The following is a 113,255-nucleotide window of genomic DNA, read 5'->3' as shown; positions in this document are numbered from 1 at the left end:
CCCTCCACCTCGTTCCAGCGGTTCACGTTGATGCGCTTGTTGCGCGTGACGGTGCTTTCGGGCAGGCCCGGAAGCGCGGCGCCGTTCACGCCGGCCGCCCAAATCAGGTTTTCCGTCGGGATGTAGTCGGTGTCGGAGTAGTAGGCCCGGCAGTCTTCGAAGCGCTTGATGCCGGTGTTCAGGCGCACTTCCACGCCCAGCTTCTGCAGGTAGCGCAGCGCGTCGTCCTGCGACTTTTTCGACATCGGTCCGAGCAGGGCCGGTCCGGCCTCCACCAGGATGATTTTCATCTGCGAGAGGTCTAGCTCGGGATAGTCCTTGGGCAGCACCGTGCGGCGCATTTCGGCCAGGGAGCCGCTGATTTCCACGCCGGTCGGACCGCCGCCCACCACCACGATGTTGAGGAGGGCCTGCCGCTGCTCGGGGTCTTCCTTGAGCAGCGCTTTTTCAAAGTTCTGGAAGATGTAGCTGCGCAGGTTCAGGGCATTCGGAATGCTCTTGATCTGCATGGCATTGCGCTCAATGCTCTCGATGCCGAAGAAATTGGTCAGCGAGCCGGTGGCAATGACGAGGTAATCGTAGCCGATGTCGCCGATGTTGGTGTGCACCGTTTTGCCGGCCGTATCCACGTGTTCCACGTCGGCGAGGCGGAAAAAGAAGTTTTTCTGCCCGGCGAAGATCTTCCGGATGGGGTAAGCAATGCTGTCGGCTTCCAGCGCGCCGGTGGCTACCTGGTAGAGCAGCGGCTGGAAGTTGTGGTAGTTGTGGCGGTCGATGACCACGATTTGCACCGGGTCGTGCTTGAGCTGCTGGGCCAGGCGCAGGCCGGCAAAGCCGCAGCCGATGATGACCAAGCGCGGGTGCGCGGATTTGGGAAGGTTCGTGTCCATATGGCAAACCTGATATTGAGGCGGGCCAAAGTAAACCCGCGGTGGCACATTGCGGCCTGTCAGGCTTTACCGGAAAAGGGGGTCGGTGGTTACGAAGCGCACCGGTGCCGGGCCACGTGGTATCAGCCGACTTAGCAAGAAGGCACAACGCGGGCTGCACTGGCCGCTACGGCGCGGCGGCCCGCCGGTTCGCTGGCCGTCATTGCGAGGCGCAGCCAAAACAATCCGTCCTCCCACCGCACCACGGTACCGCTGGCAGAAACCGAAAACCCCTCCGAACAAAAAAACACTGCCCGAAACCGGCGTTGCCGGTTTCGGGCAGTGGGTATTGCGTCGGCGGTGCGAAGGATTGGCTATTCGTCCTTCTTCTTGAAGTCGCCGTTTTTGATCTGGTTGATCAGCTGCAGCCAGCTGAAGGGGTTCAGCAGCGGGTTGTTGGAATACGGGTTCGGAGCGGTGCCGTACTTGCGCTGCTGGTCGAGCTGCTGCATCTGCATGGTCTGGCGGTAGTTGGCCATGCTGGTGACGGGCGCGTTCATGAAAATGCGCCGCATGATTTGCTCGTTGAGGTTTTCGGCGGTGGCCGTGCCCCGCTCCTGCGGCAGCTTCAGGGCCAGGAAGGCGCGCTTGAAGTCCTTTTCGGTCACGTAGGGGAAGATGCGCACCTCGGGCAGCACCGTGGCGTCTTCCTTGAGCTGCACAATCACCGAGTAGCTCTGCCGCGGGTAGTCGGGCGGAATGACCACGTACTGGTTGCGGTAGCCCAGGGAGCGGACCACGATGGAGTCGCCGGCCAGGACGGGCAGCGAGAAGTAGCCGTAGGCGTTGGTGGTGGTGCCGCGGCCGGCCTTGGGCACGAACACCGCCGCCCCGGGCACGCCCAGCAGGGAGTCGCCGGTGGCAATGATGCCGGAAAACTGGACTACCTGCCGCTGGCCCTGCGCCCGGGCACTGCGGGCGGGCAGCAGTGCGGCGGCCAGCACGAGCAGCGACGACAACAACAGGAGGTGAAAACGGGCAATCAGGGGCATGTCAGCGGGTTGCGGGGGTAAGCAAAGATACGGCGGTTTCGCCGGGCTTCGGGTGGCCTTGACGTACCTTCGTCGCCAAGGGCCGCCGGCTACATAACCCGGCGGTTAGGCAAAAGATGCGTCTCAAACACTTTTCCGTTGCATTCGGGCTCGGCTTATATAAAGCCCTGGGCGACGAGTCGCGGGTGAGAATCCTGCATTTGCTCTGGCGCAACCAGGAAATGTGCATTTCCGACCTGGAACAGGTGCTGGATTTCACCCAAACGAAAGTCAGCCGGCAATTATCCAGCCTGAAGAATGCAGGTTTGGTGAATTTTCGCCGCCTCGACAACTGGATGTTCTATTTCATCAAGGACGAATACGCCGAGCTGCTGCAGCAACACCTGGGCTACATGGAGCGCGACGCGCAGCTGGTGAAGGACCAGAAGACCTACCAGACGCTCTGGTCGAACCGCGAGCTGGCCGCGTATAAGCTGCAAAACCGCCACTGGACCGGCACGCCGCGGCCGTAGGCGGCTCCCAGCCCCATGAAGTACCAGCATCACCTGTTCGTTTGCACCAACCAGAAAAGCGAGGTCGGCAAGGACGTGGCCAAGGCCCTCAAGAAGGAGCTGAAAAAGCAGGACTTGAAAAGCCTGCTGCTCGGCGGCAAAAAGCGCAAAAACCGCGTGCAGACCAGCAGCTGCCTCGACGTGTGCAAGCACTGCAAGAAGGGAAACGGCGCGGCGCTGGTGGTGTATCCCGAAGGCATCTGGTACGGCGACGTGCAGCCCAAGGACGCCGGCGACATCGTGGCCGAGCACTTAGGCAACAACAAGCCCGTGAAGCGGTTACAGCTGGAGCCGTAACCACTCCCGCCCCACGCATTTTTAATTCATTCTCAGTTTTTTAGTTGAAAACCTACCGCCACCTCTTCTTCGACCTCGACCACACGCTCTGGGACTTCGAGAAAAACGCCGACGAAACCCTGCGCCACCTTTACGCGCTGCACGATTTTGCCCGCTACGGCTTCACGGTCGAGGAATTTATTACCCGTTACAGCGAGGTGAATCACGCGCTCTGGCGCATGTACCAAGCCAACAAGATCAGCCAGAAGGAGCTGCGCGACATTCGCTTCGTGCGCAGCCTGATGAAGCTGGGCGTGCCGGAAAACGAAGTGCCCGCGGAAATTTCCGCCCAGTTCACCGACATCCTGCCCCAGAAGTCGGCCGTATTTCCCTACTGCTACGAGGTGCTCGACTACCTGCAGGGCAAATACACCCTGCACCTCATCACCAACGGTTTCCAGGACGTGCAGCACCTCAAGCTGGCCTCGTCGCAGCTCACCGATTACTTCCAGGAAGTGGTGACATCCGAGCACATCGGTTGCCTGAAGCCCGACCGCCGCATCTTCGAGCACGCCCTGCAGCGCGCCGGCACCACGGCCGCCGAGAGCCTGATGATCGGCGACAACTTGGAGTGCGACGTGCTGGGCGCCTATAACGCTGGCATCGACCAAGTCTACTTCAACCCCGACAAGCGCCGCCACTCGGCCGAAGTAACCTACGAAATCAGCTGCCTGAGCGAGCTGAAGGGCTTTTTGTAATTGCTCATGGCTCGTAGGGCAAGCGCCAGCATCCGAAAACATCAGCCGCGCCTATACGGCATGGCCTTGAGTTGCTGGTGCGGCGCGGCCTTTTTACTGTCCGTTGCCACCTACGATTCTATCAACCGCTGGCGGATTTTGCACGGCCCCGAAACCCAGGCCCGCGTGGCGAGCATCTACCAGCAGCGGCACCAAGGGCGCGTTTCCTACTATATCGGGGCCGATTTCGTCGATTCCGGCAACGTCCCTTATTGGGTCGAGCTGTTAGTCAACGAGTCCCACTTTGCTAACCTGCGGAAAGGCGACTGGGTGGCTATTCGGTACCGAGCCGACCACCCGGCGGATGCGCTGCTGGCCTCGGACTCCTGGCTGCGCCTGCGCAATGCCGGCGCCTTGCTGGTGGCCATGGGCCTCTACGCCGCCGGCCGTGTCCGTTGGCAGCGCTGGCGGCAACACGAGCAAAAGCTTGCCTGATCAAATCAGTTTCAACCTAGCGGCTACCTTTGCCGCTCAACCCTGAACCATCGACATTCCCCGCTATGGCCAACGGCTTTTTCAACGTCCCCGCCCCCAAGAACGAGCCCGTGAAGGGCTACGCCCCCGGTTCCCCTGAGCGCCGCGAGCTGCAAGCCATGCTCAAGCAGCTCAAGAAGGAGGAAAAGGACATTCCGATGTACATCGGTGGCCAGGAGGTGCGCACCGGCAACACCCAGCGCATTTCGCCGCCCCACGACCATAGCCACACCCTCGGCCACTTCCACCTCGGCACCGCCGAGCACGTGCAGCAGGCTATTGATGCCGCCCTGGCCGCCCGCACCCAGTGGGCCGAGCTGCCCTGGCAGGAGCGCGCCGCCATCTTCCTGAAAGCGGCTGAGCTGCTGGCCGGCCCCTACCGCGCCAAGCTGAACGCGGCCACCATGCTGGGCCAGAGCAAGAACGCCTTCCAAGCTGAAATCGACTCGGCCTGCGAGCTGATCGACTTCTTCCGGTTCAACGTGCACTTCATGCAGCAGATCTACCAGCAGCAGCCCGAGTCGGCGCCCGGCATGTGGAACCGCCTGGAGCACCGCCCGCTGGAAGGCTTCCTGTTCGCGCTGACGCCGTTCAACTTCACCTCCATTGCCGGCAACCTGCCCACCGCGCCCGCCATGATGGGCAACGTGGTGGTGTGGAAGCCCGCCAACACCCAGGTATACTCGGCCCAGGTGCTGATGGAGCTGTTCCAGGAAGCCGGCGTGCCCGCGGGCGTCATCAACCTGGTGTACGTCGACGGCCCCACGGCCGGAGAGGTCATCTTCAAGCACCGTGACTTCGCCGGCATCCACTTTACCGGCTCGACGGGCGTGTTCAATAACGTCTGGAAAACCATCGGCGAGAATGTCAGCCGCTACAAGTCCTACCCCCGCGTGGTGGGCGAAACCGGCGGCAAGGACTTCATCCTCGCCCACGCCTCGGCCAACGCCAAGGAAGTAGCCACCGCCATTACCCGCGGCGCTTTCGAGTTCCAGGGCCAGAAGTGCTCGGCCGCCTCGCGCGCCTACATCCCCTCGAACCTCTGGGACGAAGTGCGCCAGTACCTCGTCGACGATTTGAAGTCGTTTAAAATGGGCGACGTGGAGGACTTCTCGAACTTCATCAACGCCGTTATCGACGAGAAGTCGTTCGACAAGCTGGCCCGCTACATCGACGCGGCCAAGAACGACGAGTCGGTGGAAATCTTGGCCGGCGGTACCTACGACAAGTCGAAGGGCTACTTCATCGAGCCGACCATCCTCGTGGCCCAGGACCCGCAGTACGTGACCATGTGCGAGGAGCTTTTCGGCCCGGTGCTGACCCTGCACGTGTACGACTCGCAGCAGTTCGAGAAGACCCTGGAACTGGTGGACAACACCTCCCCCTACGCCCTCACCGGCGCCATCTTCGCCAAGGACCGCTACGCCGTGGACCTGGCCACCAAGAAGCTGGTGCACGCGGCCGGCAACTTCTACATCAACGACAAGCCCACCGGCGCCGTGGTCGGCCAGCAGCCCTTCGGCGGGGCCCGCGCCTCCGGCACCAACGACAAGGCCGGCTCCATCCTGAACCTGCTGCGCTGGGTGTCGCCGCGCACCATCAAGGAAACCTTCGTGCCGCCCGTCGACTACCGCTACCCCTTCATGGGCGTCGACAACCACGAAGATTTGAACGTGAGCGGCAAAGGCGGTTTCTAAGCAGCCCGGCTAGCAACAACGAAAAGCCGCCCCGAGTGACCGGGGCGGCTTTTTCATTGCTAAATACCTTCTGGGAAACTGGCGGAATTTGTTGATGAACGGCGGAGTTATCCACCATGCCGCGCAGTTTCTCTAAAGATACGCCCCGCGGTATCTGGGTTTCGTTGCACCCCCCCGGTTTTCGTCCTACCTTTGCCGCCAATGCCTTTTTTCAACAGCACAACCGTTCCTGCTGCCATGCTGTTAGCCACCCCTGTTGCCTACCAACCGGCGGATTATCTGCCGATTCTGATTCAATTTGGCCTTGCGCTGGCCTTCGTCGCCTTCTCGATGGTGGTGTCCCACCTCGTGGGGCCCAAGCGCCACTCCAAGGTGAAGGACGCCTCGTTTGAGTGCGGTATCGAGTCGGTGGGCAACGCCCGCACCCCGATTTCGGTGAAGTACTTCCTGACGGCCATTCTCTTCGTGCTCTTCGACGTGGAAGTCATCTTCATGTACCCCTGGGCCGTGAATTTCCGTGAGCTGGGCACCTTCGGCTTCGTAGAGATGCTGATGTTCATGGGCCTGCTGCTGGCCGGCTTCTACTACATCATCAAGAAAGGCATCCTGAAGTGGCAGAACTAAGCGAAAGGCTGCCAAACCTTTATTTCCGGGCTGGTGTTCGGAATATTGTGGTTGCCGCCCCGCTTACTTCCCTACCAGAGAGACATTCGTCATGAGTGATAACCGCGTTCCTGAAATCAAAACCGTAGCCGCCCCCGAGGGCATCGAAGGCGCCGGTTTCTTCGCCACGTCGCTGGACAAGGTGGTGGGCATTGCCCGCGCCAACTCCCTGTGGCCCCTGCCCTTCGCCACCTCCTGCTGCGGCATCGAGTTCATGGCCACCATGGGCGCCCACTACGACATTTCGCGCTTCGGCTCGGAACGTCCGTCGTTTTCGCCGCGCCAAGCCGACCTGCTGATGGTGATGGGCACCATTGCCAAGAAGATGGCCCCCATCGTGAAGCAGGTGTACGAGCAGATGGCCGAGCCCCGCTGGGTGCTGGCCATGGGCGCTTGCGCCTGCTCGGGCGGCATCTTCGACAGCTACTCCGTGCTGCAGGGCATCGACCGCATCATCCCGGTCGACGTGTACGTGCCCGGCTGCCCGCCCCGCCCCGAGCAGGTGCTGGAAGGCCTGATGCGCGTGCAGGAGCTGGCCAAAAACGAGTCGATCCGCCGCCGCAACTCGCCCGAGTACCAGGCGCTGCTCGAGTCCTACAACATCAAGTAACTCCCGAGCGGAGCCGTCGGCTAGTGGCCAGCGGCTCCGCTTCCTTGCTTTGCTTCAGTAGACTGTATGTCTGAACTCAATACCTCGCCGGCGGCTCAGCAAAAGGCGGCTGACTATGTGAAAGCCCACGCAGCCATCGGCAACGAGCAGATACTGGCCCGCTTGCAGGAGCTGTTTGGCGCCGACACGTTCTCGGACGTGGAGGAGCAGTACGGCCTGCTCACCGCCACCGTTAGCCGCGAGAAGATTCACGAAATCATCGACGTGCTCCACGGCGAGGAGCAGCTGCAGCTCAACTTCCTCACCACCATGTGCGGCGTGCACTGGCCCGACAACGAAGGCAAGGAGCTGAGCGTGGTGTACCAGCTGCACAGCCTGGTCAACAACATCCGGCTGCGCCTGAAAATCTTCTTCCCCATTCAGGACCCGGTCGTGCCCACCCTCACGGACGTGTACGCCACCGCCAACTGGATGGAGCGCGAAGCCTTCGACTTCTACGGCATCATCTTCACCGGGCACCCCAACCTCATCCGCATCCTGAATGTGGAAGACATGGATTACCACCCCATGCGCAAGGAGTACCCGTTGGAAGACGGCACCCGCGAAGACAAAACCGACCTGTTCTTCGGCCGGTAATCATCCATTTGTCATGCTGACGAAGGAAGCAACTTATCCCCGCTGCCTTTGTCAGAAAAAGTAAATCAGCAGCTGGCGCGGACGTGACAAGGTCCTTCGCTCTGCTCAGGATGACAAAATCAACAATGGCAACGAACGACGCACTGACCGCGACGGGACATATACACCACGAGGCTGCCCAACAGCAGCGCGGCGTGATGGTCACTAAAACCGAGGACTTCGGTACCGACCTCACCACGCTGAACCTCGGGCCGACCCACCCGGCTACGCACGGCATTTTCCAGAACATCCTGCAAATGGATGGCGAGAAAATCATTTCCGGCGTGCCCACCATCGGCTACATCCACCGGGCTTTCGAGAAGATTGCCGAGCGGCGTCCCTTCTACCAGATTACGCCGCTGACGGACCGGATGAACTACTGCTCCAGCCCCATCAACAACATGGGCTGGCACATGACGGTGGAAAAGCTGCTGGGCATCGAGGTGCCCAAGCGCGCCCAGTACATCCGCGTCATCATGATGGAGCTGGCCCGCATTGCCGACCACCTGGTCTGCAACGGCATCCTGGGCGTGGACACCGGTGCGTTTTCGGGCTTCCTCTACTTGTTTGAGGAGCGCGAAAACATCTACGAAATCTACGAGGAGGTCTGCGGCTCCCGCCTGACCACCAACATGGGCCGCGTGGGCGGCATGGAGCGGGACCTCTCGCCGGTGGCGCTGGAGAAGCTGCGCACCTGGCTGAAGCGTTTCCCGGCGGTGATGCGCGAGTTCCAGAACCTGTTCGACCGCAACCGCATCTTCATGGACCGCACCATCAACGTGGGTCCGATTACCGCCGAGCGCGCCTTGAACTACGGCTTCACCGGCCCGAACCTGCGCGCCGCCGGCGTCGACTACGACGTGCGGGTGATGAACCCCTACTCTTCGTACCAGGACTTCGACTTCGAAATTCCGGTGGGCACCAACGGCGACACCTACGACCGGTACCTGGTGCGCAACGAGGAAATCTGGCAGAGCCTGCGCATCATCAACCAGGCCCTGGAAAACCTGCCGGAAGGCCCCTACCACGCCGACGCCCCGCACTACTACCTCCCCCCCAAGCAGGAGGTGTACCGCAACATGGAGGCCCTGATCTACCACTTCAAGATCATCATGGGCGAAATCGACGCCCCGGCTGGTGAAGTGTACCACTCCGTGGAAGGCGGCAACGGCGAGTTGGGCTTTTACCTGATTTCGGACGGCGGGCGCACGCCCTACCGCCTGCACTTCCGCCGGCCCTGCTACATCTACTACCAGGCTTACCCCGAAATGGTGGTAGGCTCGACCCTCTCCGACGCCATCATTACCCTGAGCTCCATGAACGTCATTGCTGGCGAACTGGACGCTTAACCTGCCGCGCATGGAATCGACAACCGCGACCGTAAAGCCGCAATTCTCCGCAGCCGCGAAGGCCGAAATTGCCCGTCTGTTTGAGCACTACCCCGCCGAGCGCCGCAAGTCGGCCCTGCTCCCCATCCTGCACATTGCGCAGGCGGAGTTTGGCGGCTGGGTAAGCCCCGAGGTGCAGGATTTAGTGGCCGAAACCATCGGCATCCTGCCCATCGAGGTGTACGAGGTGTCCTCGTTCTACACGATGTTCAACCTCAAGCCGGTGGGCAAGCACGTGCTGGAAATCTGCCGCACGGGTCCCTGCATGCTGCGCGGCTCAGACGAGCTGACGGCTCAGTTGGAGCGCATCACCGGCGCCAAAGTCGGTGAAACCTCACCGGACGGCCTGTTTACGCTGAAAGAAGTGGAGTGCCTGGCCGCCTGCGGCACGGCCCCCATCGTGCAGGTGCGCGAGAAGTACTACGAGCAGCTGGACACGCCGGAAGCGGTGGATGCCATGCTCAACGAACTGCGCAACCTGGTGCACCGCCCGCTGCTGCCGTGGGAAGAGACCGGCCTGCAGCACTCGCAACAATAACCTTAGAACCTACCGTCATGGGCCGCAAGCTACTGACCGAACATATTAACGTCCCCGGCATCGACTCCTTCGAGGTATACCGCAAACACGGCGGCTACCGCTCGGTGGAGAAGGCCCTGAAGACGATGACCCCCGACGAGGTGGTGGAAGAGGTGAAGAAGTCGGGCCTGCGCGGCCGCGGCGGCGCCGGCTTCCCCACAGGCATGAAGTGGAGCTTCTTGGCCAAGCCGGAGGGCGTGCCGCGCCACTTGGTGTGCAACGCCGACGAATCGGAGCCCGGTACCTTCAAGGACCGGCACCTGATGACCAAGCTGCCCCACCTGCTCATCGAGGGCATGATTACGAGCTCGTACGCGCTGGGCGCCAACACCTCGTACATCTACATCCGCGGCGAGCTGTTGTACGTGCTGCGCATCCTGGAAAAAGCCATTGCCGAGGCCTACGCCAACGGCTTCCTAGGCAAGAACATCCTGGGCTCGGGCTACGACCTGGACCTGCACGTGCACCCCGGCGGCGGCGCCTACATCTGCGGCGAAGAAACCGCCCTGCTGGAGTCGCTGGAAGGCAAGCGCGGCAACCCACGCAATAAGCCCCCGTTCCCGGCCGTGCAGGGCCTTTACGCCCGCCCCACGGTGGTGAACAACGTGGAATCCATTGCCGCGGTAGTTCCGATTGTGAACGACGGCGGCGAGGAATACGCCAAGCTGGGCGTGGGCAAGAGCACTGGCACCAAGCTGATTTCGGCCTGTGGCCACCTCAACAAGCCCGGCATCTACGAAATCGAGTTGGGCGTGCCCGTGGAGGAGTTTATCTACTCCGACGAGTACTGCGGCGGTATCTGGAAGGGCCGCGACCTGAAGGCTGTGGTAGCCGGCGGCTCGTCGGTGCCGATTCTGCCCAAGGAGCTGATTCTGAAGACGGCCGCCGGTGAAAACCGCCTGATGACCTACGAGTCCCTCTCCGACGGTGGCTTCGTGACCGGCACCATGCTGGGCTCGGGCGGCTTCATTGCCATGGACGAGACGACCTGTATCGTGCGCAACACCTGGAGCTTCTCCCGCTTCTACCACCACGAGTCGTGCGGGCAATGCTCGCCCTGCCGCGAGGGTACCGGCTGGATGGAGAAGGTGCTGCACCGCCTAGAGCACGGCCACGGCCACATGCACGACATCGACCTGCTGGTGAGCGTAGCCAAGCAAATCGAGGGCAACACCATCTGCCCGCTCGGCGAAGCTGCTGCCTGGCCGGTGGCTGCCGCCGTGCGCCACTTCCGCCACGAGTTTGAGTGGCACGTGACCAACCCCGCCGAAGCCACCCGCCCCGGCGCCTACTACTCGTCGAAAGCGGCGGTAGTCGCCTAAGGCTTAACTTTGAACGTCTACCGCGACTCGACCTACAAGAACGTCATGTCGAGCGCAGCCGAGACATCTCGCTCGGGTAGTAATCTTCTCGTTGAACGAAGAATTTACTATCGAACTAAACACGCGAGATTCCTCGACTTCGCTCGGAATGACGGCCTGACGAGACGAAATACCAACGGCAGACGCACTGAAAAACGACTCTCACAGAAATGGCTAAAATAACCTTCGACGGCATTGAGGTAGAAGTACCAGACGGTACCACTATCCTGAATGCAGCCCGCAAAATTGGGGGCAACATCGTGCCGCCGGCCATGTGCTACTACACCCCCATCAAGGGCACGGGCGGCAAATGCCGCGCCTGCCTGGTGAAGGTGGCGGCCGGCTCGGCCAAGGACCCGCGCCCCATGCCCAAGCTGGTGCCCTCGTGCATCACCACGGTGCAGGACGGCATGGTGGTCGAGAATACGACCAACCAATCGGTGCTCGACGTGCGCAAGGGCATCGTGGAGATGCTGCTTATCAACCACCCGCTCGATTGCCCGGTGTGCGACCAGGCCGGCGAGTGTGATTTGCAGAACTTTGCCTTCGAGCACGGCGTGGCCACTACCCGCTACGAAGAGGAGCGCCGCACCTTCGAGAAAATCGACATCGGCCCCTACATCCAGCTGCACATGACGCGCTGCATCCTGTGCTACCGCTGCGTGTACACGGCCGACCAGCTGACCGAGCGCCGCGTGCACGGCGTGCTGGGCCGCGGCGACGCCGCCGAAATTGGCACCTACATCGACAACATCATCGACCAGGATTTCTCCGGCAACGTCATCGACGTGTGCCCGGTGGGTGCCCTGACCGACAAGACCTTCCGCTTCAAGCAGCGCGTGTGGTTTACCAAGCCGGTAAACGCCCACCGCAACTGCGAAAACCCGAAGTGCTCGGGCAACGTGGTGCTCTGGTACAAGGGCAAGGACGTGCTGCGCGTAACCGCCCGCAAGGACGAGTACGGCGAGGTGAAGGAGTGGATTTGCAATACCTGCCGCTTCGAGAAGAAGGAAACCTCGGACTGGACCATCGAGGGCCCCTCGCACATTCAGCGTACTTCGGTTATCTCGGCTAACCACTACGAACTGCCGGTGGTAAACCCGCAAGTCATTGCCGACCTGCCCGAAAGCTCGGTCCGCGACCTGGAAAACAACCCGCCGCTGAAGTTAGGTAGATAGTTGTCAGTTGTCAGTTGCGAGTGGTTGGGAAACCCCTAACTACCTCCGCAGCTGACTGACAACGGACAACTCGCAACTGACAACTCCCAATGGATATTTCCGCCCTGACGTCTGTCGTCATCTCCTGGCAGAGCCTCGTCATCCTGGCCGTCTTCGGCATTACGCTGCTGATTGCCACCTACTCCACCTACGCCGAGCGCGTGGTGGCGGCCTTTCTGCAGGACCGCGTCGGCCCCGACCGCGCCGGCCCCTACGGCCTGCTGCAGCCCCTGGCCGACGCCGTAAAGCTCTTCACCAAGGAAGAATTCTTCCCCGCCGGCGCCAACCGCGGCCTGTTCGTGTTCGGGCCCTGCCTGGCCATGACCACGGCCCTGATGGCCTCGGCCGTTATTCCCTTCGGCAACACCCTGCTGCTGAACAACGGCGAAGTGGTGCGCCTGCAGGCCATTGAAGTCAACATCGGCATGCTCTACGTGTTCGGCGTGGTGTCGCTGGGCGTGTACGGGCTGATGATTGGCGGCTGGGCCTCGAACAACAAGTTCTCCCTGCTCGGTGCCATCCGCGCCGCCGCCCAAGCCGTGAGCTACGAACTAGCCATGGGCATGGCCCTGATTGCCCTGCTGATGGTAACGGGCACCCTGAGCCTGCGCGAAATTGCCCTGCAGCAGTACGACGGCCTCTGGAACATCGTGTACCAGCCGCTGGGCTTCATCATCTTCATCGTGTGCGCTTTCGCAGAAACGAACCGCACGCCCTTCGACCTGCCCGAGTGCGAAACCGAACTGGTGGGCGGCTACCACACCGAGTATAGCTCGATGAAGATGGGCCTGTACCTCTTCGCTGAGTACATCAACGTGTTTGTGGCCTCGGCCGTGATGAGCACGCTGTACTTCGGTGGCTTCAGCTTCCCGGGTGAGCACCTGCTCTACAATTCGCTGACCTCCTCGCAGGGCGAGCTGTTTGCCCACAACGTGGTGACCATCCTCGGCACGGTGGTGCTGTTCGCGAAGATTTTCTTCTTCATCTTCTTCTTTATGTGGGTGCGCTGGACACTGCCGCGCTTCCGCTACGACCAGCTGATGCGCCTGGGCTGGACCATGCTCTTCCCCATTGCCATCCTGAACATCCTGCTGACGGGTGCCTTCATCCTGTTCTTCGGCAGCAAGGAGCCCAAGCGGGAAATATCCAAAGAGGCTGTGCCTACGGAAGTTCGCACGGTAGCGCGCCGCTAATACGGCCCTACCGCGAAGTTTGCCTTCGCGCCTCTAGCACGCAATTGTTGTTCAACGACAACCGCCCGAAATACGCGACCTGCCAGTTCGCGCTACATTCGACCTCCCGATGAAACTGACTAATAGATCCAAGCACCTCGAAAAGAAGCCGATGACCCTGGCGGAGCGGGCTTACCTGCCGGCCATTCTCACGGGCATGGGCATCACGCTCAAGCACTTCTTCTCGAAAAAAGCCACCATCCGTTACCCCGAGGAGCTGCGCCCTATTGCGCCGACGTTCCGCGGCCTGCACGTGCTCAAGCGCGACGAAGCCGGCCGGGAGCGGTGCACGGCCTGCGGCCTCTGCGCCGTGGCCTGCCCGGCCGAAGCCATTACCATGGTAGCCGGTGAGCGGAAAAAGGGTGAGCAGAACCTCTACCGCGAGGAGAAGTACGCCGTCAGCTACGAAATCAACATGTTGCGCTGCATCTTCTGCGGCCTCTGCGAGGAAGCCTGCCCCAAAGCAGCCATCTATCTACAGGCCGACAAGATGGCCCCGCCCCGTTTCGAGCGCGACGAGTTCATCTACGGCAAGGACCGCCTGGTGGAACCCGTCGACCCGAACGCCCGCTCGAAGCGCGGCATTCAGCTTACCGCCGAGCAAGCCGAAGCCCTGGCCCGCCGCATGGCTGGCATTGAGTAATTGCCAAATAGCCGAGCTGCCAAACGGCTGGTCGTTCGAGTACCGCCATTTGCCAACGAAGCCATTTGACCATTTGACCATCAAAGTCTCATGTCCCTCTTCTATTTCCTGACGTTCGTTGCGCTGCTGGCAGCCCTGGGCGTGGTGTTTGCCAAAAACCCGATGCACTCGGTGCTCTTCTTGGTGCTCACGTTCTTCGCCATTTCGGGGCACTATCTGCTGCTGAACGCGCAGTTCCTGGCCGCCGTCAACATCATCGTGTACGCCGGCGCCATCATGGTGCTGTTCCTCTTCGTGGTGATGTTCCTGAACCTGAACGCCGACACGGAGCCCAACAAATCGGCGCTGGCGAAGGTGGCCGGCGCCATTGCCGGTGGCCTGCTGCTGCTGGTGCTCATTGCCGCGCTGCGCAACGTAAACCCCACCGGGGCCGACCTGGATACCTTCGATTCGCAGATTGGCATGGTCAACCGTCTGGGCCTGGTGCTCTACCAGCAGTACCTGTTGCCCTTCGAACTGGCCTCGGTGCTGTTCTTGGTAGCCATGGTGGGCTCGGTGATGCTGGGCAAGCGCGAAGCCGGGGAGCGACACTTCTAAGCAACCGACCCTTTGTCAAACGAGCGTGGCGCCCAGTTGTCGGGCGCCACGCTCGTTTTTTATAGGACCATTTCTTCGCGCGGCGGGCTGATAATCGTCAGCGCAGCGGGTGATTGTATTCAGCTGACCGGACCGCTGCTTGTGCGACTTTCGCCTGCATCATTCACCTGTTGAACGCGAAACGCATGAACCCCTCTCCCACCCAAAGCGGCAGCCTGCTGGCCGGCCACCATACGCCCGTTGGCGAGCAAAAAGGCTTGGTACTCTTCAGCCGCAATGGGCAAAAAGTGCTCTACAAAACCTTCCGCGCCGGGGAACTGATGCCCACGCACCACTCGGCCGAGGAGGTACTGGTAACCTGCTTGGCCGGCCGCCTAGAACTCGCGCTGGACGGCACCACCACCCTGCTCGAAGCCGGCGACTACCTCATCATTCCGGCGGCAGCCCCACACGCGCTCCGCTGCCTAGCCGATGCCAAGCTGCTGATATTTCGCTAGGGGCTGCCCGTAGCGGCTGCGCACCCGACTAAACGCCAACGCGGCCCCCAATTGCTTGGGGGCCGCGTTGGCGTTTAGTCGGCAGTGGCGGTAGGCGGCGCCGCTTGGCGCGCTTCGGCCATGCGGCCCCAGGGGCCGCAGTTGCGCATCCGTTGGCGGAACTTCTCCCGCTCTTCCTCACTCATGCCTTGCATGCGGCTGGCCATTTTCTGGCGCCAGTGCTGCTGGGCTTTGGCCTTCCAAGCGGCGCCGGGGCCGCCGCGGAAGCCGCCGAGCAGCAGCTTGCTGAGGATAAACAGGCCCAAGGCCTGGGCAAAGGAAACCGTGGGCAAGTGGAACAGGTAGGGCATTAGCCAATTCCAGAGCGACATGACCACGAAGCCGGCCAGGGCGACGAAAAAAGCAACGGCGAGTATGATGCGCAGGCCGCGGAGAAACCAGAATTTGCGGTCCATGATGAAGTGAATGTGCGAGTGTGGGAAATGAAGGGGAAGGTGCAGGAATGTGGGTAATGTGAAAATGTGGAAAATCAGGTTGTGCCGATTAATCGAACACCTTGCTCACATTTCGCCCACATGCATTCCTAATCCAGAAAAAGGTCGTCGTACAAGGCTTGCAGCTTCACGCGCAGTTGCTGCACGGCGTAGTGTTTGCGCGAAATCAGGGTTTTGAGCGGCACACCGGTTTCCTCGGCCATCTGCTTGAAGGTCTTGCCCTCGAACTCGTGCCAGACGAACACCTCACGCTGAGCGGCGGGTAGCTCCTCCAATGCATCCAGGATGGCTTCCATGATGGTTTCGCGGGCCATGGCCGTTTCGGTGGAGTCGTCCGGGGCGGGCAGGATGTCGGCCAGCAGCAGGGGCTCGTCGGAATCGGCGGCGGAGTGGTAGGCGGCCGCGTCCTCCAGGGAGGCGGTTTTGGGGCGGCGGTACCGGTCGATGATCTTGTTGCGAGCCACGCGGAACAGCCAGGCGGCCATCTGCTCCACGGGCTTGACGAGGCGGTAGGTTTGCACCAGCTCGTAGAAGACGTCCTGCAGTACGTCTTCGGCATCGTCCTCGTCGGGGATGCGGCGGCGGATGAACGAGAGCAGCTTGCCGCGCTGCTCGCGCACGGCCTGCTGCAGCCGGTCGTTTTGCTCGGTCATGGCCGCGCTGGTGGGAAGTATGGTCAAGGCCTGTTCCATTCTGCTAGGGAGGACGCAGGCGCCGGAAAATTACTTTACCCGGAATAGAAAATTTTTGGGAAGGTGGTCAAGGCACACTTTGGCCGGTGCGGCCATCAGCACTGGCTGTCATTGCGAGGCGCAGCCGAAGCAATCCTTCCTTTAGTAGCAATGCCGGCACACTGCTTACGACCCGAAAACACGGCCTGAGCTTGCCAACGCAAGTTTCGGGCAGCAGCGTTTCGCATCTGTGCCTGTAGAGCAGGCAAGCCGCGTGAGGAAAGATTGCTTCGGCCGCTCCCTGCAATGACGGCGGGGTGAGCCGGGGCAGCCGTTTGCGCCGACTGCTAGCCGAACGCTTGTTTGCGCATTTGCCATAGGCAAGACGGGGCGGCAGCCGGACAATAAGGCCAGTTTTCCGCGTGGTTTTCCCAAGTTTCGGGCTACCTTTGCCCGCTAATTGGCCCCAGTATGTTGTGGGCTTTTTTCCGCCGTTACCCCGTCCTGAATGGAATCGACGATACCGGAAGTCATTCGCACCGTTCCGCTCCAACACTACGTCTTCTTCGCCGCTGCTCTGTTCAGCATTGGCGTGTTGGGCGTGCTCACGCGGCGCAATGCCATCATCATTTTCATGTGCGTGGAGCTGATGCTCAACGCCGTCAACGTCCTGCTCGCGGCATTTTCGGCCTACCGCGCCGATCCGAATGGGCAGGTCTTCGTGTTTTTCATCATGGCCGTAGCCGCCGCGGAAGTTGCCGTGGGCCTGGGCATTATCGTGATGATCTACCGCAACATTCAGAACACCGACGTCAACCTGCTCGACAGGCTCAAGTGGTAGTGGCGTTGCATGTGCCACTGTGGAAATGTGCTGAGGTGCTAATGCACTAAGCGGCACTGCATTCCATAGTAGCATATCAGCACATTATCATCACATTAGCACCTTACACTAATGGCTGAACAAGCGCCCCTCGCCGTCTTCACCGGCTCGCCGCTGCTCTACGTTCTCATTCCGCTGCTGCCGTTTCTGGGTTTCCTGATCAACGGCCTGCTCAACCGCCGGCTTTCGGGCACGGTGGCGGGCGGCATCAGCAGCCTCGCCGTGCTGGGCTCCTTTTTGCTGTCGCTAATGCACTTCGTGCAGTTTACCGGCACGCCCTACACGGTGCACCTGTTCGACTGGATTTCGGTCGGCTCGCTGCACATTCCGTTTGATTACCAGATCGATCAGCTCAGCCTGATTATGCTGCTGCTGGTGACGGGCGTGGGCTTCCTGATCCACGTGTACAGCATCGGCTACATGCACCACGACGAAAACGTCGGGAAGTTTTTCGCCTTCCTGAACCTGTTCGTTTTCTCCATGCTGCTGCTGGTGATGGGCGCCAACTACGTGATTCTGTTCATCGGTTGGGAAGGCGTAGGGCTCTGCTCCTACCTGCTCATCGGCTTCTGGAACAAGCACACCGCGTTCAACAACGCCGCCAAGAAAGCCTTCATTATCAACCGCATCGGTGACCTGGGCTTCCTGCTGGGTATCTTCCTGATCTACCAGACCTTCGACTCGGTGCAGTACGGGGAGGTGTTCCAGAAAGCCGCCGCCGGGCAGTTCGGCCCTTACACGGTGGCCATCGTGACGGTCATCACCTTGCTGCTGTTCGTCGGCGCGATGGGTAAGTCGGCCCAGCTGCCGCTCTACACCTGGCTGCCCGACGCCATGGCCGGCCCCACGCCGGTATCGGCCCTGATTCACGCCGCGACGATGGTGACGGCCGGCATCTACATGGTGCTGCGCTCCAACATTCTCTACACCCTCTCGCCCGACACGCTGAACGTGGTAGCCTGGATTGGCGGGCTGACGGCCCTGTTTGCCGCCACCATCGGCCTCGCCCAGAACGACATCAAGAAGGTCTTGGCCTACTCCACCGTTTCGCAGCTGGGCTACATGTTCCTGGCCCTGGGCGTGATGGGCTACACCTCCTCGCTGTTCCACGTACTCACCCACGCTTTCTTCAAGGCCCTGATGTTCCTCGGCGCCGGCTCGGTGATTCACGCCATGAGCAACGAGCAGGACATCCGCAACATGGGCGGCCTGCGCAAGGCCCTGCCGATTACCTTCCTGACCTTCCTCATCGGCTGCCTGGCCATTGCCGGCATCCCGCCCTTCTCGGGTTTCTTCTCCAAGGACGAAATCCTGACCCACGCCTTCGAGCACAACAAGATTCTGTACGGCATCGGCTTGCTGACGGCCTTCCTGACGGCCTTCTACATGTTCCGCCTGCTGTTCCTGACCTTCTTCGGCGAGTTCCGCGGCACGGAGGAGCAGAAGCACCACCTGCACGAGTCGCCGGCCACCATGACGCTGCCGCTCATCGTCCTGGCTATTCTGGCGGCCGTGGGCGGCTTCATGAACGCCCCGCTGGTGCTTGGCAAAGGCTACCTGGCTGACTTCCTCGCCCCGCTCTTCGCCTACTCCAAGCAAACCAACCCCGAAGCGTTCGGCGCTGAAATCGACCACGCCACCGAATACATGCTCATCGGCCTGTCGGTAGCGGCCGGTGTGCTGGGCATCGTCTTCGCCTACGTGCAGTACGTGAGCCGCCGGGTGCGCCCGGCCGACGATGCTTCGCAGCGCGGCTTCCTCGAAAACCTGGTCTACCACAAATACTACGTCGACGAGCTGTACAACACGCTGTTCGTGAAGCCCTCCATGTTCCTCTCGCGCGGTCTGCACGACTTCGTGGAGAAGCGCGTGGTGGACGCGGGCGTCAACGGCGTGGGCCGCGGCGTGTTCGGCGGCTCCAAGCTGCTGGGCAGCCTGCAGACCGGCCGCGTGGAAACCTACCTGCTGCTGATGGTTATCGGCATCGTGGTGGTGTTGGCGCTGAATTTCATGAAGTTCTAAAACGCGTGGTGCCCCGACCCCAACGTCGGAGCACCACGTCGTTTTACCCCGAGAAGATACTTGCAGCCTAAACCCAGTGGTGCCACGAGCTTACGCCGCGCCGCCGCTTTCTGAGACAAAATGCTGACTGCCCTTCTGCTTATCTGGCCCGTGGCCGCCGCCCTGCTGCTGCACTTCGTGCGCGGTTCCGCGGCGCGGGCGCTGGCCTTTGGTGCTTCGCTGGTCGAGCTGGTGCTGGCCATTTACGCGGCCTTCCAGTTCCAGACTGACTACTCCCTGCCGCACTTCGAGCTGGACTACGCTTGGCTGGCCTCGGCCGGCATCCATTTCCACATCGGGATGGATGGGCTGAGCCTGCTGCTGGTGCTGCTCACGGCCTTTCTGGTGCCGCTGATTCTGCTGGCCTCGTTTCGCCACGAGTACGAAAACCCCTCGGTGTTCTACGCCCTGGTGCTGTTCATGCAGAGCGGCCTGATCGGGGTGTTCGTGGCCCTCGACGCCTTCGTGTTCTACTTCTTCTGGGAAGTGGCCCTGATTCCGATTTACTTCCTGGCCGGCGTGTGGGGCGGGGAGCGGCGCGTGCAAGTCACGCTGAAGTTCTTCATCTACACCGTGGTCGGCTCGCTGCTGATGCTGGCCGGCTTCGTGTACCTGTACTACATGACCGGGGCCACCGGCGCCGCCCGCAGCTCCGACCTCTCCGCGTTCTACAACCTGAACCTGAGCACCGAGGAGCAGTCCTGGGTGTTCCTGCTCATCTTCGCGGCTTTTGCCATCAAGATGCCGCTGTTTCCGCTGCACTCTTGGCAGCCCGACACCTACGCCGAAGCCCCGGCCCCGGCCACCATGCTGCTCTCGGGCATCATGCTCAAGATGGGTATCTACGGCACGCTGCGCTGGCTGATGCCCGTCGTGCCCTTGGGCGTGAGCCGCTGGGTGGGGCTGATTATGGTGCTGGCCGTTATCGGCGTCATCTACGGCGCCCTCATTGCCATCCGCCAGCGCGACATGAAGCGCCTGATTGCCTTTTCCTCGCTGTCCCACGTGGGCCTGATGATTGCCGGCATGTTCTCGCTGACGGCCGTGGGCCTGCAGGGCACCGTGATTCAGATGCTGGCCCACGGCGTGAACGTGGTCGGCATGTTCTTCATTGCCGACATCATTGAGCGGCGCACCGGCACCCGGCAGATTCCGGAGCTGGGCGGCCTGACGCGCGCCACGCCGCTGCTGTCGGTGACCTTCCTCGTGATTCTGCTCGGCACCGTGGCCCTGCCGCTCACCAACGGCTTCGTGGGCGAGTTCCTGCTGCTGATGGGCGTGTACCAGTTCAACCCCTGGCTGGGCGCCGTAGCGGGCCTGACCATCGTGTTCGGCGCGGTGTACCTGCTGCGTATGTTCCAGCGCGTGATGCTGGGCCCGGATTCCTCGTTCAGCGCCGTCATCCGCGACCTGACGGGCGCCGAGCTGGCCGTGCTGGTGCCGCTGGTCGTGATGGTGTTCTGGATCGGGCTGTTCCCGGGCACGTTCATGCACATTTCGGAGCCGGCCGTGAACAAGCTGCTGGTGCTCATCAACCGCTAAGCCTCCCGCCCCATGCTCTCGATTATTCTGCTTTCCGTTTCCGGGCTGGCCAATCTGTTCCTGGGCTTCCTGCGCTCCAACCGCGCCATTCTGCCGGCGGTGATGCTGGTGCTGGCCGCCGTGCTGGCCATCAACATCTTCGACGTCGACAACAGCTCGGCGGCCATAGCCGAGTGGGCCCGCGTCGATTACCTACGCAGCATGCTGCAGTTCGACCAGTACGCCCGCGTCTTCACCGGCGTCATCGTGCTGACGGCCCTGCTGCTGCTGCCCTTCTCGCAAAAGTTCGTGCAGGACGACAACCCCAATCTGGCCGAATTCTACAGCATCATCCTGTTTTCGCTGGTGGGCGCCATCATGATGGTGAGCTACACCAACATCCTGATCCTGTTCCTCGGCATCGAGACGCTCAGCATTGCCATGTACGTGCTGGCCGGCTCGGATAAGAGCAACCTGCGCTCCAACGAAGCGGCCCTGAAGTACTTTCTGATGGGCTCCTTCGCCACCGGCATCCTGCTGTTCGGCGTGGCCCTGCTCTACGGCGCCACCGGCACCTTCGACCTGACGCAGATGGGCACCGCCATCCGCGCCCTACCCGCCGCCGACGCCACGCTGACCCCGATGATGTACATCGGCATCCTGCTCATGCTCATCGGCATCGGCTTCAAGATTTCGGCCGCGCCCTTCCACTTCTGGACGCCCGACGTGTACGAAGGCGCCCCGACGGTTTTCACCGGCTTCATGAGCACGGTGGTGAAAACGGCCGGCGTGGCGGGCTTCTTCAAGCTGCTGGTGGTGGCCTTCGGTGGCGACACCATTCCGTTCTGGCTGCCCACGCTCACCACCATGCTTGTGCTGACCCTGCTCATCGGCAACGTGGGCGCGGTAGCTCAGAAAAGCGCCAAGCGCATGCTGGCCTACTCCAGCATCTCGCACGCGGGCTACCTGCTGCTGGCCCTGGTGGCCCTGCGCACCGGCGCGCTGTCGGCCTCGGCCATTTTCTTCTACTCGCTGGCTTACTCGCTGGCCACGGTGGCCGCCTTCGGCGTGCTGCAGCTGGTATACAACCAGCGCCAGCGCGAAGATTACGACGGCCTCAACGGCCTGGCCCGCACCAACCCGCTGCTGGCCCTGGCCATGACCATTTCCATGCTGTCGTTGGCCGGCATTCCGCTGACGGCGGGCTTCTTCGGCAAGTTCCAGCTGTTCAACGCCGCCGCCCAAGAACACTACATCGGCCTGATCGTGTTTGCCGTGGTGATGTCGGCCATCGGTATCTACTACTACCTGCGCCCCATCATTGCCATGTACATGAAGCCGGCCGAAGAAGGCGCCGAAGCCCCGGTGCCCGTGACGCTGCTGCAATCGGCCGTGCTGGTGGTGCTGATGGGCCTGACGGTGCTGCTGGGTGTGCTGCCCGGCCTGCTCGACGGCGTGCTGAACGCGCAGCAGTAACAGCATTCCGATTAAACAACAAGAGCGGCTCTCGGGCCGCTCTTGTTGTTTCTGGGCCTTGCCCGAACGTCAGTGTTTGCCGGTGGCCTTGGTTTCGTATACCACCTTCCCACCCACCATGGTCAGCTCGCTGACGGTGCCGGGTAGGGCAGGCGCGGGCACGGTGAAAATATCCTGGGACAGCACCGCCAGGTCGGCTAGCTTGCCGGGCGCAAGGGTGCCTTTGTCCTGCTCGGCAAACTCGGCGTAGGCCGAGCCGGCGGTGTAGGCCGTCACGGCCTGCTCCCGGGTCAACGCCTCCTTGGGGTCGGCCAGGGTGGTGGCGAACATGATGTTCAGAAACGGATTCATCGGCCCGTCGGAGCCCAGGGCAAAGGGGATGCCGGCCGCCAGCAGCGAGCGAAACGGCGGCACAAAGGCAATACCGTTGGGCGCGCCGCTCAGGGCCGGGTTGATAAAGTGCGAGGGATTCTGCACCACCACGATGCCCAGCGCCTTGGCCCGCGGCTGCAAATCGGCCGCCAGCCCGTCGCCGTGCTCGAAGCGCACCCGCTTGCGCCGCCAGGTGGCGTCGTCGGCCAGCTCGCTCATCAGCGTCAGCACCAGCTTGGCCGTGCTGTCGCCCGACACGTGCAGCATCAGCGGCTCGGGGCCGGTCAGGGCCCGGCGCAGCATCCGCCGCACGGTGTCGAGGGGAAAGTTCAGGCGACCGTACCAGCCCGGCCGGCCCGGGTAGGGCTTGCGCATCAGCGCGCCGCCTTCCAGGGGCGTAGCGTCCAGGATGTACTTGCGGCCCGTTACCCGGGTTAGCGACGCCGGCTGCGGGCTCACGCCGCTCCACTCCTCGTAGCGGATGCCGGCCGCGGTGGTCATGGGCAGCGGCATGATGCGGTGCCGCAGGGGTAGTTTGGCGGCTTGCACCACCCGCAGCATCTGAGCGGGCGGCAGCTCGCCGGCCATGTCCTGTACGCTGGTAATGCCCAGCGCCAATGCTTCGGCGCCGTACTGCTGCAGTTCCCGCGCCCAGTCGGCGTCGGGCAGGGTGGCGTGCCACTGCCGGCGAGCGTTCCAGTCGGCGTACTCGGAGAGCAGACCGCTGAGCCGCTGGGTGCCCGGCAGCCGCTCGTAACGGCCGCCCACCGGGTCGGGGGCATCGTCCGGGATGCCGAGCAGCTGCAGGGCCTTCGAGTTGAGAATATTGCCGTGGCCCCACGGTGGTTTGAGCATGACCGGGTGTTCGGGCGCGACGCGGTCCAGCGCCGCGCGCCGAAACGCAGGGTCCGTTAGCGCCAGCAAGCCGATGTCGCCCTGCAACCAGGTACCGGCCGGCGTGCGCTGCACCAGCCGAGCCAGGGTATCGAGCACTTGCTGCGGCCCGGGCCCCGGCACCAGCGGCGCGGCCGGAAAGGCGAAGTGCCGGCCGGTGGGCACGGTGTGCGGCAGGTGGTCGTGGGCGTCGTTGAAGCCCGGCACCACGGTGCGCCCCCGCAACTCGATGCGCCGGGTGCGCGGTCCGGCCAGCCGGCTGATGGCCGCGGTGGTGCCCACGGCTACCACCCGCTCCCCGCGCACGGCCACGGCCTCGGCGTAGGGCTGCCGGGCGTCGGCGGTGAAGACCTTGCCGCCCGTCAGGATGATGTCGGGCGCCGGGGTTTGGGCCGCGGCTACCTGCCCCGCCAGCACCCAGGTCGACACAGTGAGAAGCATCTTCATGCCAGGAAGATAACCGTCTTTAAATCAGCTAGGCATAGCCGCACGCCAGAAAGGCGACAGCGCCTGCCGGAGAGCTGTACTCCGGCAGGCGCTGTTTGAAGTGAGTTATCGTAGCAGACCGCGGACGGTTACTTTTTCGTCACGCGCACGTCGACCCGACGGTTTTGCGCGCGGCCTTCGGGCGTGTCGTTGGAGGCCAGCGGGTGCTCCTGCCCGTAGCCCTCGGCAGCTACGCGGCCCGCGTCGATGCCGTTGGTCATGACGGCCTTGCGGGCGGCGTTGGCCCGGTCGGCGCTCAGGGTCAAGTTGGCGTCGGCACGGCCTTGGTTGTCGGTGTAGCCGCCGAGCTTGATGGCCGCGTTCGGGAAGGCCTTCAGTATGGCGGCAATGTTTTGCAGCTGCTGCTGCGACGCCGCCGTGAGCGTGGCCTTGCCGGTGTCGAAATACACCCGGTCAAGACTCATCCAGCCCTGGGTTTTGTCGTCGCTCACGGTCTGGCTGGCGTCGTTCAGGAAATTGAACAAGCGGGCTTCCGTCGAGTTGCTGCCCACCTGGAGCACCGTGCCGTCGGGCAGCTTCACGTCGGTGTTGGCGCCGGTGTCGTAGATGTAGTTGCCGGTGGCCTCGTCGTAGCGGCCGGTGGGAGCCGCCGGCACCGGCGCGGCCGCCGTCGTGGTCGTGTCCACGGTAGTGGTGGTCGTCGCGGTGGTGGGTTCTTCTGCTCGGTTGCGCCCGAACAGGTAGTAGAGCAGGCCGGCCCCGAGCAGCAGCAAGAGCAACCAGGGCCACCACGGGCGGCTGGCGCGCACCGCGGCGGGGGCGGTTTCGGTGGCTACGCTGCGGGCGGCGTAGCCGGTGTCGCGCACGGCGCCAGCGACGCTGGCGGCTCCGCCTACGCCCCCGAGCAAGCTGCCCAGGCCGAACGGCAGGGCCCCAAGGATCGAGGCGCGCTGCGAAGTCAGCCAGCTGCTCAGGCCACTGGCGTCGAGGTTGTTTTGCGCTGCGTGCCGGCCGAGCAGCCCCAGCACCACGGGCACCGCCACGCCAGCCAGCCGGCTCACGATGCCGCTGTTGGCGCCGCTGCCGGTGGCAATGGTCTCGGTAGCGGGCTGGTACTGGGCGCCCAGGGATGAGCGCAAAAACTCGGTGCCGCGGCTGGCCCACCCGCCGCCGTCACCGGTGAGTAGGTTGCCTACTTGGTCGAGCAGGCCACTGGAATGAGCCTGCTGCGCCATGTCAAACACCTCCGCCGAACCGCCGGGCTGCTCGGCGCGGCGCAGCACGCCGCCCAACACCAGAGGCGCAAGCCCCATCAGCGCCGAACGGATGCGGCTGCTGTCTTCGCCCAGCGCCGTGCTGGTTTGTTGCACTACGCCATCGGAGAAATAACTCCGCACTTCGTCAATGATGTTTTGGCTCATGGCTTTAGAAGGGCTAGGCAAGCGTGAAAGGAAAGAGCGAATGTGAAAATTCAACGACTCCCACCCCTTCGGGTTGTCTATTACCCGGCTTATTTCTGCGTCACGCGCACGCTGATGCGCCGGTTGAGCGCCCGGCCCACCGGCGTTTCGTTGCTGGCCACGTTGTGCTTCTGCCCGTAGCCCTTGGCCTCGATGCGGTTGGCGCTGATGCCCATGTCGACCAGTGCCGCCATGGCCGCCGTGGCCCGCTGCTCGCTCAGGCGCAGGTTGTCCTTAAAGTAGCCGGTGCTGTCGGTGTAGCCGCCGATTTTGACGTGCGCCGTGGGGAAGCTTTTCAGGATGCTGGCCACGTTGCCCAGCTGCGCCGTCGATTCGTCGGTGAGCGTGGCTTTGCGGGCGTCGAAGTACACGCGGTCGAAGTTGATCCAGCCCTTGGTGCGGTTTACCGGGTCTACTTGCTGGGTGGCGTCGGCCAGGAAGGTGTAGAGCTTGTTTTCGGTGGAGTTGGTCCCCACCGTCAGCATTGTGCCGTCGACCAGCGTCAGCCGCACCGGCCGGCCGGTGTCGTAAATGTAGTTTTCGGTGCCGGCGTCGTAGCGGCCGCTGATGGCCGTGACGGGCGCTTCTGCGGCCGCAGCCGTTGCCGCTGCCGGTTCCGACTGGCTCGTGCTGATGCTGGCCGGCGCCGCACTAGCCAGGGCCGGGGAGCCGGGGGCCGCCGGCCGCGGGGCGCCGCCTGTCCCCAACCAATAGCCCACCACCAGCGCCCCCAGAACGACCAGGGCCGGCAGCAGCCATTGCAGCAGCCGGCGGTCGGGGCGGCCGGTGTCGTCGTACGCGGGCAGCGGCGCTGCGTGGGGATGCGCCACCACGGCCGGCTCGGGTCCGTGGCTGTGTCCATTGCCGCTTTTGGTAGCCGCCGCATCGGCCAGCAGCAGGCCCGTCACGCTGCTGCGCTGGCTTTGTAGCCAGCGGCCCAGCGCCGAAGCGTCGAGGTGGTCGGCGGCGGCATGTTCGCCCAGTACGCCGAGCATCACGGGCGCTGCCAGCCCTAGCAGACCTTCCACGGATTCGGTCCGGATGCCGCTTTCGGAAGCCACCGAGGCGATACGGCCGCTGTAGTGGTCGGTAAGCAGGGCGCGCATGAGCTCCTGCCCTTTGGGCGCCTGCGCCGCCAGCACGTCGGCGCGGGTACCGGCTTCGTGCGCGTCGCGGGCCATGAGCCAGACGACGTCCGTGCCGCCTACTTGCTCGGTGAGCTTAATCAGGCTACTGAGCACCAGCGGCACTACCTTGGGCAGGGCTTTGCGCACATTGGCTTCGCTCTCACCCACCACCGCACTGGCTTGGCTGACGGCCGGAGCCGTGAAACAAGCCGACACTTCCTCCAACACATTCTGCGCCATGACTGTAGGGTTTACACGTTACAACATAAATAATAATACAAATAATTATTAACATATTTCAAATAAAGACTTCTGATTGATACTTACCAAGCACAAAAAAAGCGGCATCACTGCCGCTTGTTACTATCAAGCACCTTGCCCCGCCGCACTGGCGTCGGCATGCCCACCGCCTAGCAGCCCTAGGCCCCGCGCAGAACCATCATCGGCGCGGGCTGGTCGGCGTACACCACCGCGTCGTCGTCGAAGGGCTCGTCGCCGCGGAACTTGAGCAGCAGACGGGCGGTGGTGATGATGTCTTTCTGGCAATACTTCACGATGCGCGGCAAATCCCGGTCCTCGTAGTACACGCGGGCCACGTCGGCGCCGTTGATGTCGTCCTTGGGCGTGGGAATACCGAACATAGCGGCCAGCAGGGCCAGCGAAGTAAAGGATTTCCGGTCCCCGAACTTCCACAGCTCCATGGTGTCGAGGTGGTTGATTTCCCAGGGCTTTTTGCCGGCCACGTCGAGCTGCGGGGGCAGCTGCACGCCGTTGATGAGCATGCGGCGCGAGAGGTAAGGGAAATCGAACTCTTTGCCGTTGTGGGCGCAGAGAGTAAAGTTGGGCCGCTTGCTGAGGGCACGCACGAAGTCCTGCAGCAGCTCCGCCTCGTCGTCGCCGGCAAAGCTTTTCACCTTGAAGCGCAGCTGCTCCAGGGCGTCGTAGTAGAAGTAGCCAACCGAGATGCAGATGACCCGCCCGAACTCGGCATAGATACCGGCCTGGGCAAACAGAGCTGCCGCCGACAGCCGGTCGGGCATGGGCTCGATTTCCTCGGCGCCCCAGGTCGGGAAGCCCTGCTGCCGGCGCAGGCTCTGGGCCTTGTGTTCCCAGAGGTGGCGCAGCATGTCGTCCAGCTCCTCGTGGCAGCCTACGCAGGGCACCGTCTCGATGTCGAGTACGAAAACGTCGGTCAGCTTGAGGTTACGGAGCAGTTGCATGGGCACGCCGGGCGGAGGGTCGGTAACGAAGATAGGCCACCACCGGGGCAAACGCCAAGCCGGGGCCGTTTGTTTTGGCGCGCCGCGGCCCGCCGCCCCCAAGAAATACGCCCGGCTGATCCAATATCAGTCGGGCGCACTCGTGGTATGCTTCAGCTCGGCCGCGGCCGCTGCTACCGGAAAGGCAATAGGTGTGTCGGGCGAAAAACGCGGCTGCGCCGCGCTACGCCAGGGCCGGGCTGCCGGTAAGCCACAGGCCCAGCATGGAAATCAGCAGCTGCCGACGGGATTTCGCAGACATGAGCGGACGGCGGTGAAGAGTGGAGCATATCAGCCGAATCCCGCAGGGGGAGGGCTCGTCAACAAATTCGGCAATCGGCCGGCGCCGGTCAATCACATGATGATGTGATACCCAATGTGAGGCGCCCACTACCGCCGGCTAAGACCATTTTCGGGCGAAAAAAAGCGCGGTTTATCCGCGGATGCGCTGCGGTCTATTAGGTCAGGCCTTGGCGCAGGGCCTTGCTCACGGCTTCCGTCATGGAGCGCACGTGCAGCTTCTCGTAGATTTTCTTGATGTGCGAACGAACCGTATCGAGCGAGATGCCGCGGTCGTGGGCAATCATTTTGTAGCTGTAGCCTTCCACCAGCAGGCCGAGGATTTCCTGCTCCCGGGCGCTGAGGTTGGCCGGCGAGTCTTCCTGCTGGCGCGGGGCCACGGGCTTGGGAAACAGGCGCAGCACCTGCCGGGCAATGGCGGGCGTCATGGGGGCGCCGCCGGCCCGCACTTCGCCGATGGCGTCGAGCAGCTTGGCGGGCGGGGTTTTCTTGAGCAGGTAGCCGTCGGCGCCGGCGCACACGGCCTGGAACACCCGGTCGTTGTCCTCAAACACAGTGAGCATCACCACGCTCACCTTGGGCGAGTTGGCCTTGATGCGCTTCAGGCCCTCGATGCCGTTGATGCCGGGCATGTCGATGTCCATGAGCACCACGTCGGGCTTGAGGCGCGGAATATCGGTTTCGACCTGCTGGCAGTTGCCCAGGGCGCCCACCAGCTCCAGGCCCGGCGTGCCGCCCAGCAAGTGGCTCAGGCTCAGGCGCAGGTCAGGGTTGTCTTCGTAAATCAGGACGCGGGTGTCGGCGGTTTCCATGGGCAATGAACGGTGGTAAAGGAGTGCGAATCAGAATGCTGCGAAGGTACAGCACGCGCACGCGCGGCGCTGTCGCATAATGATGTGAGGCCGTAGCAGCCGCGGCGCTGCACGTATGCAGCACGACCAGCCACGGTTCGACCGGCGCGGATACGCCCTATTTCAGCGGCACGCGCAGCTCCAGCCGGGTGCCCTCGCCGGGCGCGGTGTCGATGGTGAGTTGGGCTTTGATGGCGGCGGCGCGGCTGCGCATGTTGGTCATGCCGTTGCCGCCGCCTTGGGCCGGGGCTTTGGGGTCGAAGCCCACGCCGTCGTCCTGCACGCGCAGCACCAGGCTGCGGTTGTCGTAGTCGAGGGTGATGCGGGCAAATTCGGCCTTGGAGTACTTCGCCAGGTTGTTGACGGCCTCCTTGAACATCAGGAAAAACTCCCGCCGGGCGCGCATGGGCAGGCGGTGCTCGGTGACTTCGGGCGCCACCTTGAAAATGAAGTCGATGCCGCGGGCTTCGAGCACGTCGGAGGCGAAGGAGCGCATGCGCGAGGTGACGGACTCCATGGAGTCGTGCGCGGGGTTGATGGCCCACACGATGTCGTCCATGCTGTCGAGCATGCGGCGGGAGGAGTCGCCGATTTGCTCCAGCAGCTGCGAGGACTGCTCCGCGTTGCCGCGTTGCTGGTGGGTGCGCGCCAGCTGGCTCAGGATGCTGATGGAGGAGAGCGTGGAGCCCATGTCGTCGTGCAGGTCGCGGGCAATGTTGTGGCGCACGCGCTCCAGGGCCAGCAGCTGGCTCACGCGCACGCGGTAGGCCAAGAAGAGCAACCCGAATACCAGCCAGCTGGCCAGGATACGGAACCACCACGTTTGGTACCACGGCGGCTCCACCACCAGGCGCAGCGAGGCGCCCTCGTTGTTCCACACGCCGTCGTTGTTGGCGGCCCGCACCCGGAAGATGTAGGTGCCCGGGTCAAGGTTGGTGTAGGTGGCCTGCCGCTGCGTGCCCGCGTCAATCCACTTGTCGTTGAAGTTCTCCAGCTTGTAGGCAAAGCGGTTTTTGTCGGACAGCCGGTAGTTCAGGGCCGCAAACTCAATGGAGAAGAAATTGTCGCGCGGGTGAATGGTGACCACCCGGCTGGCCGTGATGCTGGTGTCGAGGGTGGCCCACCGGTTGAACTTGCGGAAGCCCGTCAGCACCACGGGCGGGGGCACGGCGTTGAAGCGCACGGCAGTGGGCTGAAAAGCCACAATGCCGTTGCCGCCCCCGAAAAAGAGGCGGCCGTCGGGGCTGCGCCAGTAGGCGCCGGCGTTGTGCTCGTCCTGGGGCAACCCGTCGCGCGAGTCGTAGGTGCGAAACTCCTTGGTGCGCGGCGTGAAGCGGGCAATGCCTTTGTTGGTAGCCAGCCACAGGTGGCCCTGGTCGTCGGCCGCCATGCCGTAGATGACGTTGTTGGGCAGCCCGTCGGACTCCCCGTAGCTCACAAAGCGGCCTTTGTCGGCGTCTACCAGGCAGGAGAGCCCGCCGCCCTCGGTACCGAGCCACAGGCGGCCCTGCTCGTCCTCGAGCATGCAGCGCACAAAATCGGTCGAGATGCTGTGCGGGTCGTCGCGGCGGGCCCGGAAGGAGCGGCAGTGGCCGGTGCGCGAGTCGAACTGGCTGAGCCCGCCCCCGCCCACGCCAATCCAGAGGCGGCCACGCCGGTCCTGGTACACGCAGCGCACGTAGTTGCTGCTGATGCTGAGCGAGTCGAGCGGGTTGTGGCGGTACACGGCGCAGCGGCCGCTCACCGGATCGATCAGGTTCAACCCGCCCTCGGTGCCCACCCAAATGCGCCCCTGCCGGTCCTGGTACACGCAGCGCACGTTGTCGTCGGAGAGGCTGGTGGGGTCGGCGGGGTTGTGGCGGAAGCGGCGGAAGCGCCCGGTGGCCGGGTCGAGGTAGGTCAGGCCCTTGCTGCGCGTGCCCACCCAGATGCGGCCGGCGCGGTCTGGCAGCACGGCCCGGATGAAGTCCTCGGGCAGGGCCTGCGGGTCGGCGGGATTGGCGCGGTAAGTGGTCAGGCGGCCCGTCAGCGGGTCGTGGCGGATCAGCCCGTTGGTTTCGGAGCCCACCCACAGGTTCTGGGCCGCGTCCTGGGCAATGGCCCACACCGGACCGGTGAAGCGCACCGGAATGGGCTGGGTAAAGGCGTTGGGCCGGGGCTCGAAGCTGGCCACGCCCTGGTCGGTACCGGCCCAGAGCAGCCCCGAGCGGTCCTGAAACAGGCTGACCACCTTGTCGGCGGGCAGGCTGCGCTGGTTGGGCTGGTGCTGCCACACGGTAAAGAAATTGGCGGCGGCATCGTAGCGGCACAGGCCCCGGGAAGTGCCCACCCACACGCGCTCCTGCTGATCCACCAGCACGGCGTTGATTTCGTTGCTGGGCAGGCTGCCCACACGGCTGGGCTCGTGCCGGAAGTGGGTTTTCTGGTTGGTGTTCAGGTCGATGAAGCACAGCCCGCCACCGTCGGCGGCGGCCACCCACAGCCCGCCGCGGGGCGTAGCGGCCAGGTCCTTGATGGCGCTGCCGGGGGCCCAGTCGGCCAGGGGCACGAGCGTACCCGTTTGCAAGTCGACGGCGCTGATGCGGCCCTCGCCGGTGCCCACCCACACGCGGCCGTCCGAGGTTTGGGTGATGGTGCGGATGGAGTTGCGGTGCACGTTGCCGCTCACCGACTGCACGTGGCGAAACTGCCGCACGCGCTTGGTTTTGGGGTCAAACAGGTTGAGGGCCGTTTCGGAGCCGGCCCACACCCGGCCCTGCCGGTCGCAAAATACTGCCCACACGAACCCGTCGGCAATGTCGCCCTCCCGGTAGTTGTCGAAAGATTCCGTCAACGGGTTGTAGTAGGACAGCCCGCCGCCGCCCGAGCCCACCCACACGCCGCCGCGCGGGTCGGCGGCAATGTCTTGGATAAAGTTGCTGGGCAAGGTGCCGGGCCGTTGCGGGTCGCCGCGGAACACGCGAAACGACGCGCCATCGTAGCGGTTCAGCCCGTCCTGGGTGCCCATCCACAGGAAACCGGCGCGGTCCTGGGCCAGGGAAGACACGCTGTTTTCCGACAACCCCACCTGCGCCGACAGGGTCCGAAACGTCAGGTTCTGGGCCCGGGCGGGCAGGGGCAGCCAGCCGGCCAGCAAGATTACAAGCAGGGGCAGCCAGAAGCGCTGCCGGCGCGGTACGGAACTCATCCCTTGCAAGGTAAGCGCCCCGCAGGCAGCTTGTCAATCACATAATTTTCCGGCCGCGGCTTAGCCGGGCACGTTGGCTCGCTGCCGCCACAGCCGGTAGGAATACAGCGTCGGGCCGAGGGTGGCCGTTACCAGCAACGCCAGCACCACCGGAAACCCCCAAGCTGCCGGCAGCAGCCAGCTCAGCGGCAGCCCCAGCAGCCCGGCCACCACCATGGCGCGGCCCGCCACCCGGTGCGTGTGCTGCCACACCACGGGGTCTTCCAGCGTCCAGGGCGTGCGGATGCCGGCGAAATAGTTGGGGGGCACCGTGACGATGTAGTTACCGAGCAGGACCCACATGCCGCACAGCACCAGCAGCGTCAGGCGCAAATCCGCGTGGCCGACCACCGTGGCGTGGGTAACCGAAATACCAATGGCGGCCAACCCCGCCATCACCGCCAAGACCAGCTTCTGGTAGTTGCTGTTGATGGCCAGCTGCTTCTTGGGGTCGATGTACGGCACCAGGAGCAGAAACAGGAACGTTGGCACCGGCATGCCCGCCAGCAGCCACAGGATGCTCGGGCTGCCCATGCGGTCGGGCTCACCGGCCAGGTTGAAATGAATGGGCACCTGAGCGGGCAGTTGCGGCCAAATCAGGGCCAAATCCACTACCGGCACCAAGGTCATGGCGCCGGCGACGATGAACCATAGATACTTTTTCATGCGAAATCAGGCATTATCGGCGGGTTTGAACTGCAGCAGCCAGCTGATGACTTCGTCAAACACCGTCATGTTGAGGGTATAGGTGATAAACTGGCCCTGCTTCTGGCTGGTCACCAGGTCGGCCTGCCGGAGCAGGTCGAGGTGGTGCGAGATGCTGGGCTTGGACATGGCAAAGCGGTCGGCTATTTCGCCGGCGGTCAGCGGCCGTTCGCGCAGGTGCTCAAGAATGGCGCGCCGGGTGGGGTCGTTTAGGGCTTTGAAAAGGGCGTTCAAAAAGCAGCGTAAAATATTTAGACAAACATCTAATTACTTACACAAACAACCAAGACCTGCGGGTTAAATATTTAGCCTATCAAATCAGAGGCTTGGCAGCACAGAAACACACGCGAATTCGCGCACGACCCCGCATTTTTAAGGGCCCTTGACTGGCATATTGCATGCTCACGCTATATTGCCCCTTCACCCCGAAGGCTGCATGCACGTACTTCTGCCCATCTTATTTGCCGCCGTCATGGGCCTGGGCCACGCCTTTGAGCCCGACCACCTGATTGCCGTCAGCCAGCTGGTGGCCCGGCGCGAGAGCACGCTGCTGGCGGTGAAAGACGGCCTGTACTGGGGGCTGGGCCACACCACCATGCTGGTGGTGCTGGGCAGCATCATCTTGTTCGGCAAGCTTACGCTGCCGGCGGGCGGCTATTTCGAAGCGCTGGTGGGGCTGGTGCTCGTTGGCCTGGGCATCGGCCGGCTTACCAACCGGGCCAACTTCGTGCCGACGCGCGCCGCCCGCAACCCGCACGCCTGGGCCTACGCCATTGGGCTGCTGCACGGGCTGGCGGGCAGCGGGGTGCTGGTGCTGGCCGTGCTCGGGGAGCTGCGCAGCCCTTGGCTGGCCCTGGCCTACGTGCTGGTGTTTGGGCTGGGCTCGGTGGTGGGCATGTTCGGAGCGGCCGGGCTGATGCACGTGCCCTTCACCCGGCGCATGCGCCTGAGCCGCGCCCTCACCGGCTCGGTGGTAGCCGTGTCGTCGCTCATCAGCATAGCCTACGGCGGCTGGATGGTCTACCAAAACCTCTGGCTCAATGGGCAAATGGCCCACCTGCTAACCAGCTGACTGCCACCCCCCGCTTTACTGCTGCCCCATCCCCTTCCGCGCCATCAGCCCAGCCATTCACCCTCTTTGCCCAGTTCTTCCCATGCACCTCTCGCCCAAAGACCTCGATAAGCTGGTGCTGCACCAAGCCGGCTTCGTGGCCCAGAAACGCTACGCCCGCGGCCTGCGCCTGAACTACCCCGAAGCCGTGGCCCTGCTGGCCACGCAGCTGCTGGAGTTTATCCGCGACGGGGAATCGGTGGCCGGGCTCATGGACAAGGGCAAGCAGATTCTGGGCTTGCAGGACGTGCTGGAAGGCGTGGCCGCGCTGCTGCCCGAGGTGCAGGTGGAAGGCACCTTCCCCGACGGCACCAAGCTCGTAACCGTGCACGAACCCATCTGCCGCGAAACCGGCTCGGCCGAGCTGGCCCTCTACGGCTCGGGCCTCACGCGCCGGGAACAGACGGCCTCGCCCGACACGCTCATCAACGCCGCGCCCGGCGAGTACCTGCTGGCCGAGGCGCCGCTGACCTTGAACGAAGGCCGCGCCACCGTGGAAATTGAGGTGACCAACCTGGGTGACCGGCCGGTGCAGGTAGGCTCGCACTACCCCTTCTTCGAAACCAATGCCCGCCTGCAGTTCGACCGCGCCGCCGCCTATGGCTACCGGCTCAACATCCCGGCAGGCACGGCTGTGCGCTTCGAGCCCGGCGAGCGGAAACGCGTGACGCTGGTGGCGCTGGCCGGGGAGCGGGTGGTGTACGGCGGGAATGGGTGGATTGACGGGGCGCTGGAAGCGACCGGGGCCCGGGAAGCGGCCTTAGCCAAGCTTCCCCGCTAAGCCGTCTGCAACTCTGCGTACTACCATGGAAAGACTGAAGGAGGCGTTAGGATTTGCGGTGGCCGCTTTGGTGCTGGGTAGCTTTCTATTGCTGGCGCTTCCGTTTATTCCGTTCCTCCTGGCTTACAATTACCTGGAAGAGCGGCAGTTCCAACGGCGCTACCAACGTTTCCTGCTGGCCGCCAATGGCACGGAGTTCTTCTGCTACAACAACCGCAAAAGTAGCGTGGCTTTTGCTCAAGAACAGATAGTGCCGCTGCTGGAACCGGCGGTGCGCGTCGTGTTCGTGGAGGGCAGCGCGGTTAGAGCCGGTGCGGACAAAGCCTTCATTTCCCGGATGCTGGCCGGCGTTCAGGAGCGCAAAGGCTTTCCGTACCTGCTCAAGATTGTCGACGGGCAGGTTCTTGCTTACTCCGTGAACAACCAGTTCTACAACTGCCTAGTCCAGCACAAACCACTGGCGCCGCTGCTGGCCACCATTCACGCCTTTTACCAGTCGCCGGCCCTTTTTCTGTCGAAGTAGCCTATGTCCCTTTCCCTTGACCGGCGCGCTTACGCCGACATGTACGGCCCCACGGTCGGCGACCGGGTGCGCCTCGGTGACACCGACCTTGTGATTGAAGTCGAAAAGGACTACTGCGTGTACGGCGAGGAATGCAAGTTCGGCGGCGGCAAGGTGCTGCGCGACGGCATGGGCCAGGCCGCCGGCATCAGCCAGGCCGAGGCGCTGGATTTGGTCATCACCAACGCCCTCGTGCTCGACTACACCGGCATCTACAAGGCTGATATCGGGGTGAAAAACGGGCGGATTTCGGGCATCGGCAAGGCCGGCAACCCCCACATCATGCCGGGCGTGACCGAGGGCATGACGGTGGGCGTGACCACGGAAGTGGTGGCCGGCGAGGGGCTCATCCTCACCGCCGGCGGCATCGACTGCCACATCCACTTCATCAGCCCCCAGCAGATACCCGAAGCCCTGGCCTCGGGCGTGACGACCATGGTGGGCGGCGGCACCGGCCCGGCGGCTGGCACCACGGCCACCACCTGCACGCCCGGCGCGTTTTACATCGAGATGATGCTCAAGGCCACCGAGGGTTGGCCGCTCAACTTCGGCTTCCTGGGCAAGGGCAACTCGGCCAAACCCGAGGGCCTGCGCGAGCAGGTGGAAGCCGGCGCGCTGGGCTTCAAGCTCCACGAGGACTGGGGCACCACGCCCGCGGCCATCGACCAGTGCCTGAGCATCGCCGAGGAGTACGACGTGCAGGTGTGCATCCACACCGACACGCTCAACGAAAGCGGCTTCGTGGAAACCTCCACGGCGGCGTTCAAGGGGCGCACCATCCACTCCTACCACACCGAGGGCGCGGGCGGCGGCCACGCCCCGGACATCATCAAAATCTGCGGGGAGCCCAACGTCATTCCGTCGAGCACCAACCCCACGCGGCCCTTCACGGTGAATACCATCGACGAGCACCTGGACATGCTCATGGTCTGCCACCACCTCGACCGCAACATTCCCGAGGACGTGGCCTTCGCCGAAAGCCGCATCCGGGGCGAAACCATTGCCGCCGAAGACATTCTGCACGATATGGGCGCGCTAAGCATCATTTCGTCGGACTCCCAGGCCATGGGTCGGGTGGGCGAGGTCATCACGCGCACCTGGCAAACGGCCCACAAGATGCGCCAGCAGCGCGGCCAATTGCCCGAGGACGCCGGCAGCGGGCACGACAACTTCCGCGCCCGGCGCTACGTGGCCAAGTACACCATCAACCCCGCCCGCGCCCACGGCTTCAGCCAGGAAATCGGCTCGGTGGAAGTGGGCAAGCTGGCGGATCTGGTTCTGTGGAAACCGGCCTTTTTCGGGGCCCGGCCCGAACTGATTCTTAAAGGCGGCATCATCGTGCAGAGCCAGATGGGCGACGCCAACGCCTCTATCCCCACGCCCCAGCCCTCGTTTTCGCGCCCCATGTTCGGCGCCTTCGGCCAAGCCATCGGCCAGACGTCGATGGTGTTCGTGTCGCAGGCGTCGGTGGCGCACGTGCAGCAGCATTACGGGCTAAGCAAGCAGGTGGTGGCGGTGCGCGGGTGCCGCACGGTGCAGAAAAAGGACATGGCTCTGAACGATTATCTGCCCAACATCGAGGTGGACCCGGAAACCTACCGCGTCACCGTCGACGGCCAGCACCTGACCTGCGAGCCGGCCACCAAAGTGCCACTGGCCCAGCTGTACAACCTGTTTTAGTGCTTGGTGGGTAGTGCCAGGTGATTGGTTTTTGGTGGCCTTTCGGTTCCCATACTTTCCGCCTTCGCCATACTCTTCCCCTTGAACATCACCCAGCACGAAGCGCCACCAACCACGCACCAACCATGCACTTCGCTCGCCTGCTGCACCTTGTGGACTCGGCCATTCCGACGGGCTCCTTCGCCTACTCGTACGGGCTGGAGAGCAGCGTTACGTTCGGGCTGATTCGCTCGGGCTTCGAGCTGCGCCATTACCTGTACTCGTTTTTGCAGCAGGCGGCCAGCCTGGAGCTGCCGTTTCTGCTCTCGTGCAGCCACCACGCCAGCCTCGACGCGGGCCTGCGCCCCGTGGCCGAGGAGTACGACGCGCTGCTGCTGGTGCCCGCGCTGCACCGCGCCAGCCTCGCCCAGGGCAAAAACTGGCTGCGCCTGCTCGAATCCTTCTACCCCGAGGCCGCGCTGGACGCCATCGGCGCTTGGTTCCGCGAGACCGAATTGCCCCTGCACTTCGTCCCCGCGTTCGGCCTGGCCCTGACGCGCCTGGACTTTCCCGCCCCCGACATCCAGGCCATGTACCTGCACATGGCCCTGCGTGACCAAATCAGCGCGGCCATTCGCCTGGGCGTCATCGGCCCGATGGAGGGCCACCGCCTGCAGCACGATTTCTACGCGGTGTTCGACGAACTGCTGGCCAGCAGCGCCGGCCGGGGCTACCAGCAAGCCACCCGCTCAGCCTTTCTGCTCGACACGGCCCAGAGCCTGCACGACGACATTTACTCCAAGCTGTTTCAGAACTAACGGTGCCCGTCATGTCGAGCTTGTCGAGACTTCTCGCGGGTTGATGTCTGATCGTAGACCCAATAAGATGCCTCGGCGGCGCTCGACACGACCGCCTTTTCCTAAGTCTTTCCTCCAATGGCCTTCGTCGACAAACTCGCCCTTCTACTCCACGGCCACAACCCGCACGAATACTACGCCTCGCCCGGAGACTTTCACGCCCGCGACACCCGCCAGCTCCCCTCCTACCGCAACTTCCGCAAGCGCGCCTTCACCGTGGGCATTGGCGGGCCGGTAGGCACTGGCAAAACGGCCCTGCTACGCGCCCTGTGCGAGCGGCTGCGCGCCGACTTCGAGCTGGGCGTGGTCACCAACGACATTTTCACCCGCGAAGACGCCGAGTTTCTTACCCGCCACAACGCCCTGCCGCCCGAGCGCATCGTGGGGGTGGAAACCGGGGGCTGCCCCCACGCGGCCATCCGCGAGGATATTTCCCTGAACATGGACGCGCTGGAGGGCCTCATGCAGCGCTTCGGGCAACTCGATTACCTGTTCGTGGAAAGCGGTGGCGACAACCTCGCCGCCCACTTCAGTCGCGAGCTGGTCGATTATTCCATCTACGTCATCGACGTGGCCGGCGGCGACAAAGTACCGCGCAAGGGCGGGCCCGGCATCACGCAGTCGGATTTGCTGGTCATCAACAAAATTGACCTGGCCGAGCTGGTGCGCGCCGACCTCTCGGTGATGGACCGCGACGCCCGCAAGATGCGCGGCGAGGGGCCCTTCGTCTTCGCCCGCGCCCTCGACGGCCACAACCTGGACGTCATCATCGAGCACATTCACCAGGCCAAGGCCCGCGCCCTGGCGTCCGTGCGCGAAGACCGCCGCTAGCACGGCATTGCCAGCAGCGGCCCGGTTGGGCGACGTTGCGAGCGAAGCGTGGCAACCGAAGGAAGGCATAGCCAATCCTCCGGCCAGCGGCACGACGGCCCCGCTGGCAAAAGCTAAAACCGGCAGCGCCCGAAACTGAATGCTACAGTCTCGGGCGCTGCCGCTTTCAGGTAGTAGGGATTGTAGCGGCAGTGCTACTAGAGGAACGGTTGCTGCGCTTCGCTTGCAATGACGGCGGGGGCTGCCGTTCTACGTCCTGGCAATGACAGCAAGTGCCGGCACGGGCTAATACTTGCGCGTCCAGGGGTTGTGGCCGAGCACGTCGTCGGCGGCAACCAGCTGCATGAGGGCCTCGCACAACGGCTGCAGGTCGAGGCGGGAGCGGGCGGCGGCGCGCAGCACGTACACGTCGGGGCGGGCCGCCACCACCGTCAGGACGCAGGCGTGCGCGGGCAGGTGAAAGCCCAGCTCCTGGCGGGTGGGCATCTGCAGGGCCAGCAGGGCCGCCCCCAGGCGCTCAAACCGCGCTTCGCCGGGCGTGCCCACCAAGTACACCGACAGCGTGGTCTGGTACTGCTGAAAATTGGCCGGCGAGGCGGCCACGTGGGCCGCGGGCTCGAAGCTAAACCGGTCGAGCACGCGCAGGCGGTCGGCGCGGCGGATGCGCAGCTCGGCGTGGTAAGCCCCGAAGGCAAACCGCTCCCCGGCGTCGGTGCGGCCGGCCGTAAACCAGTCGGCCAGCAGCAGCAGGGCGTCGGTGGCCAGCTGCCAGCTTTGCGCCTGCCGGTAGCGGCTGCCGGCCTGCGGCACCACCGGATCGGGAAATACCACGGCCACGGCCCCGGCGGCCAGCTCGCCCTCTATCAGCTGCTCGGCCACCATCCCATCGGGCGACTTATACACTTTGGTGCTGGCCTGGGTGCCCACGAACAGGCGGGCACCGGCCGCGGCGCGTACCCGCAGCCGAATGGCGTCGCCGGCCAGCATGCCGCCGCCGTAGCTGGAGAGCATGACGTGGCAGCTGCCGCCCGCGGCGCGTGGGTTGAGCAGCTTCAGCGGCTGCACGCTGCGGCTGCGCACCAGGCGCGAGTGCCCGCGCACCAGCGCCACCTCGATCAGGCTCCACGTTTCGCGGGTTGGCACCGTTGGCGGCGCAAGTGGGGTTGATGGCATCATGAGCAGCGAATATCCGGTTTTCCGGCGCAGAATGCGCGGCCGGCGGGGCGCGGCCTGGCCGGCCGCCGTGCCGTTGCGCGCCTGGGCCAGCAGTTGCCGCGTTGCGGGTATTCCTTTTACCTTGCCGCGGTTGGCCGGTCGGTGCCACCGGCCGGGGTTTATGTACTATTTGAACGCAACTACGCATGCCGCAGGATCTGGTCAGCATTGAAGAAACGGGGACGCTGGGCGTCCAGTACCTGAAGCATTACTGGTCGCGGGCCCTGGCCCGGCGCGGCGGCGCACACATCGAGTCCACCGCGCAAAGCTGGCGCTTCGACAACGTGCTGCTGAACGGGCTGGGCCTGCCGCTCGAAGAAACCGTGCAGTACCTGCTGCGGATGGCGCCGAGCTTCGCCGAATTCGAGGACTGGGTGCTCGGCAAGCACAACGGACAACTCGATCCGCTGCAAGTGGCGCGCCTCAACAGCCTGTTTTCGGGCCAGCCCTACCCGGACGCGCTGCAGCGCAGCCTGCAGGAAATCGAGCAACTGGACGACGTGCTCAGCCCGGCCGACCTGGCGTTTTGGGACGAGCACGGCTACGTGATTGTGCGCGGGGCCGTGTCGAAAGAGCAGGCCCGCGCCACCGAAGAAGCCGTGTGGGAGGCCCTGGGTATGCATCCGCAGGACCCGGCCACGTGGTACCAGAAGCCCATCGGCAAGGGCATCATGATGGAGTTCTACCACCACCCCACACTGCGGGCCAACCGCGAGTCCAAGCGCATCCACAAGGCCTTTGCGCAGCTCTGGCACACGGCCGACCTGTGGAAAACCACCGACCGCACGAGCTTCAACCCGCCCGAAACGCCGGCCTTTCCCTTTCAGGGCCCGCACCTGCACTGGGACATGAGCCTGGAGCCGCCCTTCCGCTTCGGTACCCAGGGCCTGCTCTACCTCTGCGACACCCCGGCCGAGCAGGGCGCCTTCTGCTGCGTGCCCGGCTTTCACCGCACCCTGGAGCCCTGGCTGGCCAGCCTGCCCGCCGGCACCGATGCGCGCCAAGTCAACCTCGACGCGCAAGCCGTGCCCATTGCCGCCGAAGCCGGCGACTTTGTCATCTGGCACCACATGCTCCCGCACGGCAGCAGCCCGAACCGCGGCCGCTACCCACGCATTGTGCAGTACCTGAACATGTACCCGGTGGAGTTCAAGGAAAACATGGCGTGGCTGTGACCGGACCCGGCCGGGCTCGTCCGGCCAGTTGTGTTTACTTTACAGGTGCTCCCTTTACTTACCCCAGCCATGACTCACCCCCAGCGCCTACCCCGTAAAGCCAAGTCCGCGGCCCTGTTTCTGGTTGTGCTGCTCGTCGTGCTCGGCAGCAGCGTCTGGGAAAAGCGCCTGATGCACGCCATGAACACGTCGGCGGCGTCGCTGTACCAAGACCGGCTGCTGCCGGCCACCGGCCTGTTTCAGCTCAACGACCTGATGTACACCAAGCAGCAGCTGCTGGCCAGCTACCTGACGCGCCCTTCGGCCGCCCGGCAGCACTACGTGCAGGTGCAACTCGGCGGCCGCAACGTGGAGGTCGACTCCATTCTCAACCGCTACGAAGCCACTTACCTCGTGGCCGAGGAAACGCGGGTGTTCGGCACCCTCAAGGCGCGGCTGCGCTCCTACAACGCCCTCGAACGGGAACTGCTGACTGCGGCTGGCCCCGCCGACCCGACGCAGACGCGGCGGCTGGAGCAGCAGTTCACGCGCATCCACAACGACCTGACCTGCCTCAATCAGATTCAGCAGCGGGTCGGCGAGGAGCTTTCCAAAAGCTCCCAAAACATGGAGGTGGACGCCGGCTTGGTCAGCAACCTGAAAATCGTGGTGCTGGTAGTCGTTACGCTGCTAATCCTGCAGGCGCTGCTGCTCGACCGGCACCCGCTGCTCCCGAAGAGCACGAAGAATTTCCGGCTGAACTAGTTGCCTCCGAGCTTGATCAGCGGTAGTTTCCGATAAAACACGAGCGGCGCCTGATGCATCAGGCGCCGCTCGTGGCTTCAGCTGGTTGGGGCTGCTACTTGCCCGCTTCCACTTTGGTATCGATGCTGAGCTCCTTGAGCTGAGCCGGCGAAATTTCCGAGGGCGAGTCAATCATCACGTCGCGGCCGGAGTTGTTTTTGGGGAAGGCAATGAAGTCGCGGATCGAGTCGGCGCCGCCGAACATGGAGCAGAGGCGGTCGAAGCCGAAGGCAATGCCGCCGTGGGGCGGAGCGCCGTACTCGAATGCATTCAGCAGGAAGCCGAACTGCGCCTCCGCTTCCTCGGGCGAGAAGCCTAGCAGCTCAAACATGCGCGCCTGCACGGCCCGGTCGTGGATGCGGATGGAGCCGCCGCCGATTTCCACGCCGTTGATGACCAAGTCGTAGGCGTTGGCGCGCACCTGGCCGGGGTTGGTGTCGAGCAACGGAATGTCCTCGGGCTTGGGCGAGGTGAAGGGGTGGTGCATGGCGTAGTGGCGGCCGTCCTCCTCGTTGAACTCCAGCAGCGGGAAGTCGACCACCCACAGCGGGTTGAAGTCTTCCTTGTTGCGCAGTCCGAGGCGCTGGCCCATTTCCAGGCGCAGCTCGTTCAGGGCCTTGCGCGTCTTGTCGGCCGGGCCGGCCAGGATGAGCAGCAAATCACCCGACTGGGCGCCGAAAGCCGCTTTCCACTGCTGCAGTACTTCCTGGCTGTAGAACTTATCCACCGACGACTTCACCGTGCCGTCGGGCTCCACGCGGGCGTACACCAGGCCGGTAGCGCCGACTTGCGGCCGTTTCACGAAGTCGGTTAGCTCGTCGAGCTGCTTGCGGGTGAAAGAGGCGCAGGTGGAGGCATTGATGCCCACCACCAGCTCGGCGTTGTCGAACACCGGGAAGCCCTGGCCCTTGGCTACGTCGTTGAGCTCCACGAATTGCATGGCGAAGCGCGTGTCGGGCTTGTCGGAGCCGTAGAGGCGCATGGCGTCGGCGTAGGTCATGCGCGGAAACTCGCCCGGGTCGAAGCCCTTCACCTCCACGAACAGCTGGCGCGTGAGGCCCTCGAACGTGTTGAGAATGTCTTCCTGCTCCACGAAGGCCATTTCGCAGTCGATCTGGGTGAATTCCGGCTGGCGGTCGGCGCGCAGGTCCTCGTCGCGGAAGCACTTCACGATCTGGAAGTAGCGGTCAAAGCCCGACACCATCAGCAGCTGCTTGAACGTCTGCGGCGACTGGGGCAGGGCGTAAAACTGGCCGGGGTTCATGCGCGAAGGCACCACAAAGTCGCGGGCGCCTTCCGGGGTGCTCTTGATAAGCACCGGCGTTTCCACTTCCAGAAAGCCCTGCCCGTCGAGGTAGCGGCGCACCGACTGCGCGAGGCGGTGGCGCAGCTCGAGGTTGCGGCGCACGGGGTTGCGGCGCAAATCGAGGTAGCGGTACTTCATGCGGGCCTCGTCGCCGCCGTCGGTGTCGTCTTCGATGAGGAAGGGCGGCAGCTTGGCCGCGTTGAGCACCGTCAGCGCGGTGGGGCGAATTTCAATGTCGCCGGTGGGCAGGTTGGGGTTTTTGGAGTAGCGCTCGGCTACCGTGCCCGAGATGCTGACCACAAATTCGCGGCCCAGCTCGCGGGCCTGCTCGCGCAGTTGTTCGGCTTCCACGCCCTGCTCAAACACCACCTGCGTGATGCCGTACCGGTCGCGCAGGTCGAGGTAGAGCACGGCGCCCTTGTCGCGGGTGCGCTGCACCCAGCCGCAGAGGGTGACAGGCTGACCAACATGTTCCTGGCGCAATTCGCCGTTGGTGTGGGTTCGGAGCATAATCGAAGCAGTAGGCCCGCACGCGCGTCGGTGGCGGGCAAGGTGGAGCCGCTCGGCAGCGGCCGGACAATCAAATCAGGAGCCGGCAAAGATAGGAAGCCGCGCGCCCGATTGGCACGTACAAGGCGCGTTGTGCAATTTGGCCCGGAATGTGCATCGGGCCGCTCGGCCTACCTTTGCGGGGCCGTACCTTGTCATTTCACTTGTTGTCTGCCCCCGGCAGAATACCTTTTCCGCCCATGAAACGCGCTGCTTACCTGCTCGCCGCCACCGCCCTGCTCACCGTTTCGGCCGCCCAGGCCCAGACCAAGGTCAAAACCAAAACCAAGTCGGAGACGACCGGCACCGAAATTAAATCCAAGTCGGGCGCCGAGCCGCTGGTGCTCGACGGCGGCATCAAGCGCGTGGAGACGCTGTCGGGCATCGACGTGTTTCCCAAGCCCAACTCCAACGCGGTGCTGCTGAGCTTCACCCAGCAGTTCACCAAGCCCGGCACGCTCACCATGACCAACTACAAGAAGGCCGTGGTGTACCAAACGGCCCTGGACCCGGCCACCCACACCGGCGCCCCCGTCGACCTGGGCCACATTCCGGCCGGCACCTACCTGGTAGAAGCCAAAATCGACAACTACCTGTACTGGAAGAAGGTGAACATCAAGTACCCCGCCGCGCCGGTGTCGAGCACCAAGAAGAAAAAGGGCCTGTTTTAATCGGCTCTGGACTGATCGATCAGAACGTCCCTTGAACGTCATGCTGCGCTTGTCGAAGCATGACGTTCTTTTTCGCTCAGCCCTCACCCTGCGCAATCGGCTACGCCGTGCTGCGGACTCTCGGCTGCGCTCGGCATGCCGTTCTGCTCGTTTTGCCCGGCTACCTCCCCCACCCCGAAATTTTCCCGCTGCCGGCTGCGTTACTTTGCCGCCGATGACTGCCATGAAAACCGCTTTGCCCCGATTTCCGCGTACCCTTTTTGTAGCCCTGCTTTTGCTGGCGCTGGCCGCCTTTGCCCCGCCCAAGCTGAAAAAGGTGCAGGTAGCCAAAAACCTTACCGTCGGGCTGCCCGCCGACTTTCAGCCCCTGCCCGACGACGCCATTGCCAGCAAGTACCCGGCCGTGCGCAAGCCCCTGGCCGTGTACAGCAACCCGGCCGGCCGCATCGACTACAGCATTGCCGCCCGGCAAACCACGTTCAGCAGCAAGGATTACGGCCTGCTGCTCAAGATTTACGAATCGAAGCTCAAGAGCACCTACTCCAAGGTCGACGTCATCACCCGCGACATCAAAACCATCAACAAGCGCGACTTCATGGTGCTGGAGTTTGTCTCGACCCTGGCCGACAACCGCCGCGGCCGCGAAATGATGGCACCGCTGCGCCGCTACGAACTGATGCAGTACGCCATCGAGGGCGACCAGCAGTACGTGTTTCACTTTATCTGCCCGGTGGAAGAACAGGCCCAGTACCAGCCCGTGGCGCAGGCCATCATGCAGAGCGTGGAGTTGAAATAAGCCTGCTTGCCTGCGCCAAGAGCGTGAACTGATCAAATTGGTCATCGTGAGCAAAGCGAAGGACCTTATCCCATCGAAACGAGTCGTTGTAACGAGTATCGTTTTGGTGCGGTAAGGTCCTTCGCTTTGCTCAGGATGACAGTTCCTGGGAAGCCGTAGCCCCAGACGCTTTTTTCACAGCTGGTTGTAGGCCCGAATCAAGCCCATGAACCCGTCGCGGTAGGCGTCGCCGACGGGGAGCAGGCGGCCGGCAATCTGCACCTTGCCGCGCTCCACGTGCTCGATGCGGTTCAGCGCCACCAAAAAGGATTTGTGGATGCGGGCGAAGCGCTGCGGGGGCAGCACCTCCTCCACGCGCCGGAAGGACTGTAGGGTGAGGATTTTGCCGCTCTCGGCGGTGTAAATCATCAGGTAGTCCTTCATGCCTTCGATGTAGAGGATGTCGTCGAAGGCCACGCGCTGCAGCCGGTGCTCGTTCTTGACGAACATGGCATCGGCCGCCGCGGGCGGTGTTTCCGCGTGGGCAACGGGTGCGGAGGCGGGCTCAGCCGGTGCGGCCGGCGTATCGGCCGGCACAAAGCTGTGGTAGAGGCGGTTGGCCGCTTGCACGAAGCGCTGGAAGCCGATGGGCTTGACCAGGTAATCGGCCACGCCCAGCTCGTAGCCCTGCACGGCGTACTGGTCGTAGGCGGTGGTGAGCACCACGCGGGTACGCCCGGGCGGCAGAATCTGGGCCAGCTGAATGCCGGTGAGACCGGGCATTTCGATGTCGAGAAACACCACGTCGACGGGGTGCGTCTGCAGGTAAGCCAGGGCCGACATGGCGTCGTGGAAGGTGGCCACCAGCTGCAGAAACGGCAGCTGAGCGCAGTAGCGCTGCATGACGGCGGTGGCCAGCGGCTCGTCGTCGACGGCGACGCAAGTGAGCACGCGGGTGGGCGAAGCGGCGGCAGAGGCGGTTTCCATGGGGCAGAAAAGGCGGCTAGGCGGAAGCTAGTTGGGCAGTGGGCTGGGGCGCAAACGCGGCCTCGGCCGGGGTGAGCAGCAGGGTGAGCGTGGCGCGGTAGGTATCGGGCGTTTCCTCCACGTGCAGACCGTAGCGCGTGGGGTAGAGCAGCTGCAGGCGGCGGCGCAGGTTGCTCAGGCCCACCCCGCCGGGCTGGGCCGGGCCGGGGCGCGGGGCCCGGCGGCGGTTGTGCACCGCAAAGGTGAGCTCCTGCCCGCGCAGGCCCAGCTCCAGCTCCACGGCGTGAGGGCGGGCCGTCAGGTCGCCGTGCTTGAAGGCGTTTTCCACCAGCGGCAGCAGCATCATGGGCGCCACGGGCAGGCTGGAGGCCGCCAGCTCGGGCGCCACGCGGAAGGGCAGACTCTCGGGGCCGGCTCCGGGCAGGCGCAGCAGCTGCAGGCTGAGAAAGTTTTGCAGGTGCGTCACTTCCTTGTGCAGCGGCACGGTGTCGGTGGCCGATTCGTAGAGCAGGTAGCGCATCAGATCGGCCAGCTGCAGCACGGCGGTAGCGGCGGGGGCTTCCACGTCGTGGGCCGTGGCCAGGGAGTAGATGTTGTTGAGCGTGTTGAAGAGAAAGTGCGGGTTGATCTGAGCCTTGAGCAAGCTCAGCTCGGCCGCCAGGTGCTGCCGCTCCAGCTCCTGCTGCTGCCGCTCGGCCTGCTGGCGGCGGCGCTGCTCGCGCTGGTGGTCGTGGCCCAGGCGCAGGTAAATGCCCAGCAGCATCACCAGCAGCGTGGCCGGCACGATGTTTTTGCCCGAGGTGCGGTTGGTGCCCCGCCCGGCTTGCTCCGCCGCCGACGCCGACTTGTACCCCTCGCGGTAGCCGGCGCGCAAGCCCGCCAGAAACGAGTCGGACGCGGAATCGGGGTGCGGGGCCACGTCGACCTTGCTGGGCACCACCGAGGGCATCAGCCCCAGGGCCACGTTGGTGGTCAGGCGCAGCAAGCCCGTCACCGTCACGGCCAGCAGCACCACCAGCAGCAGGCGCAAGGGCTTTTGGCGGTCGAGGTGACGGGGCACCACCACTTTCCAGGTGAAGTAAAACAGCCCGGCGTAGGTCAGCACCGTCAGGGCCAGGTCGGTGAGCATCAGCGGCCACGACCACCCGGCGCGGTCGTCGATAACCCAGCGCACCCCCAGCCGCAGCAGGTTGGTGCCAAGCAGCAGCAGCCACACCAGCGCGTGAATGCCGCGCGGAATGGCGCCCGGTGCGGTGGGCCGCAGCCACCACGCGGCCAGGGCCGAGGCGCTGCGCTTCATGAATTCAGCCATAGACAATGCAAAAGAAGCCGCGCCCAACGCCCAGGCTGGGTCGCCGCGGTACACGAAAATAGCCAGCCTACCGGCAACCCGCCCGTGGCAATCGACCAACGGCAGCCGGGGCCGGGGCCAACCGCCCCGGTTGCCCCCGCAACGCCGCCCCGGCGCCGGGGGCCCGCCGCGGGGTGGCGTTGCGGGCGGCGGCGGCGGCGTTGGTCGATTTGGGCGCCCCCGGGTGCAGGGCCGGCTTAGGTTTGCCCATCCTTCCTCCACCTCCCCAGCCATGCCCCTGTCCCGCCTGTTGCTCCCGTTCCTGCTGCTGATCAGTACCGTGGGAACCCGGGCCGGGGTGGTGCAGGGCCGGGTGACCGATGCCCAGAGCCAGCCGCTGAGCTTTGCCAACGTGGCCGCCCGCGGCACCGACCGCAGCGCCGCGGCCAACGAGCAGGGCCGCTATCAGCTGCGCCTGCCGGCTGGCCGCTACACCCTCGCCTTTCAGTACGTGGGCTACGCCGCCCGGCTGGAGGCCGTGCGCGTGCCGGCCGGCGACTCGGTGCTGGCGCTGGACGTGGCCCTGACAGCTGAAAATTACCGGCTGGGCGAGGTGGTGGTGCGCGCCCCAGGCCGCGACCCGGCTTATGAGCTGATGGAGCAGGCCATTGCCTGGCGCCGCTACCACCAGCGCGAAGTGGCCGCCTACCAGGCCCGCGCCTACCTCAAAACCGTGGTGGGCCTGACCGAAATGCCCAGCTCGCTGCTCGGCGCCAAGCTGCCCCCGCCCCCGCCGGGCCTCGACCCGCGGGTGCTGCGCCTGGAGGAAACGGTGTCGGAGCTGCGGTTCCGGCAGCCGGGCCCGGCGCAGGAGCGGGTGATTTCGACGCGGGTGAGCGGACGCAGCCAGGAGTTTGGGAGCGGCGGGGTGGCGGCGGTGCAGATGGACCTGTACCAGAACCTGCAACGGGCCAGCTTCGCTCCCCGCGGCATCGTCTCACCGCTGGCCGACGGGGCGCTGCTGCACTACCGTTACGAGCTGGTGGGTAGCAGCACCGAGGCGGGACGGCTGATTCACAAGATCCGGGTAGCGCCGCGCCACCCGCAGGACCCGGCTTACTCGGGTTTTATCTACCTGGTCGACGGCAGCTGGCACCTGCACAGCGTGGCCCTGAGCCTGGACCGGAGCGTGCTCAAGGACCTGGAAAGCCTGCACGTGGAGCAGCAGTTCATGCCCGCGCCCGGCGCCCCCGAGGTGTGGGTGCGCCAGTCGCAAAAGCTCACCTTCGGCCTTTCGGTGTTCGGCTTCAAAGTGCAGGGCACCTTTCACGGCGTGTACCTGAGCTACCGCGACGTGGTGCCCGCCTTCCCGCGCGCTCAGCCCGCCCCGGTCGCTGCCGCCTCCGGCGCAGTCACGGCTGAAACGCCCGCGCAATTCGCCGCCGCGCCCCGCCGCGCCGCCCTGCGGCGGCTGACCCGCCAGGCCGCCCGACCGGCCGCCTCCGATGCCGACGCCCTGCGCCCCGGCGAGGTGCGGCGGGTGGAAACGGGCGCCAATGAACGAAGTGCCGCCTACTGGGACGAGCTGCGCCCGGTGCCCCTCACGGCCGATGAGCAGCGCCACCACCGCAGCCAGGACAGCTTGGAGCAGCGCCGCCAGTTGCCGGCCTACCAGGATTCGCTGGACCGCGTCTTCAACCGCTTCCGCCCGCTGACGGCTGCGGGCGGGGGCTACCGCTACCGCCGCACCCGCCGCCAGCACGACTTCGCCACCCTGCCCCTCGACCAGTTGCTGCAGTACAACACGGTGGAAGGCGTGGTGCTCCACGCCAGCGGCACCTACCAGCAGCGCTACGCCGGGGGCCGCCGCCTGATGCTGACGCCCACGCTGCGCTACGGGGCGGCGGCCCGACTGCTGAGCCCGCGCCTGGCCGGCCAGTACCTGTGGCAGCCCCAGCGGCTGCGCACGCTGCACTTCGCCGCCGGCCGCAGCATCCTCGACTTCAACGACCGTACCCAGCTCACGCCGGCCTACAACACCTATTACACGCTCTGGCGCAACGAAAACTACGCCAAGCTCTACCAGCAGGACGCCGTGGCCGCCGGCCTGAGCGGGGAGCTGGCGCGCGGCCTCACGCTGCGGGCTGACTTGAGCTATGCCGACCGCCAGCCCCTACGCAACCACACCGACCGCCTCATGTTGGACGTGCCGGGCCGCCGCTTCACCCCCAACGAGCCCGTCAGCGTGGAGCTGAACCTCGCCCCCATCACCCGTAGCCAGGCCTTGCTGGCCGAAGCCACGCTGAACTGGCAGCCCGGGCAGCGCTACCTCACCCTGCCCGACCGCAAAGTGGTGTTCGGCTCGCGCTACCCCACCCTGCAGCTGCACGCCCGCCAGGCGCTGCCCGTGCTCGGGGCCGACGTGCGCTACCTGCTGGCCGAAGCCGGGCTGCGCCACACCCAGCGCCTGGGCCTGCTGGGCCAGAGCACCCTGACGGCCACCGCCGGCGGCTTTGTGTGGGCAAGTCGGCTGCAGTTTATGGACTACCGTCACTTCGCCGGCAACCGCCTGCTGCTCACCTCCGTCTTCGCGCAGTTCCAGCTGCTCGACTACTACCGCTTCAGCACCCGGCAGCGCTTCGTGGAGGCCCACTGGCAGCACGGCTTCCAGGGCTTTCTGCTCAACAAGGCACCCCTGCTGCGCCAGCTCAAGCTCCAGGAAATGCTCACGCTGCACTACCTGCACACGCCCGCCCTGGGCCAGTACGCCGAAGTGGGCGCGGGCCTGCAGCGCGACTTTTTGCTGCTTCACGCCCGGGCCGATGTGGTAACCACGCTGCGCACCACCCAACCCCGCGAAACGGGCCTGCGGGTGCGGCTCTGGCGCGACCTGTAGCCCTGAAGGGAAATGAAATGCGGATATCCGGACAACGCCGCTGCCCGATCTGCTATCTTATCCCCGATTCTTTCAATGCCTCTTCTACCTCCAACCTCTTTGCGTGCATGGAACTGCTGATCGAACACCTCTCCAAAACCTACCCCAACGGCACCAAGGCCCTCAACGACGTGAGCCTGCGCATTGAGCCGGGCATGTTCGGGCTGCTGGGCCCCAACGGCGCCGGCAAGTCCTCGCTGATGCGCACCATCTCCACCCTGCAGCAGGCCGACGCAGGCTCGATTCAGCTCGGCGACATCGATGTGCTGCGCCAGCCCGAGCGGGTGCGGCAGGTGCTGGGCTACTTGCCGCAGGAGTTTGGGGTGTACCCGAAGGTGACGGCCGCCGAGCTGCTCGACCACTTTGCCGTGCTCAAGGGCCTCAGCAACAAGGCCGAGCGCAAGCAAATGGTCGACGCGCTGCTGCAGCAGACCAACCTCTACAACGTGCGCAACAAGAACCTGGGCGGCTACTCCGGCGGCATGAAGCAGCGCTTCGGCATTGCCCAGGCCCTGCTGGGCAACCCGCGCCTGATCATTGTGGACGAACCCACCGCCGGCCTCGACCCGACGGAGCGCAACCGCTTCCACAACCTGCTGGCCGAAATCGGCGAGGACCGCATTGTGATTCTGAGCACGCACATCGTGTCGGACGTGTCGGATTTGTGCCGGCAGTTTGCCATCATCAACAAGGGGCAGGTGCTCTATACCGGCGACCCGCTGCGCGCCATTGAGGAAATGCGCGGGCAGATCTGGCGCCGCACCATCCGCAAGGACGAGCTGGACAGCTACCAGCAGCAGTTTTCGGTGATTAGCTCGCGCCTGTTTGCCGGCCAGACCATCATCCACGTGCACAGCCTGGCCCAGCCCGGCAATGGCTTCGAGGGCATCGAGCCTACGCTGGAAGACGTGTATTTCGCCCGCATCCACGCCGCCGAGCAGGTGGCTGCTGCTCAGGTGAACGGCTAAAAAACGCCCGTCATCCTGAGCAGAGCGAAGGACCTTATGCCCGCTGAACGGCAGGCGTCGGATAGTTACTATCTGACGTGGGAAGGTCCTTCGCTTTGCTCAGGATGACGGGGACAACCACGACGCGACCATGTTCCTCGAAATATTCCTCTTCGAACTGCGCTACCGGCTGAAGCGGCCGGCGACGTACATCTACTTCGGGCTGCTGGCCCTGATGGCCTTTCTGTTCATGCTGGCCATTGCCGGCGCGTTTGGCGTCAACGTGACGGTGGGCGGCGCCTCGGGCAAAATGCTGGCCAACTCGGCCTACCAGATCAACACCCTGCTGACGGTCATCAGCCTGTTCGGGGTGTTCATCACCTCGGCCATGATGGGCACGCCGGTGTTCCGCGACTTCGACCACCGCACCCACTCGCTGTACTACACCGCCCCGATTACCAAGACCGGCTACCTCGGCGGCCGCTTCCTGGGCTCGTTTGTGGTGACCATGCTGGTGTTTCTGGGCGCGGCCCTGGGCGCTTGGCTGGCCACCTTCTGGCCCACCATCGACCCGGAACGGCTGGGGCCCAACCGGCTGGCGAATTACCTGCTGCCTTACCTGCAGTTTGTGCTGCCGAACGTGTTCTTGACCGGCGCCATCTTCTTCACGGCGGCCACGCTCACGCGCTCGGCCCTGGCCATCTACCTGGGCGGGGTGCTGTTTCTGGTGCTCTACACCATCAGCGGCACCTTGCAGCAGGACATGGACAACGAAACCCTGCGCAGCCTGCTCGACCCGCTGGGCGGCCAGGCCATCGACCTGACGCAGCGCTACTGGACGGTGGCCGAAAAGAACACGCTGCTGCTGCCCTGGAGCGAGTGGGTGGTGCAAAACCGCCTGCTCTGGCTGGCCGTGGGCCTGGTGACGCTGGGCGCCTGCTTTGCCGTGTTCCGCTTTTCCTTCGCCAACGCGGCCGACTCGGGCCCGCGCCCCAAGGGTGCCCTGGGCGTGGCCGAGGCGCCGGGCAAGCTGGTGCTGCCGCGCGTCACCCCGCACTTCACGGCCGGGCTGGCCTGGGCCCAGCTCAGCCGCCTGCTGCGCCTGGAGTTCCTGAGCACCGTGCGCAGCGTGTACTTCATCGGCATTGCCGGGGCGGGCGTGCTGTTTTTGCTGATTTCGGGCCTGCAGGTGGGCAAGATGTACGGCACCAACACCTTCCCCACCACCCCGCAGGTGGTGCAGCTGCTAGCCGGCACCTTCGCCCTGTTCCAGCTCATCATCATCACCTTCTACGCCGGCGAGCTGGTGTGGCGCGAGCGGGACAGTAAGGTCAACCAGATCTACGACGCCATGCCCATGCCCGCCTGGGTGCCCTTCGCGGCCAAGCTGGGCGCGCTGATGGCCATTCAGGTCATCTTGCTGGCGGTGGTCATGCTCTGCGGCATCCTGCTGCAAACGGCCAAGGGCTACTTCGACTACGAGCTGGACGTGTACGTGAAGGAGCTGTTCGGCTTCCGCCTGGCGGGCATGCTGGTGCTCTGCGTGCTGGCCATGCTGGTGCAGGTGCTGGTGAACAACAAGTTCCTCGGCCACTTCATCATGATCCTGTACTACGCCCTGAACATCTTCAAGGGCACGCTGGGCATCGAGCACAACCTGCTGTTCCCGAACGCCGGCCCCTCGGTGCTCTACTCGGCCATGAACGGCTACGGGCATTTCGTGTGGCCCTACGTGGCCTTTAAGCTCTACTGGGGCGCCTTCGCGGTACTGCTGGCCCTGGCGTCCTCGCTGCTCTGGCCCCGCGGCACCGAAACGCGCTTCTCCTGGCGCTGGCAGCAGGCCCGCTACGGCTTTTCGCCCGCCTTGGCGGCCGTGGCCGGGGCGGCGCTGCTGGCTTTTGCGGGGCTGGGCGGCTACATCTTCTACAACACCAACGTGCTGAACGAGTACCGCACCTCCGACGAGGGCGACGAGCTGACCGCCGCCTTTGAGCGCAAGTACAAGCGCTTCGAGAAGGCCGCGCAGCCGCGCATTTCGGCCGTCAACGTGAACGTGGACATTTTCCCTCAGGAGCGCGACGTGCGCTTCCGCGGCAGCTACTGGCTGGTCAACCGCACCCGGCAGGCCATCGACTCGGTGCACCTGATGGGCGCCAGCGACGCCGAGGTGAAGCAGCTGGCGCTGGGCCGCCCGGCCAAGGAGGTGCTGCACGACCAGATCGGCGACGCCGACTACCGCATCCTGCGCCTGCAGCAGCCCCTGCAGCCCGGCGACTCGGTGCAGCTGAACTTCGACCTGGCCTACACCAACCCCGGCTTCCAGAACCGCGGCTCCAACACGAGCATGGTGTACAACGGCACCTTCGTCAACTCCCAGCTACTGCCCCACATCGGCTACCAGCCCGAGTATGAGCTGGGCGACGACGACACGCGCAAGGAGCAGGGCCTGAAGCCCAAGCCGCGCATGGCCGCGGTGAACGACTCGGCGGCGCGCATGAACACCTACATCAGCAACGACGCCGACTGGATTCGCTTCGAAACCACCGTCAGCACCTCGCCCGACCAGCTGGCCATTGCCCCGGGCTACCTGCAGAAGGAATGGACCAAGGACGGGCGCCGCTACTTCCACTACAAGATGGACGCGCCCATCCTAAACTTCTACTCCTTCCTCTCGGCCCGCTACGCGGTGTACAAGGACCGGTGGAACAACGTGCCGATTGAAATCTACTACCACCCCGGCCACGAGTACAACCTCAAGCGCATGGCCCGGGGCGTGAAGGAAGGCCTGAGCTACTACACCTCGCACTTCGGCCCCTACCAGCACCGGCAGGTGCGCATCCTCGAATTCCCGGGCTACGCGGGCTTCGCGCAGTCGTTCCCGAACACGATTCCCTTCTCCGAAAGCATCGGCTTCATTGCCGAAGTCGACTCCACCGACCCCAAGGACATCGACTACCCGCTCTACGTGACGGCCCACGAGGTGGCCCACCAGTGGTTTGCCCACCAGATCATCGGCGGCAACGTGCAGGGCTCCACGCTGATGTCGGAAACGCTGAGCCAGTACGGCGCCCTGATGGTGATGAAGCACCTCTACGGCCCGGAGAAGATGAAGAAATTCCTGCGCTACGAGCTGGACGACTACCTCTCGGGCCGCGGCTTCGAGCAGAAAAAGGAAGTGCCGCTGTACCTGGTCGAAAACCAGCCCTACATCCACTACCGCAAGGGTTCCTTGGTGATGTACGCCCTGCAGGACTACATCGGCGAGGACGCCGTCAACGCCGCCATCCAGGAGTACCGCCAGCAGGTGGCGTTCCAGCGCCCGCCCTTCACCAACTCGGTGGAGTTCATCGGCTACCTGCGCAAGCACACGCCCGACTCCCTGCAGTACCTGGTGACGGATATGTTCGAGAAGATTACGCTCTACGAGAACAAGGTCGACTCGGCCTCCTACCGCAAGCTGCCCAACGGGCAGTACCGCGTGCAGTTCACCGTCGACACCAAGAAGTTCTACGCCGACTCGCTGGGCAACGAAACCGCCGCCAAAACCCAGGATTTCGTCGACGTGGGCATCATGGGCCGCGAGAAGGACAAGGCCGGCAAGTGGCACGATGTGCCCGTGCTGGTGCAGAAGCGCCGCCTGCGGCCCGGCCGCAACCGCATCGAGCTGACCGTGCCGCAGAAGCCCGAGCGCGTCGGCATCGACCCCTTCAACAAACTGATCGACCGCAACCCGGACGACAACGTGAAGATTCCGGAGGAGAAGAAGGCGTAAGCTGACTTTTCCGTCGAGAAAAAGCCCCGCATCGGTTGATGCGGGGCTTTTTTGTTGCCCAGAGGGCGAAGCGGCGTCTGCCCAACTCCCCACAGCTCAGCTACCGGAGCCATACCTTTGTGGCTCCAGCCGCCCCCTATGAAACCTTCCCTTAGCGCCGCCCAGCACGAACGCCTCATGCGCCAGGCCCTGCGCGAGGCCGAGCTGGCCTACGCCGCCGGCGAAATTCCCATCGGGGCGGTGGTGGCCTTCAACGGCACCGGCCAGGTCATCGGGCGCGGGCACAACCAGACTGAGCAGCTGCGCGACGTGACGGCCCACGCCGAAATGCTTGCCCTGACGGCGGCGGCCAACTTCGTCGGCAACAAGTACCTGCACGACTGCACCCTGTACGTGACGGTGGAGCCCTGCGTGATGTGCGCCGGGGCCGCGGCCTGGGCCCAGGTGCCGCGGGTGGTCTACGGCACGCCCGAGCCCAAAGTGGGCTACTCCCGGCACGGGCAGCTGCTGCACCCGCGCTGCCAGGTCGTCACGGGCGTGCTGGCCGCTGAGTGCGCCGCCCTGATGCAGCGCTTCTTTGCCGAGCGGCGGAAATAGCTACTTTTGGCGCCGGCGTAGGACTATTTTGTAACCCACGCCCCGCCTTGGCGGTTAGCATACCGGCAACACATTGCGTGCCCGGCGGCCCGATGCCGGTCGGCCGGCGGGTTTTTCACCCATCTCATCACCCTTCCTCACCCCCTTCACACTATGGCCTTCGAACTGCCAGCCCTGCCTTACGCCTACGACGCCCTGGAGCCCCACATCGACGCCCGGACGATGGAAATCCACCACACCAAGCACCACCAGGCGTACGTCACCAACCTCAACAACGCTATTGCCGGCACCGACCTGGAAGGCAAGTCGCTGGAAGAAATTCTGCACAGCATCGCCGCCGCCCCGGCCGCCGTGCGCAACAACGGCGGTGGCCACTGGAACCACGACCTGTTCTGGAAAATCCTCTCGCCCAACGGCGGCGGGGAGCCCACCGGCCCCATTGCCGACGCCATCCAGACGACCTTCGGCGGCTACGACAAGTTCAAGGAGGAATTCACCAAGGCCGCTACCACCCGCTTCGGCTCGGGCTGGGCGTGGCTGTGCAAGATGTCGGACGGCAACCTGCAGATCTGCTCCACCCCCAACCAGGACAACCCGCTGATGCCCGACTCGGGCTGCAAGGGCACCCCGCTGCTGGGCCTCGACGTGTGGGAGCACGCCTACTACCTGAACTACCAGAACCGCCGCCCCGACTACATCCAGGCTTTCTATAACCTCATCAACTGGGACGAGGTGAACCGCCGCTTCTCGGAGACGTCGGCCGCCTAAGCATCGTCCGCTTCCCGACCCGAAAGCCCCGCACGGCCCCGTGCGGGGCTTTTTTGCGTCCTTGAAAGCCGTCCGCCGGAACCCTTTGCCACGGCGGATTTCTTGTATCTTTAGGGGCTGAACCCTACCCTTCCCACATTCCCCCGAACTTGCATGAGTACTAAGCTGCGCCTTACCATCCTGAGCTTCCTCCAGTTTTTTATCTGGGGCTCGTGGCTGATAACCATCGGTGCGTACTGGTTTCAGACCAAGCAGTGGTCGGGGGCGCAGTTCGGCGCCATCTTCTCCACCATGGGCATTGCGTCCATCTTCATGCCCTCGCTCATGGGCATCGTGGCCGATAAGTGGGTGAATGCCGAGAAGCTCTACGGCGCGCTGCACATCCTCGGCGGCATCGTGCTCTGCACCGTGCCCCTGGTGGCGGACCCGGGCATGATGTTCTGGGTGATGCTGCTGAACATGATTTTCTACATGCCCACCTTGGCCCTGAGCATTGCCGTGTCGTACTCGGTGCTCAAGCGCGAAGGCCTCGACGTGGTCAAGGATTACCCGCCCATCCGCGTGTGGGGCACCATCGGCTTCATCGTGGCCATGTGGACGGTGAGCTTGCTGGGCTTCGAGAAGTCGGCCAACCAGTTCTACGTGGCCGCCGGCGCCGCCATTCTGCTGGGCGTGTACTCGTTTACCCTGCCCAAGTGCCCGCCCACCGCGCGCGACACGCCGAGCCGCTCCCTGGTCGACGTGCTGGGCCTGAAGTCCTTCGCCCTGCTGCGCGACACGAAGATGCTCACCTTCTTCCTGTTTGCTCTGTTGCTCGGCGCCGCCCTGCAGCTCACCAACGCCTACGGCGACACCTTCCTGCACGACTTTGACAAGAACCCGGACTTCCAGGACACGCTGACGGTGAAGTACCCGGCCATCATCATGTCCATCTCGCAGATTTCCGAGACGCTGTTCATCTTGGCCATTCCCTTCTTCCTGCGCCGCTTCGGCATCAAGCAGGTGATGTTCTTCAGCATGATTGCCTGGGTGCTGCGCTTCGGCCTGTTCGCCTACGGCAACCCCGGCTCGGGCCTGTGGATGATCATCCTCTCCTGCATCGTCTACGGCATGGCCTTCGATTTCTTCAACATCTCCGGCTCCTTGTTCGTGGAAACGCAGACGGCCCCGTCCATCCGCGCCTCGGCCCAGGGCCTGTTCATGATGATGACCAACGGCTTCGGCGCGGTGCTCGGCTCCTCGGTGAGCGGCTTGGTCATCGAGCGGTACTTCACCGCCGCCGACGGCGTGACCAAGGACTGGCACGGCATCTGGCTGGCGTTTGCCGCCTACGCCCTGGTCATTGCCGTGCTCTTCGTGCTGCTGTTCCGCCACAAGCACACCCCGCAGGAAGTATCGCACGCCGAGCACACCGAGCCGCTGCTGTCGGTGGAGCAGGCCTAAGCCTCTGCCCAACCGCTTGCCACCGCGCCGCCGGTTGCCGCCCACGTGGACGGCGGCCGGCGGCGCGGCCGTTTTTTCTCTGTTTCTTTATAGCGTATGATGCCACCGGTACCCACCATTCCTACCGCCCTACCCGCCGCGCCGGACCTGTCGACCACCTTCGACAAGTCAAACTACTTCCTGCCGGTTACCTGGTTTTACCAAGCGTTCGGGGTGGTGCCGCGCAAGCTCATCTTTCAGCTCGCCAACCTCGACGCCCGCACCGCCGTGCTGGCCGCGCTGGCGGCTCGTTACGACCTAGAGCACGCCACCGCGGCGCATTCGGTGTACATCGAGAAGGTGGGCAAGGAGCCGGAGCTAAACCTCTGGGCCCTGCACCTAGCCCCGCACCTGCTCTTGCTCCTTACCGACCACGGCCCCTACGCCGAGCGCGGCGTGCAGGTGTTTTACTCGCCCGCCACCAACAAGGAGGAACTTGCCTTCGTGCGCGAGTTGCTGACCACCCACCTGGAAACCGGGCAGCAGGAGCGTCAGCGCATTCACGTGCTGCGCTTGGCCTACAACGACCTGGAGTTTACCCCGCTCGACATCAAAATTCCCGAGCTGGACCTCTCCACGCACTACAACGATGATTTGCTGCCCGCCCACGACACCATCGTGCGGCGCCTGCAGCAGCCCCAGGACAAGGGCATCGTCATCCTGCACGGCCCGCCCGGCACCGGCAAAACCAGCTACATCCGCCACCTCTGTGGCCTCACCGACAAGCCCAAGCTGTTCATTCCGCCCAACCTGGCGGCCCGCATTGCCGACCCGGAGTTCATCAACCTGCTCCACGACAACACCAACTCCATCCTCATCATCGAGGACGCCGAGGCCCTGCTCACCAAGCGCGACGCCGCCGGCAGCGGCCCCAGCGCCGTCAGCAACCTGCTCAACCTCTCCGACGGGCTGCTGGCGGACTGCTTCCACATCCAGATTGTGTGCACCTTCAACACGGACCTCTCGCGCATCGACAGTGCCCTGCTGCGCAAGGGGCGCCTGATTTCGGCCTACCACTTCCAGCCCCTGGCCGAAAGCAAAGCCGAGGCCCTGGCCTCCAGCCTCGGCCAGCACACCCTGCTGGGCGCACCCACTGCCCTGGCCGACATCTACAACCGCGAGGAGCAGGAATTCGAGGTCGGCAAGGCCCCGAAGCGCATCGGGTTTGGTGCCCGCGGTTAAGTCCGGCAGTATAAACCAAGTATATAACCAGTACAAAATCAGCACAACAAAAAAGCCGCTCTGCGCTAGGCAGAGCGGCTTTTTCGGCAATATAAGCGGCTTCGGGCTTAGAACTGCTCGTTGGCGCCGAAGAAGAAGTCACCCTCGATCTGGGCGTTTTCGTCGGAGTCGGAGCCGTGCACGGCGTTGGCTTCGATGCTCTTCGCGTACTTCTTGCGGATGGTGCCTTCGGCGGCTTGGGCCGGGTTGGTAGCACCGATCAGCGTGCGGAAGTCAGCCACGGCGTTGTCCTTCTCCAGGATGGCCGCCACGATGGGGCCCGACGACATGTACTTCACCAGGTCGCCGTAGAAGGGGCGCTCCTTGTGCACGGCGTAGAATTCGCCGGCGCGCTCGGGGGTGAGCAAGGTTTTCTTCAGCGCTACGATGCGGAAGCCACCGGCCTCGATCATGCTCAGGATGCCACCGATGTGGTTTTCCTGGGTCGCGTCGGGCTTAATCATCGTGAACGTGCGGTTCGTTGCCATGTCGGTCTGGGGTGTAGTTGAGGCCGGACGCCCGAGGTTGGGCAGTCGGCTTGACGGAGAATTGGTTTTGCGGCCGCAAAAATAGAAGTTTATGACCGATGCCTAGTCAATTCTCTTTTACTATCCTCAAATGACTATTTCCGCTTCCCGGCTGCTACGCTTGGCCTACTTACCGCTTGGGTGGCCAGGGTTGTTTGCGCTGTTTGTAGCTATCAAGCGGCTGCAGTACCCTTCGTACGTGGCCATGCTGCGCGAAGACCCGAAGGAGTTGGGCATGCAGGTTCCCCACGACTTTCTCTTCTTCTTGGCGGGATATTTCCTCTTTCTGCATCCCTTGATCTGGCTTTTGTGCACGGCGTTGCTGCGCTTTAACCAAGGCCGCTGGCCAACGCTCCGGGAGGTAGCACTGTTCGCGCTCTGCTACGCTGCTTTTTTGCTGTCCTCTCGCTGCATTCCGCAGCCGGTTAGTTACTGGTTCATGGACTGAAAAACAGCGCCGGCGCCAACGATGCTGCTTGCGCGCCGGCTCTGCTTGCGGCCTTTCGGCACCGATTCGAACCGAAAAGCCGCCGCCCGCTGTTGGGTCCGAGAACAAGTTTGGGAATTGTTCGCGAAATTTGCCCCCTTGCATCCCGGTAAGGGCCGCAAAGTCAGTCACCTATCAGCCGACAATGCACGACGTCACGGCGCTGAAAGAGCTTCTACGGGAGCCTCGGCGCATTTTCATCACCACCCACCACAAACCCGACGCCGATGCCCTGGGCTCGTCGCTGGGCCTGGCGGGCTATCTGCGCAAAAAGGGCCACCACGTGACGGTGGTTACCCCCTCCGACTACCCCGACTTTCTGAGCTGGATGCCCGGCAATGAGGACGTGGTGGTGTACGAGCCCGGCCGCAACGACCGGCGCATTCAGGACATCCTGCGCGACTCGGACGTGCTCTTCTGCCTGGATTTTTCGGCCCTGAGCCGCATCCACGAGCTGGGCGAGTACGTGCGCAACTCCCACGCCACGAAGGTGCTCGTCGACCACCACGAGCAGCCCGAGCCCTTCGCCGACATTGCGTTTTCCTTTCCGTCGGCGGCGGCCACGGCCGAGCTGGTGTTCGAAATCATCCGCGACTTGGGCGACCAGGCGCTGATTACGCCCGAAATCGGGGAGTGCCTTTACGCCGGCATCATGACGGACACGGGCTCGTTCCGCCACCCGAGCACCTCGCGCAACGTGCACATGATCATTGCCGAGCTGCTCGACGCGGGCATCAACCTCTCGGCGGTGCACCGGCGCATCTACGACTCGCACTCGGAGGAGCGCCTGCGCTTTTTGGGCTTCGTGCTCAAGGACAAGCTCACGGTGCTGCGCGAGTACAACACGGCCTACATTGCCATTACGGCCGACGAGCTGAAGCAGTACCACTCCAAAACCGGCGACACCGAGGGTTTGGTCAACTTTGCCCTGAGCATCGAGGGCATCGTGTTTGCTGCCATCCTCATCGACCGCGTCAACGCCGTGAAGATTTCCTTCCGCTCGGTGGGCGAGTTTTCGGTCAGCGAGTTTTCGCGCCGGCACTTCAACGGCGGCGGCCACCACAACGCGGCCGGCGGCATCAGCTACGAGCCGCTGGAGGCCACGGTGCAGCGTTTCCTGAGCTTGCTGCCCGAGTACCAGCCGCAGCTGGTCACGGCCCCGCTCACCGTTTGAGACATGAGTATGGAGACCTGAGAAGTGAGACGGACGATTCGAATTGTTCATCACACTTCTCAGGTCTCACGGTCTTACTTCTATCGTCTACCTTCACCCCGCATTTTCTCTCTTTTTCTCTTTCATGCTCCGCAACTCCCTTCTTCTGTGGCCGGCCGCGCTTGTAGCTGGCGCCATTGCGCTGAATGCCTGTAACCCGGCTGACGCCAAATTTGCCAAGACCAAGTCCGGCATCGAATACAAAGTGTTTGGCAAGGACGGCAAGGCCAAGGACATCAAGCCCGAAACCGCGGAGGCGGCCTACAAGAAGAACGTCGGCCAGATCATTGCCCTGCACGTGGAGTACCGCACCGCCAAGGACTCGGTGCTGTTCCAGTCGCGCAAGCAGCAGATGGGCTTCCCGGTGCGCGTGCCGCTGCAGGAAGTAGCCCGCAAGGGCGGCCTGGAAGAGGCTATTTCGCTGCTGCAGCCCGGCGACTCGGGCGTGTTCCGCTTCAACGCCGACTCGCTTTCCATCAAGACCACCGGCCAGCCCGCGCCGCCCCAGATCAAGAAGCACGGCAACACGATGACCCTGTTCGTGAAGGTCGATGCCATCCAGAACCAGGCCGACGCTATGGCCGCCCAGCAGAAGGCCATGCAGGACATGCAGGCCAAAATGAAGGCGCACGAGGACAAGCAGAAGCCCCTGGACGACAAAACCATTCAGGAGTACGTGCAGAAAAACAACCTGCAGACCCAGAAAACGGCTTCGGGCATTTACTACGTCATCACCCAGCCGGGCACGGGCCCCAAGCCCACCCCGGGCCAGATCGTGTCGGTGAACTACAGCGGCAAGCTGCTCAGCGGCAAGGAGTTTGACTCCTCGGCCAAGCAGGGCCGCCCGATTGAATTCCCCATCGGCGTGGGCCAGGTAATTCCGGGCTGGGACGAGGGCATTCCGCTGCTCAACAAAGGCTCCAAGGCCATCCTGCTAATTCCGTCGAGCCTCGCTTACGGCCAGCGCGGTGCCGGCGCCGACATTCCCGCCGACGCCGTACTGCGCTTCGACGTGGAGCTGGTGGACGTGAAGGCGGCTCCGCCCCAGCCGCCCATGGGCATGATGCCCGGCGGCGGCGCGCCCCAGGGTGCCCCGCAAGGTGCGCCGCAGGGCAAATAAGGTATTATCTTTGGTGTTGCTAAGCTGATGCAACCCGCCGACGGGCGGCCGACTCTTCAGGTAGCCGGCCGCCCGCCGTTTTTCTAAGCTCATTGCCATGCGTACGCTCACTTTCCTCTCCCCGGTCCGCTCCCTGCTGTGGGCCCTGCTGCCGCTGCTGCTCGTGCTGGCTGGCTGCAAAAACAACTCCGACGACGCCGCCAAGCAGTTGGCGCAGCTGGTGGAGCAGCACAAGGCCGAGGATGACGCCACCATCCAAAACTACCTGACCACCAACGGCATTTCCGCTGGCGGCTACGAGCGCCGCGACTCCGGCCTCTACATCATCTGGCAAACCCGCACCAACACCGGCGGCACGCCCGCGGCGGGCAACCAGGTGAAGGTGCGCTACATCGGCCGTTACCTGAGCAACGATTACCGCTTCGAGGCCTCCATCGACAACGGCTCGGCCTGCGGCTGCACCGCATTTGTCGTGGGCAGCGTCATCGAGGGCTGGAACGAAGTGCTGCAGCTCATGCACAAGGGCGACAAAGTGACCATCCTGGTGCCCTCGCACCTGGCCTACGGCGCCACCGGCAACGGCACCATCCTGCCGTTCACGCCGCTCAAGTTTGAGATGGAACTGGTGGATTTCACGGCACAATAAGGCCCCGAAGCCAGCTTCGCCTTGCTTGCTTTCAGACGCAGACCCCGCCCGGGTCTGCGTTTTTTTTGGCGCGTGAGCCCGCCCGGCCGCGTATCTTAGGGCTGATGGTACCAACGGTTTTTCTGCTGGCGGTGGCCGCCCACCTCGCGGCGCCCGCGCCCGCCGCCGACACCCTGCGCACGCCCAGCGGGGTGCAGTATGTGCTGCGCCAGCCCGGGCAGGGCGCGCCGGCCGGCCCCCGGGCCGTGGTGCGCGTGCACTACACCGGCTTTCTGCCCAACGGCAAGTTTTTCGAAACCTCGGCGACGGACCGCCGGCCGCTGCGGGTGCGCCTGGGACGCGGCGAAGTCATTCCGGGCTGGGACGAGCTGCTGCCGCTGCTGCCGCGGGGCGCCCGCGTGTGGACGCGCATTCCGGCGCGCCTGGCCTACGGCGCCGAAGGCCAGCGCGACCCCGACGACCCCACCCACTACCGCATCCCGCCCGACACGGACTTGGTGTTCGAGCTGGAAATCGTGCAGGTGAATTGATTGCCCCTGACAGGTGTTAGCAATCAGCGCGTTGGCCCGGTCGTGGGCACTGCGCTGGCCCGGCAACTTGAAAATGCCGGCCGCGCCGGTGTACCTTCGGATTTCCAATTTGCCCGCTTTTCCCTCCCCGCATGTTTATTGAACCCCGAGTCGGCAATGGCCGCGAGTTGCCCCGCCGGGGCTGGATTGAGGTGGTGGTCGGCTCGATGTTTTCGGGCAAAACCGAGGAGCTGATCCGGCGCCTGAACCGGGCCAAAATCGCCCGGCAGCGCGTGGAAATCTTCAAGCCCGCCCTCGACACGCGCTACCACGCCGAGGACGTGGTGTCGCACAACGCCACCAGCATCCGCTCTACGCCCATTGCCTTTCCCCAGGAAATGCTGCTGCCCGCCAGCAGCTGCGACGTGGTGGGCATCGACGAGGCGCAGTTCTTCGACAACTCCCTGGTGGAAGTGTGCAACCAGCTCGCCGACCACGGCGTGCGCGTCATCGTGGCTGGCCTCGACATGGACTACCAGGGCCGCCCCTTCGGCCCAATGCCGGCCTTGCTGGCCGTGGCCGAGTACGTGACCAAGGTGCACGCCGTGTGCGTGCGCTGCGGCGACATTGCCACCTATTCCTTCCGCAAAGTGCCCTCGGCCGAGCAGGTGCTGCTGGGCGAAACCGACTCCTACGAAGCCCGCTGCCGCCACTGTTTTCTGGAAGGCCAGCAGGAAAAAGCGCCGGCCGGTACCGCCGTGGCCCAGGCCGCCAAGCACTAATTGGGCGGGGGCAGCGTTATCGGCGTACGTCTACTTCGTGAATACATCTTTGTCCGTATGACTCAAGCGCTACGCACCGCGTTGCTGGCCGGCTTCGGCTTGCTGACGGCGGCTTCCTCGGTTCTGGCCCAACGCACCGCCGGCTACGGCGACTGGCAGCTGCACCTGCCCACCAACCGCGCCCGCGTGCTGGCCGACACCGGTCCGCGCATCTACGCCGCCGCCGAGGACGCCTTTTTCGTGTTCGACAAGGAAACCAGCAGCGTGCAGCGCCTCTCCCGCCGCGACGGGCTGAGCGACGTGGACGTGCGCGAGTTGGCGTACGACTCGCTCACCCAGCAGGTGGTGGTGGCCTACCGCAGCGGCCAAATCGACATCCTGAGCGCCAAGGGCCGCGTGGTAGCGTCGCTGTCCGACATCAAGCGCAAAACCCTGGCCGGCGCCAAACTCATCAACCGCGTGGACGTGGCCCGGCGCCTGGCCTACGTCAGCACCAACTTCGGCATCGTGGTGGTGGATTTGCAGCGCTTCGAGGTCAAGGACACTTACGCCAACTTCGGGCCGGGCGGCACGGTGCCGCAGGTGTACGCCACCGCCGTGCAGGGCGACACGCTCTACGCGGCCACCAGCGCCGGGCTGCTGCGCGGCAACCTGAACACCAACCTGCTCAACTACAACAACTGGCGCAGCGCGGCCGGCTTCGGCAGCCGCGCCGGCGACCCGTACCGCACGCTGGTCACCCACCGGGGCAAGGTCTTCGCGGGCATCAACGGCGACAACCTGTACCGGGCCGTAGGGGCGGGCTGGGTGAGCCTGAACTTCGCCTGGGGCCCGGAGCCGACGTGCTACGCGCTGCGCTCCTCCGCGGCCGGGCTGCTGGTCACGGAAAACAACCGCGTGAGCGTGCTCGATACGCGCACCAACCAGGTGCGCAACCGCCTCCAACCAACCAACTTGGTGGCCGGCCGCGACGCCATTCGCTCCCGCAGCGGCCCGGTCTACGTGGCGGATTTCGCCAACGGCCTGATCCGGGTGGACCTCAACGGGCAGAACGCGGCCAGCTTCGTGGCCAACGCCCCGGCCAGCAACCGCACCTTTGGCATCGTGACCGATCCGGCCAGCAAAACCGTGACGGTCTTTCCGGGCGGCTACGACGAAGGCTACGTGCAGACCGACATCCGCTTCGGCTTTTTCGTGTACGACGCCGACGGCCGCTGGACCAACTACAATTCCGAAAACTTCAGCGCGGCGGCTTTTCCGAACCTCAAGGACATGACCCGCGGCGTGCGCACGCCCGACGGCACCCTCTACGCCAGCAGCTACGGCGAAGGCCTGCTGGCGTGGAAAGGCCCGGGCCAGTGGCAGCAGTTTACCCAGGGCTCGGCGGGCTCGCCGCTGCTCAGTGCCATCCCGGCCAACCCCTCGTTTACCCGCCTGACCGACGTGGCCGCCGCGCCCAACGGCGACGTGTGGGTGGTCAACCGCCACCAGCTGCCGCAGCAGCCGGGCGTGTTCCGCTTCACACCCAGCTCCGGCCTGTGGCAGAGCGTGCCGTGGTTTGTCGGGGCCGAAAACCTGGAGCGCATTACCGTCGACGACCTGGGCCACCTCTGGCTGGGGCGGGCGCGCCGGGACCGGCCGGGCCTGGTGGCCTACAACCCAGAAACCAATGCGGTCCGCCCCTTTGGAGAAAGCGAGGGCTTGCCCAACGGCACCGTGTGGGACTTGGCCAAGGACCGGCGCGGCGCCATTTGGGTGACGACCAACAAAGGCGCCGCCGTGTACGACGACCCCAGCCTAGCGTTTGACGCCGGCGCGGCGGGCTTCCGCACCCCCATCGTGCGCCGGGGCGAGGGCACCGGCTTTCCCACGCTGTGGACGGAGGTGGTAAAATGCGTGGCCGTGGACGGGGCCAACCGCAAGTGGTTCGGCACCGACAAAGGGCTGTGGCTGTTCAACGAAGACGGCGACGAGGCCCTGCAGCACTTCACCACCGACAACAGCCCGCTGCCCTCCGACCGCATCGTGGACGTGGCCGTGGACGACCGCACCGGGGAGGTGTGGGTGGGCACCGAAGCGGGCCTGGTGAGCTACCGCGGCTCGGCCACCGTGACCGAGGGCGCCCCAAGCTGCGCCAAGGTGTTTCCGAACCCGGTGCGCCAGGATTTCAGCGGGCAGGTGGGCATTTCGGGCCTGGTCAACAACGCGCAGGTGAAAATCACCGACGTGACGGGCACACTGGTGTACCAGACGCGCGCCACCGGCGGCACCGTGGTCTGGAACCTAGCCGACTACAACGGCCGCCGCGTGCAGTCGGGCGTATACTTGGTGCTGACGGCCGACGCGGACGGCAAAAACGGCTGCGTTTCGAAAGTAGCCGTACTGACGAAGTAGCGGTGATTTAGCGGCTTCAGGGAGCCAGCGAAGTGACGCTTTTTCGCCGATTTGCTGTTATGGTAACGCACTAAGTCGTCGCCTTCCTAACTCCCCTCCCACCGTGCTGATCAAAACCCGGGGCATCGTCCTCAACTACCTCAAATACCGCGAAACCAGCATTATCGCGCGCGTTTACACCGAGCAGCGCGGGGTGCAGTCCTACATCGTCAACGGGGTGCGCAAGGCCAAGCCGCCGGGCCGCATTGCGCTGTTTCAGCCCTTCACCCTGCTGGATCTGGTGGCCTACGTGTCGCCGCGCGGGGGCCTGACGCGCCTTTCCGAGTTCCGCTGCCTGCGCCCCTTCCGCACCATTCCTTACGACATGCGCAAGAGCAGCGTGGTGCTGTTCCTCTCGGAAGTGGTGAGCCGGGTGCTGCGCGAGGAAGAAGAAAACGCGGCGCTGTTTGAGTACCTCTACCACGCCCTGGTGGCTTTCGACGAGCAGGAAGAAGGCTTTGAGAACTTCGCGCTGGTGTTTTTGCTGCACCTGAGCCACTACCTGGGCTTCGGCCCCGACTCGGGCCGGCAGATTACCGAGCAGGTCGCCTTTGCCACCGATGCCAACCTGCCGGCCACGTCGCGCCCTACGGTGCTGCGCTTCCAGGAGTTTGAGCACTTCTTCGACGAGTTGCTGCGCGACGAAGGCCCGGCCTCGGTGCCGAACGGCCGCGTGCGCCGCGAGCTGCTCACCATCCTGCTGCGCTACTACCAGTTGCACGTCGAAAACATGGGCGACGTCCGCTCCCTCGACGTGCTGTCGGACGTGCTGGCGGAATTGTAGCCAGCTCGCCGGCCGTCATTGCGCAGCAACACGCTGGGTAGGCACGGATCGGGTAGCAGTCCTTGCGAGCGAAGCGTGGCAATCGTTCCTCTAGCAGCAGAAACACTGAAATACTCACTAACCGAAAACCAGCTCCGCCCGAAACCAACAGTGGTGGTTTCGGGCGGGGCTGGTTTTCGGCTTTTGCTAGCGGGGCCGTGGTACCGCGAGAGGAAGGATTGCTTTGCTCGCAAGGACTATAAGTGCTACCACTGCCCTGCGGAGCCCACGGAGCGCAGTCTTTACTCCACGTACTGCACGTGCGGCAGTTTGGTGGCCTCGGGCACCCGGCCTATCAGTTCTCCCTCAAGCAGTTGAGCTTGGCAGGTAAGGCGGGCGGTCGGGGCGAGGCGGCCGGTGCTAAGGTAGCGCAGCTCGTGCACGGTGGGCGGCGCCAGGTGCTCGGCGCCGCTGACGAGTTCGATGCGGCAGGTGGTGCAACGGCCGCGGGCACCGCAGGCGTGCATCCAGTCGTGGCCGGCTTCGTGCAGGGCCCGAAGCAACGTCTGGCCGGGTTGTACGTTGATAGGGCCGCCGGGCAGGTTTTGCACGGTTAGTGTAGGCATTTTGGCTAACTTGCCCGCTTGAAGCAGGCTTTTTCTGAGGATGCAAGATACGTATAGCAACGACCAGCTGCAGGCTTACGGCAAGCGGCTAGCCGCTCGCCTCTGCGACCAATACTTCGCCACCCAACCGGTGGGCACCACCCTGGACGGCCCGGCCGTGCTGCGCCTGGCGCCGGTGCGCCAGCTGAACCTCTACGTGGTGCAGCAACTGCTCGCGCAGTGGACCCAGGAAATGGCCCGGCTGCGCAGTCCGTACTTCGATTACGAAGACGCGGCCGTGCGCCAGGCCCTGACGCAACTCATGAACTTGTTGTCGCGGCGCATCCGGCTCACGCGCGCCAGCTACGAGCCGCTGCTGGCCCAGGCCGCGGCCGACACGCTGCGCACGGCCCTGGACCCGCTGGCGGCCTTCGACGCCAAGCTGCTGCCCGCCGACCACGCCACGGCTACGCCCGCCCAGCTGCGCGACGCGCTACGCTACGTGGACGTCAACAAGCCCTTGTTTCAGGACTTTATCGACAGCCTGCCGGCCGATTTGCCCCAGGAGCGGGAGTTTCTGCTCAGCCGCTTCCGCCTCTACCGCGACGCGCATTACAAGGACCAGCAGCCGCTGAGCAGCCTGCTCGACGAGCTGAACGCCGTGGTGCCGGTGACGGAGGACGAGTTGCGCGCGGCCCCGGCGGAGGCGACGCCCGTGGTACCCGCCCCGGCGCCAGCTGCCCCTGCTCCCGTTGCAGCGCCGGTCGTGGCCCCGCCGGTGGTTTCGACGCCCTCGGCGGCGGTGGAAGTGCCCACCGAGCAGACGCCCACGGCGCCGGTGGCGCCGGCAGAAGTCAGCGCAGCGCCGGCCGCGGCATTGCCCACTGCCGCGGCTCCCGAAGCAGCGGCTGCGCCAGCCCCGGTTACTGAGCCGATGCCCGCAGCGCCGGCCGTGGAGGTCCCGGTAGCCAGTGAGCCCGCCACCGCAACCCCGCCGCCCCCGCAGCCGGCGCCGGCCGAACGGCCCAAGCCGCTGGCTGAAGCCGTAGCGCCCGCCAATACCCTGGCCGACAAGCTGGCCGCCAACGTGCGCACCAGCACCCTGGCCGATAAGCTGGCTTCGACCGGCGGCGGGGCCGCCCACCCTACGCTGGCCGAGGCGCAGCCCAAGGTGGAGTCGTTGCGCAGCGCCATTTCCATCAACCAGCGTTTCAGCTTCATCAACGAGCTGTTCAACGGCGAGAACATGGAGTACCACGCCGCCATCGAGCACCTCGATGCGCTGCCCACGGCCGACGCCGCCCGGCGCTACATCAGCGAGGACCTGGCCCAGCGCTACCAGTGGGTGCGCAAGGAAGAGCACGTCAACAAGCTCCTGCGCTTGGTGGAACGGAAATTCGCGTAGCCCGCCTTGCAGTGGCATCCCACGACGCGGGCCCGGTTACGCTAACCGGGCCCGCGTCGTGTTTGGTGGCAAGAGCCGGTCATCGACGGCGCTGCTTAGCGGACCGGTGCAGGTCGTTCGTACAGGCGGAAATACACCTGCCCAACCCGCTCTTCGTGGCGCAGCTGCCACTGCTGCTGCAGTGAATCGAGTACGGCGTCGCCGAAGTTCATGGTGTTGGACTGCAGCACGTAGCGGTTGCGATGCAAATCCACGGGGGCGAAGCGGCGCGGGTCGTCGTTGAGGTCCACTTGCGCCAGCGGGTAGAGGTTCGGGAAATTGCTGCCGACCTCGGCCAGCGGAATCCGCCGCGCATCAAGCCAGCCGATGAAGCGGTGCCGCAGGCGGTAGTAAGGCCAGTGAGCCAGGGTGGCGTCCCAGCCGTTGGCCATGTGGTCGGGATACACCCACAAGTGGCCGCTGAGCAACCCCAGCAGGGCCGCGGCGGCCAACAACCGGGCAAAGCGCCGGGCGGGCAACTCGTTGAGCAGGTGCGCTACCAGCAGGGCGACCAGCAGGTACACCGGCAGGTAGTAGCGGTGGCCGATGGGGTTGGCATACCACACCAGCACCCCCGTCAGGGCCAGCGCCGGCGGCAGCACCAGGGCCAGCAGTTGCCAGGTCGGGCGGCCGGGGCGCCAGCCGCCGCGCCAGAGCACCAGCAGCGTCCCCGCACCCACCAGCCACAGCGTCACGCGGCCCTGATCGAGCAGGCGCCAACCGATGAGCCCCACGTTGCGCAGCACGCCCGCAGGGCCGAGCCGGGCGTAGTTGCCCGCCCACTGCGAATGAAGGTTGTAGCCCACCCACCCGCGCAGCCGGTAGTGCATGAGCAGCCAGCCGAGGGCCAGCGCCAAGGCCGGCAGCAGGGGCCACAGTCGCTGCCCCAGGCGCCGCACCGCAGCCGCCAGCGGGCTGCCACGGGCCGGCAAAGGGGAGGCGTCGAGCCAGCTGAGGAAGGCCGCCGTCAGCGCCAAGGAGCCCCACAGCACCATGCCGCGGGTGCTCAGCAGCACCAGCGGCAGCGCGCCGGCCACGACGAGGCCGGCGCGGCGGCCGGTCAGGCCATTGAGCGCCAGCAGGTAGCAGAACACCAGCGCCAGATCGGGCGTCACCAGCACGGTTTGGGTGAGCCAAGTCGCGTCGAGCCACATGAGCAGCACGGCGGGCAGCACCCAGGCGCGGGGCATGAAGCGCCGGGCCAAGCAGTACACCTGCCAGAGCGTGCCAAGCACCAGCGGCAGCATGGCCCAGTGCCCCGCGGGCAAGCTGCGGCCCAGCAGTTGCCACACGGCCGCCAGCGCCGCCGCAAACAGCGTGGGGTGGCCCGCATCAAGGCTTTCGGGGACGAGCAGGTAGTGAAAATGGGTGTCGTAGTACCACTGCGCCTGACGCGAGGCCTGCAGCACGGCATCCCAGAAAAAGCCGTGGTGAGCGGCCAGGGCCGTGAGCAACGCGCTGCCCAGGGCCAGCAGGAGCAGCAACAGGCGGTGGGCGGTGGGCATCAGCGCAGGTCGGTGAGGTAACGGGGGCCGAAGAAGGTGGGGAAGGTGTCGCGCACCGCGGGGCGGAAGCCGCGCAGCAATTCGGCCGCTTCGGCCGAGCGGACGAGGGCGGCGCGGTCGAGTAGGCGGGGGCCGCCGAGCACGTCGGTGCTGAGGCGGTGGCCGCCGCGCTGCTGGGCGCGCAGCCACTGCTGCAGCTGCGCGGGCGTCCAGCGGTGCTTGGCCAGCAGCAACTCGGGGGCGGGCAGCACGTTGGGCTGCCCGTCGCGGCCGGTGAGGTAGTGCAGGCGGTTCAGGGCTAGGTTGTGGTTATCGAGCAGAAACCAGGTGCGGGGCTCCTGCCGCACGCGGGCCAGCAGCGGGGGCAGGTTGGTGAAGTCGAGCAGGTGGTTGGGCACGAGGCCGAAAGCGAGGTTCCAGGCCAGCAGGGCGCCGGCGGCGGCCGTCAGCGGTCGGGCCAGCGTGGACGGAGCAGCCGTCAGCAGCAAGGCCAGCAGCACCGGCAGCATCACCATGAATTCGGCGTTGCCGGTGGCCCAGGCGGCAAACCCGAGGTGCAGCAGCATTACCAATCCGTGGGTGCGCCGGGCAGCCCGGACCTGCGCCGGCGGCAGCGCCGCGGGGCTGCGCAGTGCTTCCGGGTGCCGCGGGCGGCGTAGCCAGGCCCACAATACCCCCGCCAGCCCGAGCACCGGCACCGCTGCCAGCCCGGGCAGGCGGCGCAGCAAAGCCAACGTGGAGCCGTGCACCTGCGCGAAGGTGCGCACCACGTTGGCCACCGTCAGCAGCGCAGCTTTGGGCAGGGAGGCGGGCGCCCCGGCCGCGCCGGTCAGAAAATCGTGCAGGGCAAAGCGCACCAACGACGCGGGCGTGCGCGGCAGCTGCCAGTAATCCAAGGCCAGCCAGTAGGCCAGCGGCACCAGCAGGGCGGGAGCAGCAAACCACCACCCGGCCCCGCGCCGGGGGCTATACAACGCCGTCCCGATCAGCAGCCCCAGCCACCAGCACGCCTGCACCTGGTGCAGCAAGCAGGCCCCGGCGGCCAGCAGGCCCGCCAGCAGCAGCGGCGGCAGCGTGGCGGTGCGCAGGTGGCGCAGCCAGGCCACGCTGGCCCACACCGAAAGCAGCAGGGGCAGCACGTAGGTTTCGTTTTCGGTGGCGAAGCGCAGCAGCCCGAAGGAGCAGCCCGCGGCGGCCAGCAGCGCCAGGCGCAGGCCCTCCGCGCCGGTGAGGCGGCGCAGCAACTGGCGCAAGCCCAGCAGCACGCCGCCGTAGGCCAGGGCATTCAGGGCCAGCAGGGCGTGGATGGCCTCCGGGTGCAGGGGCCCGAGCAGCCGTAGCCACAACCAGCCCACGGCGTTGTAGAGCAGGTGGTGGGGCAGCAGCAAATCGTGGCCGTAGCGCACGCAGGCGGCGTAGTACCAGGCGTCGGCCGTGCTGTTGCGGGTGGGCAGCAGCAGCACGAGCAGGGTCAGAACCAGAATCAGCGCCCATTCGCGGCGCGCGGCAAGTGGTGAAATTGCGAAAGGCGAAGTGGTGAATTGTGGCGGGGCCGACTTCAGATCGAAATAGCACGATAAACGCGCCATTTCACAACCCGCTAGCTCACAATTTCATCTTTTAGCGCACCAAGTCCTGCTTGCGGTAGGCGTCGATGGCCAGCAGGATGAAGAGCAGGATGGTAAACGACCACAAGGAGGAGCCGCCGTACGAGAAGAACGGCAGCGGAATGCCCACCACCGGCGCCAGCCCGATGGTCATGCCGATGTTGACGCAGAAGTGGAAGAAGATGATGCTGGCCACGCAGTAGCCGTAGGTGCGACCAAACACCGATTTCTGCCGCTCGGCCACGAAGATGACGCGAAAAATCAGGGCCATGAAGAGCCCGATGACCGTCATGGTGCCCAGCCAGCCCCACTCCTCCCCCACTGTGCAGAAAATGAAGTCGGTGCTCTGCTCGGGCACGAAGTCGAAGCGCGTCTGGGTGCCCTCGAGGAAGCCCTTGCCCGCGAGGCCGCCCGAGCCGATGGCAATTTTGGACTGCGTCACGTTCCAGCCCACACCCAGCGGGTCGGCCGAGGGGTTCAAGAGCACTTCGATGCGCTTCTGCTGGTGGGGCTGCAGCACGTTGTTGTAGAAGAAATCGACGCCGAACACCATGCCCAGCACCACCGCGTAGACGCCCGCCGCCAGCGGCAAATGGTGGCGCAGCACCCGCGGGTTCAGCACCAGCACTAGGGCCAGAATCACCGTGAAAGCGCCCACCAGCCAGAGCTTGGGCACCAGCAGCGAGAGAATGAGCACGAGGCCCGCCGCGGCCAGCACCAGCAGAATCAGCGGCGACATGCCCTCGCGGAAGTAGGCCAGCAGAAAGGCTCCGAATACCAGCGCCTGCCCGGTTTCGTTGGAGGAAATGATGAGCAGCGGGGGCAGCAGCGTAAGGCCCGCCAGCACTAGTTGCTGCTTGAAGGCCTGCTGGCGCAGGTTGATGCCCGCCATAAAGCGCGAGGCGGCCAGGGCCGTCGTGAACTTGGCAAACTCGGCCGGCTGCAGGCGCATGGGGCCTAGTTCCAGCCAGGAGCGGGAACCCGCAATAGGCCGCGCAATGACCAAGGTGACGAGCAGCAAGGCAATCATGCCCCCGTAGAGCACGTAGGCAAAGGTGTCGTAGGCCTTGTAGTCGATGACGAGCAGCACCATGATGAGCAGCACCGCCACCCCGAGCCAGACCAGCTGCTTAAACCAGTTGAAGGCCATCAGCCCGCTCCAGTCAGCCGAAAACACGCGCGAAAACGGCACGTCGGCCGAGTACGAGGCGGCGTACACGTTGAGCAGCCCCACTCCTACCATTGCGAGGTAGATGAAGAAGGTGACCCAATCGATGCTGCGGCTGTAACGAACCTGGTTCAAGGCAACGGGGGATTAAGAGCTACGCGGAACGGTCATCCTGAGCGCAGCGAAGGACCTTATCACGCGGGCTGGTGACTACCTGACGCCTGTCGTTCTGCGGTGATAAGGTCCTTCGCTGCGCTCAGGATGACAGACGTCTATTCATGTTACCGCCGGTGTCGGCGCGTGATAAATCGATCCGCCGGGCCGGGCAGCCACTCTTCCCAGCGGTGGCGCCAGGGGGCTACTTTGCCGCGCAAATACTTTTCCATCATCAGGCCGGCCAGCGGAGCGGCCGAGGAGCCGCCGAAGCCAGCGTTTTCGATGAACACGGAAATGGCAATTTTGGGGTCGTTGGCCGGGGCGAAGGCGGCGAAGGTGGCGTGGTCCTCGCCGTGGTAGTTCTGCACGGTACCCGTCTTGCCCGCCACCGAAATGCCCACGTCGAGCAGGGAAGCCAGGTTGCCGGTGCCGCCGCGGCCGTCGACCACCGCCTGCATGCCCGGGATGATGGCGTTGAAGTGGCTGCTGTCGACGCTGGTGTAGTGGCGCTGCCGGTAGCGCGAGAGGGGCCCGCGGTTGCCTACTGAGCGCACGAAGTGCGGGGCGTAGTAGTAGCCGCGGTTGGCGAAAATGCACATCAGGTTGGCCATCTGCAGCGGCGTCACCTGAATTTCGCCCTGCCCGATGCTCAGCGAGTAGATGGTTTTGTAGGTCCAGCGGTGGTGCCCGTAGCGCTTGTCGTAGAAGGCGGGCGAAGGTATCAGGCCCATCCGCTCCCCGGGCAAATCCACTTCCAGGTGCTGCGCCAGCCCGAAGGAGGTCACGTGCTTGCGCCAGTCGGCCAGGCCCAGGGCCACATCCTCGTACTTGCTGGGCGAGCGGCCCTGGCGCACCGTGGCAAACATCACCTGGTAGAAGTAGGGGTTGCAGCTGTTCTTGGTGGCAATGGTGAGGTTGGCCGGGTACTCGTGGCGGTGGGTGCAGCGCACCAGCTTCCAGTTGCACGGAAAACCGGTGTAGGGCGTTACCACGCCTTCCTGCAAGGCAATGGCCTCGTTCACCAGCTTAAACACCGAGCCCGGCGAGTAGGCCGCCGCCAGCGGGCGGTCGAACAGCGGCCGGGCCGTGTCGCGCAGCAGCTCCATGTAGCGGTTGCCCGAGCCTTTGCCCGTGAGCATGGCCGGGTCGAACGACGGGGCCGAGACAAAGGCCAGGATTTCGCCGGTCTTGGGGTCGATGGCCACCACCGAGCCTTTTTTGCCCTGCATCAGGTACTCGCCGTACTTCTGCAGCTCCGGGTCGATGCTCAGGTGCAAATCCTGCCCGGCTACCGAGAGCGTGTCGAACTCCCCGTCGCGGAAGGCGCCTTTCTCGATGCCGCGCACATTGACCATGCGGTACTGCACCCCGCGCCGGCCCATCAGCTCCTTTTCGTAGTACGACTCGATGCCGCTGATGCCGAGAAAGTCGCCGGGCACGTACTTGGCGTACTTGGGCTTTTCCAGCATGGTCGGCGACACCGGCCCCACGTAGCCCAGGGCGTGGGCCATGTTCTGCGTCTGGTACGAGCGGGCCATGCGCGGCTTCACGCTGAAGCCCGGAAAGTCGATGAGGTTGTCTTGAATGGCCGCCAGCTCGGGGGTGCTCAGGTTCTGCACCAGCGGCGAGGCCTTAACGCGGGAGTAGATTTTGGCCGCTTTCAGCCCATCGCGCAGCTCCTGCACCGGCATCTGCAAGAGTTGGCAGAAGCGGGCCGTATCGAGCTTCTTCACTTCGCGCGGGATGACCATCAGGTCGTACACCGGCGTGTTCTGCACCAAAATCTTGCCGTTGCGGTCGTAGATGACGCCGCGGTAGGGCACCTGCACGATGCGCTGCAGGGTGTTCTTGTCGGCGGCCAGCTTGTAGCTGCCGTCGAGCACCTGAATGTGGAAGAGCCGCACCGCAAACACCACCGCCACCGCCAGGAAAATGCCCAGCACGACAAATTTGCGGCCTTCTAAGTACTGCAAGACGCGTTACGAACTGAAGGTGAGTAGACTGCCCCGGGTGCAATCAGCCCGCAAAGGTACCACCACCGTGGCGTTATCCCTACGTTCCCAACCGTTTCACCCGTCCGTCGCCCCCGCAACAACGCGGGCGCGCATTTTGCTCCCGCTCAGGTCAAACAGGTTCGGCAATAGAACAAAGACCGTCATGTCGAGCGTAGCCGAGGCATGATGTGGTGCCCGGAAGACTTAAAAAAAACGTCATGCTGAGCTTGTCGAAGCATGACATTAGTATCTGCTGTCAGCCCGCAAGATGCTTCGGCTGCGCCTCTGCATGGCGCTCTTTCCAGGTTGTTCTGCCCCTACCGCCGGCGCCGGGCCGGGAACAGCAGCAGCTGCACGATGAGCATGGTCACGCCCGTAAACAGCGTGCTGGCCAGGATCTTTAGCAAGGTCAGGCCGATGGCCGAAAACGAGCCCAGCTCCAGGAAAAAGAATACGAAGTGGTGAATGCTCACCAGCAAGGTCAAATACAGCGCAAACCACTGCCAGCCCATCTGGTGGATGTTCACCGAGTCCTGGGGTTCGTACCCGTCGCGTGGCGTGAGCAGGCGCAGCACCCAGGGGCGCAAATAACCCAGCAGCACGGCCGCCGCCGCGTGCAGGCCGCCGGTGTCGTAGAACAGGTCCATCGAGAAACCCATCAGGAAGCTCACGGCCAGCATCACCACGATGGGCGTGGCAATGGGCAGGAACAAGAGGAAGCCCAGGTAGAAAAAGCACCAGCCCACGTCGAAGAGCTGCAGGCGGCTGATGAGCAGCACGTGCACGGCGGCGTAGAGCAGGAAGCGGGCGGCCTGAAGCAGCAATTGCAGCGCACTACCCATTACGGTTTGCCTCCTTCCTGCTCGGGGGCGCGCAGGCCCGAGCGGTTTTCCAACGTGTCGCGCTCGGCGGCGCGGGGCGGGGTCCCCACCACGTACACGTAGGTCAGGTTCGAGAAATTGGCGGCCAGCTTCACGCGCACCGTCCAGAAGTTTTTGTCCGGCTCCTTGGTGAAGTAGTCCACCGTGCCGATGAGCACGCCCTCCGGAAACACCTGGTTGTAACCCGAGGTGACGATGGTGTCGCCCGTGACCAGCTTGTTTTGGCGCGGAATGTAGTCAAGCAGGGCGTGGGTAGGATCTTCGCCCAGCCACTTGATGGTGCCGAAGGTGCCGTCGCGCCGGATCTTGGCCGAGAGGTTGGTTTTGGAGTGCAGCACCGACGTCACCGTGGCGTAATGCTCGCTCACCTGCCGCACCCGGCCCACCACGCCGGCGGCCGACAACACGCCCATGCCCGGCAGCACGCCCTGCTGGGTACCCACGTTCAGGGTCAGGTAGTTGTCCACGCGGCGCAGGGTCTGGTTGATGACGCGGGCCGGAATCAGCGGGCTGCCCGCCAAGCGCGTGGGCATGGGGCGCAGGCCCAGCCGCAGCGTATCGGCCCGCAGGCGCAGGCCGGTGGTGTCGCCGGGGGCGGCCAAGGAGTCGGGCATGCGGGCGGCTAGGTCGGCGGGGTACAGCTGCTGGCGCAGGCGGGCGTTTTCGGCCGCCAGCGCCCGGTTTTTGTCGGCGAGGCTGAAGTAGTCGTAGATCTGCGTGCGCACTTCCAGTACCCGGCCGATGTAGGCGTTCGAGGAATTGAAGAACGCCGCCCGCTGGTAGGCGCTGTTGCGGATAAAGAGCACCATGCTGATGACTTCCAGCAACGCAAATACCAGGGCACCCCGGTAGCGGTACAGAAAGTCGAGCAGATTACGCATGGGCGGAGCGACATGAGAAAATGAGACATGAGAAGCGGGACAGCCGACTCCGTAACCGGTCGTCCATCCCACTTCTCATGTCTCACCGTCTCACTTCTTAGGATAACAGGACGCTGCGGAAACCGGTGATGTTCTTGATGGCGGCGCCGGTGCCGCGCACCACGGCGCGCAGCGGGTCTTCGGGCACGTGCACGGGCAGCTTGGTTTTGGCCGCCAGGCGCCGGTCGAGGCCGCGCAGCAGGGCGCCGCCGCCCGTCAGGTGAATGCCGTTGTCGTAGATGTCGGCCGACAGCTCGGGCGGGGCAATTTCCAGGGCCTTGAGCACGGCTTCCTCGATTTTGGCCACCGACTTGTCCAGGGCAATGGCAATTTCGGCCGAGGTCACCTTGATAACCTTCGGAATGCCGGTCATCAGGTCGCGGCCGCGCACTTCGTAGTCGGGCGGGGTGTTTTCCAGCTCCGTCAGGGCCGCGCCCACCTCGATTTTGATGCGCTCCGCGCTCCGCTCGCCGATGAGCAGGTTGTGCTGCCGGCGCATGTAATCGAGAATGTCCTGGTTGAACACGTCGCCGGCCGTCTTGATAGACTGGTCGCAGACGATGCCCGACAGCGCGATAACCGCAATTTCGGTGGTCCCGCCGCCGATGTCGATGATCATCGAGCCCACGGGCTGCTCCACGTCGATGCCGATGCCGATGGCGGCGGCCATGGGCTCCTGAATCATCCACACTTCCTTGGCCCCGGAGTGCTCGGCGGAGTCACGCACGGCGCGCTTTTCCACTTCGGTGATGCCCGACGGGATGCAGATAACCATGCGGTGCGAAGGCTGAAACAGCCGCGTGCCGGTATTCACCATCCGAATCAGCCCCTTGAGCATTTCCTCGGCGGCGTGGAAGTCGGCAATGACGCCGTCCTTCAGCGGGCGGATGGTTTTGATGTTATCGTGGGTCTTCTCGTGCATTTGCTGCGCTTGCCGGCCCACGGCAATGACCTTGTTGGTCGTACGGTCTTTGGCAATAATGCTGGGCTCATCGACCACGATTTTATCGTTGTGGATGATCAGCGTATTGGCCGTACCCAAGTCGATGGCAATGTCGCTGGTGAAATTGAAGAACCCCATGGAGTAGCGGCAAGTGAAAAAATCAGCGCCGGTTTTGGCGTTGCAAAAAGGTGCGCAAAGGTAAGCATCCTTTGCCGAAGCCCAACCCATTCATTTTGTACTGGGCAAAGAGAAGCGCGCTAAACGCAGCGGACCCGGCCGCTAGTATACGGCCGGGTCCGGATTTCGCTAAGATCCTGGCAACTTAGTGCTTAAAGTGCCGCACGCCGGTCAGCACCATGGCCATGCCCAGGCGGTTGCAGGCATCGATGCTGTCCTGGTCCTTGATGGAGCCGCCGGGCTGCACCACCGCGCGGATGCCGGCGGCACCGGCAATTTCCACGCAGTCGGGGAAGGGGAAGAAGGCGTCGGAGGCCATAACGGCGCCCTGCAGGTCGAAGCCGAAGGAGTTGGCCTTTTCAATGGCCTGCTTCAACGCATCCACCCGCGAGGTCTGCCCCACGCCGGAAGCCAGCAGCTGCCCGGCCTTGGCCAGCACGATGGTGTTGCTCTTGGTGTGCTTGCACACTTTCAGCGCGAATTCCAGCGCCTCCACTTCCTCGGCCGAGGGCGCGGTTTCCGTCACGGTGCGGAATTCGTTGCGGCCTTCCACCACGCGGTCGAAGTCCTGCTCCACGAAGCCGTTGAGCAGGGTTTTTACCTGCTTCTGCGGGAACTGCACCGGCTTCTGGCGCAGCAGAATGCGGTTTTTCTTGCTTTGCAGCACCGGCAGGGCATCGGCGGCGAAGCCCGGCGCGATGAGCACCTCGAAGAACAGCTTGTTCAGCTCCTCGGCGGTGGCCAGGTCCACTTCCTTGTTGACGATGATGACCCCGCCGAAGGCCGAAATCGGGTCACAGGCCAGGGCGTTGAGGTAGGCCTGGTGCAAGGTACCGGCCTGGGCCACGCCGCAGGCGTTGGTGTGCTTGAGAATGGCCACGGCGGGCTGCCCGTCCTGGAATTCCTGCATCAGCAGCACGGCCGCGTCTACGTCCACTAGGTTGTTGTAGCTGAGCTGCTTGCCGTGCAGCTGCTCGAACAGGGCCGACAGGTCGCCGTAGAAGGTGCCCTGCTGGTGGGGATTTTCGCCGTAGCGCAGCGGCGTGGCGGGCCCTTCGCTGATTTTCAGCGCCGCGCCGGCCACGTCGGTGCCCTGGGCGAGGTAGTTGAAGATGTGCGTGTCGTAGTGCGAGGTCTGCTGGAAGGCGGCGGCGGCGTAGTGGCGGCGCTGCTCCAAGGTGGTGGCCCCGTTCTGGGCTTCCAGCAATTCCGTGACGGCGGCATACTGCTCGCGGCTGCTCACGACCAGCACGTCGCGGTAGTTTTTGGCGGCGGCGCGCAACAAGCTGATGCCGCCGATGTCGATTTTCTCGATGACGTCGGCTTCCGCGGCGCCGCTGGCCACCGTTTCCTCGAAGGGGTACAAATCGACGATAACCAGGTCGATGGGCGGAATCTGGTGCTGCTCGGCCTGCTGCAAGTCGCCCAGATCGTGGCGGCGGTGCAGAATGCCGCCGAACACCTTGGGGTGCAGGGTTTTCACGCGGCCGCCAAACACCTCCGGAAAGCCGGTCAGCGTTTCCACGGCCGTCACGTCGGCACCAAGTTCCTGAATGAACTTCAAGGTGCCGCCGGTGGAAAACATCTGCACACCGTGCTGCTGCAGCAGGCGCACCAGCGGCTCCAGCCGGTCTTTGTAGTACACGGAAACCAGGGCGCCGCGGATGGGCAGACGCTCGGCGGTGGCCGTTTCCAGGGTGGCGGGCGACGGGGACGAACTCATGGCAAACGAAAGGTTTGGGGGTGAAACGCGCTGCGAAGGTAGCCCCTACCGCCGGGAGGGGCGGCCCGGGCCATGTTACCGAATTGTTACGCCCGGAGTACGGAGCGCTGGCGGCGGCGCGGTGTAGCCCTTTGCCCGGCGGCGCCGTACTGCGTAGTCGGAGCAGAGTTGCTCCGTAGTTGCCGCCATCCATGAGTATTTCCCTCGCTTGGCCAGCTGCTCCCGAAGCAGCCGGCCCCCTGCTACCGGCTGCCGCCGTGGCCGCCGCCGCTCAGCTTACTCCTCGCCTGTTTGCCCACGCCCCGCAGTCCGACCACGAAGGCGGGTTTCCGCGGGCCGAGTTTGATTGGCTGCACGAAGCCGGGTTGCTGACGGCCGGGTTGCCGACGGCCCTCGGCGGGGCCGGTCTGAACCAGCCCGCGCACCTGGCCGAGCAGTTGCAAGTCTTGCAGCACATCGGCGCCGGCAACCTAGCCGTGGGGCGCGTGTACGAAGGCCACCTGAATGCCCTGCAGCTCATCGAGCGGTTTGGCACCCAGGAGCAGTTGCAGCGCTACGCGGCCGACGCCCAAGCCGGCCACCTGTTCGGCGTATGGAATACCGAGGCCCAGGACGGCGTGCACCTGGAGCCGCTGCCGGGCGGCCGCTACCGCCTGCGCGGCAGCAAAACCTTCGGCTCGGGCGCCGGCCAGCTTACGCGTCCACTCATCACCGGTGCGCTGCCCGACGGCGGCTGGCAGCTGTTCGTGTTGCCCACCGACGCGCAGCGGCCCACGCTCGACCCTTCGTTCTGGCAGCCCTTGGGCATGCGTGCCACGGCCAGCTTCCGCGTCGACCTAACCGGGTTGGAAGTCGGTTCTGCCGACCTCATCGGCCCGCCCGGCGACTATTACCGCCAGCCCTGGTTTAGCGGCGGGGCGGTGCGTTTCGCGGCCGTGCAGTTGGGCGGGGCCGCAGCCGTGCTCGACGCCACCCGCAGCTTCTTGCGCGGCCTGGGCCGCACCGACGACCCGTATCAGCGCCAGCGCTTGGGCGAAATGGCCTTGCTGGTGGAAAGCGGGCAGCTGTGGCTAACGGGCACCGCCGCCCGCTACCCGGCTCCCGGGCAGGAAGAAGCCCAGGCCGAAAGCATTGTGGCTTACGCCAACATGGTGCGCACCGCCATCGAAGACATTTGCCTGCGCGTGCTGCAGCTGGCCGAGCGCAGCGTGGGCGCCCGCGGCCTGCTGCGTCCCCACCCGCTGGAGCGCCTGCACCGCGACCTGACGCACTACCTGCGCCAGCCCGCCCCCGACGCCGCCCTGGCCGACGTGGGCCGCTTTGCCCTCAGTCGCGCCGAGCCCGCCGCCCAGCTCTGGCAATCGGAATAACCTCCGCGCCCGCCACCCACTCTTCTGCGCTTTTTGCGGGTCCACCGCCCGCGCTGCCCCGCCCCATGTCCGCCCGCCCCACCGCCCTGCTCGACCTCCCGCTGCGCCCCGCCGCTTACGCCGCCACCCTCGGCCCCACCGCCATCCTGGTGCCCCACCCCGACGACGAGTCCCTGGGCTGCGGGGGGCTGCTGGCCCTGCTGCGGCAGGCGCACCAGCCAGTAAGCGTGGCGCTGATTACCGACGGCACGATGTCGCACCCGCACTCGGTGCGCTTTCCGCCGGCGGCGCGGCGGCAGCTGCGGGAGCAGGAGCTGCGGCTGGCCTTGCGGGAGCTGGGCGTGGCCGACGACGCGCTGCTGACCGTGAATCTGCCCGACGGCGCGGCGCCGCACGGCCCCGGCCAGCCGGGCTTTGCCGAAGCCGCCGCCCGCCTCAGCCACTGGCTGCACGAGCAGCAAGCCCAGACGCTGCTGCTGCCCTGGCGCCGCGACCCGCACCCCGACCACCGCGCCACCTATGCGTTGGCCCAGGCGGCCTTGGCTAAGTTGACCGCCCCGCCGCGCCAGCTCGAATACGTGGTGTGGGCCTGGCAGCGCGCCGCCCCGACCGATCTGCCCCGCCCGCACGAAGTACAAGGCTGGCGGCTCGATATCGGCCCGGTGCTGGCCCGCAAGCAGCGCGCCATCCAAGCGCACCGCTCCCAGCTGACGAACCTAATCGACGACGACCCCAGCGGTTTTCAGCTTAGCCCCGACATGCTGGCCCATTTCGCCCAGCCCTTCGAAACCTACTTCGAGGCCCTGCCCGTGGCCTCCACTGCCCGCTAGTTCCGCATGAACCCCAACCAACCCCACACGCTCGGCGCCGCTTACTTCGACGAGGTCTACCAGGCCAACGACGACCCTTGGCAATTCGAAACCAGCCCCTACGAGCACGCCAAGTACGCCGACACGCTGGCCGCCCTGCCGGCGCCGCATTACGCCCGGGCTTTTGAAATTGGCTGCTCCCTGGGGGTGCTCACGGCTCAGCTGGCTTCGCGCTGCGGGCACTTGCTGGCCGTCGACGTGGCGGAAGCGGCACTGGCCCGGGCCCGGCAGCGGTGCGCCAATCTGCCGCAGGTAGAGCTGCGCTGCCTGGCCGTGCCCGACGAGTTTCCTCCCGGGCCGTTCGACCTGATTCTGGTGTCGGAAGTGGGGTACTACTGGGACCTGCCCACGCTGCAGCGCGCCGCCGCATTGATGATTGATGCGCTACCACCCGGCGGGCAACTGTTGCTCGTGCACTGGACGCCGGCAGTTCACGACTACCCGCTCACCGGCGACGAGGTGCACGACTACTTTCTCGGGCTAGCCGCCGCCGGCCCGCTGCGCCACTTGCACGGGCACCGCGCGGAACAGTACCGGCTCGATCTGCTGGCCCGCCGCTGAGGCTTCGGCGGCCCGCAGCAGCGGCTGCAAGGCCGCCCGCGCGGCCGTCAGCGGCAACGGCGGCCACTGCGCCCGCCACCGCTCCACGGCTGCTGGGCGCAGCGTCTCCCACAGCAGGCCGAAACGGGCCGTCTGCAACAGCTGCCGCAGCTTGGCCGGGGCCACGGCCAGCTCGACCGCCAAGGCCCGGCCTTCGGCTGACGTTAGCCGGGCCCCGGCACGGCCCTGCTGCCACGCCCGGCGCAACTGCCGTCGCAGCTGCCATTCGGCCGCCAGGCGCAGCGGGTGCTCGGCCAGCGGCTCGCGGCCCGCGGCGGCGTCCTCGGCCCAGGTGCGCAGCTGCCACGAGAGGCCCACGGCCACCCGCCCCTGCTGCCGCGCCGAGGTGTGCACGCGCACCAACGGGCTGTGGCGCAAGCGCAGCTCGTGGCGCAGCAGCAGTTGCCACAGCGCTTCGTCTTCGAGGTAGGGCACCGCGGGCAGGCCGCCCACGTGGCGGTAAGCCGCGGCCGTCAGCGCCAGGCTGCCGCCGAAGTGCTGGTGGTGGCGCGGCCAAGGGTCGGCGGCATTGGGGTCGAGCAGGTGCTCCAGCCGAGCCAGCCCTAGGCGGTAAGCGGCATCACACAGGTGCAACCGGCGCGCAGGGCAGCCGGCGGGCGCGTGCGGCAGGATGCGGCCGCCCACCGCGTCGGCGCCGGCGGCAAATTCCCGCTGCAGGGCCGCCAGCCAATCGGGGGCCACGCGGGTATCGGCGTCGGTGGAGGCAATAATGCCGCAGGGCCGTCCGGCCAGCTCCAAGCGGCGGGCGGCCTCGTCCATGAGCAGGCGGCGGGCCCGGCCCACGTGCGCCTCGGCCTTGGGCAGGCGGACGTCGAGCACGTGCAGGCGCAGCTGCGGGTGCCGCCGCCCGGCGGCGCGGGCCACGGCCGCCGTGTCGTCGCTGCAGTTGTTGGCCAGCACGATGACTTCGAAGCTGCCCGGGCTCAGCGGCCGCCCCTGGACATCGAGCTGGGCGGCCAGTGCCGCCAGCGTGGCGGGCAGGGCCTCGGCTTCGTCCTTGGCCGGAATAATCACGCAGATTTCCAGCTCCGGCGCGGGCGGCGGAATGACCAACACCGCAGCGGCAAGCGGCGCGGCCGGTCCGGCAGCCTCGAAAAAACGATAAGGTAGCGGCAACGTCATACCGCCGGTACGTATTGAGCGCAGCAGTGGCTGTATTTCTCCCGAAGCTCCGGCTGAAATCCGTACTTACCGCCGAGCCGACTCTGGCGTCGCCTTGGACCAGTGCGGCTAAAACGCCTCGTTGAAGGCGAAATACAGCCCGCTCGACTGCCCCGAGCCCACAGCGTAATCGATGCGGATGGCAAGGCGGTCGGCGCGGTTGACGGCAATGCGCAGGCCCGCGCCCCCGGCCACGTTGAAGTCGTTGGGGCGGAACTGCCCGAGCCGGTCGTGCACCTGCCCGGCGGCCCCGAACACCACCCCGCCCAGGCGCCAGAACAGCTGCTGGCGCAGCTCCAGCTGCGCGGCCACCATTTGCCGGTCGCGGAAACGGCCTTCGTAGATGCCGCGCAGCATTTTTTCGCCGCCGAGGTTGGCCAGTTCGCGGAAGGGCACGTGCCCGCCGACGTTGAACTGCGCCTGCACCTGCCCGGCCAGCACGGTGCGGGTGCTGTTCTTGCGCAAGGGCCGGAAGTGGCGCGCGTCGAGCAGCAGGCGGGTGAAGCGGTTGTCGCTGCCCAGGTATGGGCCCATCACCAGGGCGCTGGTTTCGAGGTAACTGCCGCGGTAGCTGCTGAGCACGTTGTCGCGGCTGTCGTAGAGAAACACGGGGCCCAGGCCCGAGGTAATGGTGGTTTGTCGCTCGCGCGGGTCGCGCAGCAGCAGCAGGTTGGGCCGGGTGCGGTCGTCGGTGGAGTCGTCGTCGAGGCGGACGTGGTGCAGGTCGGTGAGGCGGAAGCTCAGGCCGGCGAAGGTGTGCGGGCGAATCTTCTTGAGCACCCGCTGCGTGACGATGACGACCTTGTAGGAAATGTCGCTTTTCTCGGCTTTGCGGGTGTCGTTGCCGGTGCCGTAGTAGTAGTAAGGGAAGTTGAAGTAAAACGCCTCGCCGCTGAGAATATACTTCTCCTGGGGCGTAAAAACATTATAAGTCAAGGACATGCTTGACTGCTTGCGCTGGGTGTAGTAGCCGAGCAAGCGGGCATTGGAGCTGCGCGTGAGCGTATCCTGCCCGAAGCGCCACACCGGCAGCACGGCCGCGCCGTAGGCAATGCCGGTTTCGGGCTGCGAAAACACGATGGGCAAGGCCGCAACTTTCACCCGCCGGGCTTTCCGCGGGGCTTGCGGCGCCGGGGCGTCGGCCGGCGTTTCGGCGGTAGTGGTAGGCGGGGTGGTCTGGGCCAGGGCGGCAGGACCGGCGGCCAACAGGCCAGCCAGTGCGAGGAGCGAAAACCGATTCGGTAGCGGCATAAAAAAGCAGCCGCCCACATCGGACGGCTGCTAAATGTACCAGATTACTGCGCAGATTATCCTACTCTCCACCCGCGAATTGTCGAGTAGATCAGACTTTATTGTTCCGCCAATGCCCCGGGCTTTTCAGGTAAAGCGCCCATTTTGCCGGTCCAGCGCCTGACTTTAGGCTAGAACGCTTCGTTGACGCCGAAGTACAGCCCCGAGCTGCCCCCCGAGCCCACGCCGTAGTCGAGGCGAATGTTGATTCGGTCGCGGCGGTTGAACTGGAAGCGCACCCCGGCGCCGCCGGCCACGTTGAACCTGGAGCCGAAATCATCGAGGTGCCGGGCCACCTGCCCCGCGCCCACGAAGCCGGCCACGTTGATGCGCCAAAACAGGTGGTGGCGCAGTTCGGTCTGCAGGGCAACGAGTTGCCGGTCGCGGAAGCGGCCCTCGTAGATGCCACGCAGCAGGCTTACCCCGCCGAGGTTGGCCAGTTCGCGGAAGGGCACCGTGCCGTTGTGAAATTGCCCGTACAGCTGCGAGGCCCAGATGGTGCGGTTCGAGCCCACCGGCTGAAAGTGGCGGGCGTCGAGGGTGTAGCGGGTGAAGGTGTAGTCGCTGCCAAGGCCCTTCGCATTGAACAGGGCCTGCAAATCGAGGTAATGCCCGCGGAAAGTGCTCAAAATGTTGTCGCGGCCGTCGTGCACCACAGCCGGACCCAGGCCCGACACGGTGGTGTGCTGGCGCTGCCGCTCGTCGAGCAGCAGCAGCTGGTTGGGGCCGTCGTTTTCGTTGTCAAGGGGCTTGTCGGCCTTGATGCTGCGCGCGTCGGTGAGGCGGTAGGTCAGGCCGGCAAACCAGTGGCGACGGAAGCTCTTCAGCCCGCGCTGCTGCAGAATAAGCAGCTTGTAGCTGATTTCGCTTTCGTCGTCGATGTCGGTGTTGTTGCCGATTCCATAGAAGAAAATCGGGTAGTCGTAATACAGAATGTCGCCGCTGACGAGGTAGCGCTCCTGCCGGGTGAAGATGGTGTGCGAAATCTGCAGGTTGAGCTGCTTTTTCTGCGAGTACCAGCCGCCGATGCGGCCGTTGGACTTGCGCACGGTGGTGTCGCGGCCGTGCCGCCAGGTGGGCAGAAACGTGACGCCGGCCGCGGCCCCAGTTTCGGGCTCGTAGAAGAGCACCGGCGCCGGAATAAAGCTGGGCTTGTCGCGCGGGTCCTTGGGCGGGCGCGGATCGGTGGGATTCGGCGAAGCGGGGCGGTTGTCCAAGGTTGCCCGGTCGGCCGGCGGGGTTTCGCCAGGTGGCGGGGACGGCGTGTCTTGGGCGTAGGCGGCGGCTGACAACAGCAGCAGGCCGCCGGCCAGCAGTGAACGGTAGCGGAGGGGCATGAGCAAGATAGGTGTGGAATCCGCTGACGGCACACTTGCGCCGACCACCTTGGCCGGCGCAAGTGTGCGGGCAACGTTTCGCTAACGGCCCGACGGGCGTTGCGGTTGCCACGCCGGCCGGCGCACTTGCCCCGCCAGTGCAATCCGGCGTCTTGCCAATCTCCTATCTAGCGTCCCAGCACCAGCATCGAAAGCACGCCGCCGAGCATCACCAGCTTGCAGAGCAGGCTGAGGCGGGCGAAGTCGCGGCGGCGGTCGGCGCGCAGCAGTTGCCGGCCCAGCACCACACTTGGGCCCAGCACGGCGCCCAGCAGCCAGAGGGCCAGACGCCAGGCCCCTTCGCCGAAGGCCGCCAGCACGGCCCCGCCGACCAGGATCATCATCATCACCAGAAATGCGCCCGCCACCCACTTGCTGCGCGCCACGCCGGCCACGATGGGCAGCGTGCGGCAGCCGTGCTGGGCGTCGCCGCGCAGGTCCTCGATGTCCTTGATAATCTCGCGCACCACCGTCAGCAGAAAGGCCGCCAGCGCGTAGGCCCACACCGCCGCCGAGCCGGTGCGCCGCAGCAGTTCGGGCACCAGCACCGAAGCCGCCGTGAGGACGGCAATGCTGAGGTTGCCGAGCAGGGCCAAGCGCTTAAAACGAGCCGAATAGCCCCACAGCAGCAGGGCCGCCCCCGCCGTCACCAGCCCCACCACGCGGCTCATGGCCCCGGCCACCACCACCCCTTCGAACGACAGCACCAGGTGCGCCATCATGGCCGAGCGCCGGCCCACGGCCTGCCCCACCACCAGCGTGCCGGGCCGGTTGATGGCGTCGATTTTCACGTCGTAGTAGTCGTTGATGATGTAGCCCGCGGCCGCCACGCACACCGTGGCCAGCACCACCAGCCCGAAACGCACGTCGAGCAGGGCCGGCAGGGGCCGCTCGGGCGCCAGCAGGCAGGCCTGCGTCAGCGTCATCGTCAGCACGATGATGAGCAGGTTGGGCAGGCGCACGAGCCGGGCCAGCTGCACCCAGCGGGCCAGCGGACCGGCCGGCTCCGGCGCCACAGCAGTATTCACGGGCATAGACATACGTAACGAGAAAAGCCCCCGGCGCGCCACGCGCGGCAGGAAGGGCAACGTGCAGCCGGCGGGGCGCCGGGCCGCGGCGCAAAGCTACGGCTGCCGGACGCTGCCCCGCCCCAACGAGCCGAAAAAAGCCCCCGCCGCGGCGCGACGGGGGCTTTTGCTCATGTGGATAGTGTCAGGGGTAGAGTAGAGGTGTCGCTCAGACTTTCTTTACGTTAACGGCGTTGATACCCTTGCGGCCTTCGCGCGTCTCGAACTCGACGCGGTCGTGCTGCTGCACCTGCAGCCCGTTGAGGCCGGTGATGTGCACGAAAAAGTCTTCTTTGGTTGCCTCGTCCGTAATGAAGCCGTAGCCCTTCGACTCATTAAAGAATTTGACGGTTCCTGTTTTCATTGGTAAGCGGAAAGGAGAAAGGTGAACAAATGTCCGGTAAATGTACCGGAATATCGCACACTTGCAAGTCCCCTCCTACCAGCCGGTTGTGAACAAATCGTGAAGCCTGATTGGATGCTACCAACGGCCTTGCGCCTTCATCACGGCCTCGATTAATTCGCGCACGGCGCCGCGCCCGCCGGGCAGCTCGGCCACGTACTGGCTGATGGCGCGCACGTCGGCGGCGGCGTCGGCGGGGCAGGCCGCCAAGCGGCAGCGCTGCATCACCTCCAGGTCGGGCATGTCGTCGCCCATGTAGGCCACGCGGGCCGCGTCGAGGCCGCAGGCGCCGAACACCTGCACCTTGTCGTCGACGCCGAGGTAGATTTCCGTCACGTCGAGCGACTCCAGGCGGCGGCGCACGCCTTCCTCCTGGCGGCCCGAGATGATGACGACCCGGTAGCCGCGGCGCAGCGCGTGCCGAATGGCGTACCCGTCGCGGATGTGAAAGGTGCGGGCCTGCTCACCGGTGCTCAGCGCCAGCAAGGTGCCGTCGGTGAGCACCCCGTCCACATCGAACACGAAGGCCTCAATGGCGGAAAAATCAGGCATAAGCCAGGGAATTAATGAATGGGATAGTTCGAGCGCCAAGGAGGGTAAGGGGTAGGTGTCATCGTGCCGACAACGCCTAGCCCCTTACCCTCCTTGGCTTTCCAGCTGAACCTATTGGTTGTCGCGCCACTCGTACACCCACTTGGCCTGAATTTGCTCCAAGTGGCCTTCGTTGGCCTGCTCGCGGGTGCCCTGGAAGTTGGGCAGGCTCAGCACCCATTCCAGCAGGTCGGTGAAGCGGATGCGGTAGATTTTGGCTTCGGTGAAATCGTCGCCGAACTTCTCGTACAGGGCCATGGCAATGTCCTCGTGGTCTTGCCAGTGCATCGGCGGCTCGAAGTGGGTCATATTGGTAATGTGCAGAATGTGGGGTGAATGTGCTTGAATGTGGAAAATGAGTGGAGGCAGAAGCATTCAGCAACGGAGCTGAGCAGCATTCTGCCTACTACTCACCTTCAACCACATTCCGCACATTAAAAAATTAGTGGCCCAGAAAATCCTGGGGCGGAATTTCAATGACGAGGTTTTCGCTGGCCGCCTGCACCACGCACTGGCAGGCCAGGCGGGAGCTGAGGCGCGGGTTGACGGCGCGGTCGATGAAGTCTTCCTCCTTGTCACTGATTTCGGGCAGTTCGTCGCCGCCCTGCAGCACGTACACGTGGCAGGTGCTGCAGCCGCATACGCCGCCGCAATTGTGCTGCAGTTGGATACCGTTGTTCAGCGCCACATCGAGTACCGACTCGCCTTCCGCGGCCACGTGGGTTTGCTCGGGCTGCCCGTCCGAAAACTTGAAAGTGATATTGACGGCTTTCACGCGAAAGTTGCTTGCGAGGTGAAAATAAGGCCGCAAAGGTACGCAGGCCGCTGCATAAAGTCGGAAACCGGGCCGGATGTTTACTCCGCACCGGCCGCGGGCGGCTCCGGCGCCGCGGCGGCGGCCTGAATGCTGGCCGTCAGCTGCTCGTAGAGCGCCTGCCAGCGCGGGTGCGCCGCCAGCGCCGCCGTGTGGGTAGCAATAGTGGCCGCGTCGCGGCGGATGGCCGGGCCGGTTTGTACCTGAAAAGGCGGGTTTTGCAGGGCTTTGTCCACGGTTTCGCGCACCAGCGGGGCCAGCAGGTCGGCGGGCAGCTCGGCTTCGGCCAGCAAGGCATCGGCCACGCCGAGCAGGTGATTGGTGAAGTTGCTGGCAAACACAGCCGCCACGTGCAACTGCCGGCGCTGGGGCGTGCCCACCAGCAGCACCCGTTGGCTGAGCGAGGCCGCCACCGTTTGGAGCACGGCCAGGCCGGCCGCGTCGGCAGCTTCCAGGCACAGCGGCACCTGCGCCCATTCGATGACGCGGCCGGGGCTGAAGGTTTGTAGGGGATAGAACACGCCGCCGCGCACCTCCGGTCGGGCCGCAAACAGGGCCAGCGGCAGCGCCCCGGACGTGTGGGCGACCAGCGCCCCGGATGGCCAGCGGGCCTCCCCCAGCACCCCGGCCGCCGCGTCGTCGGGCACGGCCAGCAGGTAGAGGTCGGCCGCGGGGGCGCGGCGCAGGTCGGGCGCCGCGCCGTGCAGGACGGCGGCACCTAACGGCGCGGCGACGGCCGCGGCCGAGGCGGCCCGGCGGCTCCAGACGGCCACCACCCGGTGGCCGGCATCGGCCAGGGCCGGGGCCAGCTGGGCAGCCACGCGGCCCGCACCTAACAGGGTTATTTTGAGGGAATCAGGCAAGAGCCGACAGCTTAAATGCGGAAAGAACGGCGGAATTTCGCATTTTGTAGCGTCAATACGGTGCGCATACCGCTTGACCGAGCCTTCGTCTCACTTTTTTCTCTTCTTATTCACTCACCCCTACTCACACCCATGGTTTCTTCTAAACGCGTTGCCCGCCGGGGCAACTGGCGTGGCTTGGCCCTGCTGGGTCTGCTGTCGCTGGCCGGTACCGCTGCTTCGGCACAAACCCTGAACTACACCGTGCCCCTCGTGCAGAACGTGGCCGGCACCTACACCGATCTGGCCGCTACGGGCACCGTCATCAGCACTACCAGCACCGACGACGCCAACTCCACGCCCCAGAACATCGGCTTTGCCTTCAACTTCAACGGGCAGTCGTTTACCCAGTTCATTCTGAACACCAACGGCTTCGTGAAGCTGGGCACGACGGCGCCGAGCTCCGCCGCGCTGTTCACGGCCGACAACGCCCCGCAGACCGGCGGTCCGATCAACAGCATCAACGCGGCCGACGCGAACCTGATCATTCCGTTCAACCTGGACCTGGAAGCTGGTTCGGGCACCGGCGGCGCCGAGTACCGCGTGGCCACCACCGGCACGGCCCCGAACCGGGTATGCACGATTCAGTGGAAGAACGTCAGCGACAAGACGGGTACCGCAGTAGCCAAGCAGTACGCCAATATCTCCTTCCAGGTGAAGCTGTACGAAAGCACCAACGTTATCGAGTTCGTGTACGGCTCGGCGGTGGCCAGCACGCTCACTTCGAACCCGCACTGGGCCACGGCCGGCCTGAAGGGCACCAGCCCGCTGCAGGGCCAGGTTATTACGGCCAGCAAGGCGTCGGTCAACGCTTGGTCGACGACCACTTTCAGCGACCTGCCCTACGACGGCACGACCAACGCGCTGAACATCCGCAACACGGTGCTGCCGGACGCCGGCCGCACCTACCGCTTCTCCCCGCAGTACGCCAACGACATCGAAGTACAGCTGATCTACTCGGCCACCAAAGTACCGCTGACGGGCGGCGGCGGCCAGGTGGTGCAGGCGGTGCTGCGCAACGTGGGCACCACGGCCCAGACGCTGATTCCGGTAACGCTGAGCGTATCGGGCGCTACGACCTACTCCAACACCCAGGCCGTACCCTCGCTGGCAGTTGGCGCGCAGACCACCGTCAACTTCGGCACGTTCTCGCCGGCCGCGCTGGGCACCAACAACATCACGGTGAGCCTGCTGGCCGACGACAACGCGGCCAACAACACCAAGACCGTTACGCAGCAGGTGACCAGCAACACCTACAGCTACGAAAACGGCACGCCGGCTAACTCGCTGGTGGGCATTCAGCCTACCAACGCCACCGGTGCGTTCCTGAGCAAGTTCAACCTCTCGGCCTCGCGCCAAATCAGCGGCGCCAACATCTACCTGGTGAGCAGCGCCACGGCGGCCAACACCACGGTGGGCCGCACGGTGTTTGCCCTGGCCCTGGATGCAGCCGGCAACGTTGTAGCCCGCTCGGCTGACTACGTGGTGCAGGCCACGGACCTGAACGCCTACAAGGCTTTCACGTTCACGACCCCGGCCACGCTGGCCGCTGGCAACTTCTACCTGGGCATTGGGGTGGTGAACCCCACCGGCAGCGTAATCTTCTACCCGGCCGCTTTCCAGCTGGAAAACCCGACCCGCACGGGCGTGTTCTACAGCCTGGCCCCGATTAACTTCACCGGCGCCAACACCCCCGGCGATATTGCCTCGCAGAACTTCGGCATCCTGATGGTTGACGCTATCTTCAACACGACCACGGGCGTGTCGAAGGCGCTGGAATCGGCCATCAACGTGTACCCGAACCCCTCGAACGGCGAGTTTACGCTGGACGTGCGCGGCGCCAACGCCACCCACGGCCTGCAGCTGGAAGTGACCAACCTGCTCGGCCAGCGCGTGCACACGGCTTCGGTGCGTGACAACGTGTCGACGCCGGTTAACCTCTCGCACCTGGCCAAGGGCCTCTACACCCTCAAGGTTAGCGACGGTGCCCAGTACATGATGCGCACCATCAGCATCACCAAGTAAGGATTCCCTTCACTGGTTGTTGCCAACGGGCGGCCCGCTAACGCGAGCCGCCCGTTGTTTTTTGCCCCGCTGCCGGCGCCGCGTCCTGGGTTCCGCGTGCAGCATCGGCAGCATCGGGTTAAGCACTGTTGATGCGCTATCGGCCTACACACGGCGTACGGTAGCTTGGCCTAGGGGACAGCCTGCTCAGCGCGTACATCCGCATTTAACCGTTGCGCGGCCCTTTAACAGCGGCATTGAGGAGGAAAGCCGGTCGGATGGCCGCGGCGAGCAGCTGGTGCTGCCCCTGGCGCCCGGACCTTACGCCCGGCTCATGACCATTTAAACGCGCCACGGGCCGTCCGAGTGGTCGGACGGCCCGTGGCAGCGTGGTAAGCGAGCGGGCTGTTAGGCCACCTGCACGTGCTTGGCGTTGCGCGGAGCTTTGCCGGCCGGCGCGGCCTTGGGCTTGCGCCCGCGTTGCACCACGGCCATGCCGAAGCCCAGGCCCATAAGCAGCGTGCCGCTCCAGAGCAGGTTGATGAAGGGCTTTTCCATGGCTTTCAGAATGACGTAGTCCTTCTGGGTGGTAGCCACGCCGAAGGTAAACTTGCCTTTCTGCGGGTCGATTTCGTCGAGGGTGATGCGCAGGCCCAGGTCTTCGATTTCGTCGGCCACGCGGCCCACCATGCCGTTTTTGACAAGAAAGATGGGGTGCACGTGGTACTGCCGGCCTTTCTCGCCGTAGACGATGATGTCACCCTGCACGGCAATGTCGTCCTTCGAGAGGCCCAGCCCGGCGGTGTTGTGCGCGGGCTCGGCGTTCTTGAACACGGCGAAGTAGTCGTTCAAGAACAGCGTGTCGTTCATGGCCACCGAGTACTTCTTGGCTTCCGACCAGTCCTTCTCCTTGTTCGGATCGGGCACCGACGAAATGTGCGAGTAGATGTCGTGGTCCCAGAACAGCTTGATGTCGGGCGAGGCGAGCAGACCGCCCATTTCCTCGTTGGCCTGAGCGCGCGGGAAGAGCACGAACTCCTTGCCCGACTTGGTGTCCTTGTAGTTGACGCGGTAGTAGGTGTCCTCAGGACGTACTTCCAGCGTGTCGCCGGCTTTGTAGTAGGTCTTCTCCCCTGCCTTGATTTCGCCGCGGGCAATGGCCTTGTATTCGTCGTTGGCGACGGGGAAGAGCAGCTCCTTGTTGACGTATTCCGGCACGCCGGGCACATCGAAGTACTGCCCGGTGTAGGTTAGCTCGTACTTGCCCATTTTGGCCACGTCATTGCGCCAAAGCAGCACGTTGTCGCGGTTCAGCTCCTCCGAGAATTCGCGCGAGTAGAGCAGACCGGAGGTGTTCTGCGAAATAATCTTGGAATAGCCGGCGGAGGCCAGGATGCCCAGCAGCATCAGCGCAATGCCGATGTGCGACACGGCACCGCCCGAGAGGCGCACCCCGCGGCGCACCAACTGGATGAGCATGCTCACGTTGGCCAGCAGCCCGAACAGGCCGCAGGTCAGCAGGGCAATGTAGGGCAGCGACATCTGATGGTCGCCGTTCTGGCGCACCAGCAGGATGACGAGGCTGGCGCCGAGCAGGGTCAGAATGGCCGGGATGGTGAAGGTGGCGCTGACGGTTTCCTTGTCGTTGCGCTGCCACCACATCAGCTGGGCAATGCCCGAAAACAGGGCCACGAACACGCCCAGCCACAGCTGAATTTTGGTGTAGTGGGCAATCTGGTCGGCGGGCAGGGCCAGGTTCGACTTCACGCCGAAGAAGCCCACAATGGCGTTGTAGACCGGAATGCTGGTGGTGACGAGCACCTGGAAGGCGCCCAGGCAGAGCACCGTCGCGCCAATGAACACCCACAGCTCGGGGTGGTACATGGTCAGCTCTTTCTCCGACACCGGAATCTGCTTCCAGCGCCACACCAGCAGGGCCACGCTCAGCACCACGAAGGCCAGCAGGTACACCAGCAGCTGGCCCGAGAGGCCCAGGTCGGTGAAGGAGTGCACCGAGGCGTTGCCCAGCACGCCGGAGCGCGTCAGGAACGTGGCGTAGAGCACCAGCAGGAAGGTGGTTACCACCAAGCTAAAGGCGGTGCGCAGGCCGGTTTTGCCGCGCTGCCAGAGCACCAGCCCGTGCAGGGCTGCCACCAGCACCAGCCAGGGAATGTACACGGCGTTTTCGACCGGGTCCCAGTTCCAGTAGCCGCCGAAGTTCAGCGTCTCGTAGGCCCAATAGGCACCCATCATGATGCCCACGCCCAGCACGCCGCCGCCCACCAGGCTCCAGCGAATGGCCTGGGGCACCCAGGTGGTCAGCTGGTTTTTCCAGAGCGCGGCAATGGCGTAGGCAAAGGGCACCAGCGTGAGGGCGAAGCCCAGGAACAGCGTGGGCGGGTGAATCACCATCCAGTAGTTTTGCAGCAGCGGGTTCAGGCCGGTGCCGTCCTGGGGCACAAAGTCGGGGTTGAGCTTGTAGACCGGCAGGTCGGGCATGAACTCCTTCATCAGAATGAAGGGCGAGGAGCCCAGCTTGATGCCGCCCAGCATCACGCCCAGAATCATGGACGTGAGGAACAGCTGCACGAAGGCAAACACAGCCATAACCGGCGCCTCCCACTGTTTGGCGCCGCGAATCAGCCAGAAGCCGATGAGCACGTGCCAGAAAATCCAAAGCAAAAATGAGCCTTCCTGGCCTTCCCAGAAGCAGGAAATCATGTAGTACACCGGCAGGTGGTTGCTGCTGTGCGACCAGGCGTAATAGTACTCGTAGCGGTGCCCGTGAATGATGCCGAACAGCGCCACGATGACGCCCAGCACGGCCACGCCATGCACCAGGAACGCACCGCGCCCCAGCCGTTGCCACGAGGCATCCACCTCGCCCAAAGCCCGGCCGCGCGCCGCCATAAAATACCCCAACGCGGACACTACCGCCGCCACGAAGGCCACGATAACGCCCAAATGTCCCCAGTCGCCGATGTTCATGCTTTCCTCAATGGCCAGTGCGCAAGCCCGTCAGCGGCCCGCGGCCGCCCGGCTCCTTGCTCACCGGTAGTTGTATTGTTTAGTTGATCGACGCCGTAGCGCCTTTCACTTCCTTCTCCACGTACTTCGACGGGCACTTCAGCAGAATCTTGTCGGCCACGAAAATGTCGTTGCGCATGTTGCCGGTGATGACCACCTGCTCCGACTTGTCGAAGTCCTGCGGTTTCGGGTTGTAGTACACCACCTGCTGCTGCACATGGTTGGTATCCACCAGCATGAAGGCGAAGTAATTCGGGTCCAGCGTCGGGTTGTACTGCATTCCGACGATGTTCTTTTGCGCGTCGTGGGGCAGGCGGCCTACCACGTGCACCTTGCGCAGGTCGCCGTCGGCGGCCAGTTCCTTGGCTTCCTTGAACGAGACGTATACCGAGGCGTCGCCGGCGGTGGCCATGACGATGCTGATGGCAATGGCAATGACCACGAGGGCCAGCAAATGAGTTTTTTTCATGGTGCTTAAGACAACAGCAGCCGGGAAATAGGACCGGCTACGCGGCAGCCAGCCCGTTGAAACAACTACAAAGGGCAGAAAAAATCCGGCCCCTCGAAATGATTTTCGTTAGTCGCGCAGCTCCCGCTCCAGGCGGCTCACTTTGCGGTCGATGCTCACCAAGTAGGCCAGCAGCCCCACCACGATGACCACGATGACGGCCACCACCACGTAGATTTTGCCGTCCTGGCGCAGCTGGTCGGCCATTTCGGGGCCGGCTTCGGGCGCTTGGGCCAGGGCCGAGTAGAGCGGCAGCAGCACGGCGGCCAGCGCCAGCAGGGCGCGGCGCGAGAACTGGTTAAGCCAGTTGTTTTTCATACAGCTTGTGTTTGACGAGGGCCAGGCGCACCGACACGTTGGTAATCCAGACGCCGAGCAGCGTCCAGGCAATGACGGCCGGGTAGAACACCAGGCGCATGTTGTTGTCGAGGTCGTACTTGCTGAAACCCGGGTTGCCGCCGGCGCCGGGGTGCAGCGAGTCGGTGAGGCGGGGCAGGATGAACAGCAGGGGAATGGCGGCGCAGAAGGCGAAAATGTTGTAGACGGCCGAAATGCGGGCCCGCTGCTGCTCGTCGGTAATGGAGGAGCGCAGCACCAAGTAGGCGCCGTAAATCATCACGGCCACGGCGGCCCCGTTCAGGCGCGGGTCGGCCGTCCACCAGGTGCCCCAGGTATACCGGGCCCAGATGCTGCCGGTAGCCAGCCCCAGGCAGGCCATCACGATGCCGGTGACGGCGGTGTGGTGGGCCAGCACGTCGAGGCGGTCGGAGGGCTTGCGCAGGTAGCGCACCGAGTACACCACCGAGGCAAACAGGATGATGGTCATGCCGAACCACATCGGCACGTGGAAGTAAAGGTTGCGGATGGTTTCGTTGAGGATGGCCAACCGCGGCGCGTGGCCGAGCAGGCCCATCACCACGGTGTAGAGCAAAAGCACCACCGTCAACACTTTCCACCAGGCGTTTTTCATGTTCGGTATCGGGTATTAAGGACTGCGTAGGAAGGCGGCGCGGGGCCCCGGCATCAGGCAGTATCCCTACCCGATACCAACCATTCACTACCAGGTCAGGTTCGCCACAAAAACGGGTACAACAGGTACGACACGGCCACGACCAGCAGGCTCAGGCCCCCGAGCATGTAGAGTGGCTGCGGGGAGGCGTCGAGGCCGTCGAGGGCATTCTTGGCGGCTTTGATGAGTTGGAGCAGAATGGGAATGACCACCGGAAAGCCCAGAATCGGCATCAGCGTGTTGCTGTTGGCGGCTTTGGCGGCAATGCCCGAAATCAGGGTAAGCGCCGTGGCAAAGCCCACCGCGCCCAAGGCCACCACCAGCACGAAGCGGGGCACGTCCTGCACCGGGTTGCCGAGCACGACGGCATAGGCCCCGAAGGCCAGCAAGCTCAGGCCCAGCAGCAGCAGCACGTTGTAAGCAATTTTGGCCAGGATCATGGCCTCGGGCCGCACCAGGGTGTAGTAGTAAAGCAAGCGCCCCCGGCTTTCCTGCAGGAAACTCTTGCCCACCGCGTTGATGGCGGCAAACAGCAGAATCACCCACAACAGCGCGTTCCAGGCCGGGGCCGGCAGCTGCCCGCCGCGCACGAAGCTCAGGTAGCACACGTACACCGTGCTGCCCACGTAGAGCAGCATGCCGTTGAGGGCGGCGCGCTGCCGCCATTCCAGGCGGAAGTCCTTCTGCATCAGGTACCAAATCTCGCGGAGCAGCTGCACGGGCAGTCGGGTGGTTTGCGGGACTGCAAAGATACAACCCAGCGGCCGGAAAGGGGACGTTGCCGCTTGAATATGTGATACTGAGCATCCTACAAAACAACGAGCCGGCTCCCTGCGGGGGCCGGCTCGCTCAATGATGTTAGGCGCTGACTGCCAGTTTACAATTGCCAGGTAGTTGATGGCAGGCTCAGGAATAAATGCTGAGTATTTGACGGACGCCTCGGTTTCCTGGTCGTTACCTGGCTCTACCGTCGAGTTATTTTACCAGCAGCCGCCCGGTAGCGGTGCGTCCGCCCTGTTCGGCCCGGTACAGGTACAAGCCCGCTTTCAGGTCCGTCAGCGGCAGGGCGGCCCGGCCGTCGGCGGTGGCCGTGAGGGTGCGCTGCTGCACCACGCGGCCGGCGGCATCCAGCAGCGACACCTGCACCCGCCCGGCGGCCGGCGCCTGCAGCGTCACGGCGTCGCGGGCGGGGTTGGGGTACACTTCCAGCGCCAGCGGCCGGGCCGCGCGGTTGGCTAGGATGCCCGCGGTCCGGAACGGCCGAAAATCGACGAAGCCGAAGGTGGCGTTGTCGACGTTGTGCACGATGTGGGCTTCCACATCGGCCGCCACGCTCGTGCCCCACCAGTTGTTTTCGGCCCAAATGGTGTCCGTAGTCGCGTTGTTGTTGTAGAGGTCGTACACCACGCCCCCGTTGCCGTTGCCCAGAATCGAGTTGAAGCCGCGGTCGGTGGTATCGGTGCTGGCCAGGTGGCCGAAGCTGATGCGCGGGCCGCTGGTGGCCGTGGTGCCCGACTTCACGATGGTGACGCCCCAGAGGTTGCCGCGCAGCACGTTGCGCGACACCACGCCCGTCTGCGACTGGCTGCCGGTGAAGTTCAGCCCGCTGCCGCCGGTGTTGGCGTTGGCGTTGGTGTTGTTATTCTCGATGATGTTCTGGGTGATGTAGACGGCGAAGTTGGTGGCCGTCACCGTCAGGCCGTAGCGGTTGTTGCGCACGATGTTGCGCCGCACCACGGCCTTGCTCACGCTGGCGCCGCCCAGCAGGTTCGACAACCCAATGCCGCCGCCCATGTTGGTGGCCGCGCCCCCGCCGACCACCAGGCAACGCTCAATGTAAATGGTGTCGGTCGTGCCCGGGCCCAGGTTGATCTGCGGGTAGTTGCCGTTTTCAGCGTTGTTGACGAGGAAGCGGCAGTCGCGGATGATGGGCGAGGTGGCAATGTTGGCCGGCGTGATGATGCCCGAGCGGGCGTTGCGCTCGAAGCGGCAGCCCTGCACCAGCGCCCGGTTGCCCGACAAGCTCAGCGCCCCGCTGCCGATGCTGCGCGTGCCGCCGGGCGTGCTCAGCGTGGCCACGTTGCGCCGAATCACGCAGTCAACCAACTGCAGATTGGCTCCGTTGGCCCGAATACCGGCGCTGTACTCCACGATGGTGCGGCGCAGGCGCGAGCCGCCGGCCGTGCTGGAAAAGCTTAGGGTGTGCCAGGGCGTGGCCGTGTTCTGGGCCGTAAACTTCACCGAATCGGGCGGGTTGATAAGCAGCGTCCCGTCGATGTACACCAGCGCCAGGGCCGCCACCCGGATAGTTTCGTTGGTGGTGATGCTCAGCGTGTCGGTAGGGGCCAGCCGGATGGTGTCGTTGATGCGCCATTCGGTGCCGTTTGGGGCCACGTAGGCGGCGCCGGCAACCGTGCTCAGCTGCGCCAGCGTGTAGCGCCGGCCGGTGCCGGCGGTCTGGAATTGGGCCTGCGCCGCCGCGGCCAGCAGCAGCGCCAAGGCGCACAGTAGGAGTCTTTTCATAGCAATGTGGGTGTGTTGGGTGAGTTGCAAAGAAACACAACTGCCCTCAGCCGCGCCGGTTACCCCGATTTTTCGTCCCTAAAAACGCCGCCGGCCCCGGCAGACTACGCTACCGGGGCCGGAGTTAGAAGGAATACAGTTGCTGAATGGCTAGAAGTCGTAGCCCAGCGAGAGGTAGAATTTCGGGCCGGTTTCCTTGCCGTCTTTGCGGGCCCAGGCCACGTCCAGCTTGGTGTAGAAGCCCAGCATGGTGGTGCGCATGCCGGCGCCGTAACCGATTAGGAAGGGGTTCTGGAAGTTGGTCACCGTGCCCGAGAAGGCGTTGCCGTTGCCCCCAAACAGCTCGCTGTTCACCGAATTGTTGAAGTTGAACGGGTTGGCGCCGCGGTAAGCCGTGCCGGCGTCGGCGAAGCCCGTCAGCTGCAGGTTGCGGAAGAAGCCCGAGTAAATCGGCTTGCGCGAGAAGTACTGGATGATGGGCACGCGCAGCTCAGAGTTGAAGAGCACGTACTTCGGGCCCGAACGGGCGTTGTAGTTGAAGCCGCGCAGGTTGGTCACAAATTGCTGGTAGAAGAAGTCGGCCGGCGACTTATCCCCTTGCGGCTCCACTTCGCGGCTGTCGTCGGTGCGCGAGTTCAGCCAGTTGTCCATGCCGCCGAGGCGGAATACCTTGGGCGCGTTGCCAAAAAACTGCCCGTAGCTGGCGCGGTTGGCCCAAATGATCTGCCGGTGCACCTTTTGGTAATGGCGCAAGTCAACGTAAATCTTGCCAAAGTCGCCCTGGGAGTTGTTCAGCTGGTCCAGCTTGAGCACGCCCACCTTCATGCGGGTGCCCTCCAGCATGTTGACGCCGGTGGCAATGGAGTTGTCGAACACCAGCTCGCCCGAACCGCCCACAAACTGGTCGCGCCGGTCGGTGGAGCCCAGGTCGTTGAGGTTGGAATAGGTGCTGTTGACGTAGCGCAGGTTGCCGCGCACGCTGATGTTGTGCGAGAGCGGGTACGAAATGCCCGGCGTCACCTCGTAGCGGCCCATGTACACGTTGGGCGAAAGGTCGTTGGCGACGTAGTAGCTCTGCTTCTGGAAGCCAATGCTCCAGTCGTAGCGGTGCTTTAGGTTGGTGTACTCCGCGTACATGCTGCTGGTGCGCAGGTCCGTCAGGGCAAAGATGCCGGCCCGGATGCGGTGGTCCTCAAACAGGTCCGACATCGTGGCCTGCCCGATAAAGCCGAAGCCGAGCAGTGGGTCGTTGTAGATGGTCGACACCACATTGTCGAGGCTGAAGCGGGTGTCGTAGCGCATCGGACCGGTTACGCCGGGCGTGACGGCCGTGGGCTTTTGCACCACCGTCGGGGCCGTGCGCCGCTGCCGGGGCCGCGGGGCGTCTTCCTCAAATTGGTAGTCGCTCACGTTTACGTTCTGATCCTTGCCGCGGGCCGGCGCGGCCTGCTGGTTCGAGCCCGCGTTGCCCCCCGCCGCGTTGCTGCCCGCAGCACTGGTGGCCGGCGCGCCCTGCGGCTTGGGTTTCGGGCGCGTTGCGGCGGCCGAGCGGTCCTCCAAGATTTCCTGGCGGGCCGTCTTGCTCAGGGTCAGGTACTGCGGCAGCTCGTACTTCGGATAGGCGTACACGAAGTCGCGGGCGCGGTCGGCGGCCACAAAGCCCAGCGCCCCCGATTTCGGGTTGTAGTCGAAGCTCTTGACGTTGTTGAGGAAGCTCGTCACGGGGCTGCGCTGCCGCGTGGTCAGGTCGTAGCGGTACACGCTGCGCACGCCGCTTTCCTCGCTCAGGAAGAGGATTTCCTTGTCCGACAGGACGCGCGGCCGGGTTTCGTTCGAGATGGTCGCCACCAGCTGCTCCACCGGCTGCGCCGAGCCGTCGAGGCGGTAGCGGAACAGGTCGTAGTTGTTCACGACGCCCTTGAAGGAGCCCTTGGCCGTGCCGGCCGAGTCGAGCCAGCGGTTGGAGCTAAACACCAGCGACTGGCCGTCGGGCATGAACACCGGCTGCACGTCGTCGAACACGTCGTTGGTCAGGCGCTCGGGCTGCCGCGAGCCGGCGCGCAGCAGGTACAGGTCGGCCTGCCCGTTGCGCACGCCGCTAAACGCCAGGGCCTTGCCGTCGGGCGAGTAGCCCATGCTCAGCACCTGCGAGTAGGGATTGAAGACGCTGCTGCCCCGGTCGCCGATGAACGGCAACGACTCTTTCAAGCGCACCACGGACCCGAACGGGCCGCTGTCGGCCGAGCGCAGGCGCAGCACCATTTTGCCGCGTGATTCTTCGGCAATGGCCAGCTGCGCGCTGTTGCGCCAGGTCAGCACCGGCAGGCGGCGGTCCACCTCCTGGTCGGGCGACTTGTAGCCGCCCGCAAACACGAGGTGCTTGCTGGAGCCGTCCACGTTGGCCACGTACACGCGGTAGCGGCCGCGGTCGGTGGTGGTGAAGGCGAGGCGCTGCCCGTCGGGGCTGATGACGGGCTCGTTGAAGCTGCTGTTGCGGCGGTTGCGGTGCAGCACCAGGTGCTGCTCGTCGGGCAGCACGAAGGCGGTTTCGGGTTGGGCGTTCAGCTGACGGTAGTAGCCCATCCAGTCGCGCAGGAATTGCTTGTACGGCACGTTCAGCGAGGAACTGATGCCCGTTTCCACGTCGCGCGTGATGCGCGTCAGGTTCAGGATGTTCTGGATGCTGGTGTAGCCGTAGCGCTCGGCAATGTAGTTCCACACGCTCTGGCCGGCCAGCTCGGGGTTGCGCAGGAAAAACTGGGCCGCCTTGTCCTTTTCGACCTTCTGCGTCATGTCGCGCATGTAGTCGTCCATTTCCACGCTCCAACCCTCGGCGGCGTAGGCCGAAGCCCCGCTCACAAACCAATCGGGCAGCTGCAGCAGGTAGCTGCTCTGGATGACTTCCTTGAGCGAGCCGCCGTACATCATGTCGTTGAGCAGCACCTTAGTCACCTGGTAGCTCAGGTCGCGCTTAAACAAGGTCTGCTGGCCCTGGAAAGCCAGCTGCACCTTGGTCATGCGCAGCAGCGAGGTTTCGCCGCCCATCTGGTACTTGTCGTCGTTCAGCCCGATGTTGCTCTGGCGCAGGTCGCCCACCGAGTTGTAGAGCATCACGGTGGTTTTCGAGTACGGGTAGTAGCCAATGAGCGAGGTGATGCGCTGCAGCTCCTGCTCGGCGTACTCGGCCGCGCGCCGGGCCGCCGCCTCCCCGCCCTGGTAGTAGTACACGTTGAAGTTGGCCGTGCTCAGCAGCTGCCAGTCAAAATTCTTGTACTGGATGCGGGTGCGGCCAAAGCTTTCCTGCGCCGTTTGCGCCTGCACTGCCTCCGTCGAGGTCAGAAACACCAGCCCCAGGGCCGGCAGGCTCAGCATGCCCCAGCGCAGGCGGGGCGTCAGATTGGACAAGTGCATCATAACGGCTGCAAAAAGGCAGGTCGAAGAGAGAAGGTCAGGCGGGCGTGGCAGTCGGCGGCAAGGTAACCGGATACAACGCCTGATAACGAATAATATTGACTTCCGGCCATAGTTCCGCGCCGGTTTCGAGGGCCTCGGCCAGCAGCTCCGCCAAGCGGGGCGCCAGCAGCACGCCTTTCGAGCCCAGCCCGTTGAACACGGCCAGCGCCGGATGCGCCGGGTGCGTGCCCAACAGCGGTTTTCGGTCGCGCACGGCCGGCCGCACGCCCGCGCGCTGACCCGTGATGCGGAAGGGCACCGTGGTCAGCTCGCGCAGCCGCTGGCTTAGCTCCTCGCGGGCTTCGGCCGTGGGCTCGGCGCTAAACGGGGGCCAGCGGTACGTCGCCCCCACCCGCACGCGCCCCTGGCCGAGCGGTACCACGTAGGCGCCGCGGTTGAGCACGTAGTCGGTGGGCAGGTCGGGCGCTTCCACGTCGAGCACTTCGCCTTGGTTGGGAGTTACCGGCAGCCAGCCGAACCACGGATTGGCGGTGACGGCGGCGCCTTCGCAGAACACCACGCGCCCCACGCGCAAGCCGGGGCCGTAGCGGGCGCCGGATGCATCGGCAACAAGCAGCTCCGGCACAAAAGTTTCGGCGCGCAGTTCCCCGTTTTTCTGCGCGTCCTCGGCTAGCACGTCAAGCAGCGCGGACGTGTCGACCCAGCCGCCGTGGCGCAGCTCCAGGCCGCCAAAAGGCTGTTCGATGCCGGGTATTGCGGGCAGGGGCTGTGCGGGGTCGGCCACGTAGTCGCCCCAGGGGTGGCCGGCCGAGCGGGCCAGCACGTCGTTTTGCTCGCGCACCGAACTGAACAGCTTCAGAATGGGCGCTTCGAAGTACAGCCGCCGGCCCGATTCGGCTTCGAGCTGCTGGTAAAACTGCCGGGCGGCGGGCAGCAGGTCGTTGATGCGCCAGGCCAGGGCGAACCGCTTGCCGGCCACGGGATTGATGAGGCCGGCGGCCACGCGGGTAGCCGAGTCGGGCTGGTGGGCATCGAGCACGACCACGCGGCGGCCGCGCTGGCGCAGGGTGCGGGCCAGGGTGGCACCGGCCAGGCCGTGGCCAATGATGAGGTAGTCGGCGTAAGCTTGCATTCCGGGCAAAATACGCACTTTGCCCGACGGTACGCGGCCGATTGCGTAACTTACCCTCCCGTTCCCTGCCTGCCCTTGCGGCAGGCTTTTCCCTTTCTGCATGACCGTTTCGGGCTTTACGTTCAACGCCTTTTCCGAAAATACTTACCTGCTCCACGACGCCACCGGCGCCTGCGCCATCGTCGACCCCGGCTGCTACGAGCGGCGGGAGCAGCAGGCCCTGCAGCAGTTCATCACCGACAACAAGCTCCGCGTGGAGCTGCTGCTGAATACCCACTGCCACATCGACCACGTGTTCGGCAATCAGTTTGTGCTCGACACCTGGCCCGGCACGCCCTTTCTTATCCACCAAGCCGACCTCGCCACGCTGCGCGCCGTGCCGACGTACGCGCCCAACTACGGTTTTCCGCTGTACAACCCGGCCGAGCCTACGGGCTTTCTGACGCCCGGCGAGCCGCTGCGCTTTGGCGAGACCGAACTGGAAGTGCGCTTCGCGCCCGGCCACGCGCCCGGTCACGTGGTGTTCTACCACGAGCCAAGCAAGGTTGTCATCGGCGGCGACGTGCTCTTCCGCGGCAGCATCGGCCGCACCGATTTGCCCGGCGGCGACTACGACACGCTGATCCAGAGCATCCGGGAGCAGCTGCTCACCCTGCCCGACGAAACTACCGTGTACCCCGGCCACGGCCCCGCCACCACGGTGGGCGCCGAACGCTTGTCCAATCCTTTCCTGCGCTAGTGTATTTTGCCTGATGGCTATCAAAAACCACCTGCCCAACGCCCTTACCTGCCTGAACCTGCTCTGCGGTTGCGTGGCGCTGAGCTTGATCCTGGCTTACGACCCGCGCCAAACGGCTGCGCCCGATTGGCAGCCGCTGGTGCAGGCCGCTTACCTGATTGGTATTGCCGCCATTGCCGACTTCTTCGACGGCTTGGTGGCGCGGGCCCTGCACGTGTCCTCCCCCATCGGCAAAGACCTCGACTCGCTGGCCGACATGGTGTCGTTCGGGGTGGTGCCGGGCGCCATTCTTTTCAAGCTGCTGCAGCACGTGCTGCCGCTGACTGCGCTGCCTGAAAGCCTGGCCTACCTGGCCTTCACCGTGAGCATCTTCTCGGCCCTGCGCCTGGCCAAGTTCAACAACGATACCAGGCAGTCCGATTCCTTTATTGGCGTGCCGACGCCGGCCAACACCATGCTGATTGCCTCGCTGCCGGTGATTCTGGCCTACGACTCCTTTAACGTGGGCGGCCTCATCCTGAATCCATGGGTGTTGCTGGGCCTGGCGTTCTTGATGTCGGGTCTGCTGGTGGCCGAGCTGCCGCTGTTTGCCCTGAAGTTTAAAAACTTCACCTGGCAGGACAATTCGCTGCGTTTCGTGTTTTTGATCTTGTCGGTGGTGCTGCTGGCGGTACTGCGGGCCGCGGCGGTGCCGCTCATCATTCTGCTCTACGTGCTGTTGTCGGTGGTGCGACTTCCAGCCAAAGGATAAGGAGCGCACAATATTTTCCCACTCAGCTAGTTGTATAGGCCGATAACTGAACGCTACGGCCGGAACGATTGTTGAGGGGTCCGCCGGAAGCTTCGTCCGCCAACATCACACCACGCTGTTTATCTAGCTTTTATGCGGTTTTCTACTTCGTTGCTTTTGTGGGTGCTTCTCGGGCTAAGCTGGCAGGCCCAGGCGCAAACGCTGGCTCCACAAGTTACCCTGGATTGGAAAGGCCAAGAGCTGATTTTCCCGACCGGCAGCCGGGGCGTGTACGTACCGTCATTTAAAGGCGCCGTTTTCGCCAGCGGCCAGCGGCTGCCCGCCGTGAGTTTGTACTTGCCGGGTTACATCACCGACGTCCAGCTGCAGGACGCACGCTACGCCCCCTTTACCGCGAAAGAAGCCGCTGCTTTTGCCGGCGCGGCCGAGCCGGTGCAGCAGTTCACGCTGCGCCACGGCACCGAAAACCGCCAACCGGCCACCATTGCTCAAATGCCGGCCGTGCGCCGCAACAGCCAGACCGGCCAGCTGGAAAAGCTCGTCAGCTTCGGCTACACCACCCGCACCGGCACCGCGCCCCAGGCCCGCACCACCAGCCGCAACTACGCCCAACGCTCGGCCCTGTTTGCCGGCGACTGGTACAAAATCGGGGTGACCAACAACGACCTGGGCACGGGCGGCGTCTACAAGCTCGACAAGAACTACCTGCGCAGCCTCATGGGCCAGGCGGTGCAGAACATGGATCCGCGCAAGCTGCAGCTGTTTGGCTACGGACTCGGCATGCTGCCGCAGGCCAACAGCACCGAGCGCCCCGATGACCTGGCGGAAAACGCCATCTACTTCGCCGACAACGGCAGCAACAACGCCACCTTCGACGACGACGAGTATTTTCTGTTCTACGCCCGCGGCCCGCACACCTGGTCTTATTCTGCCAACGACCAGCGGTTCCGCCACGAGCTGAACATCTACACCGATACTACCTACTACTTTCTTACCGTCGGCGCCACCAACGGCCGCCGGGTGGCAACGCAGCCCGCCGTGAGCGGCACGCCGACAGCCACCATCACCGAGTACACCGACCACTTCTTCTACGAGCGGGAGTTGGTCAACTTGCTGAAGTCGGGCCGGCAGTGGCTGGGGGAAGGGTTCAACCGCGACGCGCAAAAGGAATTCACGTTCTCGGGCATCAACAACCTGGTGCCGGGCGCCCCCCTGAAGCTGACGTCTTCGGTGGCTGCCACGTCCTTGCCGGGCCGCACCACCACCTTTACCATTACGCTAAACGGCACCAGCGTGGGCATTCCGCAGGCGGTGCGCGGCGTATTCTGCGACCCGACGCAGGGCGCCTGCTACGCCGAAGCCGCCATTGGCGACCTGACGACCTACACCACGACGGCGCCCGCGTCCGGCTCCGATTTGCGCGTGGGCATGACCTACAGCGGCTCGTTGTCCGACGCTGCAGCCACCGGCTACCTCGATTACCTGGAAATCCAGGCCCGGCGCCGCCTGCAGCTCAGCGGCCGCCCCATGGAGTTTCGCTCCCTCGACAACCTGGCGCCCAACGCCATCAGCGCGTTTGAGGTGCAGAGCGCGCCGACCAACTTGGTGGTGTGGGACGTGACCAACCCGCGCCTGGCCCAAAACGTGACGCACAGCAACGGCCGCTTTCTGGCGCAAACCAGCTCCCTGCGCGAATACGTGGCCTTCACTCCCAACGGCAGCTTTGATACGCCCCGCGCCTTCGGCAAGGTGGCCAACCAGAACCTGCACGCCCTGGGCTTGACGGCCCCGGTCGACCTGGTCATTGTGACTCCGCCCGTGTTTCAGGCCCAAGCCCAACGCCTGGCCGACCACCGCCGCGCCCACGACCAGCTCAACCCGCTGGTGGTGACGCCCCAGCAGATCTACAACGAGTTTAGCTCCGGCGGGCAGGACATCACGGCCATCCGCGACTTTGTGAAGATGATCTACGACCGGCGCGCCGGCCAGCCCGGCCGCCTCTACGTGCTGCTCTTCGGCGATGCGTCCTACGACTACAAGTCGGATGCCCAAAACGACGCGGCGCAATTGCCGGGCTGGTGGCGCAACCGCCAGCTGCGCGACGCCGACAACCAGAACTTCATCCCGACCTATGAGTCCTTTTCGTCATTCGACCGCATCTACCTGCTGCCCTCGTTTTGCTCCGACGACTACTTCGGATTCCTCGACGACGACGAAGGCGAATGGGCCGAGTCGGATGGCAGTGACCTGATGGATGCCGCCGTGGGCCGCCTGCCGGTCCGCTTTCCGGTTGGGCAGCCCAACTCGGCTGCCGAGGCCGTCACGATGGTCGACAAGCTGATTGCCTACGATTCCCCCGTTACGCAAGGCAAGTGGCGCAACCGCGTCACCTTCGTGGCCGACGACGGCGACGAAAATATCCACTTGGGCAACTCCGAAGCGCCGGCCAACCTGCTGGTGAACACGCGCCCGGCGTACCAAGTCAACAAAGTGTACCTGGACATGTACCCGCAGCAGAGCAGCGCGGCTGGGCAGTCGTCGCCCGCCGCCAGCGCCGCCCTCGACGCCTCCATTGAGCAAGGCTCCTTGATGGTGTCTTACGCTGGGCACGGCGGGCCCCGCGGCTGGATGGATGAGAAAATCCTGACCAATAACTCGGTGCTGGCGCTGCAGAACACCGAGCGGCCTACCTTCATGTTCACCGGCACCTGCGACTTTGCGTGGTACGACGACCCCGGTTTCACCTCGGCCGGGGAACAGCTCCTGACCGACACCCGCGCCGGCGGCATTGGCCTGTTTACCACCACGCGCTTGGTGTACGCGGCCAACAACCAGGCCCTGGCCAATGCCTTTATCCCGGCTCTGTTTACCCGCAACAGCAGCACCGGCAACTGGCCCCGCCTGGGCGACGCCGTAGTGGCGGGCAAAAACGGCGACGGGGTGGACGTGCGCAACCGCAACTTCACCCTGCTTGGCGACCCGAGCATGCGTTTGGCCATGCCGTATTACACGGTACGCGCCACCCGCATCAGCGACGCCCAAGACCCGGCCCACGCTTCCATCGATACCATCCGGGCGCTGCAGCAGGTACGCCTCGAAGGCGAGGTCGTGCATCCCGTCACCTCGGCGCTGCAAACGTCGTTTAATGGCCGGGTGCAAGTAACCGTGTACGAAAAGCCCTCCACGGTACTCACCCTCGGCAACGAAAGCGACACGGCCCGGATAAGCGTACAGAAAGACGTGGTGTACGACGGCAAAGCCACCGTGCGCAACGGCCGCTTCCAGGTGCAGTTTGTGGTGCCCAAGGACATCAACTACAGCTTCGGCTTCGGCAAAATCAGCTTCTACGCCGCTGATTCGACTCAAAACATCGATGGGCAGGGTGCCAACCCGCGCATTTCCATCGGCGGGGCCAGCGCTACGGCTCTGAACGACACCATTCCGCCCGATATCAAGTTGGCCATGGACACCGAACAATTCGTGTTCGGCGGCCTCACCAAGCCCAACACTACGCTGCTGGGCCGCTTCAGCGACGACAACGGCATCAACACGGCCGGCACCGGCATCGGCCACGAATTGACGGCTACCCTCGACAACGACGCGAGCAAGGTGACCGTGCTCAACGAATACTACACGGCCGACACCGACAAATTCACCAGCGGCCGCGTCAGCTACCTGTTTAAGAACCTTACCGTTGGCCCGCACGTGCTGCGCGTGAAGGCCTGGGACACGTTCAACAACTCCGCCGAAAAAGAAGTCGAGTTCATCGTGGCCCGCGACGAAAAGCTGGCCCTGGAGCACATTCTGAACTACCCCAATCCCTTTGCCGGCCACACCACCTTCCATTTCGACCACAACCGCTTTGGCGACGCGCTCGATGTGCAGGTGCAGATATTCACTGTGTCCGGCAAACTTGTGCGCACCCTCACCGCGTATGTTGCCGGCAGCCAGTCGCACGTCAGCGCTATTCAGTGGGACGGCCGCGACGACTACAATGATCAGCTGGCCCGCGGCGTTTACGTGTACCGCCTGAGCGTGCGCACCCCGCGCGACGGTTCGCAGGTCAGCAAATTCGAAAAGCTTGTGCTGCTGAATTAACGCCAGCTGCTTTTCTTCACCTCCGCTTTTCCCGACTCTTCCCTTTCGTTTATGCTTTTTCCGAAACCGACGGCTTCGCGTTGCTTGCTCCCGGCCCTGCTGCTGGGTTGCGCCACCGCCGCGCACGCGCAGCAAGAGCCCAACACCATCACCACCGCCGTTCCGTTCCTGACCATCAGCCCCGATTCGCGCTCGGCGGCTCTTGGCGACGCTGGGGTGGCCCTCTCCCCCGATGCCAACGCGGCCTACCACAACGCCGGCAAGCTCGGCTTCGAGGCCAACCCTTACGGCCTGTCGGCTTCGTACTCCCCGTGGCTGCGCAACGTCACCGACGATATGAGCATTTCCTCTATCTCGGGCTACAAGAAGTTTGGCCAGCGGTCTGCGCTGGCGGCTGCCATTACCTACTTCGACCTTGGGCAGATTGACTTCCGCAGCGCGACCAACCAGCCCGACGGTACTTTCAACCCCAAGGAATACTCCATCAGCGTTTCTTACGGCCAGCAACTGAGCCAGTACTTCGGCTTGGGTGCCACGGCCCGGTACATCCGTTCCAACCTCACCGGTAGCCAGATTCAGGACAGCCGCCCCGGCAACGCCGCCGCCGTCGACCTCGGTGCTTACTACACCCGCGACGTGACCATCGGCGCATCGGACTACAACCTGTCGTTTGGCGCCGCGGTGGCCAACATCGGCAACAAGATTAACTACACCAAAGCGGATCAGGCCGACTTCCTGCCTACCAACCTTAAAATTGGTACGGCCATCACGCGCGAGCTGGACGCCTACAACAAAATCACCCTGACCGTTGACGCCAACAAGCTGCTGGTGCCCACGCCGTACTACATCGACGGCAAAGCACCCAACGACCCGGAAGTGGTAGCCAAGAACAACGAAATTGCCAACAAAGGCATTGTTAGCGGCATCTTTAGCTCGTTCAGTGACGCTCCCGGAGGCTTCAAGGAAGAAATGCGGGAAATCAACCTGTCGGCCGGCGCCGAATATTGGTACAACGACCTGCTGGCGGCCCGCGTAGGCTATTTCTACGAAAACCCTAAGAAGGGTGACCGGCAATACCTGTGCTTGGGTCTGGGTCTTCGCTACCAGGTGTTCGGGGCCGACGCCGCTTACTTGGTGCCGAACTCCAAAGCCAACCCCTTGGCCAACACCATTCGGGTTTCCCTGCACTTCAACTTCAACGGTAACCAGGGCGGCTCAGTAGCTCCCTCCGAGGACACGCCCTCAAACTAATTCTGGATGCTCAACCGTCTAGCTCCCCCCCCGACCCGGCCACTTGGCCGGGTCGATTTGCCTTCGGCCACTGTGTCGCAGTTGCCCAACGGCGCCCGTTTGCACGTGCTGCCCCATGAGGCTCAACCCGTGGTTCGTTTGCAGGTAGTAGTGCCGGCTGGCCGCTGGTACGACCCCGCCCCTGGCACCTCACTGCTCACGGCTCGCGCCCTTCTAGAAGGCACGCGCACGCGCTCGGCGCGCCAGATAGCGGAAGAAGTAGCTTTTTACGGTGCCTCGCTCGACTGTGAGCAGGGTTTCGACCGCGCCACCCTGACATTGTATTGCCTCTCGCGCCACCTCAGCAAATTGCTGCCGCTGGTGCAGGACGTATTGCTACACGCCACGTTCCCGGCGGAAGAGCTGGAGCAAATCAAGACGCGCACCATTCAGAACATCCGCGTCGAACGGCAAAAAACCAGCTACCAAGCATCCGAACGATTCGCGCGCAACCTCTACGGCCCGCAGCATCCCTACGGCTCTGTGTTCGACGAAACTACGTTCCGTGACATTCACTCCGACGCCGTAACTCAGTTTTACCGCCAAGCCTACGGGTTGTCACAGGCCGAAATATTTGCTTGTGGTGCCTTAGAAGATGAGCACCTACGGCTTATCAGCGACTTGTTTTCTGTTTCCACAGCCGCTTCAGCTTTGCTCGCAGATAAGAGCGCCGCTCCGACGGCGCCTGGTCCGATAACAGACCATGTTACCGTTCCTGATAGCTTACAAGCGTCAATTCGGATTGGGCGCCTGTGGCCCGACGCTCAGCATCCCAATACTCACCAACTGCAAGTCTTGGTAAAAGTACTGGGCGGCTATTTTGGCTCGCGACTGATGAAGAATATCCGCGAAGACAAAGGTCTCACGTACGGTATTTACGCCAGCATCGCTCAGCGTGAACACGCCAGTTCCTGCGTCATCGGCTCCGACGTTAATGCCGCCAACGCCCCAATAGCCATTCAGGAAATACACCACGAGCTGCTTCGCCTACAGAATGCGCTGATTCCAGAAGACGAATTGGAAACCGTCAAGAGCTACATCCAAGGCAAGTTTCTGAATGAGCTAGGTACAGTGTTCGAACAAGCCGATAAATACCGTTCCATCGTTCTACTAAATCTTCCACTCGACTTCTACAGCCGTTTTCTATCCGAAGTCGAAGCGGTTCAGCCAAGTCAGTTGCAAGAGCTTGCTCAACACTACTTATCCCCTTCTGATTTCGTCCACGTCACTGCAGGTCCTGCCGCCTAAGCTTATTAAGAACAAAAAAGGGTCACAGCAATGTGACCCTTTTTTCATGCTTTGCAGAAAATCATAAGGACAACTCGTGGGTAAAGATATATTCGCTAAGCAGATCTAATGTAGACTATCGAATTCCGTAGATCAGTGCACTCGGTTAATCTTAAGTGGCGCATAAAATGCCGGCGGCGCAGCAGGCGCTGGTGGCGGCGGCGGAGGGGGCGCAGGCGGGCATCAGCTGCAACGAGCAGCTCACGCGCGA

98 protein-coding genes (1 of these 98 running past the window's edge) are annotated in these 113,255 nt (G+C 64.4%); 55 read left to right on the top strand and 43 right to left on the bottom strand.

Features of this window, described 5'->3' with window-relative positions:
• Together LJ737_RS12020 and LJ737_RS12015 are read right to left on the bottom strand one after the other, a co-directional pair.
• On the bottom strand, positions 1–890 hold the 5' portion of the coding sequence (locus LJ737_RS12020) for an NAD(P)/FAD-dependent oxidoreductase (protein ID WP_227765968.1). 487 nt of this gene lie to the left of the window's left edge; 890 of the gene's 1,377 nt are visible here — the first part of the coding sequence; the start codon lies at positions 888–890; the stop codon falls past the left edge of the window.
• 353 nt (positions 891–1,243) lie between these two features.
• Positions 1,244–1,921 (bottom strand): carboxypeptidase-like regulatory domain-containing protein, encoded by a 678-nt coding sequence (locus tag LJ737_RS12015; RefSeq protein WP_227765966.1) that lies wholly within the window; start codon positions 1,919–1,921, stop codon positions 1,244–1,246.
• Positions 1,922–2,037: 116 nt separating this feature from the next.
• Here LJ737_RS12015 and LJ737_RS12010 point away from each other — a divergent pair, with 116 nt between their 5' ends.
• The 16 genes from LJ737_RS12010 to LJ737_RS11935 all read left to right on the top strand — a co-directional run bounded on the left by LJ737_RS12010 (position 2,038) and on the right by LJ737_RS11935 (position 15,176).
• Positions 2,038–2,433: an ArsR/SmtB family transcription factor gene (locus tag LJ737_RS12010; protein WP_227765964.1), complete on the top strand. Its 396-nt coding sequence runs from the start codon at positions 2,038–2,040 to the stop codon at positions 2,431–2,433.
• Between the two features lie 15 nt (positions 2,434–2,448).
• Positions 2,449–2,769 carry a (2Fe-2S) ferredoxin domain-containing protein gene (locus LJ737_RS12005; protein ID WP_227765961.1) on the top strand — a complete coding sequence of 107 codons (321 nt, stop codon included), beginning with the start codon at positions 2,449–2,451 and terminating at the stop codon, positions 2,767–2,769.
• Between the two features lie 44 nt (positions 2,770–2,813).
• Positions 2,814–3,506, top strand: coding sequence for a YjjG family noncanonical pyrimidine nucleotidase (locus LJ737_RS12000; protein WP_227765960.1), 693 nt, complete (start codon positions 2,814–2,816; stop codon positions 3,504–3,506).
• 60 nt (positions 3,507–3,566) lie between these two features.
• Positions 3,567–3,980 (top strand): DUF3592 domain-containing protein, encoded by a 414-nt coding sequence (locus LJ737_RS11995; protein WP_227765958.1) that lies wholly within the window; start codon positions 3,567–3,569, stop codon positions 3,978–3,980.
• Positions 3,981–4,045: 65 nt separating this feature from the next.
• Positions 4,046–5,716, top strand: coding sequence for an L-glutamate gamma-semialdehyde dehydrogenase (pruA, locus tag LJ737_RS11990; protein ID WP_227765956.1), 1,671 nt, complete (start codon positions 4,046–4,048; stop codon positions 5,714–5,716).
• Between the two features lie 237 nt (positions 5,717–5,953).
• A complete protein-coding gene (locus LJ737_RS11985) occupies positions 5,954–6,340 on the top strand; it encodes an NADH-quinone oxidoreductase subunit A (RefSeq protein WP_227765955.1) in 387 nt (128 codons plus the stop codon).
• A gap of 91 nt (positions 6,341–6,431) precedes the next feature.
• Positions 6,432–6,989 (top strand): NADH-quinone oxidoreductase subunit B, encoded by a 558-nt coding sequence (locus LJ737_RS11980; protein WP_078014260.1) that lies wholly within the window; start codon positions 6,432–6,434, stop codon positions 6,987–6,989.
• A gap of 66 nt (positions 6,990–7,055) precedes the next feature.
• Positions 7,056–7,625, top strand: a complete 570-nt coding sequence (locus LJ737_RS11975; protein WP_227765953.1) for an NADH-quinone oxidoreductase subunit C — start codon at positions 7,056–7,058, stop codon at positions 7,623–7,625.
• 197 nt (positions 7,626–7,822) lie between these two features.
• On the top strand, positions 7,823–9,013 hold the full coding sequence (gene nuoD / locus LJ737_RS11970; RefSeq protein ID WP_227766340.1) for an NADH dehydrogenase (quinone) subunit D: 1,191 nt from the start codon (positions 7,823–7,825) through the stop codon (positions 9,011–9,013).
• A gap of 10 nt (positions 9,014–9,023) precedes the next feature.
• Positions 9,024–9,590: an NADH-quinone oxidoreductase subunit NuoE family protein gene (locus LJ737_RS11965; protein WP_227765951.1), complete on the top strand. Its 567-nt coding sequence runs from the start codon at positions 9,024–9,026 to the stop codon at positions 9,588–9,590.
• A 17-nt stretch (positions 9,591–9,607) separates the two neighbouring features.
• Positions 9,608–10,951, top strand: coding sequence for an NADH-quinone oxidoreductase subunit NuoF (gene nuoF / locus LJ737_RS11960; RefSeq protein WP_227765949.1), 1,344 nt, complete (start codon positions 9,608–9,610; stop codon positions 10,949–10,951).
• A gap of 209 nt (positions 10,952–11,160) precedes the next feature.
• Positions 11,161–12,168, top strand: coding sequence for an NADH-quinone oxidoreductase subunit G (locus LJ737_RS11955; RefSeq protein WP_227765948.1), 1,008 nt, complete (start codon positions 11,161–11,163; stop codon positions 12,166–12,168).
• 89 nt (positions 12,169–12,257) lie between these two features.
• Positions 12,258–13,400: an NADH-quinone oxidoreductase subunit NuoH gene (gene nuoH, locus LJ737_RS11950; RefSeq protein WP_227765946.1), complete on the top strand. Its 1,143-nt coding sequence runs from the start codon at positions 12,258–12,260 to the stop codon at positions 13,398–13,400.
• 109 nt (positions 13,401–13,509) lie between these two features.
• Complete coding sequence (locus LJ737_RS11945; protein ID WP_227765944.1) at positions 13,510–14,082, top strand: NuoI/complex I 23 kDa subunit family protein; 573 nt, start codon at positions 13,510–13,512, stop codon at positions 14,080–14,082.
• A 90-nt stretch (positions 14,083–14,172) separates the two neighbouring features.
• Positions 14,173–14,679 carry an NADH-quinone oxidoreductase subunit J family protein gene (locus LJ737_RS11940; RefSeq protein ID WP_227765942.1) on the top strand — a complete coding sequence of 169 codons (507 nt, stop codon included), beginning with the start codon at positions 14,173–14,175 and terminating at the stop codon, positions 14,677–14,679.
• A 185-nt stretch (positions 14,680–14,864) separates the two neighbouring features.
• Positions 14,865–15,176: a cupin domain-containing protein gene (locus LJ737_RS11935; RefSeq protein ID WP_227765940.1), complete on the top strand. Its 312-nt coding sequence runs from the start codon at positions 14,865–14,867 to the stop codon at positions 15,174–15,176.
• A gap of 74 nt (positions 15,177–15,250) precedes the next feature.
• On the opposite strand, the gene LJ737_RS11930 is transcribed toward LJ737_RS11935, so the two are convergent.
• Both LJ737_RS11930 and LJ737_RS11925 read right to left on the bottom strand, forming a co-directional pair.
• A complete protein-coding gene (locus LJ737_RS11930) occupies positions 15,251–15,631 on the bottom strand; it encodes a DUF3106 domain-containing protein (protein ID WP_227765938.1) in 381 nt (126 codons plus the stop codon).
• 128 nt (positions 15,632–15,759) lie between these two features.
• Positions 15,760–16,362 carry an RNA polymerase sigma factor gene (locus LJ737_RS11925; protein ID WP_227765936.1) on the bottom strand — a complete coding sequence of 201 codons (603 nt, stop codon included), beginning with the start codon at positions 16,360–16,362 and terminating at the stop codon, positions 15,760–15,762.
• Between the two features lie 487 nt (positions 16,363–16,849).
• Here LJ737_RS11925 and nuoK point away from each other — a divergent pair, with 487 nt between their 5' ends.
• The 4 genes from nuoK (at position 16,850) to LJ737_RS11905 (ending at position 22,279) form a co-directional block, all read left to right on the top strand.
• Positions 16,850–17,182 (top strand): NADH-quinone oxidoreductase subunit NuoK, encoded by a 333-nt coding sequence (gene nuoK, locus LJ737_RS11920; protein WP_227765934.1) that lies wholly within the window; start codon positions 16,850–16,852, stop codon positions 17,180–17,182.
• Between the two features lie 111 nt (positions 17,183–17,293).
• Positions 17,294–19,243, top strand: coding sequence for an NADH-quinone oxidoreductase subunit L (nuoL, locus tag LJ737_RS11915; RefSeq protein ID WP_227765932.1), 1,950 nt, complete (start codon positions 17,294–17,296; stop codon positions 19,241–19,243).
• Positions 19,244–19,363: 120 nt separating this feature from the next.
• Positions 19,364–20,824 (top strand): complex I subunit 4 family protein, encoded by a 1,461-nt coding sequence (locus LJ737_RS11910; RefSeq protein ID WP_227765930.1) that lies wholly within the window; start codon positions 19,364–19,366, stop codon positions 20,822–20,824.
• A 12-nt stretch (positions 20,825–20,836) separates the two neighbouring features.
• The gene (locus tag LJ737_RS11905; protein ID WP_227765929.1) at positions 20,837–22,279 is read left to right on the top strand and encodes an NADH-quinone oxidoreductase subunit N; all 1,443 of its coding nucleotides are present in this window, start codon (positions 20,837–20,839) and stop codon (positions 22,277–22,279) included.
• A 69-nt stretch (positions 22,280–22,348) separates the two neighbouring features.
• On the opposite strand, the gene LJ737_RS11900 is transcribed toward LJ737_RS11905, so the two are convergent.
• From LJ737_RS11900 to LJ737_RS11865, 8 genes are all read right to left on the bottom strand, one after another.
• Entirely contained in the window at positions 22,349–23,992 is a 1,644-nt protein-coding gene (locus LJ737_RS11900) for an amidohydrolase (RefSeq protein ID WP_227765926.1), read from the bottom strand.
• A gap of 128 nt (positions 23,993–24,120) precedes the next feature.
• Positions 24,121–25,413, bottom strand: coding sequence for an OmpA family protein (locus tag LJ737_RS11895; RefSeq protein WP_227765924.1), 1,293 nt, complete (start codon positions 25,411–25,413; stop codon positions 24,121–24,123).
• A gap of 89 nt (positions 25,414–25,502) precedes the next feature.
• Entirely contained in the window at positions 25,503–26,819 is a 1,317-nt protein-coding gene (locus LJ737_RS11890) for an OmpA family protein (protein ID WP_227765922.1), read from the bottom strand.
• A 179-nt stretch (positions 26,820–26,998) separates the two neighbouring features.
• Complete coding sequence (locus LJ737_RS11885) at positions 26,999–27,799, bottom strand: 3'-5' exonuclease (RefSeq protein WP_227765920.1); 801 nt, start codon at positions 27,797–27,799, stop codon at positions 26,999–27,001.
• Between the two features lie 497 nt (positions 27,800–28,296).
• Positions 28,297–28,950, bottom strand: a complete 654-nt coding sequence (locus LJ737_RS11880) for a response regulator (RefSeq protein ID WP_138081893.1) — start codon at positions 28,948–28,950, stop codon at positions 28,297–28,299.
• A 157-nt stretch (positions 28,951–29,107) separates the two neighbouring features.
• Positions 29,108–32,176 carry a sensor histidine kinase gene (locus LJ737_RS11875; RefSeq protein ID WP_227765919.1) on the bottom strand — a complete coding sequence of 1,023 codons (3,069 nt, stop codon included), beginning with the start codon at positions 32,174–32,176 and terminating at the stop codon, positions 29,108–29,110.
• Positions 32,177–32,236: 60 nt separating this feature from the next.
• The gene (locus LJ737_RS11870; protein WP_227765918.1) at positions 32,237–32,881 is read right to left on the bottom strand and encodes an SdpI family protein; all 645 of its coding nucleotides are present in this window, start codon (positions 32,879–32,881) and stop codon (positions 32,237–32,239) included.
• Positions 32,882–32,887: 6 nt separating this feature from the next.
• Positions 32,888–33,154, bottom strand: coding sequence for an autorepressor SdpR family transcription factor (locus LJ737_RS11865; protein ID WP_227765916.1), 267 nt, complete (start codon positions 33,152–33,154; stop codon positions 32,888–32,890).
• 202 nt (positions 33,155–33,356) lie between these two features.
• Between LJ737_RS11865 and LJ737_RS11860 the strand changes: the two genes are divergently transcribed.
• The 6 genes from LJ737_RS11860 (at position 33,357) to ureG (ending at position 38,721) form a co-directional block, all read left to right on the top strand.
• Positions 33,357–33,992 (top strand): urease accessory protein, encoded by a 636-nt coding sequence (locus tag LJ737_RS11860; RefSeq protein WP_227765914.1) that lies wholly within the window; start codon positions 33,357–33,359, stop codon positions 33,990–33,992.
• A gap of 82 nt (positions 33,993–34,074) precedes the next feature.
• The gene (locus LJ737_RS11855) at positions 34,075–34,812 is read left to right on the top strand and encodes an urease subunit beta (RefSeq protein WP_227765912.1); all 738 of its coding nucleotides are present in this window, start codon (positions 34,075–34,077) and stop codon (positions 34,810–34,812) included.
• Between the two features lie 25 nt (positions 34,813–34,837).
• Positions 34,838–35,335 (top strand): hypothetical protein, encoded by a 498-nt coding sequence (locus LJ737_RS11850; protein ID WP_227765911.1) that lies wholly within the window; start codon positions 34,838–34,840, stop codon positions 35,333–35,335.
• A gap of 3 nt (positions 35,336–35,338) precedes the next feature.
• Positions 35,339–37,054, top strand: a complete 1,716-nt coding sequence (gene ureC / locus LJ737_RS11845; protein ID WP_227765909.1) for an urease subunit alpha — start codon at positions 35,339–35,341, stop codon at positions 37,052–37,054.
• Between the two features lie 125 nt (positions 37,055–37,179).
• Positions 37,180–37,851 (top strand): urease accessory protein UreF, encoded by a 672-nt coding sequence (locus tag LJ737_RS11840; RefSeq protein WP_227765907.1) that lies wholly within the window; start codon positions 37,180–37,182, stop codon positions 37,849–37,851.
• A gap of 117 nt (positions 37,852–37,968) precedes the next feature.
• Positions 37,969–38,721, top strand: a complete 753-nt coding sequence (gene ureG / locus LJ737_RS11835; RefSeq protein ID WP_262907912.1) for an urease accessory protein UreG — start codon at positions 37,969–37,971, stop codon at positions 38,719–38,721.
• Between the two features lie 285 nt (positions 38,722–39,006).
• On the opposite strand, the gene LJ737_RS11830 is transcribed toward ureG, so the two are convergent.
• Positions 39,007–39,864, bottom strand: coding sequence for an urease accessory protein UreD (locus LJ737_RS11830; RefSeq protein WP_227765904.1), 858 nt, complete (start codon positions 39,862–39,864; stop codon positions 39,007–39,009).
• Between the two features lie 218 nt (positions 39,865–40,082).
• On the opposite strand from LJ737_RS11830, the gene LJ737_RS11825 reads away from it, so the two are divergent.
• Both LJ737_RS11825 and LJ737_RS11820 read left to right on the top strand, forming a co-directional pair.
• Positions 40,083–41,111, top strand: a complete 1,029-nt coding sequence (locus LJ737_RS11825) for a phytanoyl-CoA dioxygenase family protein (protein ID WP_227765901.1) — start codon at positions 40,083–40,085, stop codon at positions 41,109–41,111.
• A gap of 69 nt (positions 41,112–41,180) precedes the next feature.
• Positions 41,181–41,855 carry an MCP four helix bundle domain-containing protein gene (locus LJ737_RS11820; protein WP_227765900.1) on the top strand — a complete coding sequence of 225 codons (675 nt, stop codon included), beginning with the start codon at positions 41,181–41,183 and terminating at the stop codon, positions 41,853–41,855.
• Positions 41,856–41,949: 94 nt separating this feature from the next.
• On the opposite strand, the gene aspS is transcribed toward LJ737_RS11820, so the two are convergent.
• Positions 41,950–43,710 (bottom strand): aspartate--tRNA ligase, encoded by a 1,761-nt coding sequence (gene aspS, locus LJ737_RS11815; RefSeq protein WP_227765898.1) that lies wholly within the window; start codon positions 43,708–43,710, stop codon positions 41,950–41,952.
• Between the two features lie 239 nt (positions 43,711–43,949).
• Here aspS and LJ737_RS11810 point away from each other — a divergent pair, with 239 nt between their 5' ends.
• Complete coding sequence (locus LJ737_RS11810) at positions 43,950–44,420, top strand: T9SS type A sorting domain-containing protein (RefSeq protein WP_227765895.1); 471 nt, start codon at positions 43,950–43,952, stop codon at positions 44,418–44,420.
• A gap of 223 nt (positions 44,421–44,643) precedes the next feature.
• On the top strand, positions 44,644–45,216 hold the full coding sequence (locus tag LJ737_RS11805) for a hypothetical protein (protein ID WP_227765893.1): 573 nt from the start codon (positions 44,644–44,646) through the stop codon (positions 45,214–45,216).
• A 174-nt stretch (positions 45,217–45,390) separates the two neighbouring features.
• On the opposite strand, the gene LJ737_RS11800 is transcribed toward LJ737_RS11805, so the two are convergent.
• Both LJ737_RS11800 and LJ737_RS11795 read right to left on the bottom strand, forming a co-directional pair.
• Positions 45,391–46,182 carry a LytR/AlgR family response regulator transcription factor gene (locus tag LJ737_RS11800; protein WP_227765891.1) on the bottom strand — a complete coding sequence of 264 codons (792 nt, stop codon included), beginning with the start codon at positions 46,180–46,182 and terminating at the stop codon, positions 45,391–45,393.
• A 16-nt stretch (positions 46,183–46,198) separates the two neighbouring features.
• The gene (locus LJ737_RS11795) at positions 46,199–47,494 is read right to left on the bottom strand and encodes a sensor histidine kinase (protein ID WP_227765889.1); all 1,296 of its coding nucleotides are present in this window, start codon (positions 47,492–47,494) and stop codon (positions 46,199–46,201) included.
• A gap of 271 nt (positions 47,495–47,765) precedes the next feature.
• Between LJ737_RS11795 and LJ737_RS11790 the strand changes: the two genes are divergently transcribed.
• From LJ737_RS11790 to LJ737_RS11760, 7 genes are all read left to right on the top strand, one after another.
• Complete coding sequence (locus tag LJ737_RS11790; protein WP_227765886.1) at positions 47,766–50,369, top strand: DUF5686 and carboxypeptidase regulatory-like domain-containing protein; 2,604 nt, start codon at positions 47,766–47,768, stop codon at positions 50,367–50,369.
• A 107-nt stretch (positions 50,370–50,476) separates the two neighbouring features.
• Complete coding sequence (locus LJ737_RS11785; RefSeq protein ID WP_227765884.1) at positions 50,477–51,376, top strand: ABC transporter ATP-binding protein; 900 nt, start codon at positions 50,477–50,479, stop codon at positions 51,374–51,376.
• A 130-nt stretch (positions 51,377–51,506) separates the two neighbouring features.
• Positions 51,507–55,127, top strand: coding sequence for an ABC transporter permease/M1 family aminopeptidase (locus tag LJ737_RS11780; protein ID WP_227765882.1), 3,621 nt, complete (start codon positions 51,507–51,509; stop codon positions 55,125–55,127).
• A 138-nt stretch (positions 55,128–55,265) separates the two neighbouring features.
• Complete coding sequence (locus LJ737_RS11775) at positions 55,266–55,724, top strand: nucleoside deaminase (protein ID WP_227765879.1); 459 nt, start codon at positions 55,266–55,268, stop codon at positions 55,722–55,724.
• 153 nt (positions 55,725–55,877) lie between these two features.
• Entirely contained in the window at positions 55,878–56,492 is a 615-nt protein-coding gene (locus LJ737_RS11770) for a superoxide dismutase (protein ID WP_227765878.1), read from the top strand.
• A 153-nt stretch (positions 56,493–56,645) separates the two neighbouring features.
• Positions 56,646–57,935 (top strand): nucleoside permease, encoded by a 1,290-nt coding sequence (locus LJ737_RS11765; RefSeq protein ID WP_227765876.1) that lies wholly within the window; start codon positions 56,646–56,648, stop codon positions 57,933–57,935.
• Between the two features lie 96 nt (positions 57,936–58,031).
• A complete protein-coding gene (locus LJ737_RS11760; RefSeq protein ID WP_227765873.1) occupies positions 58,032–59,156 on the top strand; it encodes an AAA family ATPase in 1,125 nt (374 codons plus the stop codon).
• Between the two features lie 107 nt (positions 59,157–59,263).
• On the opposite strand, the gene LJ737_RS11755 is transcribed toward LJ737_RS11760, so the two are convergent.
• Positions 59,264–59,683 (bottom strand): nucleoside-diphosphate kinase, encoded by a 420-nt coding sequence (locus LJ737_RS11755; protein WP_227765870.1) that lies wholly within the window; start codon positions 59,681–59,683, stop codon positions 59,264–59,266.
• 130 nt (positions 59,684–59,813) lie between these two features.
• On the opposite strand from LJ737_RS11755, the gene LJ737_RS11750 reads away from it, so the two are divergent.
• From LJ737_RS11750 to recO, 8 genes are all read left to right on the top strand, one after another.
• Complete coding sequence (locus LJ737_RS11750) at positions 59,814–60,170, top strand: hypothetical protein (protein ID WP_227765869.1); 357 nt, start codon at positions 59,814–59,816, stop codon at positions 60,168–60,170.
• Positions 60,171–60,354: 184 nt separating this feature from the next.
• Complete coding sequence (locus LJ737_RS11745; RefSeq protein ID WP_227765867.1) at positions 60,355–61,383, top strand: DHH family phosphoesterase; 1,029 nt, start codon at positions 60,355–60,357, stop codon at positions 61,381–61,383.
• Between the two features lie 124 nt (positions 61,384–61,507).
• A complete protein-coding gene (locus tag LJ737_RS11740) occupies positions 61,508–62,542 on the top strand; it encodes an FKBP-type peptidyl-prolyl cis-trans isomerase (RefSeq protein ID WP_227765865.1) in 1,035 nt (344 codons plus the stop codon).
• Positions 62,543–62,639: 97 nt separating this feature from the next.
• Positions 62,640–63,188: an FKBP-type peptidyl-prolyl cis-trans isomerase gene (locus LJ737_RS11735; RefSeq protein WP_227765863.1), complete on the top strand. Its 549-nt coding sequence runs from the start codon at positions 62,640–62,642 to the stop codon at positions 63,186–63,188.
• Positions 63,189–63,292: 104 nt separating this feature from the next.
• Entirely contained in the window at positions 63,293–63,718 is a 426-nt protein-coding gene (locus LJ737_RS11730; protein ID WP_227765861.1) for an FKBP-type peptidyl-prolyl cis-trans isomerase, read from the top strand.
• Between the two features lie 131 nt (positions 63,719–63,849).
• The gene (locus tag LJ737_RS11725) at positions 63,850–64,479 is read left to right on the top strand and encodes a thymidine kinase (protein WP_227765858.1); all 630 of its coding nucleotides are present in this window, start codon (positions 63,850–63,852) and stop codon (positions 64,477–64,479) included.
• A 57-nt stretch (positions 64,480–64,536) separates the two neighbouring features.
• Complete coding sequence (gene porZ, locus LJ737_RS11720; protein WP_227765856.1) at positions 64,537–66,873, top strand: type IX secretion system anionic LPS delivery protein PorZ; 2,337 nt, start codon at positions 64,537–64,539, stop codon at positions 66,871–66,873.
• Positions 66,874–66,976: 103 nt separating this feature from the next.
• The gene (gene recO, locus LJ737_RS11715) at positions 66,977–67,696 is read left to right on the top strand and encodes a DNA repair protein RecO (RefSeq protein ID WP_227765854.1); all 720 of its coding nucleotides are present in this window, start codon (positions 66,977–66,979) and stop codon (positions 67,694–67,696) included.
• A 281-nt stretch (positions 67,697–67,977) separates the two neighbouring features.
• On the opposite strand, the gene LJ737_RS11710 is transcribed toward recO, so the two are convergent.
• A complete protein-coding gene (locus LJ737_RS11710; RefSeq protein WP_227765852.1) occupies positions 67,978–68,301 on the bottom strand; it encodes a 2Fe-2S iron-sulfur cluster-binding protein in 324 nt (107 codons plus the stop codon).
• A 40-nt stretch (positions 68,302–68,341) separates the two neighbouring features.
• Here LJ737_RS11710 and LJ737_RS11705 point away from each other — a divergent pair, with 40 nt between their 5' ends.
• Positions 68,342–69,685, top strand: coding sequence for a DUF8457 domain-containing protein (locus LJ737_RS11705; RefSeq protein ID WP_227765851.1), 1,344 nt, complete (start codon positions 68,342–68,344; stop codon positions 69,683–69,685).
• A gap of 95 nt (positions 69,686–69,780) precedes the next feature.
• On the opposite strand, the gene LJ737_RS11700 is transcribed toward LJ737_RS11705, so the two are convergent.
• The 8 genes from LJ737_RS11700 to purH all read right to left on the bottom strand — a co-directional run bounded on the left by LJ737_RS11700 (position 69,781) and on the right by purH (position 80,798).
• On the bottom strand, positions 69,781–71,229 hold the full coding sequence (locus LJ737_RS11700; RefSeq protein ID WP_227765849.1) for a glycosyltransferase family protein: 1,449 nt from the start codon (positions 71,227–71,229) through the stop codon (positions 69,781–69,783).
• A complete protein-coding gene (locus LJ737_RS11695) occupies positions 71,229–72,692 on the bottom strand; it encodes a hypothetical protein (protein WP_227765848.1) in 1,464 nt (487 codons plus the stop codon). Before LJ737_RS11695 ends, LJ737_RS11700 begins: the two co-directional genes overlap by 1 nt.
• Before the next feature lie 157 nt (positions 72,693–72,849).
• Positions 72,850–74,139 carry a rod shape-determining protein RodA gene (gene rodA, locus LJ737_RS11690; protein WP_227765846.1) on the bottom strand — a complete coding sequence of 430 codons (1,290 nt, stop codon included), beginning with the start codon at positions 74,137–74,139 and terminating at the stop codon, positions 72,850–72,852.
• A 146-nt stretch (positions 74,140–74,285) separates the two neighbouring features.
• Positions 74,286–76,133 carry a penicillin-binding protein 2 gene (gene mrdA / locus LJ737_RS11685; protein ID WP_227765844.1) on the bottom strand — a complete coding sequence of 616 codons (1,848 nt, stop codon included), beginning with the start codon at positions 76,131–76,133 and terminating at the stop codon, positions 74,286–74,288.
• 338 nt (positions 76,134–76,471) lie between these two features.
• On the bottom strand, positions 76,472–76,996 hold the full coding sequence (locus tag LJ737_RS11680) for a hypothetical protein (RefSeq protein WP_227765841.1): 525 nt from the start codon (positions 76,994–76,996) through the stop codon (positions 76,472–76,474).
• Entirely contained in the window at positions 76,996–77,916 is a 921-nt protein-coding gene (gene mreC, locus LJ737_RS11675; protein WP_227765839.1) for a rod shape-determining protein MreC, read from the bottom strand. Before mreC ends, LJ737_RS11680 begins: the two co-directional genes overlap by 1 nt.
• A 97-nt stretch (positions 77,917–78,013) precedes the next feature.
• A complete protein-coding gene (locus tag LJ737_RS11670; protein WP_111480734.1) occupies positions 78,014–79,036 on the bottom strand; it encodes a rod shape-determining protein in 1,023 nt (340 codons plus the stop codon).
• Between the two features lie 184 nt (positions 79,037–79,220).
• Positions 79,221–80,798, bottom strand: a complete 1,578-nt coding sequence (gene purH / locus LJ737_RS11665) for a bifunctional phosphoribosylaminoimidazolecarboxamide formyltransferase/IMP cyclohydrolase (RefSeq protein WP_227765837.1) — start codon at positions 80,796–80,798, stop codon at positions 79,221–79,223.
• Between the two features lie 191 nt (positions 80,799–80,989).
• Between purH and LJ737_RS11660 the strand changes: the two genes are divergently transcribed.
• The 3 genes from LJ737_RS11660 (at position 80,990) to LJ737_RS11650 (ending at position 83,598) form a co-directional block, all read left to right on the top strand.
• Positions 80,990–82,168 carry an acyl-CoA dehydrogenase family protein gene (locus LJ737_RS11660; RefSeq protein WP_227765835.1) on the top strand — a complete coding sequence of 393 codons (1,179 nt, stop codon included), beginning with the start codon at positions 80,990–80,992 and terminating at the stop codon, positions 82,166–82,168.
• Positions 82,169–82,233: 65 nt separating this feature from the next.
• The gene (locus LJ737_RS11655; protein WP_227765834.1) at positions 82,234–82,998 is read left to right on the top strand and encodes a PIG-L deacetylase family protein; all 765 of its coding nucleotides are present in this window, start codon (positions 82,234–82,236) and stop codon (positions 82,996–82,998) included.
• Between the two features lie 6 nt (positions 82,999–83,004).
• On the top strand, positions 83,005–83,598 hold the full coding sequence (locus LJ737_RS11650) for a class I SAM-dependent DNA methyltransferase (protein ID WP_227765832.1): 594 nt from the start codon (positions 83,005–83,007) through the stop codon (positions 83,596–83,598).
• Here LJ737_RS11650 and LJ737_RS11645 read toward each other — a convergent pair.
• The 9 genes from LJ737_RS11645 to LJ737_RS11605 form a co-directional block, all read right to left on the bottom strand.
• Positions 83,518–84,780 (bottom strand): glycosyltransferase, encoded by a 1,263-nt coding sequence (locus LJ737_RS11645; RefSeq protein WP_227765830.1) that lies wholly within the window; start codon positions 84,778–84,780, stop codon positions 83,518–83,520. The genes LJ737_RS11650 and LJ737_RS11645 overlap by 81 nt on opposite strands.
• A gap of 108 nt (positions 84,781–84,888) precedes the next feature.
• Positions 84,889–86,070 carry a BamA/TamA family outer membrane protein gene (locus LJ737_RS11640; RefSeq protein WP_227765827.1) on the bottom strand — a complete coding sequence of 394 codons (1,182 nt, stop codon included), beginning with the start codon at positions 86,068–86,070 and terminating at the stop codon, positions 84,889–84,891.
• Positions 86,071–86,240: 170 nt separating this feature from the next.
• A complete protein-coding gene (locus LJ737_RS11635; protein WP_227765825.1) occupies positions 86,241–87,446 on the bottom strand; it encodes a BamA/TamA family outer membrane protein in 1,206 nt (401 codons plus the stop codon).
• Positions 87,447–87,613: 167 nt separating this feature from the next.
• Positions 87,614–88,519, bottom strand: coding sequence for a geranylgeranylglycerol-phosphate geranylgeranyltransferase (locus LJ737_RS11630; RefSeq protein ID WP_227765823.1), 906 nt, complete (start codon positions 88,517–88,519; stop codon positions 87,614–87,616).
• A 202-nt stretch (positions 88,520–88,721) separates the two neighbouring features.
• Positions 88,722–88,916 carry a cold-shock protein gene (locus LJ737_RS11625; RefSeq protein WP_227765821.1) on the bottom strand — a complete coding sequence of 65 codons (195 nt, stop codon included), beginning with the start codon at positions 88,914–88,916 and terminating at the stop codon, positions 88,722–88,724.
• A gap of 117 nt (positions 88,917–89,033) precedes the next feature.
• Positions 89,034–89,507 carry a KdsC family phosphatase gene (locus tag LJ737_RS11620; RefSeq protein WP_227765819.1) on the bottom strand — a complete coding sequence of 158 codons (474 nt, stop codon included), beginning with the start codon at positions 89,505–89,507 and terminating at the stop codon, positions 89,034–89,036.
• Positions 89,508–89,618: 111 nt separating this feature from the next.
• Positions 89,619–89,855, bottom strand: a complete 237-nt coding sequence (gene iscX, locus LJ737_RS11615) for a Fe-S cluster assembly protein IscX (protein WP_227765816.1) — start codon at positions 89,853–89,855, stop codon at positions 89,619–89,621.
• A 133-nt stretch (positions 89,856–89,988) separates the two neighbouring features.
• Complete coding sequence (locus LJ737_RS11610) at positions 89,989–90,321, bottom strand: 2Fe-2S iron-sulfur cluster-binding protein (RefSeq protein WP_227765815.1); 333 nt, start codon at positions 90,319–90,321, stop codon at positions 89,989–89,991.
• 80 nt (positions 90,322–90,401) lie between these two features.
• Positions 90,402–91,223, bottom strand: a complete 822-nt coding sequence (locus LJ737_RS11605) for a Rossmann-like and DUF2520 domain-containing protein (RefSeq protein WP_227765812.1) — start codon at positions 91,221–91,223, stop codon at positions 90,402–90,404.
• 132 nt (positions 91,224–91,355) lie between these two features.
• Between LJ737_RS11605 and LJ737_RS11600 the strand changes: the two genes are divergently transcribed.
• Positions 91,356–93,287 (top strand): NIDO-like domain-containing protein, encoded by a 1,932-nt coding sequence (locus tag LJ737_RS11600; protein WP_227765811.1) that lies wholly within the window; start codon positions 91,356–91,358, stop codon positions 93,285–93,287.
• Between the two features lie 387 nt (positions 93,288–93,674).
• Here the strand turns inward: LJ737_RS11600 and ccsA are convergent, their stop codons facing one another.
• From ccsA to LJ737_RS11560, 8 genes are all read right to left on the bottom strand, one after another.
• Positions 93,675–96,254 carry a cytochrome c biogenesis protein CcsA gene (ccsA, locus tag LJ737_RS11595; protein WP_227765809.1) on the bottom strand — a complete coding sequence of 860 codons (2,580 nt, stop codon included), beginning with the start codon at positions 96,252–96,254 and terminating at the stop codon, positions 93,675–93,677.
• 79 nt (positions 96,255–96,333) lie between these two features.
• Positions 96,334–96,762, bottom strand: coding sequence for a cytochrome c maturation protein CcmE domain-containing protein (locus LJ737_RS11590; RefSeq protein ID WP_227765807.1), 429 nt, complete (start codon positions 96,760–96,762; stop codon positions 96,334–96,336).
• A 108-nt stretch (positions 96,763–96,870) separates the two neighbouring features.
• Positions 96,871–97,119: a CcmD family protein gene (locus LJ737_RS11585; RefSeq protein ID WP_227765805.1), complete on the bottom strand. Its 249-nt coding sequence runs from the start codon at positions 97,117–97,119 to the stop codon at positions 96,871–96,873.
• The gene (locus tag LJ737_RS11580) at positions 97,100–97,771 is read right to left on the bottom strand and encodes a cytochrome c biogenesis protein (protein WP_227765803.1); all 672 of its coding nucleotides are present in this window, start codon (positions 97,769–97,771) and stop codon (positions 97,100–97,102) included. Before LJ737_RS11580 ends, LJ737_RS11585 begins: the two co-directional genes overlap by 20 nt.
• Before the next feature lie 95 nt (positions 97,772–97,866).
• Positions 97,867–98,499 carry a heme exporter protein CcmB gene (locus LJ737_RS11575; protein ID WP_111480760.1) on the bottom strand — a complete coding sequence of 211 codons (633 nt, stop codon included), beginning with the start codon at positions 98,497–98,499 and terminating at the stop codon, positions 97,867–97,869.
• A 286-nt stretch (positions 98,500–98,785) separates the two neighbouring features.
• Positions 98,786–100,333 (bottom strand): T9SS type A sorting domain-containing protein, encoded by a 1,548-nt coding sequence (locus LJ737_RS11570; protein WP_227765801.1) that lies wholly within the window; start codon positions 100,331–100,333, stop codon positions 98,786–98,788.
• Positions 100,334–100,483: 150 nt separating this feature from the next.
• Positions 100,484–103,747 carry a hypothetical protein gene (locus tag LJ737_RS11565; RefSeq protein ID WP_227765800.1) on the bottom strand — a complete coding sequence of 1,088 codons (3,264 nt, stop codon included), beginning with the start codon at positions 103,745–103,747 and terminating at the stop codon, positions 100,484–100,486.
• Positions 103,748–103,781: 34 nt separating this feature from the next.
• A complete protein-coding gene (locus LJ737_RS11560; RefSeq protein ID WP_227765798.1) occupies positions 103,782–104,879 on the bottom strand; it encodes an NAD(P)/FAD-dependent oxidoreductase in 1,098 nt (365 codons plus the stop codon).
• Positions 104,880–104,979: 100 nt separating this feature from the next.
• Between LJ737_RS11560 and LJ737_RS11555 the strand changes: the two genes are divergently transcribed.
• The 5 genes from LJ737_RS11555 to LJ737_RS11535 all read left to right on the top strand — a co-directional run bounded on the left by LJ737_RS11555 (position 104,980) and on the right by LJ737_RS11535 (position 113,005).
• Positions 104,980–105,618, top strand: coding sequence for an MBL fold metallo-hydrolase (locus LJ737_RS11555; protein WP_227765795.1), 639 nt, complete (start codon positions 104,980–104,982; stop codon positions 105,616–105,618).
• Between the two features lie 13 nt (positions 105,619–105,631).
• Positions 105,632–106,369: a CDP-alcohol phosphatidyltransferase family protein gene (locus LJ737_RS11550; protein ID WP_227765794.1), complete on the top strand. Its 738-nt coding sequence runs from the start codon at positions 105,632–105,634 to the stop codon at positions 106,367–106,369.
• A 132-nt stretch (positions 106,370–106,501) separates the two neighbouring features.
• A complete protein-coding gene (gene porU, locus LJ737_RS11545) occupies positions 106,502–110,467 on the top strand; it encodes a type IX secretion system sortase PorU (protein ID WP_227765791.1) in 3,966 nt (1,321 codons plus the stop codon).
• Positions 110,468–110,518: 51 nt separating this feature from the next.
• On the top strand, positions 110,519–111,718 hold the full coding sequence (gene porV / locus LJ737_RS11540; RefSeq protein WP_227765790.1) for a type IX secretion system outer membrane channel protein PorV: 1,200 nt from the start codon (positions 110,519–110,521) through the stop codon (positions 111,716–111,718).
• Positions 111,719–111,790: 72 nt separating this feature from the next.
• On the top strand, positions 111,791–113,005 hold the full coding sequence (locus LJ737_RS11535) for a M16 family metallopeptidase (protein ID WP_227765788.1): 1,215 nt from the start codon (positions 111,791–111,793) through the stop codon (positions 113,003–113,005).
• Positions 113,006–113,255 lie beyond the last annotated feature (250 nt).

It is taken from the genome of Hymenobacter sp. 15J16-1T3B (assembly GCF_020711235.1).
In the GTDB taxonomy this organism is placed as follows: domain Bacteria; phylum Bacteroidota; class Bacteroidia; order Cytophagales; family Hymenobacteraceae; genus Solirubrum.
Note: the sequence above shows the minus strand (reverse complement) of the source record. Positions and strands in the feature narration are given on the sequence as shown.

What these genes read in the sequence shown, in the direction of transcription:
- iscX (WP_227765816.1), bottom strand. Translation starts at nt 89,855, where the DNA reads ATGACCCACTTCGAGCCGCCGATGCACTGGCAAGACCACGAGGACATT.
- LJ737_RS11640 (WP_227765827.1), bottom strand. Translation starts at nt 86,070, where the DNA reads ATGCCGCTACCGAATCGGTTTTCGCTCCTCGCACTGGCTGGCCTGTTG.
- LJ737_RS11575 (WP_111480760.1), bottom strand. Translation starts at nt 98,499, where the DNA reads ATGCAGAAGGACTTCCGCCTGGAATGGCGGCAGCGCGCCGCCCTCAAC.
- nuoL (WP_227765932.1), top strand. Translation starts at nt 17,294, where the DNA reads ATGGCTGAACAAGCGCCCCTCGCCGTCTTCACCGGCTCGCCGCTGCTC.
- pruA (WP_227765956.1), top strand. Translation starts at nt 4,046, where the DNA reads ATGGCCAACGGCTTTTTCAACGTCCCCGCCCCCAAGAACGAGCCCGTG.
- LJ737_RS11870 (WP_227765918.1), bottom strand. Translation starts at nt 32,881, where the DNA reads ATGAAAAAGTATCTATGGTTCATCGTCGCCGGCGCCATGACCTTGGTG.
- LJ737_RS11930 (WP_227765938.1), bottom strand. Translation starts at nt 15,631, where the DNA reads ATGGACCGCAAATTCTGGTTTCTCCGCGGCCTGCGCATCATACTCGCC.
- LJ737_RS11725 (WP_227765858.1), top strand. Translation starts at nt 63,850, where the DNA reads ATGTTTATTGAACCCCGAGTCGGCAATGGCCGCGAGTTGCCCCGCCGG.
- purH (WP_227765837.1), bottom strand. Translation starts at nt 80,798, where the DNA reads ATGAGTTCGTCCCCGTCGCCCGCCACCCTGGAAACGGCCACCGCCGAG.
- LJ737_RS11670 (WP_111480734.1), bottom strand. Translation starts at nt 79,036, where the DNA reads ATGGGGTTCTTCAATTTCACCAGCGACATTGCCATCGACTTGGGTACG.
- LJ737_RS12015 (WP_227765966.1), bottom strand. Translation starts at nt 1,921, where the DNA reads ATGCCCCTGATTGCCCGTTTTCACCTCCTGTTGTTGTCGTCGCTGCTC.
- LJ737_RS11555 (WP_227765795.1), top strand. Translation starts at nt 104,980, where the DNA reads ATGACCGTTTCGGGCTTTACGTTCAACGCCTTTTCCGAAAATACTTAC.
- LJ737_RS11855 (WP_227765912.1), top strand. Translation starts at nt 34,075, where the DNA reads ATGCACCTCTCGCCCAAAGACCTCGATAAGCTGGTGCTGCACCAAGCC.
- LJ737_RS11940 (WP_227765942.1), top strand. Translation starts at nt 14,173, where the DNA reads ATGTCCCTCTTCTATTTCCTGACGTTCGTTGCGCTGCTGGCAGCCCTG.
- LJ737_RS11740 (WP_227765865.1), top strand. Translation starts at nt 61,508, where the DNA reads ATGCTCCGCAACTCCCTTCTTCTGTGGCCGGCCGCGCTTGTAGCTGGC.
- LJ737_RS11955 (WP_227765948.1), top strand. Translation starts at nt 11,161, where the DNA reads ATGGCTAAAATAACCTTCGACGGCATTGAGGTAGAAGTACCAGACGGT.
- nuoH (WP_227765946.1), top strand. Translation starts at nt 12,258, where the DNA reads ATGGATATTTCCGCCCTGACGTCTGTCGTCATCTCCTGGCAGAGCCTC.
- mreC (WP_227765839.1), bottom strand. Translation starts at nt 77,916, where the DNA reads ATGCGTAATCTGCTCGACTTTCTGTACCGCTACCGGGGTGCCCTGGTA.
- LJ737_RS11775 (WP_227765879.1), top strand. Translation starts at nt 55,266, where the DNA reads ATGAAACCTTCCCTTAGCGCCGCCCAGCACGAACGCCTCATGCGCCAG.
- LJ737_RS11995 (WP_227765958.1), top strand. Translation starts at nt 3,567, where the DNA reads ATGGCCTTGAGTTGCTGGTGCGGCGCGGCCTTTTTACTGTCCGTTGCC.
- LJ737_RS11985 (WP_227765955.1), top strand. Translation starts at nt 5,954, where the DNA reads ATGCTGTTAGCCACCCCTGTTGCCTACCAACCGGCGGATTATCTGCCG.
- LJ737_RS11860 (WP_227765914.1), top strand. Translation starts at nt 33,357, where the DNA reads ATGCACGTACTTCTGCCCATCTTATTTGCCGCCGTCATGGGCCTGGGC.
- LJ737_RS11945 (WP_227765944.1), top strand. Translation starts at nt 13,510, where the DNA reads ATGAAACTGACTAATAGATCCAAGCACCTCGAAAAGAAGCCGATGACC.
- LJ737_RS11810 (WP_227765895.1), top strand. Translation starts at nt 43,950, where the DNA reads ATGAAACGCGCTGCTTACCTGCTCGCCGCCACCGCCCTGCTCACCGTT.
- LJ737_RS11730 (WP_227765861.1), top strand. Translation starts at nt 63,293, where the DNA reads ATGGTACCAACGGTTTTTCTGCTGGCGGTGGCCGCCCACCTCGCGGCG.
- LJ737_RS11760 (WP_227765873.1), top strand. Translation starts at nt 58,032, where the DNA reads ATGATGCCACCGGTACCCACCATTCCTACCGCCCTACCCGCCGCGCCG.
- LJ737_RS11705 (WP_227765851.1), top strand. Translation starts at nt 68,342, where the DNA reads ATGCAAGATACGTATAGCAACGACCAGCTGCAGGCTTACGGCAAGCGG.
- LJ737_RS11570 (WP_227765801.1), bottom strand. Translation starts at nt 100,333, where the DNA reads ATGAAAAGACTCCTACTGTGCGCCTTGGCGCTGCTGCTGGCCGCGGCG.
- LJ737_RS11600 (WP_227765811.1), top strand. Translation starts at nt 91,356, where the DNA reads ATGGTTTCTTCTAAACGCGTTGCCCGCCGGGGCAACTGGCGTGGCTTG.
- LJ737_RS11710 (WP_227765852.1), bottom strand. Translation starts at nt 68,301, where the DNA reads ATGCCTACACTAACCGTGCAAAACCTGCCCGGCGGCCCTATCAACGTA.
- LJ737_RS11630 (WP_227765823.1), bottom strand. Translation starts at nt 88,519, where the DNA reads ATGCCCGTGAATACTGCTGTGGCGCCGGAGCCGGCCGGTCCGCTGGCC.
- LJ737_RS11965 (WP_227765951.1), top strand. Translation starts at nt 9,024, where the DNA reads ATGGAATCGACAACCGCGACCGTAAAGCCGCAATTCTCCGCAGCCGCG.
- LJ737_RS11650 (WP_227765832.1), top strand. Translation starts at nt 83,005, where the DNA reads ATGAACCCCAACCAACCCCACACGCTCGGCGCCGCTTACTTCGACGAG.
- LJ737_RS11750 (WP_227765869.1), top strand. Translation starts at nt 59,814, where the DNA reads ATGACTATTTCCGCTTCCCGGCTGCTACGCTTGGCCTACTTACCGCTT.
- LJ737_RS11700 (WP_227765849.1), bottom strand. Translation starts at nt 71,229, where the DNA reads ATGCCCACCGCCCACCGCCTGTTGCTGCTCCTGCTGGCCCTGGGCAGC.
- LJ737_RS11850 (WP_227765911.1), top strand. Translation starts at nt 34,838, where the DNA reads ATGGAAAGACTGAAGGAGGCGTTAGGATTTGCGGTGGCCGCTTTGGTG.
- LJ737_RS11580 (WP_227765803.1), bottom strand. Translation starts at nt 97,771, where the DNA reads ATGAAAAACGCCTGGTGGAAAGTGTTGACGGTGGTGCTTTTGCTCTAC.
- LJ737_RS11625 (WP_227765821.1), bottom strand. Translation starts at nt 88,916, where the DNA reads ATGAAAACAGGAACCGTCAAATTCTTTAATGAGTCGAAGGGCTACGGC.
- LJ737_RS11900 (WP_227765926.1), bottom strand. Translation starts at nt 23,992, where the DNA reads ATGAAGATGCTTCTCACTGTGTCGACCTGGGTGCTGGCGGGGCAGGTA.
- LJ737_RS12005 (WP_227765961.1), top strand. Translation starts at nt 2,449, where the DNA reads ATGAAGTACCAGCATCACCTGTTCGTTTGCACCAACCAGAAAAGCGAG.
- LJ737_RS11805 (WP_227765893.1), top strand. Translation starts at nt 44,644, where the DNA reads ATGAAAACCGCTTTGCCCCGATTTCCGCGTACCCTTTTTGTAGCCCTG.
- LJ737_RS11645 (WP_227765830.1), bottom strand. Translation starts at nt 84,780, where the DNA reads ATGACGTTGCCGCTACCTTATCGTTTTTTCGAGGCTGCCGGACCGGCC.
- LJ737_RS11875 (WP_227765919.1), bottom strand. Translation starts at nt 32,176, where the DNA reads ATGAGTTCCGTACCGCGCCGGCAGCGCTTCTGGCTGCCCCTGCTTGTA.
- LJ737_RS11755 (WP_227765870.1), bottom strand. Translation starts at nt 59,683, where the DNA reads ATGGCAACGAACCGCACGTTCACGATGATTAAGCCCGACGCGACCCAG.
- LJ737_RS11735 (WP_227765863.1), top strand. Translation starts at nt 62,640, where the DNA reads ATGCGTACGCTCACTTTCCTCTCCCCGGTCCGCTCCCTGCTGTGGGCC.
- nuoF (WP_227765949.1), top strand. Translation starts at nt 9,608, where the DNA reads ATGGGCCGCAAGCTACTGACCGAACATATTAACGTCCCCGGCATCGAC.
- LJ737_RS11565 (WP_227765800.1), bottom strand. Translation starts at nt 103,747, where the DNA reads ATGATGCACTTGTCCAATCTGACGCCCCGCCTGCGCTGGGGCATGCTG.
- LJ737_RS11800 (WP_227765891.1), bottom strand. Translation starts at nt 46,182, where the DNA reads ATGGAAACCGCCTCTGCCGCCGCTTCGCCCACCCGCGTGCTCACTTGC.
- porV (WP_227765790.1), top strand. Translation starts at nt 110,519, where the DNA reads ATGCTTTTTCCGAAACCGACGGCTTCGCGTTGCTTGCTCCCGGCCCTG.
- ureC (WP_227765909.1), top strand. Translation starts at nt 35,339, where the DNA reads ATGTCCCTTTCCCTTGACCGGCGCGCTTACGCCGACATGTACGGCCCC.
- LJ737_RS11680 (WP_227765841.1), bottom strand. Translation starts at nt 76,996, where the DNA reads ATGGGTAGTGCGCTGCAATTGCTGCTTCAGGCCGCCCGCTTCCTGCTC.
- LJ737_RS11785 (WP_227765884.1), top strand. Translation starts at nt 50,477, where the DNA reads ATGGAACTGCTGATCGAACACCTCTCCAAAACCTACCCCAACGGCACC.
- ccsA (WP_227765809.1), bottom strand. Translation starts at nt 96,254, where the DNA reads ATGAACATCGGCGACTGGGGACATTTGGGCGTTATCGTGGCCTTCGTG.
- LJ737_RS11895 (WP_227765924.1), bottom strand. Translation starts at nt 25,413, where the DNA reads ATGAGCCAAAACATCATTGACGAAGTGCGGAGTTATTTCTCCGATGGC.
- porZ (WP_227765856.1), top strand. Translation starts at nt 64,537, where the DNA reads ATGACTCAAGCGCTACGCACCGCGTTGCTGGCCGGCTTCGGCTTGCTG.
- LJ737_RS11935 (WP_227765940.1), top strand. Translation starts at nt 14,865, where the DNA reads ATGAACCCCTCTCCCACCCAAAGCGGCAGCCTGCTGGCCGGCCACCAT.
- LJ737_RS11765 (WP_227765876.1), top strand. Translation starts at nt 56,646, where the DNA reads ATGAGTACTAAGCTGCGCCTTACCATCCTGAGCTTCCTCCAGTTTTTT.
- LJ737_RS11905 (WP_227765929.1), top strand. Translation starts at nt 20,837, where the DNA reads ATGCTCTCGATTATTCTGCTTTCCGTTTCCGGGCTGGCCAATCTGTTC.
- LJ737_RS11780 (WP_227765882.1), top strand. Translation starts at nt 51,507, where the DNA reads ATGTTCCTCGAAATATTCCTCTTCGAACTGCGCTACCGGCTGAAGCGG.
- LJ737_RS11925 (WP_227765936.1), bottom strand. Translation starts at nt 16,362, where the DNA reads ATGGAACAGGCCTTGACCATACTTCCCACCAGCGCGGCCATGACCGAG.
- LJ737_RS11560 (WP_227765798.1), bottom strand. Translation starts at nt 104,879, where the DNA reads ATGCAAGCTTACGCCGACTACCTCATCATTGGCCACGGCCTGGCCGGT.
- LJ737_RS11550 (WP_227765794.1), top strand. Translation starts at nt 105,632, where the DNA reads ATGGCTATCAAAAACCACCTGCCCAACGCCCTTACCTGCCTGAACCTG.
- LJ737_RS11745 (WP_227765867.1), top strand. Translation starts at nt 60,355, where the DNA reads ATGCACGACGTCACGGCGCTGAAAGAGCTTCTACGGGAGCCTCGGCGC.
- LJ737_RS11790 (WP_227765886.1), top strand. Translation starts at nt 47,766, where the DNA reads ATGCCCCTGTCCCGCCTGTTGCTCCCGTTCCTGCTGCTGATCAGTACC.
- LJ737_RS11825 (WP_227765901.1), top strand. Translation starts at nt 40,083, where the DNA reads ATGCCGCAGGATCTGGTCAGCATTGAAGAAACGGGGACGCTGGGCGTC.
- nuoD (WP_227766340.1), top strand. Translation starts at nt 7,823, where the DNA reads ATGGTCACTAAAACCGAGGACTTCGGTACCGACCTCACCACGCTGAAC.
- LJ737_RS11770 (WP_227765878.1), top strand. Translation starts at nt 55,878, where the DNA reads ATGGCCTTCGAACTGCCAGCCCTGCCTTACGCCTACGACGCCCTGGAG.
- LJ737_RS11885 (WP_227765920.1), bottom strand. Translation starts at nt 27,799, where the DNA reads ATGCAACTGCTCCGTAACCTCAAGCTGACCGACGTTTTCGTACTCGAC.
- LJ737_RS11660 (WP_227765835.1), top strand. Translation starts at nt 80,990, where the DNA reads ATGAGTATTTCCCTCGCTTGGCCAGCTGCTCCCGAAGCAGCCGGCCCC.
- LJ737_RS11620 (WP_227765819.1), bottom strand. Translation starts at nt 89,507, where the DNA reads ATGCCTGATTTTTCCGCCATTGAGGCCTTCGTGTTCGATGTGGACGGG.
- LJ737_RS11880 (WP_138081893.1), bottom strand. Translation starts at nt 28,950, where the DNA reads ATGGAAACCGCCGACACCCGCGTCCTGATTTACGAAGACAACCCTGAC.
- LJ737_RS11890 (WP_227765922.1), bottom strand. Translation starts at nt 26,819, where the DNA reads ATGGCGCAGAATGTGTTGGAGGAAGTGTCGGCTTGTTTCACGGCTCCG.
- LJ737_RS11590 (WP_227765807.1), bottom strand. Translation starts at nt 96,762, where the DNA reads ATGAAAAAAACTCATTTGCTGGCCCTCGTGGTCATTGCCATTGCCATC.
- nuoK (WP_227765934.1), top strand. Translation starts at nt 16,850, where the DNA reads ATGGAATCGACGATACCGGAAGTCATTCGCACCGTTCCGCTCCAACAC.
- LJ737_RS12010 (WP_227765964.1), top strand. Translation starts at nt 2,038, where the DNA reads ATGCGTCTCAAACACTTTTCCGTTGCATTCGGGCTCGGCTTATATAAA.
- LJ737_RS11655 (WP_227765834.1), top strand. Translation starts at nt 82,234, where the DNA reads ATGTCCGCCCGCCCCACCGCCCTGCTCGACCTCCCGCTGCGCCCCGCC.
- LJ737_RS11585 (WP_227765805.1), bottom strand. Translation starts at nt 97,119, where the DNA reads ATGAAAAACAACTGGCTTAACCAGTTCTCGCGCCGCGCCCTGCTGGCG.
- LJ737_RS11980 (WP_078014260.1), top strand. Translation starts at nt 6,432, where the DNA reads ATGAGTGATAACCGCGTTCCTGAAATCAAAACCGTAGCCGCCCCCGAG.
- ureG (WP_262907912.1), top strand. Translation starts at nt 37,969, where the DNA reads ATGGCCTTCGTCGACAAACTCGCCCTTCTACTCCACGGCCACAACCCG.
- LJ737_RS11975 (WP_227765953.1), top strand. Translation starts at nt 7,056, where the DNA reads ATGTCTGAACTCAATACCTCGCCGGCGGCTCAGCAAAAGGCGGCTGAC.
- LJ737_RS11840 (WP_227765907.1), top strand. Translation starts at nt 37,180, where the DNA reads ATGCACTTCGCTCGCCTGCTGCACCTTGTGGACTCGGCCATTCCGACG.
- aspS (WP_227765898.1), bottom strand. Translation starts at nt 43,710, where the DNA reads ATGCTCCGAACCCACACCAACGGCGAATTGCGCCAGGAACATGTTGGT.
- LJ737_RS11795 (WP_227765889.1), bottom strand. Translation starts at nt 47,494, where the DNA reads ATGGCTGAATTCATGAAGCGCAGCGCCTCGGCCCTGGCCGCGTGGTGG.
- LJ737_RS11910 (WP_227765930.1), top strand. Translation starts at nt 19,364, where the DNA reads ATGCTGACTGCCCTTCTGCTTATCTGGCCCGTGGCCGCCGCCCTGCTG.
- porU (WP_227765791.1), top strand. Translation starts at nt 106,502, where the DNA reads ATGCGGTTTTCTACTTCGTTGCTTTTGTGGGTGCTTCTCGGGCTAAGC.
- LJ737_RS11635 (WP_227765825.1), bottom strand. Translation starts at nt 87,446, where the DNA reads ATGCCCCTCCGCTACCGTTCACTGCTGGCCGGCGGCCTGCTGCTGTTG.
- LJ737_RS11820 (WP_227765900.1), top strand. Translation starts at nt 41,181, where the DNA reads ATGACTCACCCCCAGCGCCTACCCCGTAAAGCCAAGTCCGCGGCCCTG.